The following is a 111,761-nucleotide window of genomic DNA, read 5'->3' as shown; positions in this document are numbered from 1 at the left end:
GGTCCACATTATGGGGCAAATATTAAAATGATGGGCGTAGGGAATTATAAAGTAACCTATCATATTGAGCCACCTTCCAAAGCAGGTATGCACCGCCATACGGATAGTGAAACAGGTGTTGGTCGTTGGTGGAAACCTTTTGATGTTGATTTTGAATTTAAATATACAGGGCTAAATTAATCGCCTTGCAATGTTGCTAAACTATCAAGGGGAAAAGTTTTTTCCCCTTTTGCGATAATCATCTAATTTATTGATGTAAAAGACGATGAGCTATTTTTTCAATTACTTCTTACAAACGATACTGCCAATAAGTTTATTATTAGCTTGTATGTGGTCAAAATATAAGGAAGTTAATCTTGCTAGCTTGGTAAAATTAACCTTGTTAGCGATAGTGATTAGCTTTGGGTTACATTATCTTCCGCAAGATCAAATAACGAAATTTAGCATAAATAGTAGTATATTAGCGATTTTATGCGTTTTTTTGATCACGCAATGGCTATCCTATCCTTATCTTGCTTATCTTTGGCATTTATTATTGCTATGTATTGCTTGGTTAGTTTGTTTTAACAATCCGAATTTTACAGCTATCAGCCAAATAGACGTAATCAATACTGATTTTATTTTACACCTTTTTGCTATTTTAGCCGCCATAATCATTTGTCTATTGATAAGTTGTTGGTTATACCTTAGCTTACGCCAACTAAAAACATTTCCCTATTCCACCGCACTTTTTACTCGATTTATTCCCTATTTATGTTTCATTTTATTATTGGCTTTTATTGTTACCCCAATTATCGGCGAAATAACCCTCAACCTTATAAAACTGCAAATCATTGAGCTAACGAAAGCACGTTTAAGTTTTATCGCACAAAGCACCCAATTAATCCAATTGAGTAATTACTTTACCTCAATCTTGCTCCTATTTATCAGTATTTATAGCTATTGCACCCTTTATCAAGGCTATAAATTTACCCTTGCCGAAAGGGATATTATTACCAAACGACAAAAACAGGCGAAGTTAGAACAAATTAAAACATTAATAATAAGCGGTATATTGGCGAGCTTAATTAGCTTAACCAGCCAATTATATTGGGATTATATTGCCTCGCAACCGCCCAAATTATCTGCTGCAAAAACAGTAACATTGAATGAACATCAACAAATTTCTATTCCCATAGAACAAGTGAAAGACGGAAAATTACACCGTTTTGTTTGGATTTCTGATGAGGGAAAAACCGTACGTTTCTTTATTATTAATCGTCTAGCCGATAAATTGAGCTTAGCAGTTGTTTTTGATGCTTGCTTATTATGTGGTGACCAAGGCTATATTATGCAAGATAATCAAGTGATCTGCATTGGTTGTGGCGTATATATGTTCACCCCGTCCATTGGTAAGGCTGGCGGTTGCAATCCTGTACCTATTGAAAATTGGCAGCAAACAGAACAAAGCGTTATTATTCCTAAAACTAGCCTTGAGACAGGACTCATGCTCTTTTCCACAATAGTGGAACAAGAAGTGATTGATCCTGTTGATCAAAGCAAACTTACCAATAATAAAGCACCATTTAAATACAGTTATGCGGGTAAAACCTACTTCTTTGCCACTGAGCAAAACCTAGAAAAATTCCGAGCTAATCCAAGCAAATTTATTCCGTTGGAGGAACAATAATGTTAATCCGTATGCTACGACAGTCTTGGAAATACGGTATAAAACGCAAATTACTTGCGATTATTACCCTTTTTCTTGCCTCTGGCTTAATTTCTTCATTGTTAGCTGTTTCCCTTGATATTGGCGATAAAATGGCAAAAGAACTTAAATCTTATGGAGCAAATATTCTAATTGAACCTGCCAGCAATGCCATATTACCTGAAATAGAAGGACATTTAACGCTAACCACCCAAGATTTATTAGATGAAAAAGAATTAGCCAATGTTAAAGACATATTCTGGCGTAATAATATTGTAGGATTTGCTCCTTTATTACAAGCCAACATTGAAATCAACGGACAAGCTCTTGTGGCATTAGGCACGTTTTTTGATCATCATCTGACCATTCCTGATGAAGAAAATTACCATACTGGACAAAAAATCATTAGCCCTTATTGGCAAGTTAAGGGGGAATGGGTTGATGACTCACATCATATTCCCCTTGATCAAAGGATACCCGTCTTATTAGGGACAAAATTAGCACAACAATTTGACTGGCACATAGGACAACAACTTAATGTGGTTTATGTTGACAAAAATTATCCGCAAGACTCACCGCACTTTATGCCAATTATCATAAAAGGCATACTGACCACTGGGGGGAACGAAGAACAACAAGTTATTTTTCCTTTACAAGCATTACAGCACTTAACAGGCTTAGAAGGAAAAATTCAAGGAATTAAAGTGTCGGCTTTAACCGTTCCTGAAAATGATTTATCCCGTAAAGCACGAGCGAATATAGAGGGATTAGATGCTGAAGAATATGATCGTTGGTATTGTACAGCCTATGTATCTTCCATTGCTCATCAACTAGAAGAAGCAATTTCAGGGGCAGTCGTACGCCCAATTTGGCAAGTTGCCGCCTCTGAAGGAGTTATTATTGAAAAAATCCAGCTATTACTTTTTGTGGTTACCCTTGCAGCACTGCTTGCTGCAGCAATGGGCATCTCCTCGTTAATGGGAAGTAGCATTATGGAGCGGAGTAAAGAAATTGGTCTGATGAAAGCCTTGGGGGCTTATCAATGGCAAATTACGTTATTATTTTATTGTGAAGCAAGCATTAATGGCATTATAGGCGGCACATTAGGTTGTCTAGCTGGTTGGGGATTGGCTGGAATAATTGGACAAAAACTGTTTGGCGAGCCTTTAGGTTTTGCTTTAATTTTAATCCCTTGTGTACTGTTGCTCTCCGTGATTATTGCACTTATCGGCACTTGGTTTCCTGCTCATCGTATTGCACGCTTATATCCAATAGAGGTACTTTATGGTCGCTAAACCAACATCAATGTTTTGGCGTATTATTTTGCAATCATTACGCTTACGGCTATCAAGGGTCTTTATTATTTTTACTGCCCTAACCGTAGGGGCGAGTATTGTAACCGCAATGGCAGCCATTTACTTTGACATCAACCGTAAAATGAGCCAAGAATTACGCACATTTGGGGCAAACTTTTATATTGCTGCGAAACAAGGTAATTTATTACCAGAACAACAAATTAATCATATTTTACAGCAAGCGCCAACAGGCTTAATTAATGCAGCTAGCCCCTATCTTTATGGCGTTATTCGCAGTGAATTAGAAAAAATTGTCATTATGGGGGTATGGTTTGAAGAAATGAAAAACCTTGCTCCTTATTGGCAGATTGAAGGTAATCCTATCGGCGTTAATTTTGACGATCGTAATGCAATGATTGGCAAGAGCCTTGCCAATCGTTTACAAGTCAAAGTAGGCGATAAAATAACCCTAATAAAAAATGCAATAGAAAGAAAACAATTCAACATTAAAGCCATTGTTGAAGCTGGGGACGCAACAGATAATATGCTTATTGTAAACCTCACTTTTGCCCAAGATTGGTTAGATAAAGAGGGACTGGCAAATAATGCTTTATTGAGTGTCAATAATCAGCAAGGACAAGCGGAATTATTTGCTCAACAATTACAACAACAATATCCCCAATTAGATGTACATTTAATCCGCAAAGTTTCTGTGGCAGAGGGACAAATTTTAAATAAAATCAAAGGATTAATGGGGTTAATCTGCTTAGTGATCCTTGTGTTAGCTAGCCTTTGTGTCAATACCACATTAATTGCAATGATTAGCGAACGCAGTAAAGAATTTGCCCTACAAAAAGCCTTAGGGGCAAAAAAACAAGACATTATCTTACAAATTAGCTGCGAAATCCTGTTTATTTGTAGTATTGCCACTTTAACAGGTTTAATTATAGGCTATTTACTGGCACAACTATTAGGGCTTGCGGTCTTTAAATCTTATATAGATCTTCGCCTGCCTGTTATCCCACTTACGTTTATTTTATCTTTATTCGTTGCCTTTACTGCAACAATCATACCCGCTAAACGAGCATTAAACGTACAAATGGCAACGTTATTAAAAGGAGAATAAAGATGACAAATAACAAAATTATTGAAACTCAGCACCTCTATAAAACATTTGGAACAATTAATGCATTAGAAGACATTAATATCCATATTTTAACAGGGGAATTTGTTGCCATTATGGGGGCATCGGGTTCAGGTAAAACTACCTTAATGAATTTACTGACAGGATTGGATACCTTAAGCAGTGGAAAAATATTTTTTGATGGCATTAATATGGCACAATTAAATGAAGAAGGACGCCAGCGTTTCCGAGCAGAAAAAATAGGGCTTATTTTTCAACAATTTCATCTTATTCCTTATCTTACCGCTCTAGAAAATATTATGTTAGCTCAACATTATCATAGCGTAACTGATGAAAAAAGTGCAAAACAAGTGCTAGCACAAGTAGGGTTATCCCACCGTATCAATCATTTACCTAGCCAACTTTCAGGTGGGGAACAGCAACGAGTTTGTATTGCTCGAGCTTTAGTTAATCGTCCGCCAGTGATCTTTGCTGATGAACCTACGGGGAATCTTGATGAAAATAATGAAAAACAAGTGTTATCCTTACTTACTCAACTTCATCAACAAGGGCATACTATCGTTATGGTTACCCATAATCCAGAATTAAGTTTATTAGCTAATCGTACGATTTATTTACAGCATGGCCGTTTTTTACGAGAAGAGAGAAATTGATTATGCGACAACAAATCATAACTATTTTATTATTAAGTGCGGTCGTTTTTTTGCTTATTTCTTGCAAAGAAGAAACCGCCAGAATCGGAGAAGAAGCCCCTACTTTAGCGGCTTTTGACTTAGCAGGTAATCCTGTTAACTTACCCAATCATCAAGCAATTACCTTACTCACTTTTTGGTCAGAAAGTTGCGGTGTCTGTTTAGCTGAGTTACAACAATTTAGCAAATTACAACAACAATACCCTGAAAAGCTCCAAATCTTGGCAATTAATATTGATGGTGAAAAAGCCAATACCGCCCAAGCTGTGCAAAAATACCAACTCACAATCCCTGTGGGCAAAGACCAATTAAATATTAGTGCGGAACGTTACCAAGTAATAGGCACGCCAACCTCTTTTATTATTCAACAAGGGAAAATCCTCGCAAAATATGAAGGGCTTATTCCTATTCAAGAGATTACCCAATTATTATAGTCGCCCTACTTTAAAATACGGCGTTAGTGCGCCTTGTCTTATTCTAAATCTATAAATTATCAGCCAAAAATAACGGTCCTAAGGCTTTTTGAGGCAAGGCAAATTGGTTTGGATAACTAACTTGAACTAAATACAAACCAGCAGCTTTTGCAGTAGGGGCAGCTAAAGTGCGGTCTTTTTTCGCCAAAATTTCAGCAATCCATTCCACTGGGCGATGACCACAGCCTACCTCCATTAAACTCCCTACAATATTGCGTACCATATGATGCACAAAGGCATTGGCTTGAATATCCACAATAACATAATGCCCTTGCCGAGTAACTTGAAGATGGTGAACATTTCGCCAAGGTGTCTTAGATTGACATTGTGCCGCACGAAAGGTAGAAAAATCTTGCTCGCCCAATAAAAATTGTCCTGCTTGGTGCATTTTATGATGATCAAGGGGAAGATGATAATGAGTAACCCCATGGGGCAAAATAGCTGAACGTAATTTATGATTATAGATGATATAACGATAACGGCGTGCTGTGGCACTAAAACGGGCATGAAAATCCTCGCTAACCGTCTTGCTCCAAACTACCGCAATATCATCAGGTAAATGGGCATTAACCCCAAAACACCAAGCCTTTTCAGGGCGATTTGCAGAGGTTTCAAAATGTACTACCTGCCCTGTGGCATGTACACCAGAATCCGTCCTACCAGCACAAAAAACCTGAATATTTTCATTTGCCACCAAGCCCAAGGCTTGTTCTAATCGTGCTTGTACAGAATCAACATTTTGCTGGCGTTGCCAACCAAAATATTGCTGTCCGCTATATTCAATACCTAAGGCTATTTTTGTGGTCATCATTTACCCTGTCAACATTGATATTCTGATAAAAAAGCACCAATCACGAGGATTGGTGTCAATCTTTACTAAGATAAGATTTTATACACGTTTAAAGTCAATATGCACTAATTTTGGTTTGAATGGGTGGCGTTGCATTGCTTGAACTTTAACCGCCACTTCTTTACCATCAATCACTAAGGTAATGACTTCAGAATAAAAAGAATCATGTACTTGTGCATTGTTTAAATCATCGTGATTTAAAATAATAGATACTGGTGCTTCACTACCACCATATACGATAGCAGGAATTTGACCATTATGACGCAGGCGGCGGCTCGCACCCTTACCTTGCGTAGAACGAACTTCAGCGTTAAATTTAAATGCCATGTTAATTTTCTCTTAACGATTGAGCTAGGCTCTTTTTTCATAAAAAACCGCAGGCGACCCAGCGATTTCCCCAAATTATCTCAACAATATTTATTGTTGAGGGCGTGGATTATAAGCAATGTGCATAGAAAAATCAATGCAAAATCTGCTTGCAACCTTATCGGCATAAATATTATGGAGAAAATAATGATTTTTTGTGAAATAACGCAAAATATATTGAGATTATACAAGACAAAAACTTGATTTCTCTATATGATTAATGGGTAATTGAACAACCCATTTAACAATAATAAAGGAGTGAATTTATGCAAAGTTGGACTTCAGAAATGTGGCAAACGGCATTAATTGGTTTAGTCATTGGTGTCATTCTTGGTTATTTGATCTTACGTTTTACCAAAGGTTCAGTGAAAAAACAGGTACAAACTGAAACGGAATTAAAACAATTAAAAAATCAAGTTGCGACCCAACAACAAGAGCTAGAAAAGCATTTTGCTGAAAGTGCTGAACTATTAAAAAATTTTGCACAAGATTATCAAAAGCTCTATCAACATTTTGCCAAAACCTCTGCGACCTTAATGCCAGAAACTGAAAATAAAGCCTTATTTACCCCAAATCTACTGCCAGAAAATGCTCAAGATGAGAAAACGGAATTAGAGGTAATTACCCCTGAGACCTCCCTAGCAAATCACAAAGATAATCCACCAAAAGATTATTCCGAAGGATCATCAGGTATTCTAAAAGCAGAGAAATAAAGTAAAATTACTCTATTTAGATTGGCATTGAAAACTACCTTGCTTAACCAAAGTAAGGTGGTTTTATTTCACAAAATTTATGTATAGTTGTCCCTCTTTTAAGTAGTGCAGAGTTGGCACACCTTACCCTACTATTTTGCTGTCTGTGGCGTGCCACCTTATTTTATTGCAAATTAAAACGACTATATAAGGAATTAAGAAAAGAGGATCTTATTAAAGGATAATGTATCAAAGAATAATGCGTTGTCTTTCTTTAATGGATAAACAATGGCATTATTGTATCCCTTTTTACGTATTCTTTGAGAGGAATGTGAAATAATAATTCTTTATAGAATAGTTTAAAAAACCGCACGTTTTGTGTGCGGGTTATTATTTTTTCTATTTCATTTATAGTACTAGCTAGGCTGCAGATAAAGTGCGGTAATATCTGTCATTAATTTCGCAATGGTATTGCGATAGGAAATTTCCAAACTTTCTCGACTAGTGGCACTTACTCCTTGATCCATTAACAAACCATCATTCACATCATATACCCAACCATGCAAGGATAAGGTTTTTCCATTACGCCAAGCGGATTGAATAATTGAAGAACTTCCAAGGTTATAAACTTGTTCAGCCACATTAATTTTTGTTAATACATCAGCACGATATTCTGAGGGGACTTTTCCTAGCAGGTGGCTATGTTTATACCAAATATCACGAATATGTAATAACCAGTTATTGATTAGCCCTAAATCTTTATTTGCCATGGCAGCATGGATACCGCCACAATTGGTATGCCCACAAATAATAATATGTTCAATATTGAGTACATCAACGGCATATTGCACTACCGATAAACAATTTAAATCCGTATGAATTACTTGATTAGCCACATTGCGATGCACAAATAACTCGCCCGGACCAAGATTAGTGAGTTTTTCCGCAGGAACACGACTATCTGAACAACCAATCCATAAATAATTGGGTTTTTGTTTATTGGCAAGGCGTTCAAAATAATCGGAATTTTCCTCTTTCATTTGCATCGCCCAACGGTAGTTATTTTCAAATAATGCGTCAATTTTTTTCATATTTTACCTGTGTTTGCTATAATTTTTTGCCGATTAAGTATAGGCAATATTTTTTATTATCACAACGCTATTTTCGTATAGATCATGAAAGCACTAGAAATTAAACAATTAACCAAACAATATAAAAATGGTTTCCAAGCCTTGCATGGGATTAACCTTAGTGTCCAAGCAGGCGATTTTTATGCCTTATTGGGGCATAATGGTGCAGGGAAATCCACTACAATCGGTATTATCAGTTCCTTGGTCAACAAAACCAGTGGGCAAGTTAAGGTATTCGGTTATGATTTGGATCATAACCTTGCTGATGTCAAAAAACATATCGGACTTGTTCCACAAGAGTTTAATTTTAACCAATTTGAAAATGTGATTGATATTTTGGTTAATCAAGCGGGTTATTATGGTATTCCTCGTGAGGAAGCTTTACAGCGTGCTGAAAAATGGCTAAAGAAATTAGATTTATGGGATAAGCGTAAGCAACAAGCCATGCGGTTATCAGGCGGAATGAAACGCCGTTTAATGATTGCTCGAGCTTTAATGCATAACCCCAAATTATTGATTTTAGATGAACCTACCGCTGGGGTGGATATTGAATTACGTCGCACAATGTGGACATTTTTGCGCGAGCTAAATTTGCATGGCACGACCATCATTTTAACCACGCATTACCTTGAGGAAGCGGAAATGTTATGCCGTAATATCGGGATTATTCAGCATGGCGAAATTGTAGTAGATACCTCAATGAAAGCCCTGTTAGCCAAATTAGAAAGTGAAACCTTTATTTTGGATCTCGCAGAAAAAACACCGTTACCACAAATTCAAGGTTATAACATTGTACAATTAGATAGCAATACTATTGAAGTGGAAGTAAAGCGAGAGCAGGGATTAAATGGCTTATTTGCTCAATTTTCAGCACAAGGCATCAAGGTATTAAGTATGCGAAATAAAGCCAACCGCCTAGAGGAATTATTTTTAACCATGGCATTAACAAAGTCCACAGAGGAAAGATAAGATGAAATTAGCTTGGATCGCATTTAATACCATTTTACATAAAGAAATTCGCCGTTTTATGCGAATTTGGGTACAAACGTTAGTACCACCAGTGATTACCATGACCCTCTATTTTGTGATTTTCGGTCAACTTATTGGAAGCCGTATCGGCGAAATGGGGGGATTTAGTTATATGCAATTTATTGTGCCAGGGTTGATTATGATGTCTTCATTAACTAATTCATTTGCTAATGTTGCATCATCTTTTTACAGCACTAAATTTGCGAAAAATGTAGAAGAACTTTTAATTTCCCCCGTTTCACCGCATATTATTATTTTAGGTTATGTGGTAGGCGGTATGGCAAGGGGATTATGTATCAGTGTGTTAGTTACCCTTGTGGCATTATGTTTTGTGGATTTAACCATTCATTCGTGGTCAATGCTTATCATAACTTTATTGATGACCACCGCAACGTTTGCATTAGGTGGCTTAATTAATGCGGTGTTTGCCCGTTCTTTTGATGATATTAGCATTATTCCTACCTTTGTTTTAACGCCCCTTACCTATTTAGGTGGTGTGTTTTATTCTATTTCCCTATTACCTGAATTTTGGCAAATGGTATCTAAATTTAATCCTATTATTTATATGATTAACGGTTTTCGTTATGGTTTTCTCGGGATTAGTGATGTTGCACCAGCTTATGCCATTATGGTGTTAAGCCTCTTTATTTTGCTGTTATATAGTTTGGCTTATTATTTAATTAGTCGGGGAGTAGGATTGCGTAGCTAAACAAAGGCTAATTCTTAGTTTGAATGAGCGAAGTGCGGTCAGTTTTGCGATTATTTTTCCAATATTTCCGAGCATTTACCCAATTATTGTAATTCACTGTATTCTGAACGGCGAAACCTGCTAGCAAAGGCGGAGAAAATAATCGCAAAATCCACCGCACTTTACTCAAAAATCATTATCACGCTATTTTAATGGATTAGAATATATAAAAAATTCGCTTTTCTGCTAAAACTTGTGTATAATTCTGCGACCCTGTGATACATAGGTTTTCCCACCTTGTATATTTTATCCAAATCACACTTGAAGGGGTGCTGATTTAGATTAGAGGCGTGTTTAATATTAAACACTGGGTAATCAATTTTTATTTTGGTATTAAATTAATGAAAACTTTTGTAGCAAAACCAGAAACTGTACAACGTGACTGGTATGTAGTTGATGCGACAGGTAAGACTTTAGGTCGTTTAGCGACTGAATTAGCTCGCCGTCTTCGTGGTAAACATAAAGCAGAATATACGCCGCATGTGGATACAGGTGATTACATCATTGTTATCAATGCGGATAAAGTTGCTGTAACAGGTAACAAACAAAGCGATAAAATTTACTACTGGCACACTGGCTATGTAGGTGGCATTAAACAAGCGACATTTAAAGAAATGATCGCTCGCCGTCCTGAAGCTGTGATTGAAATTGCGGTTAAAGGTATGTTGCCAAAAGGTCCATTAGGTCGTGCAATGTTCCGTAAATTAAAAGTGTATGCAGGTTCTGAACATAACCACGCAGCACAACAACCACAAGTTTTAGATATTTAATCACGAGGTTTTAGAAAATGGCAGAGAATCAAAACTACGGCACAGGTCGCCGCAAAAGCTCTTCAGCTCGTGTCTTTATCAAACCGGGCAGTGGTAAAATTGTAATCAACCAACGTGAGTTAGATGTTTATTTTGGTCGTGAAACTTCACGCATGGTTGTTCGTCAACCATTAGAATTGGTTGAATTAACTGATAAATTAGACCTTTACATTACAGTAAAAGGTGGTGGTATTTCTGGTCAAGCTGGTGCAATCCGTCATGGTATTACACGTGCTTTGATTGAATACGATGAAACTTTACGTCCTGTTTTACGTGCAGCTGGCTTCGTTACTCGTGATGCTCGTCGTGTTGAACGTAAAAAAGTGGGTTTACGCAAAGCGCGTCGTCGTCCACAATTCTCAAAACGTTAATCGTTTTTTCAATATCCAACCCCTTGTTATGCAAGGGGTTTTTTATTGTTTTTTATAGTCGTTACACTTTTAAATTGAAACGACTATATCTCTGTTTAGTGATTTTTGGGGAAGATATTATGCTATCCAAACAACAAGCACAACGCATTGGCTATTATCGTGTGATTGCATTTGCTTGTGCTGCCTTTATTTTTAATACCACAGAATTTATCCCTGTGGCATTATTGTCTGATATTGCCCAAGGATTTGCGATGCCTGTATCGCAAACAGGATTAATGATAACGGTTTATGCTTGGATAGTATCGCTAATGTCCTTACCCTTTATGTTGGCAACCGCCAAATTAGAGCGGCGGCGTTTACTTACCAAAATCTTTTTATTATTTATCGTTGGGCATATTATTACGGTTTTAGCGTGGAACTTTTGGATTTTATTATTAGGGCGTATTGGGGTTGCTTTGGCACACGCCTTATTTTGGTCAATTACCGCTTCCTTAGTGGTACGAGTTGCGCCCAAAGATAAAAAGACACAAGCCCTTGCCTTATTGGCATTAGGCACAGCATTAGCTTTAGTATTAGGTTTACCCCTTGGACGGCTTATAGGGCAATGGTTTGGTTGGCGAATGACCTTTGCGTTAATTGGTATATCGGCATTGTTGATTATGTTGGTGATGATTCGCTTGTTACCGAGCTTGCCGAGCAAAAATGTGGGGTCAGTCCGCAGTATTCCCCTATTATTTAAACGTCCGCTCTTGGTGGGATTATATTTACTGACCATTATTATTGTTACCGCCCATTTTACCGCATATAGTTATATTGAACCCTTTGTTCTTAACATTAGCCAAATGTCAGGCACAATGGCAACCTCTTTATTATTGGTGTTTGGTTTATCAGGCATTACCGCCAGCCTTATTTTTAACCGTTGTTACCGTTTTAGTCCTAATAAATTCTTATTGTTGTTATTAGGCTTATTGGTTGCTTCGCTATTACTGTTATTGCCATTAAGCCACCACAATATTGCAATGTTTATCTTGATTTTTATTTGGGGCATTGGTATTGCAGGGATTGGTTTAAGTTTACAAGTAAGGGTATTACAACTTGCTCCAGACGCCACTGATGTGGCAATGTCTATTTATTCTGGCATTTACAATATCGGCATAGGGGCTGGAGCGTTAGTGGGTAATCAAGTAATGCAGCATCTTGGCTTGGCACAAATTGGTTTGGTTGGAGGAATAACGGCTAGCCTGGGTATCCTATTATTTTTATGGGTACATTGGCGTTATAGTCGCCCCACTTTAAAATAATACAGCCTTGGTATGCCTTGCCGTATCGCCTTGTGTTATTTAAATTGAAACGGTTATACTTTCTACTCGCTTTCTTTTTCTACCTTATCATATAATTCAGCCAACACGCCTGCCATGCCTCTATACAGCAATGTAAATGCACAAATTGGCAGTTTTTTTATGGAGTAAATCATAAAATTTGTTAAATCTGCTAAAAAATACTGATGACTTGATTGTTGAATGGCAAAGCAGAATATTAGGTGAATTATCCCTAAAGTACCGCAGTCTAACGAGGTAAAATGGTTAAAATTTGAACCTCATTTAAATATCAATTATAAAACACGAATTTATTCTGTTTTAATCGCCTTACAAACTATTTTATATACTATTAATCCACATACATCTTGGGCAAAAAGATTGAAAAATTTAATGGATAAATACCCTAATGTTTCAATACAAAATATGGGTATGCCAAAGGATTGGTATAAGGATATATTCTGGGAAAATGCCTTGAAATAAATGTTGTTTTTTGGTGTTATTGTTGAATATTCACTTAATTTGCCTATCCATTATTCTGTTCTCTGAACAGCGGAAACGGTTAGTGAAATCAGAGCAACTATCGTAAAAAAATATAAAAACTAACCGCACTTTTAAAGGTTATTATAGTCGTTTCAATTTAAAATGATACGGCGTTGGTACGCCTCGCCGTACTACTTGTACTGTCTTCGGCGTACCGCCTTGTCTCATTTTAAATTGAAACGACTATATTTTATCAGTGTATCTATTATTCTGTCCTCTGTTTTCCGTATTCTCTCCGCTGAACAGCAAAAAAATCCCAAAACCCACCGCCCTTTAACGCCAAAATATAGCCGTTTCAATTTAAATTGGGATAACTATACAAATAGGATATATTATATTTAAGTATAAATAAGTCAATTAGAATAGGTTAATATAGATTTAATTTATTGTTAAAATAGGTTTGAGCTTTTAGTTTAAGTAAAACCTTTATTGTATCTGTTTGTTTATATACTTTTTTAAAGTAATGTGATTTAGTAATAAGAATCAATGTTATTTTAATTTTATTTTCTGTGTTTTTATTTTCTCTTGTAAGTCAATGGGTTATGTTATTTTTGTTTCTTGTTGTATTTATTTTATTCATTTGTTTTCTTAGCTTATAAGTAAATTTACACTCGGGGGGGGGTAATTTACATTTATATAAGTAATAAGTATTTTGTATAAAAGTAAAAGAAGGGTAAATAATATTTTCATTTTTCTATTGGTCTATAAAATAGCCATCAATTTGTTACATCGTTTCAGCAAAATAGAAATGATTGCTTAGCAGATGTAACAATTTATTTAATAGCGTAAAACTCCACAATAAATATCGAAATATTGTGAGAAAAAATGTTTTACTAAAACATATGATGAGTAAATTAAATTGTGCGTAAAGGAGCTTTGTTGCTCTTTTTTTATTTCGCTGCAATTTACTAGTTTAGAGTGAACAATATGAATAAGATTTTTAAAACCGTATGGAATGCATCGTTAGGACAATGGATTGTTGCTTCTGAGTTAGCGAAAGGTTATAGCAAATCCAGTTCTTCCAGTGAAGACGTGAGCGAGAAAGAGGGCGATTTTCTTTCTTTAGCAGGAATTAATGATAGATTGAAAAAAACGGCTTGTGCTTTAGGTACGGTTACAAGTTTAGCCTTATCCGTTTGGGTTCCAAATAATGCTTATGCTGTAACAGGAAATACGAATAATAATATTAGTGGTGGAGTATCCGTTATTTATAATTCCACTCAAGGTCTAGTTGTAGGGACAGGTACTACATCGGCTACTGGTAATGCGAATACTGTAGCCATTGGTGCGGCTGGTACTGCTAATGGAGCTTCTGCGGTGGTAATCGGTGGTGGGGCAGCAAATGGTAGCTCTGCTGTTTCTGTTGGTTGGGGATATGCGACAGGTGCTAATGCAACAGCGTTATCAAACTCTAATGCAACGGGTAATTCTTCTTTTGCTCAAGGTGGAGGTATTGCCTCAGGAGATTATTCTGTTGCATTAGCAAATGCTACAGCAACAGGTAATGGTTCTATTGCTATTTCTAATTCGGTTGCGAATGGTGTAAATGCCATTGCTATCGGTCGAGCAAGTAATGCGACTGCAAATTCATCAATTGCGATTGGTGCTAGTTCAAATGCAACTAATGTGAGTGCTATTGCTTTAGGTATTGAAGCTAATGCTACTAAGGAAGGGGCTGTGGCTATTGGTAGAACAGCTTCTGCCAATGGTACAGGATCAGTGGCAGTGGGTAATCGTTCTAGTGCAACTGCCAATAATGCTACGGCAGTTGGTAATTATTCTAATGCCTCAGGTGCTAATGCAACTGCTTTAGGGGCAAATGCAAATGCAAATAGCAGTAATAGTGTAGCTGTGGGTTATGCGGCTAATGCTTTAGCAGCAAATGCAACAGTATTAGGTGCTAATGCCACCGCTTCAGCTGCTGATAGTTTAGCTTTAGGTTATAATGCTACTGCTTCAGATAGCAATAGCGTGGCTTTAGGATCAAATTCAACAACCACAAGCGTAAGTACAACGAATACAACAAATGTTACACTTGCAGGTACAACTTATAATTTTGCAGGATCAACTTCTTCAGGGGTTGTTTCTGTGGGCAATAGCACATCTACCCGTCAAATTAAGTATGTTTCAGCTGGCGAAGTTTCAGCGACCTCAACAGATGCGATTAATGGCTCACAATTATATGCCGCTTATCAAGCCATTGATGCAGTAAATGCCACAGCCTCAACGGCAAATTCTACCGCAAATGCGGCAAGCACAGCAGCGTCAAATGCACAAACAACGGCAAATGCGGCAAGCACAGCGGCGTCAAATGCACAAACAACGGCAAATACCGCAAGTACGGCAGCTGCAAATGCACAGACAACGGCAAATACCGCAAGTACAGTCGCTGCAGCCGCACAAGCCACAGCAACAGCAGCTAATAGTACTGCAAGTACAGCATTATCAACAGCAACCACAGCTAATAATACGGCAAGCACTGCATTATCAACGGCAACCACCGCTAATAATACTGCAAATACTGCAAATACTACCGCAAATACAGCGAATACCACAGCGAATACCGCAAATACCACCGCAAATACGGCAAATAGTACAGCTAATGCGGCAAGTACAGCAGTGGCGGCTTTAAATAGTCGTAGTTATACCTTTAATGTCGCTAATTCTGATGGAACAACAAGTACAGCGAAGACTTGGAGTTTATCTGAAAATAATAATATTACCTTTGCTGCAAGCGATGGCTTAACCGTTTCAACGGATGCAAATGGTACTATTACTTATGGTTTATCCGAATCTACTTTAAGCAATATTTCTACTGCCGTATCCACCGCTACGGCGGCGAGTTCGGCTGCCTCTAGTGCTGTTTCTATTGCGGAAGCCGCTTCAACAACGGTTTCTGAAAACTTAACAAAAATTGAAGAAGCCGCCTCAACAGCATCAACCGCAGCGGCTGCGGCAAGTACTTCTGCGGCTAACGCAAGTAGTTCAGCAGCAAATGCAAGTACATCAGCAGAATCAGCAAGTACTTCTGCTAGCAGTGCAAGCACTTCTGCAAGTAGTGCTAGCACCTCAGCGAGCAGTGCAAGTACTTCTGCAAGCAGTGCTAGCTCATCAGCGGCTAATGCAAGTAGTTCAGCGAGTAGTGCGGCTAGTTCAGCAGTAGAAGCCTCAAATGCTGCCGCTAATGCAAGTACTTCAGCAAGTAATGCGAGTTCATCAGCAGCTAATGCAAGCAGTTCAGCAAGTAGTGCGAGCTCATCAGCGGCTAATGCAAGCAGTTCAGCAAGTAGTGCGAGTTCATCAGCAGCGAACGCAAGTAGTTCAGCGAGCAGTGCGGCTAGTTCAGCAGTAGAAGCCTCAAATGCTGCAGCTAATGCAAGTAGTTCAGCAAGTAGTGCGAGCTCATCAGCGGCTAATGCAAGCAGCTCAGCAAGCAGTGCGAGTTCATCAGCAGCGAATGCAAGTAGTTCAGCAGAGCAAGCTAGCTCATCAGCAGCGAACGCAAGCAGTTCAGCGGAACAAGCCAGCTCATCAGCAGCGAACGCAAGCAGTTCAGCGGAACAAGCTAGCTCATCAGCAGCCAATGCAAGTAGTTCAGCAGAGCAAGCCAGCTCATCAGCAGCCAATGCAAGCAGTTCAGCAAGTAGTGCGAGTTCATCAGCAGCGAATGCAAGTAGTTCAGCAGAGCAAGCTAGCTCATCAGCAGCCAATGCAAGCAGTTCAGCAAGCAGTGCGAGTTCATCAGCGGCGAACGCAAGTAGTTCAGCGAGCAGTGCGGCTAGCTCAGCAGTAGAAGCCTCAAATGCTGCCACTAATGCAAGCAGCTCAGCAAGCAGTGCGAGCTCATCAGCGGCTAATGCAAGTAGTTCAGCAAGTAGTGCGAGTTCATCAGCAGCGAATGCAAGCAGTTCAGCAGAGCAAGCTAGCTCATCAGCAGCCAATGCAAGCAGTTCAGCAGAGCAAGCCAGCTCATCAGCAGCCAATGCAAGCAGTTCAGCAGAGCAAGCCAGCTCATCAGCAGCCAATGCAAGCAGTTCAGCAGAGCAAGCCAGCTCATCAGCAGCCAATGCAAGCAGTTCAGCAGAGCAAGCCAGCTCATCAGCAGCGAACGCAAGCAGTTCAGCAGAGCAAGCTAGCTCATCAGCAGCCAATGCAAGCAGTTCAGCAGAGCAAGCCAGTTCATCAGCAGCGAACGCAAGCAGTTCAGCGGAGCAAGCTAGCTCATCAGCGGCAAATGCAAGTACGTCTGCTAGTGAAGCGGCAAGTTCAGCAGTAGAGGCGAGCAGTTCTGCAAGTAATGCGGCAAGTTCAGCATCTAGTGCAAGCTCTTCAGCTAGCAGTGCAGCAAGTTCCGCAACAGAAGCGGCAAGCTCTGCAACTAATGCAAGTTCTTCTGCTTCTTTCGCTAGCATTTCGGCAACACTAGCAAGCACTGCAGCAGATGCAGCAAATGCATCAGCGAGTTCAGCTTCAAGCTCAGCAGCTAATGCAAGTAGCTCAGCCAGCTCAGCTTCAAGTTCAGCAGCAGAAGCAAGCAGCTCAGCCAGCTCAGCCTCAAGCTCTGCCACAGAAGCAAGCAGCTCAGCCAGCTCAGCCTCAAGCTCTGCTACAGAAGCAAGCAGCTCAGCAAGCTCTGCGTCAAGCTCAGCCTCAGAAGCAAGCAGCTCAGCAAGCTCTGCGTCAAGCTCAGCCACAGAAGCAAGTAGCTCAGCAAGTTCAGCCTCAAGCTCTGCCACAGAAGCAAGCAGCTCAGCCAGCTCAGCCTCAAGCTCTGCCTCAGAAGCCAGCAGTTCAGCAAGCTCTGCGTCAAGCTCAGCCACAGAAGCAAGTAGCTCAGCTAGCTCAGCCTCAAGCTCAGCCACAGAAGCAAGTAGCTCAGCCAGCTCAGCCTCAAGCTCTGCCACAGAAGCAAGTAGTTCGGCCAGCTCAGCCTCAAGCTCTGCCTCAGAAGCAAGTAGCTCAGCCAGCTCAGCCTCAAGCTCTGCCTCAGAAGCAAGTAGTTCAGCAAGCTCTGCGTCAAGCTCTGCCTCAGAAGCAAGTAGTTCAGCAAGCTCTGCGTCAAGCTCTGCCACAGAAGCAAGTAGCTCAGCCAGCTCAGCCTCAAGCTCAGCAGCAGAAGCAAGTAGCTCAGCAAGTTCAGCCTCAAGCTCAGCCACAGAAGCAAGTAGCTCAGCCAGCTCAGCCTCAAGCTCAGCAGCAGAAGCAAGTAGCTCAGCCAGCTCAGCCTCAAGCTCTGCCACAGAAGCAAGTAGCTCAGCCAGCTCAGCCTCAAGCTCAGCAGCAGAAGCAAGTAGTTCAGCCAGCTCAGCCTCAAGCTCTGCCTCAGAAGCAAGTAGCTCAGCCAGCTCAGCCTCAAGCTCAGCCACAGAAGCAAGTAGCTCGGCAAGTTCAGCCTCAAGCTCAGCAGCAGAAGCAAGTAGTTCAGCCAGCTCAGCCTCAAGCTCTGCCTCAGAAGCAAGCAGCTCGGCAAGTTCAGCCTCAAGCTCTGCCACAGAAGCAAGTAGCTCGGCAAGTTCAGCCTCAAGCTCTGCCTCAGAAGCAAGTAGTGCAGCAAGTTCAGCAGCAAGTTCTGCGACAGAGGCAAGTAGTGCAGCAAGTTCTGCGGTATCTACTGTTGCAGAAGTTTCTACGATCATTAACAATTCGGGAATTGCGGCAGACGATGATGATACCACTACTCAATATGGCGTAAATGCAACTGCTAATGCAACGAATGCTTCAGCTTTTGGTTATCAAGCTAACGCTACAGCGGAAAATACCACCGCAACAGGTGCAAATGCTACTGCTTCGGCTGCGAATGCGACAGCGACTGGTGCAAATGCGACAGCCTCAGCGGAAGATGCAACGGCAACGGGGGCTAACTCAGTGGCTTCATCGTCTAACGCTACGGCAACAGGTGCGAATGCAACAGCTTCAGCGGCAAATGCTACGGCAGTAGGTGCAAATGCCACTGCAAGTGCCAATAATTCTGTGGCGATTGGTGCAGGTTCTGTTGCTAATGAAGAAAATACGGTTTCAGTGGGTAGTGCAGGCAATGAGCGTCGGATTACGAATGTTGCCGCAGCAGTAAATGACACTGATGCAACTAATCTTGGTCAAGTGAAGTCCATGATCTCTGAATCTGAAACAAAATTAAATAGTAAGATCGATCGTGTAAACCGTAAGTTGAAAGCGGGTGTGGCAGGTGCTGTTGCAGTGGCCAATATTCCTCAAGTAACTATGCCGGGTGCAAGTATGCTAGGGGTTGGTGTAGGTCATTACAGCGGTCAGAGTGCTGTTGCAGTGGGTTATTCTCGTGCAAGTGATAATAATAAAGTAATTATTAAATTGAATGCAGGTGCAACAACACAAGGCGATTATACCGTAGGGGCTGGTGTTGGTTATCAATGGTAGTTCTTTAATTTAAATCTTAATTAGTAATTATCTAGGCAAAACTTCACCTTATTATAGGTGAAGTTTTTATTTTAAATGGAAACGGTTATAAAAAAGGAAAATCTATGCGTTCAGGTTTGCATATAGGTATTAGTTTTTACTTAGACGATTCATTTACTGATATTTGGGCAAATGGTGCGGTACAAAATACGATTTTTATGTATCAATTATTTCAACAAATGGGTTCTGTTGATCGTGTCAGTTTAGCTTTTGATGGAAATCGTACTGAACCACCAGCTGGTTTGATGTTAGATGATGTAGATTTGGCGTTTATTCCGCTGGAGCAAGCGGTAGAAGAGGTTGATGTCTTGATTGAGATGGGATTGTCATTATCGCCAGCTATTACGGATAAAATGCGACAGCGTGGAGCAAAAACAGTCAGTATGCGTGTGGGGAATGATTTTATTATGGATATTGAGCGTTTTGTTTTTGATCAGCCTGCGGTTCGTACATTTAATGGTGCACAATTTGATGCCGTTTGGACAATTCCACAGCATGCGGAGAGTTGTCGTTCTTATTTTAGTATTATGTTAAGAGCACCGTTTTTTGTGTTGCCTCAAATTTGGTCTCCCTTATTTGTAGATAAAGTAATTAAACGTATTAATGGGCTTGGTATAAAGTTTGGTTATCAATCTTTTCGTGATGGCGCACGTATTTCCATTTTTGAACCGAATATTACTGTAATGAAAACGAGCCATACTCCTATTTTATTATGTGAGCAAGCATATCGGCAAAATCCACAAGCAATTAAACATGTTTATGCTTGTTGTACTTATGAAAAAAGACAATATCCAGCTTTTCATAATTTTATTGGACGAACTGATTTAGTGAAAGAGGGTGTTTTAACGGTAGAAGGGCGTTATCAATTACCTGATTTTATGGCTCGTTTTACTGATGTTGTGGTTGCTCATCAATGGGAGAATGCGTTGAATTATGTTTATTATGAAACCCTTTATGGTGGCTATCCATTAATTCATAATTCTGAGTTATTACCTGTTGGTTATTATTATCCGAGTTTTGATGCTTTACAAGGGGCGAATATCTTGTTAAATGCCTTAGAAAATCATGATAAGTATTTATCTATTTATAGAGAACAAGCTAATGATCTTATTGAGAAACTTTCACCTTATCATCGGAAAAATATAGAGGCTCATGAACAAGCATTGCAAGCATTATTTATTTAATTATTTTACCCTGATAAAGCTGACTTGATTAGCTGAAACTTTACAGTTGTTAGAGGATTTTTGTTATTTATTTGTGATTTTTTACTAATTTCAATGGAAATAAAGTAGAATAAGTGATTGTTTTTTTGTATAGTCGTTCCATTTTAAAATAATATAGCATTCGCCTTGTCGTACTTTTTGTACTGTCTTAGTGTACCGCCTTGTGTTATTTTAAATTGAAACGACTATAATGAGGAATGAGAGGATATTATTATGCGTTCAGGATTGCATATTGGCATTAGTTTTTATTTAGATGATTCATTTACCGATATTTGGTCAAATGGAGCGGTACAACATATTATTTTTATGTACCAATTATTTCAGCAAATGGGATCGGTTGATCGTGTGAGCTTAGCTTTTGGTGGAAACCGTACAGAGCCACCAGAAGGCTTGATGTTAGATGATGTGGATTTGGAATTTATTCCTCTTGAACAAGCCGCAGAAGAAGTTGATGTATTAATTGAAATGGGATTGTCATTAACCCCTGATATTACAGATAAAGTTCGCCAACGTGGGGCAAAAACAGTCAGTATGCGAGTGGGAAATGATTTTATCATGGATATTGAACGTTTTGTTTTTGATCACCCAGAAGTACGTACGTTTACAGGGGCGCAATTTGATGCAGTTTGGACGATTCCTCAATATGCCGAGAATTGTCGTTCTTATTATAGTATTATGTTAAGAGCTCCATTTTTTGTATTGCCTCATATTTGGTCGCCATTATTTATTGATAAGGTAATCAAACGAATTAATGGACTTGATTTGCATTTTGGTTATCAACCTTCTAACCAAGCAAAACGTATTGCAATGTTTGAGCCAAATATTTCTGTAACTAAAACTAGTCATACTTCCATTTTATTATGTGAGCAAGCATATCGACAAAATCCACAAGCAATTAAACATGTTTATGCTTGTTGTACCTATAAGAAGCGAAAACACCCAGCTTTTCATAATTTTATCGGTCGTACGGATTTAGTGAAAGATGGCGTTTTAACAGTGGAGGGGCGTTATCAATTCCCTGATTTTATGGCACGCTACGCTGATGTGGTGGTTTCTCATCAATGGGAAAATGCCTTGAATTATATCTATTATGAAACCCTTTACGGTGGTTATCCATTAATTCATAATTCTAATTTATTGTCTTTAGGTTATTATTATCCACGTTTTGATGCTTTGCAAGGGGCAAATATATTGTTAGATGCCTTAGAAAATCATGATAGACATTTACAAGTTTATAAAGATCAAGCTAATGATTTTATTGAGAAACTCTCGCCTTATCATCGGAAAAATATAGAGGCTCATGAACAAGCGTTGCAAGCGTTGTTTGATTAAAATTAGCAGTACATATAATGTACTGCTAAAAATAGGTCATTATAGTCGTTCCTCTTTAAAGTGGAACGACTATAAATTGAAACGACTATTTATCTTTCACCTTAGTTGCTGGAATTTCTTCCTGACAATAAGGGCAATTTAATAAATGTTGTTGCTGATTATGCACAATAAAATGCCCCATTTTTTTGGCTTTGGTGTCTAAATATTGGGTATTGTAACGATTTTCCCCCACATTTAACGGCACACGTTCTACTACATTAATGCCCGCTTGTTTCATGGTTTCAATTTTTTCAGGATTATTGGTCAGCAAGCGTACCGCTTTTACCCCCAATAGTTCAAAAATATCAGCACAAACAGAAAAATTACGCTCATCAGCGGCAAAGCCCAAGGCTAAATTTGCTTCAATGGTATCCATTCCCTGATCTTGCAAAGCATAAGCTCGGATTTTATTGATAATTCCGATCCCACGCCCTTCTTCTCGATGATAAATTAACACCCCACGCCCTTCTTCACTAATTTGCCGTAAAGCGGTTTCTAGCTGAAAACCACAATCACATTTTAAGCTATATAGGGTATCGCCCGTTAAACATTCTGAATGAATACGAGCAAGGACAGGTTGCTCAGGATTACTAATATCGCCATAAACTAAAGCAATATGCTCTTTTTTGGTATCTGGAAACTCAAAGCCCACAATGCGAAAAAGCCCAAATTCAGTGGGTAAATTCGCCTCAGTAACACGTTGTATTTTTGTCATTGTATGTCCTTTAAATTATTTACAATTCAGTCAGTGAAATGATAAAAGAAATTTTGTCATTATATACCTTAGTGATTTATTCTTGTTATTTTTCTTGTGCTTTTCTTTGGTATCGTTTGGTTTTTCGGCTTTTTTCGCAAGCTAGGGACGTTTGGAAACATAATTATGGGTTAATGTTCAAGCGAACTGTTTAAGATTAAGGCGAAAAACAATGTAATTTGTACAAAGTGCGGTTAAAATAACAAAAGTTTTTTAGTTTGAGGTGAGATTATGCTATACGGTTTAGATATTGGCGGTACAAAAATTGAATTAGCGGTGTTTAATCAACAGTTAGAAAAACAACACAGTGAACGTATTGAAACACCTAAAGAGGATTATGAACAATGGCTAACGGCGATTGTGGAATTAGTAAAGAAAGCGGATCGGCAATTTGCTTGCCAAGGTTCGGTGGGGCTAGGTATTCCGGGCTTTGTTAATCATACAACGGGCTTGGCTGAAATTACCAATATTCGTGCAGCGGATAATCGCCCTATCTTAAAAGATTTAGCAGAACGCTTAGGGCGAGAAGTACGGGCAGAAAATGATGCAAATTGCTTTGCCCTTTCTGAGGCTTGGGATCCTGATAATCAGCAATATCCTTTTGTGTTAGGCTTGATCCTAGGCACTGGCTTTGGTGGCGGTTTAGTTTTTAATGGCAAAATTCATTCTGGGCAAACAGGTATGGCAGGGGAGTTGGGGCATTTACAGCTAAATTATCACGCCTTGCAATTATTAGGCTGGGATAAAGCCCCAATTTATCAGTGCGGTTGTGGTAATCGTGCTTGTTTGGATACCTATTTGTCTGGGCGTGGTTTTGAAATGTTGTATCGTGATTTAGTCGGAGAGCCTTTATCGGCAAAACAAATTATTCAACATTTCTACCAAGAGCAACAAAGTGCGGTGGATTTTGTGAAAACTTTTATTGAGTTAGCGGCAATTTCCTTAGGCAATATTATTACCGCACTTGATCCCAATGTTATTGTGCTAGGCGGTGGCTTATCTAATTTTGATTATTTATATCAAGCACTACCCAAAGCCTTACCCCCTCATTTAATGCGTAGTGCCAATGTGCCGTTAATTAAAAAAGCCAAACACGGCGATTCAGGTGGCGTGCGAGGTGCAGCGGCGTTGTTTTTAACCGATTAGAGATTGAGAAGAAAATAAGTTTATCTACCTTATTTCACATTAAAAAGGCTATACTTATTTGTAAAGTATAGCCATTAGTTTATTTGCTTAGTAAATATTGTTGCTACCTTTTATTTTTGGGGTAATTGCACAAATGGCATTACTGTCCCTTGAGGGATATAAGTCGGTAATACGCCATTCCATTTTTCAGCGGTTTTTAATGCAACAAGATCTTGGTTTTTGGATAAGGCTTCGGCTAATGCTCTTGCACTGGCTGCCTCCGCTTCACCTTTTACTCGAATTGCGTGTGCTTCCGCATCAGCTTGCAAGGTTTTTTCTTTTGCTAATGCTTCAGCTTGTGTGATTTTAATTTTCGCTTCCGATTCCGCTCTTACTTGAGCTTCTCGGGCTTGTTCTTGAGCGATACGTGTTTGTCTTTCTTGGTTTCTTACGGCAACATCTTTATTTACGCTATCCTCAATCATACGCTCATATTCTTTTGAAAAATTAAAAACGGATTGAACATCGTTAATTGTTAATGGATAGCCTTTAAAAATATCCGAGATTTCTTTGCGTAATGCGGTAGCAAATTCGCCTCTTCGTTCTACGGCGGTCATCGCAGTATATTTACTAAAGACAATTTCAAGTTGCTGTCTTACTCGAGGGGCAACCAAGGTATTTAACATATTGTCAGTGGTTTTATATTTAGTATAGACTTGTTCTGGGTTGGTAATTTGATAAGTTAAGGTTAATGCCACTGTTGCGGTTTGACGGTCGGAAGTATAGGCGGATAATCCTGCGATAACATCGCCTGTTCTTTTGTCAAATTCACCAAATTCAATTTTTGCTTCTCGAGTGGAAAAGAATGTTACATCTTCTACTGGTGATTTCCAATTTAAACCTGATGTTTTGGTATCAACAATTTCGCCATAGCGGGTAACAATGGCAGTTTCTCCAGCATCAACAGAATAAATGGACAAGCTAGTTAATACGCCTACGATAAGTAACAGAACAGCTAATATGATAGAACCAATGGTCAGCTTTTTATTTATCATTTGATTTATCCTCTTTTTTGACAATAGAATATTGTTTTAAAAATTGTTGTAATACTATTGCAGACATTGCACCTAAGATAAAACCTAGAAAAAACATTATTTTCTCCTGTTTGGGTAATATAAAAGTAATGGGATTTGAATGAGTATAGCATTTTTTGTTTTATAATCGTTCCACTTTAAAATAATACTGCGTTGGCACATTCTGTCTTATTCTAAATTGAAACGACTATATTGAGCAACTAATCTTTTTTATTGTTGCTATTTGTTATTTTAAGTATAGCCATTCTACTTTCTTTAATATAGTTGTTTCACTTTAAAATGATACAGCGTTGGTATGCCTCGCTGTACTACTTGTACGCGCCTTGTATAATGGTGGATATGGAATTATTGATAAAAATAAACCACTTTAATGATAAAGTGGTTTTTGTCGATTTTTAGGTAAACAAGTTACTTCGCAATCCGTTTATATTTAATTCGATGGGGTTGGGTTGCGTCAGCACCAAAGGTTTTCTTTTTCCATTCTTCATAGTCCGAGAAATTACCTTCATAGAAGGTTACTTTGCCTTCATCGCTGTAATCTAAAATATGGGTGGCGATGCGGTCTAAGAACCAGCGGTCGTGAGAAATAACCATAGCACAGCCCGGGAATTCTAAAATGGCGTTTTCTAAGGCACGCAAAGTTTCTACGTCAAGGTCATTGGTTGGTTCGTCTAATAATAGGACATTTCCGCCACGTTGTAATAATTTGGCTAAATGTAAACGTCCACGCTCACCACCAGAAAGTTCGCCTACCCGTTTTTGTTGGTCAACGCCCTTGAAATTGAAGCGCCCTACATAGGCTCGGCTTGGGATTTCAAAATTGCCAATGCTAAGAATATCTTGTCCATTGGAGACTTCTTCCCATACGGTTTTATTATTGTCCATCGCATCACGGAATTGATCCACTGAGGCAAGTACCACTGTTTCGCCCAAGGTAATAGAACCTGAGTCTGGTTGTTCATTGCCCGCTAACATACGGAATAAGGTTGATTTACCTGCACCATTTGCCCCAATAATGCCAACGATTGCCCCTTTGGGGATAGAGAAGGATAAATCATCAATTAAAGTACGATCGCCATAAGATTTTGTTAAATTTTGAACCTCAATGACTTTATCGCCTAATCTTGGACCGGGCGGAATAAATAATTCATTGGTTTCATTGCGTTTTTGGTATTCATTAGTATTGAGTTCTTCAAATCTTGCCATACGGGCTTTACTTTTCGCTTGGCGACCTTTTGGATTTTGGCGAACCCATTCCAATTCTTTCTCAATGGATTTTTGACGAGCAGATTCGGCGGCTTGTTCTTGGGCTAAGCGTTTTTCTTTTTGTTCCAACCAGGAGGAATAATTACCCTGCCAAGGAATACCCTCGCCACGGTCTAGCTCTAAGATCCAACCAGCCACATTATCAAGGAAATAGCGGTCGTGAGTAATGGCTACAACTGTTCCTTCGTAGTCGTGTAAGAAACGTTCTAACCAAGCAACTGATTCTGCGTCTAAATGGTTAGTTGGTTCGTCCAATAACAGCATATCAGGTTTTTCTAGCAATAAACGACAAAGGGCGACACGACGGCGTTCCCCCCCTGAAAGATGTTCAATTTTAGCGTCCCAATCAGGTAAACGTAATGCATCTGCTGCTCGCTCTAATTGATTTTGTAAATTATGTCCGTCATGAGCTTGGATAATGCTTTCTAATTTGGCTTGTTCAGCGGCTAATTTATCAAAATCAGCATCAGGATCGGCATAAAGTGCATAGACTTCATCTAAGCGTGTTAAGGCATTTTTCACTTCAGCTACCGCTTCTTCAACCGCTTCACGTACTGTTTGTTGCGGTTCTAATTTGGGTTCTTGTGGTAGATAGCCGATTTTAATGCCCGGTTGAGGTCTTGCCTCGCCTTCAAATTCTTTATCCACCCCTGCCATAATGCGTAACAGGGTAGATTTTCCTGCACCATTTAAGCCTAGCACACCAATTTTAGCACCAGGGAAAAAACTTAAAGAAATATCTTTTAGAATATGACGTTTCGGCGGAACGACTTTGCCTACTCGGTGCATTGTATATACAAATTGTGATGACATAATCCGTCCTATTAATGACTAAAGTGCGGTGGAAAAATAAAAAATTTTTCCAAAGGCATTTTATTGAGAAAGGCATAATTCTACTTGAATTTTATACGTTTGATAAGTAAAAAAAACCCTCCGAGTCGGAGGGAAGGAAAGTAGTTTAGCTATTTTAATTATTTTATTTAGGAACTTTATGAATTACCAAGTTTTCACTTAGCGGAGAGAATAATATAGAAACTGTGCCTAAGAGAAAAGAGGGATATTATTAATATTTGATATAAATCACAAAAAACCGTTTTATTTGCTTGAATTTTACTCAATTTTACGTTTTTAGATAAAAATTTGCTATAAATTTGTACAGTTTAAATAATAAACGCTGTTGGGGAGAACGTGAGATTTTCAAGTTGATTTAGTTAATTGTTTTGTTAGCATAGGTTTTTTTATTCATAGGGGAACAAGGAAAATGAAAAAGTGCGGTTGGATTTTGGGATTTATTTTGTATTATTGCTTTTGTTTACCAACGCTTGCACACCCTCACGCTTTTGTGGAAATGAAAAATAAGTTATTGATTGAGCAAGATCATCTTATAGGCTTTCGTATGCAATGGATTTTAGATGAAGCCAGTTCCTCCGAAATGTTATATGATTTGGCGTTGTCAAAAAATGATCCGCAAAAGAAACAAGCGATTGCTGATGAAATTATGCAAAATGTGGTGGCAGAGCATTATTTTAGTTATTTTTATGATAAGCATCAGCAACCTATAAAATATTTGGCTAAACCCCAAAATTATGGGGCGAGGGCTGATGGGCATCAAATTGTTTATTATTTTGATTTCTTGCTTGCTAAACCGCAGTTATTAAAAAATAATCGTTTTGAATTAACCACTTATGATCCAACTTATTATGTGTTTATGTATTATGATTTACCCAATAAGCCGAATATTGTTCAATCGGCGGTAGATTTTTCAGGGCTGCCTTCAAAGTGCCGAGGGGACATTATTGAGCCAGATATTGATGAACAATTAAAACGTTATGCACAATCTTTAGATAAATCACAGCGTGATGAAGATGATACCCTTGGTGCACAATTTGCTCAAAAAGTGATGATATTATGCGATTAAAAATAAATCAGATTTTCGTCTTGTTATTAATTACCTTGAGCTTAGTAGGATTGATTTATTTTTCCCCTTGGCTTGTGCATCACATTGCACAGGGGCAGAAACTTTTTAATCAACTTATTTCCAATTATTTGCAACAAATTAAAGCACAGCCCCTGAATGCAGGAACAGGGCTTATTGCGATCAGTTTCCTATATGGCGTTTTTCACGCCCTTGGACCGGGGCATGGCAAATTTATTATTGCCAGTTACCTCGCTTTACAGCAAACTCAAATGCGTATTGCTATGCGTTTAACCTTGCTTTCTTCCTTAGTGCAAGCCCTTGTGGCTATTGGTATCACGTCCTTGGTTGTGGTTGTGCTTAATTTATCTTCTTCCTATTTTAAATTAAGTCAATTATGGATTGAGCGTATCGCCTTAACCTTATTATTGTTGTTAGGACTTTATTGGTGTTGGCAGGCGTTGCTCAAAATAAAACAAAAACAAGTGAGGCTGCCGTTTCAGTCGGTAAAAATTTATCAGCTAAAACCTATGAAACAGGGACAATTTCATCAACTGGGTATACAACAAAGTGCGGTCAATAATACAAAAATTTTTACAGCAATGAACTGCGATTGTGGGCATCAGCATATTCCTTCCTCTGCTCAATTACAACAAGCGGAGACTTGGCAATCGCAGGCATTGATTATACTCAGTATTGGTATGCGTCCTTGTACGGGGGGCAATTTTTGTGTTGTTTTTGGCTTATATGCTTGATCTTTATGGTTGGGGGATTGCGGCAACCCTTGCTATGGGAATAGGAACAGGGCTAACACTATCGGCTTTTGCTTTATTGCTTCAATACGCTCGCCGTCTTGCTGTTGGCGTTGGAAAATGGTATTTCTCCCCTAAATTTAGCCAAAATTTCACTATTCTTGCTAAGTTTATGGCAGGTATTGTCCTCTTGTTTTTTGCTATCAGCTTATTATATAGCACCACTTTACCAAGCACAGGCGGAGCAATATTATTGGGACGCTAAAATTTGGCGTGTTTTTAATTAGCATCGTTCCACTTTAAAAGAAGACTATAAAGTGGGACGTGATATTTGTGCCTTTCTATACAAATAGGGCAGAAAAGTGTTATAGTAGCGTTTAATTATCAAAATTATTCTCATTTAGATTAAGTTAAAGCTTAATATGATTAAACGCCGTTATCTTTTTGTCTTACTGATTACGCTATCCGTTGTATCATTATTTTTAGGTGTCAGTACCGTTAATTTACAAGGATTGTTCGCTTTTGATCCTTATCAATGGGAAATCTTTCTGATTAGCCGTATTCCTCGATTAATCAGTATCTTAATTGCAGGGGCATCATTAAGTATTTGTGGCTTAGTGATGCAACAACTTAGCCGTAACCGTTTTGTATCGCCCACTACCGCAGGTACAATGGATTCCGCCCGTTTAGGTATTCTTATTGCTATGTTAATTTTCCCTTCCGCCTCTATGCTGGCAAAAACAGGGGTAGCAATTATGGTGTCCTTTATGGGGACATTATTATTTATGACTATTTTGGCAAGGCTAAAATTTAAAGATACGATTTTTGTTCCCCTTGTGGGCATTATGTTTGGCAATATTATTAGCTCAATTACCGCATTTATTGCTTATCAACAGGATTTACTGCAAAACTTATCAGGTTGGTTACAAGGCGATTTTTCTTTAGTGATGACAGGACGTTACGAAATTTTATATATTAGCCTACCAGCCTTAATCTTTGCTTATCTTTTTGCTCAGCGTTTTTCTATTGCAGGTATGGGAGAGGATTTTGCCACGAATTTAGGTTTAAATTATAAACAGGTGCTTTATATTGGATTAGCAGTTGTGGCGACAGTGTCTTCTATTGTGATTGTTTCCGTTGGCGTTATTCCTTTTCTCGGTCTTATTATTCCCAATATTGTTACCCTTTATTTAGGCGATAATCTCAAAAAAATCTTATCACATACCGCACTTTTAGGGGCAGTTTTTGTATTAGCTTGTGATATTTTAGGACGCTGGATTATTTACCCTTATGAAATTTCGATTAATGCAATGGTGGGGGTATTTGGTAGCGTGATTTTTTTATATTTACTCTTAAAGCAGTATCGTTATGGTAATCAAAAATAAACGTAGTCATTATCAATTAATAGCATTAGTGTTATTGCTGTTATTTTCTTTAGCCATTTATTTGGTTTATCAACTGCCAAATCGTTGGCAATATGCTTTACACCATCGAGCATTAAGCTTACTGGCTATAGTCATTACAGGGGCTGGTATTGCCTTAGCTACTATGATTTTTCAAACCATTGTCAATAATCGTATTTTGACACCGAGCATTTTAGGATTAGATTCTTTATATTTATTAATTCAAACCTTAATTATTTTTAGTGCGGGTTCTGCTACCTTATTATCCATTGATTCCATTTTATTATTTTTATTTTCCACTGGGGTTATGGTGTTATTTGCTTTAGCTTTATATTTCTTTTTATTTAAGCGAGAGCAACAAAATATTTTCTTTTTATTATTAGTTGGTATTGTTTTTGGCACATTTTTCCAAAGTATGACTACCTTTATGGAAGTATTAATTGATCCTAATGAATTTCAAATTGCACAGGATATTGGTTTCGCCAGCTTTAACCGTATTAATACCAATATTTTATGGCTAGCCTTAACCATTTTAATTATTACGATGGGCTATGCTTATCGTTATATTCATTATTTTGATGTATTAGCCTTAGGGCGTGAGCAAGCCATTAATTTAGGTGTGCCTTATCATCAATTAACTAAAAAATTATTAATTATTGTTGCCATATTAACCTCAGTTTCTACCGCCTTAGTTGGACCTATTACCTTTTTAGGTTTATTGGTAATGAATATTACTTTTGAATTTATCCGAGATTACCGACATAAAATATTAATTCCCGCTTGTATGTTAATTTCCATTATGACTTTAGTGATAGGACAAGTGTTAGTTTCACAGGTATTTACCTTTAGTACCACCTTAAGCATTATTATTAATTTTGTTGGTGGTGTTTATTTTATTTACCTACTGTTGAGAACAAATAAAAAATGGCAATAGAAATTAAGAATATTAGTAAAAGTTATGGTACGAAAAAAGTGCTAGATAATGTATCTATGACCGTACCAACAGGAAAAATTACTTCATTTATTGGACCTAATGGGGCAGGTAAAAGCACCTTGTTAGCCATTATTAGTCGTTTATTAACCGCAGATAGCGGAGAAGTTTGGTTGAATGGACAGTTATTGTGTCAACAAAAAAGTGAAGATATTGCAAAACAATTATCCATTTTAAAACAATCTAACCATATTAATTTACGTTTAAGCGTGGAAGATTTGGTTTCTTTTGGGCGTTTTCCTTATAGCAAAGGAAATTTAACCAAAACTGACCGCACTTTTATTGAGCAAGCCATTGATTATATGAATTTACAAGATTTCCGCCATCAATATATTGAAAATTTAAGCGGTGGGCAACGACAACGAGCTTATATTGCCATGACCCTTGCACAAGATACCGATTATATTTTATTGGACGAACCGCTTAATAATTTAGATATGAAACATTCGGTACAAATTATGCAGGTGCTACGCCAATTAGCGGAAGAATTACATAAAACCATTGTGATTGTGATCCATGATATTAATTTTGCCTCTTGTTATTCAGATTATATTGTTGCAATGAAAGAGGGAAAATTAGCTCAACAGGGAAATGTTGATGATATTATGCAACCTGACATTTTGCAGAGCATTTATGATATGCCAATCCCTGTACAACATATTAACCAGCAAAAAATTGCGGTTTATTTTCGATCCCCTTATTAATAACCACTTATTTAGGAGAGTATTATGAAAAAAATGCGTTTAACCCTCGCTTCATTGGTCGGAGCATTTGCTGTGGCAACCGCACAAGCTAATGATATAACTGTTACCACCTTTGTGGGCGAACAAGTCGTCCCGCAAAATCCACAACGTGTGGTGGTATTAGATTATGCCGCAGCGGATACAATGCGAGAGCTTGGTGTAAAAGATCATATCGTTGGCATTTCTAAGGGAATGCGTATGCCTGCTTATTTATCAGAATTTCAAACTGATGATAACTATGCCAATGTAGGGACATTACCAGAACCCGCTTTTGAAAAAATTAATGAATTAAATCCTGATTTAATTATCGCCTCAGGTCGCCAAGAAAAACTGTTAGATCGGTTAAAAGGCATTGCACCAGTGTTATTTCTTAAACCCGATTATGAACATCATTATGAAAGTGTCGTTCAAAATGTATTGGCGTTAGGTAAGGTATTTGATAAAGAAGCCCTTGCTCAAGAGAAAGTGGCTTTATTGGATAAACAAATTTCTGATTTAGCTAGCCGAGTGGCAGGTAAAAATGCCTTAGTGATTTTAGTCAATGAAAGCAATATTAGTGCTTATGGCGATACTTCCCGTTACGCTATGGTTTACCAAAAATTTGGTTTTACCCCAGTGGATAAAAATATTAAATCCTCTACCCATGGTATGAAAGTCGGCTTTGAATATGTAGCAGAACAAAATCCTGATTATTTATTAGTGGTGGATCGTACAGCAGCGATTACGGATAAAGCCAATAATGCACAAAAAACCTTAGATAATAAGATTATTAAACAAACCAACGCCTATAAAAATAATCATATTATTTATCTTGATGCCGAAAATTGGTATCTTGCTTTCGGCGGCTTAGAATCTACGGCATTAATGGTCAAAGAATTAGAACAAGCAGTGCAAAAATAAAGTAAAATTTATTCTTTAATTACAAAGGTAGCAGGTTTTGCTGCCTTTTTTAGAGTAATGGAAAATGTAAAAATTGATTTAAGCTTTATATAGTATTTTTATTTTAAAATAAGATAAAGCGTATTAAGTCGGTATTATTTCAATATAATGACCTTATTATGATTAGGCGATAATTTTATATTTTTCTTAATGTTTAGTACTATTGTAATAAAATGAAAATAACCTATTTAGGTAGATGTGAGAATAAAACTTTTCATAAGCTACGGTGGAAATTACATGTAATAGATTGTTTGGATTATATTGATGTTCAACACTAACACATCGCCAGCTAAATAGTGGCGATGTTGCTGGGAGCTTAGAACACTTTTTTGAAAGGCTTGACAATTACTTGTTGATAAACACCTGCACTCATATAGGGATCATTTTCTGCCCATTGTTGTGCTTGAACCAGACTGTCAAATTGAGCGATTATGGCAGAGCCTGTAAAACCAGCATCACCGGGATTTTCATCATCAATGGCAGGTAATGGGCCTGCGGTCAGTAGCCGACCTTGTTGTTGTAATTGTTCTAAGCGAGCGAGGTGCTGTGGACGCACCGCAAGACGTTGAGCTAGGCTATTAGGTTTGTCTTCGGCAAAAATAATGTAGTACATAATATTTCCTTTTTAGTTTGATTTATAGAACGTTATGGTTGTAAATTAATCTTCATTATAATGCAGCTAAAGCCTGTTGTAATTCTAAATTGTTTTCTCGCGGAATTGGGCGAGAGCGTCCATTTTCGCCAATAGCAACAAAGGTAAATACGGCATCAGTAACACAGTAACGTTCATTAAAGGGCTCGCTTGATACTTTTTTTACCCAAACTTCTACTTTAATTTTTATTGATGAACGCCCTACGGCTAAACATTTACCGTAACAACATACTACATCACCAACGGTTACGGGTTTAATAAAATTCATACTTTCAACAGAAACAGTAACAACACGTCCATGGGCAATTTCTTTGGCGAGAATTGCTCCCCCCATATCCATTTGCGACATAATCCAACCGCCAAAAATATCGCCATTGGCGTTGGTATCAGAAGGCATTGCAAGGGTGCGCAGTAATAGGCTACCTTGTGGAGTACGAGTTGATGATTTTTCTATATTTTGTTGGTTCATAATCATTCCCAGTTAAATTATTCTTTAGGTTGTGTAGGTGGTTGTTCTTTAGAAAGATGACGATAAATATAAATACCTGTGATAAAGGTGGCAAGAATGGTTAAGCCCAAAATACCAAAAGTTTTAAAGTCCACCCAAAGATCATCAGATAACGTTTGGCTAATATAAATATTTAATAGCATACAAAAGATGAAAAAGCCTGCCCAACCGAGGTTCAATCTTGCCCAGATATGTTGTGGTAGCTGGATTTCTTTCGCTAATAATTGTTGAATTAATGGTTTTTTAAACAAGAATTGGCTAATGAGTAATGCAAGGGCAAATATGGCATAGACTACGGTAACTTTCCATTTTAAAAACTCAAGATCGTTAAAATAAGCAGTGAGTAAGCCAAAAAAGACAACGGCTATTGCCATAATTTTTTGTTGTTTTTCAATATGTTGATATTTTATTTTTAAAATAGCCATTTGTATTAATGTGGCTATGACTAAAGTAATGGCTGCTTGTTGTACCCCCACTAATTTATAAACGGCAAAAAATAAAATAAGAGGAATAAATTCAAGTAATTGTTTCATAGTTTATCCTAACGCTGATGAATAAAAAGATGATAAAAACGATAACTAAATACTAAGGAAAATACGGTAATCAGGCTATGTAATGCAATAGTAATAATTTGGAGTGGAATATTGTGGCTAAATCCTGCTAATTGATTGGTTATAAGCGAGAATAGCAAATACACAATTAAACAATAAATAAATAAGGTGGATAAACGTTTATTACTTTGTTGCCAGCAAAATTGGATAGCACTGAAAAAAGAATGATTTTCAAATAGATAAATTAATGGTGATAAACATAGACGTAAAAATAAATAAATCCCTAATAATGTGAGGACTAAGCCAAATAATGAACCTAAAAATAAATTAATAACGCCATATAATAGGGGGAATATCACTAGTACACTCAGCACCAATACGCCTAGAAAATATTTTAGACTTGTTGTAAGTGTTTGTGCGAGCGAAAGTTGATTATGTTGGCTAATTTGATGAATGGAGATCAATGCCCAAGTGGATAATAAACTATTAATGATTTGGCTCGTTAAAGATATGATCATAACCTGCGAATTGGTCATTAACATTGCAGTTTGATTGATATTTTCAGGTAATTCTGCTGAGATTTGTGTCGGTTGATTTTGAAGTTGTTGCATAATTGCAGGCAACATAGCATCAAGTAACGTTTGGCTAGTAAAGGTTAATAAGAAGAAAAACACCGCAAAACTAATGACTAAAGTGCGTTGATTACGCATAAAATTCCAACTATCTTGAAAAATTTGAGTAAAATTTATCTGCATTTTCCTATTCTCGTTAAGATAAAATAAATCGCCATTATAGCCTTAAATCAAATAAAAATCAGCGTTTGATTTAAATCAATTTAGGCGATTTTATGGGATTTTCTTTTTGTTATGTTAGTGCAATAAAATTTTTGGTTAAAATTGCGTAAATTTGACCTAGGTCACATAATTTATACTCAAAATGAGGTATATTAGCCTCCACAATTAACCATAAGTTTTGTATGGTTAAATTGGGTTATATCAATAAAACAAATGAGGATTACCATTATGAAAAAAACTGTATTAGCCTTAGGAATTGCTGCATCATTATTGACAGGGGTTGCCAATGCTCACGAAGCGGGCAGTGTGCATGTTCGTTTAGGAGGTGTGTTTGTTGATGCTAACTCTAGTTCTGAAACTAAAACACCACATGCAAATATTAATCTTAGTGTAAATAACAATGCACAGGTGGGTTTAACTGCGACTTATATGTTTACGGATAATATTGGTTTGGAATTATTAGGTGCAACACCTTTTACGCATAAAGTTAGTGCGGGTGTTGTTGGACTTGGTAATCTAGGTGAGGTAGTAAAAGTGAAACAATTACCACCGAGTTTATATTTACAATATTATTTCTTAGATAAAGATGCTGGTAGCCGTCCTTATATTGGTGCTGGTTTAAACTATACCCGTTTCTTTAATGCCAAATCTACTAATTCATTAATCACGAATGTATCGGTTGATAAACATTCCTTTGCGCCTGTTGTTAATGCAGGGATTGATATTAAATTAACAGATAATATCTATTTAAATACCGCTCTTTGGTACACCAGAATTAAAACAAATGCAACATTCTCTGCTTTAGGTTATGATCATAAAGTAGAAATCAAGTTAGATCCTGTTGTTTACTTTGCAGGTTTAACTTATAGTTTCTAATCTTTATCAATTATATTAATCCCTTATGATATTTTTCATAAGGGATTTTGTTTTTTATTCCATATAGTAAATTGAATTAAGCCACTAAATCTAGCATTTCTTGGGCATTGGCTAATGCACTGTCGCTGATTTTTTTACTTCCTGCAAGTAAACGAGCTAGGGCTTTAACTCGTTGTTGGCTAGAAAGTGCGGTCATTTTTGTTTCTGTTTTTTCATCTACTACGGATTTTTCTACGCTAAATTGTTGATGTGCGTGGCTTGCCACTTGTGGGAGGTGAGTTACACAAATCACTTGGCATTTTTCGCCTAATTTACGCAATAATTTACCGACTACACTTGCAGTTGCACCGCTAATTCCTACATCAATTTCATCAAAAATTAAGGTTGGAATGGCTGAATTATCTGCAGTTAGCACTTGGATTGCTAAGGCAATACGAGAAAGTTCACCGCCAGAGGCAATTTTCGCTAAAGGTTGAACTGGCTGTCCTAAGTTACTGCGTAAAGTAAACATAATGCTATCAGCACCTTTTTGAGAAATTTTACTGGCTTGATGATTGATTTCAATAAAAAATTCGGCATTTTCCATGGCTAAATGTTTAATGGATTTAGTTACTTGTTGAGCCAATTTATTTGCACCTTGACCGCGGCTTTGTGAGAGTTTTTCCGCGGTTGTTAGTACATGCTGATAAGCCTCTTTTACTTGAATTTGTAATGCTTGTTCTTGTTCGGAAAAATCGCCTAATTGTCCAAGCTCTCGTTTGAGTTGTTGATGGTGTTGTACTAATTCTTCTGGCTGAACATAATGTTTGCGAGCAAGTTGAATGGCTTGTCCCATACGTTGTTCAATATGTTGTAATAATTCTGGGTCTTGTTCTAAGTCATTAGAAAGATGACTAATTTCACTACTTGCTTCTTGCACTTGAATAAGCGCTTCTTGCAACATATTTTCTATACTTTGGTAACGTTCATCTAAGCTTGCCAGTTCGCTGAGATATTGTGTTGCTCGGTAGAGCATACTATCAATGTTAATGGCATCATTTTCGCTTAATAACATAGTGAGTGATTGTGAAAGGCGTGTGAGTTCTTCGCTATTGGATAAGCGTTTATGATCAGCTTCTAATTCTTCATATTCTCCTTCAAGTAAATTAAATTCATCAAGTTCGCTAACTTGGTATTGCAATAATTGTTTGCGCGCCTCATGTTCCGTACGTTGTTGTTGTAATTGTTGTAATTCAGCTTGTAGTGTTTTCCATTGTTGGTAATCTTGTTGCATTTGCTGTAATAGCGAGGTATGCCCACAGAAATTATCCAATAGTTGCATTTGATAATCGGATTTTAATAATTGTTGTGAAGAATGTTGTCCGTTGATTTGGGTTAAATATTGCCCAATGTCTTTTAATTGAGAAACAGGAACAGGGGTATTATTAATAAAGGCTTTAGAGCGTCCATCTGTATTAATGATACGTCTTAAAATACATTCTGTGGGATTATCTTGATCTTGTAAATCATATTGTTTAAGCCATAAATCCGCTTGGCTATTGGTTTGAATGGTAAAAGAGGCTGTTACTTCCGCTCGTTCGTTATTATTGCGTAACATACTCATTTCTGTACGGTTGCCTAAACATAATCCGAGAGCATCAATACCTATGGATTTACCCGCCCCTGTTTCGCCAGTAATAGCGGACATTCCCGCTTGAAATTCGGTGTTTAATTGACGAACAATGGCAAAATTATTAATGGTAATTTGTGTGAGCATAATAACCTCCTTTACTGTATAAATGTCATTATATATTGTTATTTTATACAGTAAAGGTTTTTTTATGCTTTTTTTAGAATAATTTTTTTAACCAGCCTAGCTTGCTTCTTAATACATTGTAATAATTATAATTTTTTAAATGTAATAGGCGTAGTTTATGGGGGCTTTTCATTACAGTAACAATATCATCACTGGAGAAAGGTACAGCAATTTGGCTGTCACAACTTAGCTCAATGCGAGATTCATTATAGTCAGCAAAACGCATAGAGATTTTACTGTTTCCGTCAATGACTAAGGGGCGTGATGATAGGGTATGGGGGTACATTGGAACAAGCGAAATTGCATTAAGTTGTGGATTGAGTATAGGCCCTCCAGCAGATAAAGAATAAGCCGTTGAACCTGTGGGAGTAGCGATAATTAAGCCGTCAGAACGCTGAGAAAACGCAAATTTGTCATCAATGTAAACGTGAAAATCAATCATGTGGGCAATTTGGCTTGGGTGTAACACCACTTCATTTACCGCGTTGCCAACATTAACTATTTCGCCTTTATGTTCAATATAAGCCTCTAATAAAAAACGCTCTTCTACCACATATTCACCGTTTAAGCAGGCTTGTAATTGTTCATAGGTATGTTTAGGATCAATATCGGTTAAAAAACCTAAATTGCCACGATTAATTCCTATTAATGAAATATCATATTTAGATAATACCCTTGCATTACCAAGCATATTACCATCTCCCCCAATAACAATGGCGAGCTCAGCACGTTGTCCAATTTCTTCTAGGCTGGCAATATAATTTGGATTTAATTTTAGTTTTTCTCCCACACTTTGCTCAACAATCACTTCGTATCCTTTATCTATTAGCCATTGTAAAAGGTTGCGATGAAGTTGTAAGGAAAGATTGCGAGGTTTACCCACTAAGCCTATGGTCGTAAATGGGCTATGTGGGTGGTAGTCATCATGTTGTGTTGGGCAGTTTGTTGTTATCATAATGTATAAGGGTTACTCGTTTCTCTTGAATAAATCAATTTGACCACTATATTACAATACAGCCCGTTGAATGCAACATAAATAGCTTGTGATATTAATGTTGTGTTATTTTGTATTTAATGTGCTATAACTGATATGTTTGCCAGTTTGCTCACGCAAATTGAGATTTTTTGCTACAATAGGCAGGAATAATGACTGATTTATAATGGAGTACTTATGTCTGAACAAGAAAAACAAACAGAATTAGAAAACGAAGAACAATCCGTAGTAGATACGCAGGAACTTGAGCAACAGGAAAACGTGCAAGATGAGCAACAAGATCCATTAGCACAAGCGATTGAGCGTGTACAAGAGTTAGAGGCACAACTTGCTGATTGTGCTAAAAAAGAGCAAGATATTCTCCTTAGAACGCGTGCTGAAATTGATAATATTCGCCGCCGTACTGAACAAGATGTTGAAAAAGCACATAAATTTGCGTTAGAAAAGTTTGCTAAGGATATTATTAACACCGTAGATAATCTTGAGCGAGCCATAGCAACGCAAACCAATGTTGCGGAACAGCCTGAAGAAGGGGTTAAAGCATTATTTGATGGGGTTGAGCTTACCCTTAAAGATTTATTAGCAACCTTAAGTCGTTTTGGTGTTGAACCTGTGGGGGTTGAGGGCGAGGTGTTTAATCCAGATTTGCATCAAGCTATTTCAATGCAACCAACAGAAGGATTTGAAGCTAATCAGATTACTACTGTATTACAAAAAGGTTATTTATTAAATGGACGTGTTATTCGTCCAGCTATGGTAATGGTGGCTGCCTAGTTACCTTTTGAATTATTCAGTAAAAATGAAAAAATCCCACAAGTTTTTGTGGGATTTTTTTAGGTTAATGATTTAGCCTACCATTTGTTTTTCACGAATTTCTGCTAAGGTTTTGCAATCAATACAGAGATCGGCAGTTGGGCGAGCCTCTAAGCGGCGAATACCGATTTCTACCCCACAAGATTCACAATAACCAAAATCTCCTGTTTCAATTTTTTTCAGAGTACGCTCAATTTTTTTCAATAGTTTACGCTCTCTATCACGCGTTCTTAGCTCTAAACTGAATTCCTCTTCTTGTGTTGCACGATCAGCAGGATCAGGAAAATTAGATGCTTCATCACGCATATGGGCAACAGTGCGTTCCGCTTCTTCCATAATTTGTTCGTGCCATGCTTGAAGAATTTTCTCAAAATGGGCTAATTGTGCCTCATTCATATATTCTTCATTTTTCTTTTCTTTATAAGGTTCTACGCCCGCCAAGGACAATAGACTTAGAGATGATTTTGTCTTAGTCATTATATTTTCTCCTAAATAAGAAAGTGTCCACATCAGGCTTATGCTGTTATTGATCACTTAATTCCTATTTATAGTGACAGTTAAATAAATCCCAAAATACTGACTAAGCAACAACAATATACCCTAATTAGGTAGGCTCCATTTCTGCTTAATTTAAGCAACAGTATATTAAATTAACTATTTCAGTATTTTGCGGGGCAATATAAATAACAGAATTTTATTGGTTTAGCAAATGGAAAATGGCAAATTATCAATGAATTTTTCTATCATATTTTTTTATTTTTGCGAGTAATCTTCCATTTTTGTATTGGATTGTTGTTATGAAAGAACTATTGAGCGTATCTTGTGTTACTCGTTTTATGCTGATTTAAAAGAATATGCCATGGTTAAAAAATCCATTAGATAAATGGGCAAGTCTAACAATATTGTTAGCCAGTATGTTGTTGTGGCTACCTGATATGGCTTTATTTCCAATTTGGGGAATAGGGATAATGTTAGCCATATTATGCTATGGAAAATGGCGTTTTGCGTTGTTGTTTGCTGGGATCGTTATCTTATTACATGGGCAGGCTTGGTTTGTTATGCACCAAGCAAAACAGAGCGAACAGCTTCCTGCTAAATTAGTGCGTTCTTTTAAAATTGTGGAAATTTTACATCAGCAACAATATCAACGTTTGGTGGTTGAAACTACATTATTGCCAGATAATCCTGCTCAGAGAATTTATGTGCTATGGCAAGTAGCAGAGAGCCAGCCACAACTAGGGGAGATTTGGCAAGGGGAATTATTGTTACGTCCGTTATCTTCCCGCCTAAATCAGCAAGGGTTTGATCGACAACAATGGGCATTGGCGAAAGGAATAAGTTTACAAGCTAGAGTAAAAAGTGCGGTCAAAATTGCGGAAGATTTTTCTTGGCGGGAACGGCGTTTAAAGCGAGCTTGGCAACAGACACAAGAGCTATCCGAACAAGGGTTATTGTTAGCATTGGCATTTGGCGAGCGGGCTTGGCTTAATCCTGATACTTGGCAAATGTATCAACAAACCAATACCGCACATTTAATTGCGATTTCTGGTTTGCATATTGGCATTGCGATGGGGATCGGATTTTTAGTGGGGCGGTTATTGCAATTTGTTTTGCCTACTCGCTATATTAATGGCATTTTTCCTTTTATTGTTGGCTTTATGGTGGCGTTGTTATATGCACAACTGGCAGGATTTTCAATCCCTACCTTGCGAGCGATTATCGCTTTGGCAGTGTTGTTATTTTTTCGCTGGCGTAGAGGCTATTGTGTTCCTTGGCAATTATTTTTGCGTACAGTCGCTATATTGCTTATTGTTGATCCCTTAATGTTATTATCCGCCAGTTTTTGGTTATCAGTGGGGGCGGTAGCTTGTTTAATCCTGTGGTATCAGCTTTTTCCATTATGGATTTTTGAATGGCGAGGAAAGGCTTTTACGGATTTAGCCAGTCAGTATCTCTGGGGAATAATCCACTTACAATTTGGTTTATTTTGCTTATTTACACCAATCCAATTAGCGATTTTTCATGGCTTTTCGCTATATAGTTTTTGGGCTAATTTAATGGCTGTACCTTTTTATAGCTTGTTATTAGTTCCCTTAGTGCTATTTGCGACATTCACAGAGGGACTTTTTGCCAGTTGGTATTGGGCAAATGAATTGGTGCTATTGATTAATCAAGGGATTGCTTATTGGCAAGGTGGCTGGTTATTTTTATCGCAAAAAATAATTTTATTTTTGACCGCACTTTGTGCTTTATGGTTAGCCAGTTGTGTTTATTGGGTTTACCAATATCCTCGGCGTTTAGCCAAGCCTAATTTCCCTTGGCAACCCAAGCGGTGTTTTCCCCTTGGTTTATCCTCAGAACGTGCTTTATCCCCTATTACACGAACCTATGTGTATATTGCCTGTGTCAGTTTGGTTGTATATTGTGGGGGGCAATGGCTTAAGGAGCTTATCACAAAACCCCATTGGCGATTGGAAACCCTTGATGTAGGGCAGGGGCAAGCGACTTTATTAGTAAAAAATAATAAAGCTATTTTGTACGACAGTGGGGCAAGTTGGCAAGGTGGCGATATGGCAAGCCTTGAAATTTTGCCTTATTTATTTCGGCAAGGTATTCAACTAGAAAAATTGATTGTGAGCCATGATGATAATGATCATGCTGGGGGTGTGCCAACTTTACTTAAGGCATTTCCAAGCCTTAAATTGATCCAGTCTTCAACATTTTTTTATCAAACTCAGGATGTTGATCCTTGTTATCGTGGTAAAACTTGGCATTGGCAGGGATTAACCTTGCAAGCCTTATCGCCACCGCAAATAGTGGCAAGAGCGAATAACAAGGATTCTTGTGTGTTATTAATTGATGATGGACGTTATTCAGTGTTATTAACGGGAGATGCTGATATTACTGCAGAGCGTGAATTTATTGAGCAAATTACAGCCCCCATAGATATTCTGCAAGTGGGGCATCATGGCAGCCAAACTTCAACCAGTGAATTATTATTAGGACGTACGAAACCACAAGTGGCATTAATTTCCAGTGGACGCTGGAATCCTTGGCGATTACCCAATAAGCAGGTTATTGAACGATTAATACGTCATAAAATTCAGGTTTTTAATACCGCACAAGATGGGCAAATCTCCGTATTTTTTTATACTGATCGATTTGAAATAAAAACGGCAAGGGATAAATTTTCCCCTTGGTATCGCATAATCATTGGAGAACCGAGTAAATAAAGGTACAATGTGCCGATTTATTGATAAAAGACGAGTGATTATGCAGGATAACGATTTTTCCACATGGCAGACATTTAAACGTTTATGGCCAATTATTGCACCTTTTAAGTTAGGTATTGTGGCGGCGGGCATTGCATTAATATTAAATGCGTTGACCGATGCAGGGTTGATTTCTATGCTAAAACCTTTACTTGATGAAGGTTTTGGTAAGGCTGAAACCGACTTTTTGCGTATGATGGCGGTAGTCGTTGTATTTTTAATCATATTGCGGGGAATTACCAGTTTTATTTCCACTTATTGTTTGGCTTGGGTATCAGGTAAAGTGGTGATGACCATACGCCGTCATATTTTTAAACATTTAATGTATATGCCAGCCAGTTTTTTTGATAAAAATACCACAGGATCTTTATTATCAAGAATTACCTATGATTCCGAGCAGGTTGCCAATTCTTCTTCCCATTCTTTAGTTACCATTGTGCGAGAGGGAGCCTATATTCTTTCTTTATTAGGCGTGATGATTTATACCAGTTGGCAGCTTTCTATTGTCCTCTTTATTATTGGGCCAATTATTGCGGTATTAATTCGTATTGTGTCTAAGCATTTCCGCCGTTTAGGGAAAAATATGCAAAATTCTATGGGGACGTTAACCTCAACCACCGAACAAATGCTAAAAGGGCATAAAGAAGTGTTGTCTTTTGGTGGGCAAAAAATTGAGGAAGAAAAATTTCGCCATGTGAGCAATGATATGCGGCGTAAGGGAATGAAAGTGATGGTAGCTGATGCCATTTCAGATCCTGTGGTGCAAATTATCGCCTCTTTTGCTTTAGCGGCGGTATTGTATCTTGCAACCTTGCCAGAGATTATGAATCAAAATTTAACCGCAGGGGCATTTACGGTAGTCTTTTCGTCTATGCTAGCAATGATGCGTCCATTAAAATCTTTAACCAATGTTAATGCTTCTTTTCAGCGAGGTATGGCGGCTTGTCAGACTTTATTTGCGATTTTAGATTTACCCATAGAGAAAGATACAGGACAATATGAACAACAAAAAGTAAAAGGTCATGTACGCTTTAATCAAGTGAGCTTTAGTTATGAGGGGAAAAATATCTCTGTCTTAGCTAATGTGAGTTTTGAGATTGAAGCAGGCAAAACCGTTGCCTTAGTTGGGCGTTCAGGTTCAGGTAAATCCACCATTGCTAACCTATTACCAAGATTTTATGATGTACAACAAGGCGAAATTTTATTAGATGGCGTAAATATTCAGGATTATCGGCTAGCTAATTTACGTTCCCATTGTGCCATTGTTTCACAGCAGGTGCATTTATTTAACGATACCATTGCCAATAATATTGCTTATGCCGCCACTGATAAATATAGCCGAGAGGATATTATTAAAGCCGCTAAAGCTGCTCATGCTATGGAATTTATTGAAAAGCTGCCAGAGGGGTTAGATACGGTTATTGGCGAGAATGGTGCAAGTTTATCGGGGGGACAACGTCAGCGTTTAGCCATTGCAAGGGCATTATTGCGTGATGCCGCAGTATTAATTCTTGATGAAGCTACCTCGGCTTTAGATACAGAGTCAGAACGAGCCATTCAAGCAGCATTAGAGCAAATTCAGCAAGAGCGTACTGTATTAGTTATTGCTCATCGCTTGTCAACCATTGAAAAAGCCGATGAAATTCTTGTGATTGAACATGGTGAAGTGAAAGAGCGAGGAACGCATCAAGCCTTGCTAGCGATGAATGGCTTGTATCATCAATTACATCAAATGCAATTTGGTCAAAAAGCATAATGAAATTTTGGTATTCTCGTTCAATATTCGCTTGGTTATTCTTGCCCCTAGCTGGGCTATTTTGGCTTGTAAGTGTTATTCGCCGTCAATTATTTCGCTACGGCTGTTTTCGTTCTTATCGTGCCAAATTGCCTATTGTGGTGGTGGGTAATCTTTCAGTGGGAGGTAATGGAAAAACCCCTTTAACCATTTGGCTGGTACAACATTTACAACAGTTAGGCTATCAAGTGGGGATTATTTCTCGTGGTTATGGGGCAAAAACCAAGGATTTTCCTGCTTTAGTACAGGCAAATTCATCGCCTGAGCTAGTTGGCGATGAACCTGTATTATTAGCACAACGAACAGGCGTGCCTGTGTGTATTTCCCCTAATCGGCAACAGAGCATTGAATTACTGACGCAACAGTTTGCCTTAGACGTGATTATTAGCGATGATGGTTTACAACATTACGCCTTACAACGAGATATTGAAATTGTGGTTATGGATAGTCAATTAGGAGTTGGTAATGGTTTTTTATTGCCTGCTGGTCCCTTGCGTGAATTGCCTTCTCGCTTGCAACAAGTGGATTTTGTGGTGGCGAATGGGCAAGCCAATCCATATAGCCAGTTTGTGATGCAACTTAAACCACAATATGCCATTAATTTACGGACACAAGAAAAATGTTTATTAAGCGAGTTTAAGCAGGTTGCTGCCATTGCAGGGATCGGCAATCCTCAACGCTTTTTTACAATGTTACAGCAATTAGGGCTTGATTTAATCAAGCAACAAGCCTTTAGCGATCATCATCATTTTCAATGGACGGATTTAAGTGAACAAGATAAACATATCCCTTTATTGATGACAGAAAAAGATGCGGTTAAATGCCAATCCTTTGCACAAGCAAATTGGTGGTATGTGCCAGTAGAAACCCAATTAATGGGCGATACTCAAGGGTTATTGGCTAAAATTGAACAAAAAATCAAGGATTACCAATGAATAGCAAATTATTAGAAATTATTGCTTGCCCACGTTGTCAAGGGCGATTGCAATATGATGAACAACAGCAACAACTGATTTGCCGTTTTGAGCATTTGGCTTACCCCATTAAACAGGGGATTCCTGTGTTATTGGCGGAGCAGGCAATTCCATTAGATCATATTGAACAGGAGAACAAATAATGTCCGTATCTTTTAGCGTTGTAATACCCGCTCGTTATGCCTCAACCCGTTTACCGGGGAAGCCCTTGGCAGATATTGCTGGTAAACCCATGATTGCCCATGTGGTGGAAAAAGCCAAATTATCAGGTGCAAAACGAGTTATTGTGGCGACAGATAATCAACAGGTGGCACAGGCAGTGCAGGATTTATGTGAAGTATGTTTGACTTCTGCCCAACATAACTCTGGCACAGAACGATTAGCGGAAGTGGTTAAGCAACTTAATTTGCCTGATGACGAAATTATTGTGAATGTACAGGGCGATGAACCCTTAATTCCGCCTGTTATTATTCAACAAGTGGCTAAAAACTTAGAAAAATTTCAGGTCAATATGGCAACCTTAGCGGTTAAAATTCAACAGGCAGAAGAATTATTTAACCCCAATGTGGTGAAATTAGTTTTAGATCACAAGGGTTATGTTTTATATTTTTCCCGAGCAGCAATTCCTTGGAATCGTGATGATTTTGCCCAATTAAATCAAGCAGATAACAAACTTTCGTTACCACCAGAGCATTATTTACGCCATATTGGGCTTTATGCTTATCGTGCAGGCTTTATTCAGCAATATGTACAATGGCAACCCTCTGCTTTAGAACAGATTGAGTCTTTAGAACAGTTGCGAGTGTTATGGTATGGCGAGAAAATCCATGCAGAGCTTGCCTTAGCTGAACCTGCTGTTGGGGTAGATACCGCAGAAGATTTAGCAAAAGTGCGGTCTATTTTGGCTAAAAATCTGTCGGTATAACAATTATCTATGTTGTTTGATGCCAAATCCTTTCTCAAAAATGTGAGCCATGAACCTGGGGTTTATCGTATGTATGACGATAAACAACAGGTTATTTATGTGGGTAAAGCAAAAGATTTAAAAAAACGCCTATCTAGCTATTTTCGTGCCAATTTAGCCAGTAAAAAAACCGAAGCCTTGGTGTCAGCCATTCGGCATATTGATATCACCATTACCTCATCAGAAACCGAAGCCTTATTACTTGAGCATAATTTTATTAAGGCGTATCAACCTCGTTATAATGTTTTGTTGCGTGACGATAAGTCCTATCCTTATATTTTATTAACCAAAGAACGCCACCCACGTATTACCGCTTATCGTGGCAGTAAAAAAATTGCAGGGGAATATTTTGGACCTTATCCGCATGCCGGAGCAGTAAGAGAAACTCTCTCGTTATTGCAAAAATTGTTTCCGGTGAGGCAATGTGAAAATTCCGTTTATAACAACCGCTCTCGCCCTTGTTTACAATATCAAATAGGACGTTGTTCCGCCCCCTGTGTTGCAGGGTATGTGAGTGATGAAGAATATACCCAACAAGTGAATTTTGCTCGCCTATTTTTACAAGGCAAAGATCAGCAAGTATTAGAGCATTTAATTGATAAAATGGAACAGGCGAGCCAAGCATTGCAATTTGAACAAGCGGCACGTCTAAGGGATCAAATTCAAGCGGTGCGAGCGGTAATTGAAAAACAATTTGTGGCAAATGAACGGCTAGATGATATGGATATTTTAGCCATGGCTTACCAACATGGTATTGCTTGTGTACAGGTGTTATTTATCCGTCATGGCAAGATTTTAGGTAATCGCAGCTATTTTCCTAAAGTACCAGTAAATACAGATTTAGCGGAACTTACCGCCACCTTTGTGGGGCAATTTTATTTACAAGGGGATCAGGGCAGAAGTGTACCTCATCAAGTGATTGTGGATCAAAAATTGCCCGAAAAGGCAATGCTAGAGCAATTATTAACTGAGCAAGCAGGGCATAAAGTACATATTCAAGATAATGTAAAAGGGGATAAAAGCAAATACTTACAGCTTGCCCAAATGAATGTCAAAGCCAGCTTAGTCAGCAAATTAAAACAAACTTCTTTACTTGAAGAACGTTATCAAGCCCTACAACAATTATTAGGCATTGATAATATTCAGCGAATGGAATGTTTTGATATTAGCCATACCATGGGAAATCAAACCGTTGCTTCTTGCGTGGTATTTAACCATGAAGGTCCATTAAAGTCAGATTATCGCCGTTTTAATATTACAAGTATTCAAGCGGGCGATGATTATGCCGCTATGGAACAAGCCCTGAAAAAGCGGTATGACAAAGCCTTAGAACCCGACAAAATTCCTGACGTGATTTTTATTGACGGCGGAAAAGGGCAATTAAATCGTGCTTTACAGGTTTTTGCTCAATTAAAGGTAAAATGGGATAAAAACCGACCGCACTTAATCGGCGTAGCAAAAGGGGTAGATCGAAAAGCTGGTTTGGAAACCTTGATTATAAGCAAACAAGATCGTGAAATTAATCTCCCAGCAGACAGTTTAGCCTTACACCTTATACAACATATTCGTGATGAAAGTCATCATCACGCCATTAGCGGACATCGTAAAAAGCGACAAAACCATTTCCTGCAAAGTAATTTAGAAACGATTGCAGGGGTGGGGGCGAAACGGCGACAAGCACTACTCAAATATTTAGGCGGTATGCAAGGGGTAAAAAAAGCCAGTATTGATGAAATCGCCTCTGTTCCAGGCATATCAAGAGCTTTAGCGGAAAAAATCTTTGAAAGTTTGAAATAGACCTCACTTTGGGAGCAAATGATAGAATATGGTGTTATTTTGAATCTTCACTTAAAATACAAGACAGTTTAATCACTGTCTTGTATCAAATGGTATTTCTAACAAGCTTTAGAATAATAAAGTTCAATACGGCTTAAAACAGCCATATTTGCCACGTATTGAGCAATTTTTGTAGGGAAAGTTAAACCTTTTACACAGGTTAAATTACGTAGTACGGGAAATAATAGAATATCTTCATAAGAAAGATGACCATTTGCTGCATCTTCATTAACAATAAATGGCACTAATTGCTCTAAATCTTGCTCTAATCGTTGTAAATATTCTGCGGTTTTTGCTTCGTGTGTAGCAAAATCGCCAATAGTCTGTGTTTTTTTGTTAACAAAATAGTCAATAGCGGCCTGAGTTCGGTATTCGGGCAAATCAAGTTTAATAAAACGGGGCAACAATAAGTAATTTACATATTGTCCTACTTTTGTTAGCCAGTTTTCAATTTCTGGTCTAACCTGATCTGCAAGGCATTTTGTTGCACCATAATGGCTATCCACATAGCGAACAATATCAAGGCTTTCGGGCATTGCTCGTCCTTCATCAGTAACGAGAATAGGAACAGCTTTTTTACCAATTAAATCTACTGGCGTTTTTTCATCATCATTAAGTACCATAATTAAATCAACAGGTAACTTTTTAAAACCAAAAATCATACGGGCTCGTACACAAAATGGGCAATGGTCATATACATAGAGTTTCATTGGATTTCCCCTTATAGAGATTAACAAAAATAATGAATAAAAATACCGCACTTTAATAGGTTATTGCAAGTCAATGAGGGAATAAATTGTGGAAATTTTTATCAAAAAATCAATTAGATTTTATATAATATTGTTTGCTTTATTGAACAAACCTTAGAGGAGTAATTGGATAGGTTTTATATAAAAATAAATTTTATTGCGACTATGTTAGAAAATATTAAAAATAGGTTAATAAATTTTCTATTAATGCTTGACCTTTTTTGCTAAATCATTCATTATTCAATAGTTTTTTTGTTTAAGAGGAGTTTCTATGCACACATCTACACCGCTGATTAGTATGATTGCCATTGGATTCGCTGTTGCTTATCTGTTAGGTATGATTGCTAATCGTTTTAAATTTTCCCCTTTAGTGGGCTATTTGCTTGCGGGGATTTTAATTGGCCCTTTTACACCGGGATTTGAAGGCGATTTGCATATTGCTCACGAGCTTTCAGAAATTGGTGTTATGTTACTGATGTTTGGGGTGGGATTACATTTTTCTTTAAAGGATCTTTTATCAGTTAAAGCGGTAGCGATTCCTGGTGCATTATTACAAATTTTAACCGCCATTGTCTTTGGTTGGATTTTCTCGGTATTTTTAGGTTGGAGTACCATTAGTGGTTTGGTCTTTGGTCTTTGTTTATCCACCGCAAGTACAGTGGTGTTATTAAGAGCTTTAGAAGAACGTCAATTGCTTGAAACCTTGCGGGGGAAAATCGCTATTGGTTGGTTGATTGTAGAAGACTTAGCTATGGTTTTAGCATTGGTATTATTACCTGCTGTTGCTGATGTATTGCAACAAGAAAATGCTAATTTTAACGATATGCTAATGGATTTTAGTATTACCATTGGTAAAGTGATTGCTTTTGTAGCAGTAATGCTGATTATTGGTAAACGTGTGATTCCTTGGTTAATTGCCCGTAGTGCAGCCACAGGTTCAAGAGAATTATTTACCCTTTCAGTATTGGCGATTGCTTTAGGTATTGCTTATGGTTCTGTACATTTATTTGATGTTTCCTTTGCATTAGGAGCATTCTTTGCTGGTATGATTTTAAATGAATCAGAACTAAGTCATCGTGCCGCCAATGATACCCTGCCATTGCGTGATGCGTTTGCGGTATTATTCTTTGTGTCGGTAGGTATGTTGTTCAATCCAAGTATTCTTATTCAATCGCCGATTTCTGTATTAATGACGGTCATCATTATCGTGTTTGGTAAATCTATCGCCGCATATTTATTGGTACGTTTATTAAGAAAACCAAAACGTACGGCGTTGACTGTTTCGATCAGTTTGGCACAAATTGGTGAATTTGCTTTTATTCTTGCAGGTTTAGCTGTATCCCTTAACTTACTTGATGAACAAGCACGCAACTTAGTGCTTGCGGGATCGATTATTTCTATTTTAATTAATCCTGTACTATTTACTTATTTAGAAAAATACACCAGCAAAACTGAAGAACAGCAAGAAAGTTTAATGACTGTACCAGAAAAAGAAGACATTGAGGAAGATTTCCATCAATCGCCATTAGTGTTACAAGACCATATTGTATTGGTGGGTGCAGGACGTATCGGTAGCATTATTGTAGATAAAATGAAAAACAATGATCTCAATTTTGCGGTAATTGAATCTTCTCGTGCAAGAGTGGAGAAATTGCATGAAGATGGCATTAATGCAATATTAGGTACAGTAAAAGATAAAGACTTTAGTGTGCTAGATTTAGCCGCAATACAAGACGCAAGACTTGTTATTTTTGCGACACCAAATGCTTATGAAAATGCTGATATTATCAAGCATTTAAAAGAGCAGTACCCACAAATTAAAACCATTTCTTATGCGACTTATAGCGATGAAAAAGAAGCCTTGCTTGAAAATGGTTCTGATGTCGTTATTCATGGTCCAAGAGAAATTGCCCGTAGTATGTTTGAATCTTGCCTCGTCATGGGGGAATGTCAAATTGAATCAGAAACGGAAGAGCAACCGATTTTGGTAAAATAAGGTAGCATAACATAAACAACCAACCCCATTTATTCGCAATAAATGGGGTTTTTATCTAGGTTAATCTGTTGAAGTTAAACGTGCAAAACCTGCGTCTAAATCAGCAATAAGATCATCAACATTTTCTAAACCAATATGTACACGAATTAATGTTCCGCTTAAAGTGCGGTCAATATTAGGACGAATTTTGGCGATCTCTTCAGGTTGATTAAATAAAATTAACGACTCATAGCCTCCCCAAGAATAAGCCATACTAAATAATTTAAAATTATTCATAAATGCTTCAAGTTGAGTTTGTGAAAGTTTTTGCTGTAATTCAAAAGAAAATAATCCACTTGAGCCATTAAAATCCCGTTTAAAATATTCATGTCCCGGACAACTAGCCAAAGCAGGGTGATAAACCGCTTTTACCATAGGTTGTTGAGCAAGCCAATTTGCTACGGCAATACCATTTTGTTCATGCTGTTTTAAGCGCACTGCTAAGGTACGCAATCCCCTTGCTGTCATATAGGCACTATCAGCATCAACCATTTGCCCCATAAGATAAGCATTTTCTCGTAATTGATCCCAACAACGTGCATTTGCTACCGCAGTACCTATCATCACATCAGAATGCCCAACTAAATATTTTGTTCCAGCTTGAATAGAAATATCAATATCATATTGTAATGCGTTAAACAAAAGCCCTCCTGACCAAGTATTATCAATCATCACTACAATATCAGGATTAATGGATCTCACACTTTTAACGATACTTGGAATATCGGGAACTTCAAAAGTCAGCGAACTTGGACTTTCCAAAAAAAGCACTTTAGTATTAGGACGAACAAGTTGAGCGATTTGTTCACCACAAAGCGGATCATAATAACTGGTTTCTACCCCAAAATTTTTTAAGGTTTTATTACAAAAATCTTGAGTGGGTTCATAAGCCGCCCCCGTCATCAAAATATGATCACCTGTACGAACAAAGGCTAATAAACTATTGCTTACCGCAGCAGCTCCACAGGGAAATAAATAACAACCAGCACCTCCCTCTAATTCACACATTGCCTCTTGCAAGGCAAAATGGGTTAATGTGCCTCGCCGCCCATAAAATAATCCACCTTTAGCACGATTAATGGTTGCCTGTTTTTTGTCAGCCAAATTATCAAAAATCAATGAAGACGCACGTTGTACAACAGGATTTACGCTCCCTTGTGTAACCCTCTTATGACGTCCACTATGAATAAGTGCGGTAGAAAAATTCGTTATTTTTGTCATCATTACCTCGTTTTTATCCTATTCGTTCATTAGATTAAAATAATTGATTTAATAGATAAAAACAACTATTCAAGGAAAATTATCTTCTCTACAATATCCACACTGCCATTTTGTCGGCAGAAATATTTAACTTAACGAGGAGATTTTTACTATGGTATTAGTAACACGTGAAGCCCCTGATTTTGATGCAGCAGCGGTATTAGGCAACGGTGAAATCGTTGACAATTTTAATTTTAAAAGACATGTTGCAGGCAAAGCAGCTGTTATTTTCTTTTACCCATTAGACTTTACTTTCGTTTGCCCATCAGAGTTAATTGCTTTTGATCATCGTTATGAAGAATTTGCTAAACGTGGTGTAGAAGTTATTGGTGTTTCTATTGACTCTCAATTTAGCCACAATGCTTGGCGTAAAACTCCAACAGACAAAGGCGGTATTGGTGAAGTTAAATATGCTTTAGTTGCAGACGTTAAGCACGAAATTGCTAAAGCCTATGGTATTGAACACCCAGAAGCAGGTGTTGCATTACGAGCTTCATTCTTAATTGATAAACATGGTGTTGTTCGTCATCAAGTGGTTAACGATCTACCTTTAGGTCGTAACATTGATGAAATGTTACGTATGGTTGATGCTTTACAATTCCATGAAGAACATGGCGAAGTTTGCCCAGCACAATGGGAAAAAGGCAAAGAGGGAATGAAAGATAACCCTGAAGGCGTAGCAAGCTACTTAAAACAACACGCAGACAAACTCTAATTAAATTAGAAGAAAGAAGTTTAGCTTTATTTAGGACAAAAAGCCATGTTGAATAACATGGCTTTTTTGTTTTGAGTACATATAAATTTTCTCTATTTAATAGAGCCGTTCCAATTTAAAATAAGACAAGCCAGTACGCCAAAGATAGTACAGATAGTACGGCGAGGCTGTATTATCTTAAAGAGGGACGGCTATATATTATATAAAATCAGGGGCTGTATTAGATTAGTAGTTATGATAGAGAATTAATCTATTCCAGTCCCTATAATATTATCAGCAGATTTGATAATAGCAACTCTTTCTATTTTTTGGATTTCTTAATAAACTTCATTAATCGCTTGCGTTTGCGTAGCTGAGTTGGGGTTAAGGTATTACGCTTTCCTGCGAAAGGGTTACTGCCTTCTTGCAACAATAAACGAATTGGGCTACCAATAATTTTTAGACTGCGGCGATAATAATTGGTTAAATAACGTTTATAAGAATCTGGTAATCGTTCAATTTGGTTGCCATGTACAACAATAATAGGGGGATTATAACCACCTGGGTGAGCATATTTTAATTTAATACGACGACCGCTTACCATAGGTGGTTGATGCTCATCTGTTGCCATTTGTAAAATGCGTGTCAGCATTGAAGTTGTCATTTTTTGCGTAGCACAAGCATAAGCCTCTTGAATTGATTCAAATAAATTACCTACGCCACTGCCATGTAAAGCTGAAATAAAATGAATACGGGCAAAATCAATAAAATCTAATCGGCGATCTAATTCTGATTTTACTTGATCTTTAATATCTTGATCTAAGCCGTCCCATTTATTGACGACAATCACAAGCGAACGTCCAGCATTTAAAATAAAACCTAATAAAGATAAATCTTGGTCAGAAATGCCTTCGCGTGCGTCAATAGTGAGTAATACGACATTGGCATCTTGAATTGCTTGCAATGTTTTTATTACTGAAAACTTTTCTACGGTCAAGGTTACTTTGCCACGTTTACGCACGCCAGCGGTATCAATTAAGGTATATTGTTGACCATCACGTTCCATTGGAATATAAATGCTATCTCTAGTGGTGCCCGGCATATCGTAAACTACAACACGATCTTCCCCTAAGATACGGTTAGTTAGTGTAGATTTGCCTACATTGGGGCGACCGACAATGGCGATTTTAATATTTTTATTTTCATCATGTTGATATTCATCTGCTAGGACTTGATCTAACAGTTGGCTATCTTCCTCATTGTGGAAGTCAAATTCCTGTTCCCATTCATCTTGTTGTGATGCAAGTTCAAAATTTTCTTCATTTTGCACCGCACTTTGGGTTGGTTGTGCTTGTTGCTCAAATAATGGTGCAAGCACATTTTCCATTAATTGATTTACTCCTCGTCCTTGTGAGGCAGCGATTTGTACTACTTCTCCTAAGGCTAATTGATAAAATTCAGCACAATGTGAGTCAGCATCAATGCCATCAGTTTTGTTCGCCACTAAGACAGTTTTCTTTTGTTGCCGTTGGCGTAAATATTGTGCAATACCAATATCTGCGGAAGTTAGCCCTGCTCGTGCGTCCACTAAAAATAGCACTACGTCAGCCTCTTCAATCGCTAATAACGATTGTTCAGCCATTTTCTCTTCGACACCTTGTTCTGAGCCATCAATGCCCCCTGTATCTATCACAATAAAATCATAACCTGCAATATGTGCTTGCCCATATTTACGATCTCGGGTTAATCCAGGGAAATCAGCCACTAACGCATCTCGAGTTCGGGTTAAACGGTTAAATAACGTGGATTTTCCCACATTAGGTCGCCCAACTAATGCAACAACAGGAGTCATAAAAAAACCTCAATTACTTTGTCAAAATTTGCTTATTATAGCGGAAATTTGTGGGGGACGATATAACCTAATGTTGGAAATCCAATTATGGCGGTAAGCTCAAATTTGATAAATCGTAGAAAATGTTTTGTATTTTTTAATCTTTCGCCAAAATTTTTGGTAATGCTAATTTCAATTTAGGATAACTAAATTGAAATCCCATGGATAGCAATTTCATGGGATAAGCTTTTTGGCTATCTAATAATAATTGTGCACGTTCGCCTAAGAGCAATGTTAGTAAGCAACGAGGTACGGTTATTATTGCTGGGCGTTTGACGAATTGGGCTAATATACGATTAAATTCTTGATTGGTTACGGGATAAGGTGAAACCATATTAAAACTGCCTTGGCAGTTGGGATTATGTAATAGAAAAAGAATACCATTGACCATATCTTCAAGGCTGATCCAAGCCCAATATTGTTTTCCGTTACCTAGTTTGCCTGCCAAGCCAGCACGATAGAGAGGGAGCATTGCTTTTAATGCACCGCCTTGTTTTGCTAGTACAATGCCTGTTCGTAGTAAGCATACTCGTGTTTGGGCATTGCAAGCTGTTTGTTCCCATTGTAGGCAAAGTCGAGCGGGGAATTGATCGCCATTTTTGGTGTTTTCATCTATTTTTTGTTGACCACAATCCCCATAGTAACCCATTGCTGATCCTGATATAAATGTATGAGGTGGTGTTTGGCTTTGATTAATGCGTTGTACTAATTGTTGTGTGAGTTGAACACGACTATCAGTTAATTTTTGTTTTTGCTTATTTGTCCAATAATGTTGAAAAATAGGTTCGCCTGCTAAATTAATAATGGCATCAAAAGTATTAAAGTTTTGATAATCAGTGAGATTGGTGCAAATGCTCACTTTATCGGCAAATAATTGTTTGGCTCTTTGGGCTGAGCGTGTCAATATTGTGATTTGATATTGTTGTTGGAGTAAGCGTTTAGTAAGCTGTTGCCCAACTAATCCTGTTGCACCAGTGATAAAGACTTTCATCATTTTTTCTTATAATGAGTTATCAAAAAGCTGTTGAATGTTTGTTATTAGTTGCTCTATTTTTGTTTCTTTAGTTGGCGTAATGAAAATGGTATCATCGCCAGCGATTGTACCTAAAATACCATCAGTTTTGCCTAATGAATCTAATAAACGGGCAATTAATTGAGCGGCACCCGGGGTGGTTTTTACTACAATTAACATGGCATTATAGTCAATATCCAATACAAGATTTTTTAATGGGCTACTGGTATTGGGGACACTAAGTTCAGCGGGTAAACAATAGACCATTTCCATACGGCTATTACGGGTGCGTACAGCGCCAAATTTGGTTAGCATACGTGAAACTTTGGATTGATTAATTTGGCTAAAACCAAGTTCCTGTAAAGCATTGACGATTTCGCTTTGTGAGCCAAAACGTTGTTGAGATAATAAATGTTTAAATGCCGTTTGTAGATTATCAAGTTTATCTGACATAAAATTAGCCAAGTTCTATTAATCAAAAGTGCATAAATTTTGCATAAAAATGCAGAAAATAGCAATAAAAAGTTAAAAATTTTGCCTAGTAAAGAAAAAATTATTGCGAAAATTTGCACTAGATCGCAATATTGAATTAATCTCGTTGAATTTCATTGCTTGCCATTTTACACTATAACCCTGTGTGTCTTAATGATTAATTATTAAAGGAGTCTTCTATGAAAGTTGCCGTTTTAGGTGCCGCAGGTGGTATTGGTCAAGCATTAGCATTATTATTAAAATTACAATTACCATCAGGTTCAGAATTATCTTTATACGATATTGCCCCTATTACACCGGGGGTTGCGGCTGATGTGAGTCATATTCCTACCGCAGTAAAGGTCGTGGGGTTTGCAGGCGAAGATCCAACACCAGCATTACAAGGTGCTGATGTGGTGTTAATTTCTGCTGGAGTAGCAAGAAAGCCAGGCATGGATCGTTCCGATTTATTTAACATTAATGCGGGAATTGTACGTAATTTAGTGGAAAAAATTGCAACGGTTTGCCCAAAAGCCTGTGTGGGGATTATTACCAATCCTGTGAATACGACTGTTGCTATTGCGGCTGAAGTGTTGAAAAAAGCAGGGGTCTATGATAAACGTAAATTGTTTGGCGTAACGACTTTAGATGTATTGCGTTCGGAAACTTTTGTGGCTGAGCTTAAAGGGTTGGATATTGATAAGGTAAATGTACCTGTTATTGGCGGGCATTCAGGTGTTACAATTTTACCATTATTATCCCAAGTGAATGGTGTAAATTGGAGCGATGAAGAAGTATCCGCATTAACTCAGCGTATTCAAAATGCTGGAACAGAAGTAGTAGAAGCCAAGGCTGGCGGGGGATCTGCCACCTTGTCAATGGCTCAAGCCGCCGCACGTTTTGCTCGTTCTTTAGTGAAAGGCTTAAGTGGTGAGTCTGTTGTTGAATGTACCTATGTGGAAGGTAATGGCGAATATGCCCGTTTCTTTGCTCAACCTGTGCGTTTAGGTAAAGAAGGGGTAGAAGAAATTTTACCAGTTGGTTCATTAAGTACATTTGAGCAAACAGCTTTAGAAAATATGTTAGCCACATTGCGAGCAGATATTGAATTAGGCGAGAATTTCGTTAATCAATAATACATTGACGGTTTTTTTGTTAATAAGGCGAATGAAATATTCGCCTTTTATATGCTTTATTTTATGTGTTATATCATACGTATTTTATTTTTCTAAAAAATTTTGCTATAACCTATGGTGTATTTTTGGCATAATGAATGGCGTAGTTTTGGATTAAGGGGTGAAAGACCAATGTTAAAGTATATTTTAGGATTGATTATTGTTTTAGCTATTGTTTTAGTTGCTGTTACTATTGGGGCTAACAATGATCAAGTGATCAGTTTTAACTATCTTATTGCGCAACAACAGTTCCAGTTATCAACACTGGTTGCCTTGTTATTTGGTTTGGGATTAATTCTTGGTTGGTTAATTACAGGTTTTTTCTATCTCAAATTAAAATTCAAAAATATTAGCCTACAACGTCAAGTTAAACGTCAAGCCCAACAAATTAGTGAATTAACTCCTGTGCGCAAGGCTGAATAATATGCTTGAATTGCTGTTTCTGCTTTTGCCAATAGCGGTGGCTTATGGTTGGTATATGGGGCATCGTAGTGCAAAAAAGGATCAGGAAGATATTAGTAATAAAATTTCTCGAGATTATGTAACGGGGGTAAACCTTTTACTTTCAAATCAACAGGAAAAAGCAGTTGATCTCTTTTTGGCTATGTTGCAAAAGCAACAATCAGAAAATGAAATTGATACAGGCTCTCGTTTTGAGGCTGAGCTGACTTTAGGTAACTTATTTCGTTCTCGTGGTGAAGTAGATCGTGCATTACGTATTCATCAAGCCTTGGATCGTAGCCCAGATTATAGCTTTGAACAAAAATTATTAGCCAAGCAACAGCTTGCTAAGGATTTTTTGACCGTAGGGTTTTATGATCGAGCCGAAAATTTGTATATTTTATTAGTTGATGAACCAGATTTTGCTGAAGGTGCGTTACAACAATTAGCGCGTATTTATCAAAAAACTAAAGAGTGGGAAAAAGCCATTAATGTGGCGGAAAAACTTGCTATTATTGCCCCTAAACAAAATAATATTGAGCTTGCACATTATTATTGCGAATATGCTTTTAGTTTATTTGAATCAGCACCTGAACAAGCGGAAAAGTTATTGTTAGAGGCGTTGAATGTGTCAAATAGTTGCGCAAGAGCCTCAATATTATTGGCGAAATTAGCCATTAATCAGCGAGATTATCAAAGTGCGGTACAATATTTTGAAAAAATTTTATCGCAAAATTCAGCTTATATTGGTGAAGTTTTAGAGGAGTTAAAATCCTGTTACCAGCAGTTACAGCAAATTGATAATTTTGAGTTATTTCTTATCCGAGCAAGTCAACAATGTGCGAACAGTGATGTCATACTCGCCTTAACAGATTTAATTGAAGCTAAAGATGGAAAATCGGCCGCTCAAGCAAAACTTTATCAACAGCTTAGTCGTTTACCAAGTATGAATTTATTTTACCGCTTTATCCAATATCAAATTGATGAAGCAGAAGCAGGAAGTGGTAAGGAAAGTTTGATTTTATTGCATAATATGGTAAATGAGCGAATTAGACAAAATTTTGCTTATCATTGTACGAATTGCGGTTATCGTAGCCATAAATTGATGTGGTATTGTCCATCTTGTCGTCAGTGGGAAACCATTAAACCAGTACAAACTATTGAAAATTAGTCTTAAACAACGGGGTAAATTATGTCGAGCAAAATTATTGTTGCGTTAGATTATGAAACAGAACGTGAAGCCTTAGCGCTTGTTGATCAAATCGATCCAAGTTTATGTCGCTTAAAAGTTGGCAAAGAAATGTTTACTACTTTAGGTACAGAGTTCATTAAACAACTACATAAACGTCATTTTCAGGTTTTTTTAGATTTAAAATATCATGATATTCCAAATACAGTGGCAAGAGCGGTACGTTCTGCGGCAGATTTAGGTGTTTGGATGGTTGATTTACATGCGAGTGGTGGTTTGCGAATGATGGAAACCGCAAAAAAAATTCTAGAGCCTTATGGTAAAGATGCACCGTTATTAATTGCTGTAACCGTATTAACCAGTATGGAAGATGTGGATTTATTGCAAATTGGTATCAATACCTCGCCGATGGAGCAAGTCATTCGTTTAGCCAGATTATGTCAGCGAGCTGAATTAGATGGTGTAGTTTGTTCACCACAAGAAGTGGCGATTTTGCGTGAACAATGTGGCGCAGATTTTAAATTGGTTACCCCCGGTATTCGCCCTGAGGGAAGTGATTTTGCCGATCAACGGCGTGTTATGACCCCATTAGAGGCAATTCAAGCTGGTTCGGATTATTTAGTGATTGGACGTCCTATTACTCAATCAACGGATCCTGTTGCGGTATTGAAGAAAATTAACCAATCGTTAAATTAACTTACTATAAAGGGATAATGATGACTAATGAGTTAGTTTATTCTACGCAAACAGGCAGGATAAAAGCGCAAAAACCTCAGCCAGAAAAACCGAAAACGGACGGTATTGTGCGAATTCAACGTCAAGTAAGTGGACGAAAAGGCAATGGCGTGAGTGTGATTACAGGGCTAGATTTAAATGAAACGGAATTGCAAAAACTGGCTTCCGAGTTGAAAAAGCGTTGTGGTTGCGGTGGTGCAGTAAAAGGTTTTAACATAGAAATTCAAGGGGAAAAGCGTGAGCTTTTAAAACAGCTCTTAGAACAAAAAGGCTTTAAGGTAAAATTGGCTGGTGGTTAATTTTTACTTGAGTGCAATGTGTATTTGCCCCTATATAAGGGGCAATTATAATGAGTAGCAATAGAATTTTATAAGTACCACAGTGTATTTATTAAATCATATTTAATTTTTTGCTTGTATTTTATTCAAGTTGCCAATTTTGATTAATTTATAATAATATTTTATTTTTTATGATGATAAAAACTGGACAGCGTGGGTAATTAATGGTAACTTTAGCCCAGTTAAAAACTTACCTAACCAATTCTTTATATTAACAATCATTAATCAACTCAATAACCCTCAATTATGAATCTTACAGAATTAAAAAATACACCAGTTCCTGATCTTGTGAAAATTGGTGAAGAACAAATGGGCTTGGAAAATTTAGCTCGTTTACGTAAACAAGACATTATTTTTGCGATTTTAAAACAACATGCTCAAAGTGGTGAAGACATTTTTGGGCAAGGTGTGTTGGAAATTTTGCCTGATGGTTTTGGTTTCCTGCGTTCAAGTGATAGTTCTTATTTAGCAGGACCTGATGATATTTATGTATCGCCAAGCCAAATTCGCCGTTTTAATTTGCGTACTGGCGATACCATTGAAGGTAAAATTCGCCCGCCGAAAGAAGGGGAACGTTATTTTGCCTTATTAAAAGTGGATCGGGTTAATGATGACCGTCCAGAAGTTTCCCGTAGTAAAATCCTTTTTGAAAACTTAACCCCATTACATGCTAATGACCGCTTGCGTATGGAGCGAGGTAATGGTTCAACGGAAGATTTAACTGCTCGTATTTTAGATTTAGCTTCGCCGATTGGTAAAGGACAACGTGGTTTGATTGTTGCTCCCCCTAAAGCAGGTAAAACCATGTTAATTCAAAATATCGCTCAGAGCATTACCCATAATTATCCAGAATGTGTGCTAATGGTATTACTGATCGATGAACGTCCTGAGGAAGTAACGGAAATGCAACGTTCAGTGAAAGGGGAAGTGATTGCTTCTACTTTTGATGAACCTGCTTCTCGCCATGTACAAGTAGCAGAAATGGTGATTGAGAAAGCCAAGCGTTTAGTGGAGCATAAAAAAGATGTTGTCATTTTATTAGACTCTATTACGCGTTTGGCTCGTGCCTATAATACGGTTACGCCAGCTTCTGGGAAAATTTTATCTGGTGGGGTTGATGCTAATGCCTTGCATCGTCCTAAGCGTTTCTTTGGGGCTGCGCGTAATGTGGAAGAGGGCGGTAGCTTGACCATTATTGCCACTGCTTTGGTGGATACTGGTTCAAAAATGGACGAAGTGATCTTTGAAGAGTTTAAAGGTACGGGGAATATGGAATTGCATCTTTCGCGTAAAATCGCTGAAAAACGTGTGTTCCCTGCCATTGATTTCAATCCGTCAGGCACACGTAAAGAAGATCTGCTTACCACTCCAGAAGAATTACAAAAAATGTGGATCTTACGTAAAATTCTTAATCCTATGGGTGAAGTGGAAGCCATTGAATTCTTAATTGATAAGTTAATGATGGCGAAAACCAATGATGAATTTTTTGAAATCATGAAACGTTCTTAATTTCTTTTCTTCAATGGGCGAGCTTCTCGCCCATTTTGTTTCCGCTTTTTTGTTATAAAAAATTTCGCTAAAATAGACCGCACTTTTTTATTTATCAAGGATTTGTTATGGCTCAACCGCGTTTTGTTCATTTGCGTGTACATAGTGATTTTTCTATGGTTAATGGTATTACCAAAGTGAAACCTTTGGTAAAAACCTGTGTAGAAAATAATATGGTCGCAATGGCATTAACGGATTTTACCAATTTTTGTGGCTTAGTTCGTTTTTATGGCGAGGCTTTATCAGCTGGGATTAAACCCATTATTGGTACCGATGTACTAGTCAAAAGTGAATTATTAGGCGATGAGCGATTTGAATTAACTTTGCTGGCAAAAAATAATCAGGGCTATCAAAATATTATTATGTTGCTGTCTAAGGCTTATCAGCGTGGTTATACGGATTTGCCTTATATTGATCAGCAGTGGTTAGTGCAACACCGTGAGGGGATTATTATTTTATCTGGCGGACGAATGGGGGACGTGGGTAAAAAATTATTGAAGAATAACCCTCAAGATGTGCAAAGTGCGGTGGATTTTTATCAAGAATTTTTTCCAGAACATTTTTATTTGAGCTTAACGCGTACAGGTCGGCCAGAAGAAGAAATCTATATTCAAGAGGCATTAGCCTTAGCTAAACAGCATCAATTACCCGTAGTGGCAACCAATGATGTGTGTTTTTTGCAATCGGAGGATTTTGAAGCGCACGAAATTCGGGTGGCTATTCACGATGGCTTTACCCTTGATGATCCAAAGCGTCCTAAGTTATATAGCAATCAGCAATATTTTCGCTCTGAACAGGAGATGTGCCAGCTTTTTGCCGATATTCCCTCGGCATTAGAAAATACCTTGCTGATTGCACAACGCTGTAATGTTACTATTCGTCTAGGGGAATATTTTTTACCGAAATTCCCCACTGGCGAGCTAACCACAGAGGAGTTTTTAATTAAAAAATCGCGTGAGGGGTTAGAACAGCGTTTGGCGTTTTTATTTCCTGATGAAAAAGAGCGGTTAGCAAGACGAAAAGAATATGATGATCGTTTACAAGTAGAACTTGATGTAATCAATCAAATGGGTTTTCCGGGCTACTTTTTGATCGTAATGGAATTTATTCAATGGTCAAAAGATAATGATATTCCAGTTGGCCCCGGGCGTGGTTCGGGAGCAGGATCTTTGGTGGCTTATGCCTTAAAAATTACCGATTTAGATCCCCTTGAATTTGATTTGCTTTTTGAGCGTTTCTTAAATCCAGAACGGGTTTCAATGCCTGATTTTGACGTAGATTTCTGTATGGACGGACGTGATAGGGTAATTGAACACGTTGCTGAAATGTATGGACGTGATGCCGTATCACAAATTATTACCTTTGGTACAATGGCGGCGAAAGCGGTAATTCGTGATGTAGGACGTGTATTGAGCCACCCTTATGGTTTTGTGGATCGCATTGCCAAATTAGTGCCAGCTGACCCTGGTATGACATTGGCAAAAGCCTTTGATGCCGAACCTCAGTTACAAGTGGTGTATGATTCGGACGAAGAAATCAAAGAATTGATTGATATGGCAAGAAAGCTCGAAGGCGTGGTGCGTAATGCGGGTAAACACGCTGGAGGCGTGGTAATTTCGCCGACAACCATTACTGATTTCTCGCCAATTTATTGTGATGCAGAGGGCAAACACCCCGTTACCCATTTTGATAAAAATGATGTGGAATATGCAGGATTGGTCAAGTTTGACTTCTTGGGCTTGCGTACCTTAACCATTATCAAATGGGCATTGGATATGGTGAATGAACGCTTAAGCAAAGAGGGCAAGCCCTTAGTGGATATTAATGCCATTGCATTAGATGATGAAGAATCCTTTAAATTATTATTAAATGCGGAAACAACGGCGGTATTCCAACTAGAATCTCGTGGTATGAAAGATTTGATTAAGAGGTTAAAACCAGACTGCTTTGAGGATATTATCGCGTTGGTGGCATTATTTCGCCCGGGTCCATTGCAATCAGGTATGGTGGATAATTTTATTCGCCGTAAACATGGCGAGGAAGAAATTTCTTATCCTGATGCGGAATATCAACATCCATCGTTACAGCCCATTCTTGAACCTACTTATGGTATTATTTTATATCAAGAGCAAGTGATGCAAATTGCTCAGGTGCTAGCGGGTTATACTCTTGGCGGAGCGGATTTATTACGCCGAGCTATGGGTAAGAAAAAGCCAGAGGAAATGGCAAAGCAACGTTCTGTTTTTGAAGAGGGGGCAGTCAAGAATGGCATAGACGGCAATCTTGCCATGAAAATCTTTGACTTAGTGGAGAAATTTGCGGGTTATGGCTTTAATAAATCCCACTCGGCGGCTTATGCCTTGGTATCTTATCAAACCTTATGGCTAAAAGCCCATTATCCTGCGGAATTTATGGCGGCAGTGATGACCTCGGAAATGCACAATACTGAAAAAATTGTGGGGCTGTATGATGAATGTTTGCGTATGAACCTTAAGGTGTTACCGCCAGATATTAATCGTGGAAAGTATCATTTTAGTGTCAACGATAATGGCGAAATTGTCTATGGTATTGGGGCAATTAAAGGGGTTGGCGAAGGGCCGATTGAAGAATTGATTACCGCTCGTGAAAAGGGCGGTGTATTTAAGGATTTATTTGATCTTTGTGCTAGAATTGATCTGAAAAAAATTAATCGTCGCACCTTTGAAAATCTTATTTTATCAGGGGCTTTTGATAAATTAGGACCGCATCGTGCGGCGTTATCCAAAAATTTGGAAGATGCGTTAAAAGCCTCAGATCAACATGCTAAAGATGCCGCCATTGGGCAACAGGATATGTTTGGTGTATTAACGGAATCCCCAGAAGACGTTGAAATTGCTTATGCTCATACACCAAAATGGTCGGAGAAAGTGATTTTAGACGGCGAACGAGAAACCCTCGGTTTATATTTTACCAATCACCCTATTAGCCGTTTGCTCAAAGAACTTTCTCATTATAGCCCTGTGCGTCTAAAAGATTTAGTACCGAACTATCGTGGACAATTAACCACAGTGAGTGGGTTGTTAGTGAATGTTCGCTTTGCTGTTACGAAAAAAGGTAACCGATTAGGTATTGCTACTCTTGATGACCGTTCAGGACGATTAGATATTACCCTTTTTGGCGAAGCTCTTGATAATTTTGCCGAAAAATTGCAAAAAGATACGGTAGTCATTGCCACAGGGCAAGTGAGTTTTGATGATTTTACGCAAGGCTTAAAAATGACTGTGCGAGAATTGATGACCCTTGATGAAGCTCGTAGTCGTTATGCAAAAAGTTTAGCTATTTGTCTTACTGAACAGCAAATTACCCCAGCGTTTATTAAACAATTTAAATCCATTATTCAACCTTATAGCGAGGGAACATTACCTATCCATATTTATTATCAAAGTTCACAGGGGAGAGCTTTAATCAAACTAGGGATTCAATGGTATATTCGCCCTACTGATGAACTGCTTACTCAGTTGGAAAATATGTTGGGCGAAAATTCGGTTGAATTAGAGTTTGAATAAATGATTGAGGATATTTTTTTAGGATATAACAGTATTAAGGGTAATAGATTAATAAGGTTTTTGTCTATTTCCTTTTTATAGTCGTCCCACTTTAAAATAATACAGGGTTGGCACACCTCGCCGTACTCTTTGCATTGCCTTCGGCGTGCCGTCTTGTCTTATTTTAAATTGCAACGATTATATTTAAGCATAGTAGAAAAAATAAATCACTTTAAACATCACTGGAGCGAGTAGAGAGCTCATAATGCCACATAGCACCAAAGCTAATGAACTATAACTTCCAGCTTTGACATCTTCTTGCATTGCGGAAGCTGTACCAAGTGCGTGAGCCGTAGATCCTAATGCTAATCCAATGGATTCAAGGTATTTAATCCGCATTTTACGCAAAATTAAATATCCAAAAACCGATCCGATTAAGCCAGCAATAACAACGCTTACCGCAGTAACCGCAACTACGCCGCCAATATTACCAGCGACTTCCATGGCAATCGGTGTTGTTACAGATTTAGGTAAAATTGTGGCAATAATTTCGGGACTTGCCCCTAATGATAAAGCAACTATTGCCCCACTTAACATCGCCACAATGGTTGCTAGAAAGCTAATCAATAAAATGGCTCGCCATTGTTTGCGAATTTGAGGAAGTTGTTCATATAAGGGCAAGGCTAATGCAACAACGCCTAATGATAAGAGATGATTTAATGGTGCATTCCCAATCATATAGCTATCATAAGAAATGCCTGTTAAGAGCAACAGCAAAACAAGAAATAATACACTGAGTATGAAAGAGTTAAAAATCAATGACTTCCAATGGCGATTAATTTTAATTGCAAGGGCAAAAACCGCAATAGTGAGCAAGGTATAAGCATAAATAAGATATTCCATTATTCTTTCCCCCTATTTTACGGTTAATTTTAAGCGTCTTTTTAACACTTTTTTTCTAAGATGTTTAAATGAAGTGCGTGAAAATAAATAATCTGATAATAGACCAATAAAAATCAAGGTAATAATGGTGCTGACAATATTGGGAATAAGTAAGGCTTTGGCTTGGGAAAATAATAAATCTGAATATTTAATTACGCCAACACTCACAGGAATAAAAAGTAGCGCCATATAACGAATAAATAATCCTGCACCAAAATAAAGCCATTCTAGTTTGATAATTTGTAAACATAACGCCGTAAATAATAGTAATAACCCCCAAATACTGGCAGGTACGCCAATGGGAACAAGGTAAGCAATAGCCTTGCCTAAAAATAGCATAAGATATAAAATCGCCAAGGAACGACATAAATCAAGGATTTTTCTTCTCATTGAAACACCTTTAAAAAATCTTGATAAATTTTATAAAATAATTTTACTCTTATTTTGGTATTGATGTGAATGTTATTACATAAATTTTTGATCTTAATTAAATCTTTTCATCGCATTTCTTGTTATTCATCTTGTTTCTTGCTTGGTTTGGCTTGCGTAATTAGCCATTCAGCACAGGCTAATCGGCAATTACAGTGCTACGTTGTTAAAATATCCGATGGTGATACCTTTAGCTGTTTATTGGCAAATAAGAAAAGCATCAAAGTAAGACTGGCAGAAATTGATGCACCTGAACGTAAGCAAGCCTTTGGTAATAAAGCACGCCAGACTCTCGCACAACTTATTTATAAAAAGCAGGTTAAATTATCCATTGCAGGTTATGATCGCTATCAGCGTACTTTAGCGACAGTGTACAATGGCCGAGGGCAAAATATTAATTTAATAATGGTACAACAAGGTATGGCTTGGGCTTATCATCAATATGTGCGTAATCCCGCTTATATTAAAGCACAGCAACAAGCCCAACAAAAAAAGCTAGGGTTATGGCAAGATAAATCGCCACAGCCCCCTAGCCTTTGGCGTCAACAACAAGCAAAGAAAACAAAAGGAAAATAGGCTATGCAATTTGATGTTGAACAATTTCGTCAGCATTTCCCTTATTTACAACAAAATCAAACCACAAGTTATTTAGATTCGGCGGCAACCAGTTTAAAGCCTCAAGCATTAATTGATGCAACAGTGGCTTTTTACCAATCGGCAGGCTCGGTGCATCGTAGTCAATATGATGAACAGCAAACCTATCTCTATGAACAAGCTCGCCAACGCTGTGCGGATTTTATTGGAGCAGAAAGTCCACAAGCGATTATTTGGACTTCAGGTACGACCCAAGCCATTAATATAGTGGCTTATGGTTTATTGCCACAATTACAAGCGGGCGATGAAATTATCATTAGTGAAGCGGATCATCACGCTAATTTTGTTACTTGGTCAGCCATTGCTAAAAAGTGCGGTGCAAAATTAATTATTTTATCCTTACAAGATAATTGGTTAATCGATCCGCAACAATTAAAACAAGCCTTAAACCAGCGTACCAAGCTCGTTGCCCTAAATTATATTTCAAATGTTACTGGTACAGAACAGCCACTCAAACAGCTTATTCCCATTATTCGTACCAATTCACAAGCCTTAATTCTGATTGATGCCGCACAAGCTATTAGTCATAAACAGATTAATTTATCTGAACTTGATGCGGATTTTCTGGCTTTTTCTGCTCACAAATTGTATGGACCGAATGGGCTTGGGGTTTTAAGTGGTAAATTAACCAGCCTTAATTTATTACAACCTTTATGCTATGGTGGTAAAATGATTGAAAAAGTGTCCAAGCAACATATAGATTTTGCCCCATTACCCTATAAATTAGAGGCAGGCACGCCAAATATTGCCGCAGTGATTGGTTTTAATGCCGTATTGGCTTGGCTACAACAATTTGATTTTTACCAAGCAGAACAATATGCTATTGCTCTTGCGGAACAAATAAAAGCTAAACTTGCTCAATATCCTGCTTGTCGTTTATTTAATTCGCCACAGCCAAGTACAGTGGTTTGTTTTATTTTTGAACATATCCATTGTGCTGACTTAGCCACCTTACTGGCGGAGCAACATATTGCTTTACGCAGTGGTGAACATTGTGCTCAACCTTATTTAGCCCGTTTAGGACAATCAGCCACATTGCGTCTATCTTTAGCGCCTTATAATCATCAACAGGATATTGAGCGTTTTTTTGCGGCATTAGATAAAAGTTTACAATTATTAGGGGAAGTATGAATTTAATTGAACAAATTCGCCAAGCAGAAAATTGGGAAACTCGCTATCGTTTAATTATTCAAGCGAGCAAGAATTTACCTCGCCCTAGTGAGGAAGAATTAGCACAAATGCAAGAAATCTACGGTTGCGAAGCTAAAGTATGGTTTAAATTTATTGCAAAAACTGACCGCACTTTTCAGTTTACTGCTTATAGCGAAGCAAGGGTTATTAACGGTTTATTATGGATACTTTTACAAGCTATCGCACAACAAAATGCTGATGATCTACGTCATTTTGACCTTAGCGCTTATTTTACTCAACTGGGTATTGCACAGCGATTAAGTCATACAAGGCTAAATGGACTAAAACAAATTGAGCAGATCATTCAACAATTACCCTCTAATTAAGTTTTGTCAGGTATTTATCGTCATTGAAAAAACAGGAGAAAAGAATGGCAGCAAGAGTAGTGGTATTAACAGGAGCAGGAATTTCCGCTGAATCAGGCATAAGAACCTTTCGGGCGAATGATGGCTTATGGGAAAATCATCGTATTGAAGATGTTGCCACGCCACAAGCCTTTCAACGTAATCCTCAATTAGTTCAAAATTTTTATAATCAACGGCGGCGTCAATTATTAAGTCCTGAAATCCAACCAAATCCTGCTCATTTTGCTTTAGCAAAATTAGAACAAAAAATCGGTGATAACCTACTAATTGTAACGCAAAATGTGGATAATCTACATGAACGTGCAGGCAGTAAAAATCTTATTCATATGCATGGTGAGCTATTAAAAGCACGTTGTGGTGGCTCTGGTAAGGTATATTCTTGGCAAAAAGATATTACTGAGCAAGATCGTTGTACTTGTTGCCACCCACCTCGTGAACTACGTCCACATATTGTTTGGTTTGGCGAAATGCCATTATCTATGGAAAAAATTTATCAATCGTTAGCAAAATGCGATTATTTTATTTCCATTGGTACTTCTGGTAATGTTTACCCAGCGGCAGATTTTGTAAGAGAGGCTAATTTGCAAGGGGCAACAAGCATAGAATTAAATTTAGAAAAAAGCCAACATTACACCGCTTTCAAACGTACTATATATGGAAAAGCTAGTGAAATTGTGCCGAGTTTTGTTGAGCAATTCTTAAAAGAACAAGATTGTTAAAGGGAATAACAGTAGACAAGTTTTTGCCTACTGTAGTCGTTCCACTTAAAAATGATACAGTGTTGGTACGCCTCGCCATACTACTAGCACTGTCTTTGGCGTACCGCCTTGTCTCATTTTAAATTGAAACGACTATACATATTACGGTGTTTTGTTTTAGCCTTGATTTTTTTGTTGATCTGCAATACAAACTGCGGCAGTAAATAAGACATCGGTTGATGAATTTAAGGCTGTTTCGGTTGAATCCTGTAATACACCAATAATAAAACCTACTCCAATTACTTGGGCAGCAATTTCATTTGGAATGCCAAACAAGCTACAAGCGAGTGGAATTAATAATAATGAACCACCGGCAACCCCTGAAGCCCCAGCACCACAGATAGAGGCAACAACACTAAGTAATAATGCACTTCCTAAAGAAACTTCCATGCCTAAGGTATTCACTGCGGCTAAAGTTAATACAGCAATAGTAATCGCCGCTCCTGCCATATTGATGGTTGCACCTAATGGAATAGAAACGGAGTAGGTTTCTTCATTTAAGTTTAAACGTTTTGCTAAGCCCATATTTACAGGAATATTTGCTGCGGAGCTACGGGTTAAAAAGGCGGTTAAGCCACTTTCACGCACACAAGTCCAAACTAATGGGTATGGATTACGGCGAATTTTCCAGAAAACTAAAATTGGATTCACTACAAAAGCGACAAATAACATACTACCGATTAATACCGCTAATAGATGAACATAGCCAAGTAATGAAGATAATCCACGATCCGCTAAAGTGTCAGCCACTAAACCAAATACCCCAATAGGAGCGAGAGAAATAACAAAATAAACGATTTTTGAAATAGCTTCAGAAATATCATTGAGAACATTTTTGGTGGTATCAGAGGCATGGCGTAATGTAATACCTAACCCGATAGCCCAAGTTAAAATACCAATGAAATTTGCATTAAATAAAGCACTTAATGGGTTATCTAATGCACTAAATAGGACTGATTTTAATACTTCAGAAATTGCTCCCGGTGGCGAAAGGCTAGTATCTTGTACCGCAAGAGCAATGGTACTTGGAAATAGGAAACTGAATACTACGGCGGTTAACGAAGCAAGAAATGTGCCTAACGCATATAAAATAATAATGTCTTTCATATTGCTTTGGCTACCAATTTTTTTATTGGCAATGGCGGCAATTACTAAGACAAAAACCAGAATTGGTGCAACCGCTCGCAATGAACGTACAAAAATTTGTCCCAATAAGCCGACTTTTTCAGCGATATTAAAGCCGAGAGTTGGTTCTAAGGTTGGGGAAATCAAGGCAACGATAATACCTAACACTAAACCGATGGCAATACGCTTAATGAGATTTCCTTGGAAAAATAATGAAAAGAAACGTGAAATATTCATAATTTTATCATTGATGTTGTGTTTGGCAGGTAACCCTGCGGTTAATCATGATATAGCCTATTAATGTAAGCTATATGACCTATTAGAGGTAAGAAAGATTAGCTTAATTTGAACGGAAATAAAATATAAAAATAAAAAAATTACACAAAAAAATGAATTTTTATTGACACATTGTTTTTTTATACAGTATATTAACTGTATTCTTATACAGCAAGAGTGCTTGAGGTGAATATGGATCATCGTGTAATAATGGATAATGAAAAGCCAATTTTCTCTTATCAACCTATGCCGTTTTATACGGATTGTAGTCATAATGCGTTAGGAAAAAATAACTTGGTTAAATATAAATTAGATTTAAATCTCTATTGTATTAAACGTCCAAAACAAACTTGTTTTGTGCAGGTTACCAATCCAAATATGCTTGCTTGGGGAATTGAACAAGGGGATATTTTAGTGGTTGAACAAGCGAATAAACTAACCGTTGGCGATTTAATTGTACTAGAGCAAGGGGAGCAATTTTTACTGTATGAATTATTGCAGGAGGGCGAGCAAGAATGGCTATTTATGTCATTAGATGCCAAATATCATAGCATTAGTACCAAGAACTGGCAGGAATTAAAGGTATTAGGGCGGGTAACCAATACGATTCATCAATTTAAGCCAAGAAAAAATATGTTTCAGCCTTCGGTGCAATAAAAGTGCGGTGTAAAATCCAATTATTTTGGCGAGGAAAGAATACGGCGAGATTGAGTATAGTTTTTGTGCCAATAATTTTCATTTAATGAGCTAATAGTAACCCCTTGGCTTGTACTTGCGTGCATAAATTGTCCATTGCCAATATACAAACCTACATGGCGGTTATTGCGAAAGAACACGAGATCCCCTTGTTGTAATTGTGCCTTTTTAATGGGTTTTCCAAGCTGACGTTGTTGTGTTGTAGAGCGAGGAAGATTGACTTGATAAATTTGTGCAAAAATTTGCTGCATAAAGGCGGAGCAATCTATGCCATTTTTTGTTGTACCGCCTAAACGATATTTTGTGCCTACCCATTGTTGGTAGAGGTGGGCAAGCTGACTATTATTTATGAGTGCAGGGTGGCTAGCTTTATTGGTTTTAAGCGGTAATGGAGTTTCTGGTGTTTCAATTTGTTGCGGATTATTGGATTGCACGATGGTGCTACAAGCACTGATTAATAATAATCCTGTTATAATGAATAGTGGTTTCAACATTTTCACATTGTTTTGCTATTTTTGATAAAATTTCGCAGATAATATTTGAATTGGTATATATCTTTCTTAAAACAAGCTATCGGTGTACAAAAAGCACGATGGAAGGGTGTTATTTTAAAGTAGAATGACGATAATATCCAGTTTTTATACTGAATTGTTGATTTTAGGTTAAAACTTGACGTATTTTTTGCATAAATTATGAAAAGTGCGGTCAATTTTTCAATTATTTTTTAAGGAGAATATAATGACAACAACGCAAGTTACCCCTTTTTCACTGATTAGCCGTTTATTTGGTAATTTATTTTATCGCCAACCTCAAGATCCCATTTTAGCTAATATTTTTGCTTGGTTAGCACAACAGCAATTAAGCCCAATTTGGCCATTATCTACTGATAATCAAAGTGAACAGGCGTTAAAGGTTTTACAATCGTCTCAGGATTTGGTGCAATTAAATAAAGAATATGAGCATTTATTTGATCCACAAGCAGGGGCAGTAAAGGTTAAACTTAGCGATTATGATGCAATTACACTGGCGGATTTCTTACAATTTCGTCAGCAGTATGCTATGCCTGTATTAGAAAACGCTGACCATATTGCCCTTTTATTATTAACCTCTGCTTGGATTGAAGATAATCTTGAGGATATGGAGGTGCAAAAAATGTTTTTTGTTCAATTTTTACTGCCTTGTGCCAGCCAATTCTTAGGGCAAGTAGAGGCTCACGCTCATTTACCTTTTTATCGTGCTTTATCTCAATTATGCCGAGATATGTTGTCAGCTATGGCGGACGAGTTAGAAGAGCAAGGATAGTTCCTATTTATGCATAGTTTGAATAGCGTGATAGAGATTTGGTAATAATTGATTCATCATTTCCAATTGTTGGATCGGCACAGTGAAATCTATTTGACTAAGTTGTTGGTTATAATCGTTCAAAAATTGTTTAAGGTTTTCACTAATTTGTTGTTGTAATTGGTCAAATTCTTTTGTATTCAAACTATTGAGATGTTCTAGTGTGTAGATCATTTTTTTCGCTGTTGGGTAAAATTGTGCGAGAAAATCCCGTTGTTGTTTTAAGTTTGCCATATGACTACGGTATGCCCCTAGTGCGGAAATATAGCTAAGCAAAGAAGCGTTAAGTTTTAGCAGTTGAAATCCTTCACTTAAGTGGGATTGGTATTTATGGGGTTCATTATTCATATTGGCTACTGTAATGTAGAGCGTATTTGCACTGTTATGTGCATTACGTCTTGCAATACGGTATTTTAAATCATCAACTTGACCAAATTGTAGTTGGCTGACAATGTATAGTAAGTATTTTGCATTGGCTTTGAGGGCTTGTGTACTTACTTTGTTTAATTCTAAATATTTCCAATCAGGCCATAAATAAGAAACGGCAAGCCAAGAAATTATTGAACCTGTTAAGGTGTCTATGACACGAGGTATCATTGCACCATGTAGATCAAAACCAATAATATCAAAACTCATTAGAACTTGAATTGTGATAAAAAAGGTGGAAAAACTATAATTATTGCTACGAAAGAAGAAAAATAAGGTACTGGATAAGACCACAATACCTAGTTTGGTTTCTAGGGTTGTACCGATATAAGGTAATAATGATCCCACAATAACCCCAAGAATTGTGCCGACAATACGTTGTTTTAAACGTGTTTTGGTGGCGGAATAATTGGGTTGACATACAAAAATAGCGGTGAGTAGAATCCAGTAACCTCGTTCTAATTGTAAAAATTCTGCAATACTGCAACAGATAAAGACTACGATAGAGAGTCTTAAAGCATGGCGAAATAGTGGAGAACGGAAGTTAAGTTGGCTACGGACAGTTTCAAGGATATTGCTTAATCCAGTGATGTTGTCATTGTTAATTTGTTGGTGCTGACGTTTTTCTTGTTGGTTGTCTTGATCGAGGTGTTGTAATTGCCAAGCAACATTTTGCAAATTTTCAATCAGTGTTTGTAAAGGAAATTGTTGAGATTGAGAATGTTGTTGCTGGTAATATTCAAAAGATTGCTGGATACCTTGTAGAGCCTTTTCTAAGCGTAAGTTATGTTGATAAGGCATATTTTGTTGTAGTTGGTAGGCAAATTGGCGACAGGTTTGAGCTTGTAATTCTAGTAAACGTTGGATACGGAATAAAAGATCGCTATTTTTCAGTTGTTGAGTCATACGTTGGTAATTAAAATGACTAGAGTTCACTTTTTCATGAATTTCCTGAGCGATAACGTAGTAACGTAGCATTTTTTGGGTGCGAGAATGGCGATGTTGTCCTTTTAAACGATAGAATAATGAGGTTCTACATTCATTAAATGATTGAATAACCTGATTATTTTTTAATGCTAACTGGACTTGTTTTTGCTCTAATTCATCAATGTCATCAGGATCAAAAAAACTGGCTTTGGTTTCTAAATAATCCGCAAGGGCAAGAAAAGATTTACAGATATTCTCTTGCACAGGGCGGTGCGGAAACAGAAGGTAAACAAGCATGGCAGTAATGCTATATAGCAATGTTCCAGTTAAAATCATCAGAGGGTTAAGATACCAAGGGGTAGCAGGTAAATAGGTTAATCCTGTATAAAGTGCAACTACTAAAGTACCAAAGGCAACGGTGTTATAGCGTTGTCCTAATGCGCCAAGCATTGTAAAGATAAAGGTCATGGTTGTCATAACCATAATAAAGGCGTGGCTATGCCCTAAAGTAAGTTGAGTGGCGATTGATGAAATGGTAAAAGCAATAAGGGTATAAAAGAGGTTTTTTATTCGCCCTGTGAAACGATGATCGAGATCGACTAAACCACCAGCAATAATGCCTAACACTAATGGCATACTTTGTTGGGATATTGCTAATAGCCATACCAATAATGAAGCGATATTAACAGCAATAAATACAGGTAAAACCGCAATAATATTGGCAGTTAGCCAGCGTTTGATCATCATATTAAACTTAATCGTTAAATTGTTTTTGCGCTTGAATTTGTCTTGCTTGTTGAGCCACTTCTTTGCTCACAACCCGTTGCCCAACGGGAAATAAGGCGATAGCCGCAAGTTTAAAATTCGCAATACCAGTGGGAATGCCTATAATGGTAATACATTGTGCGATACCTGTAAGAACGTGAGATAAACATAACCACCAACCAAAAAAGATAAACCAAATAATATTGAGTACTGTGCCAATTCCATTGCTGATGGGGTGGGTAGGTTCTAAATATTTGACATGAATAATATCATTGCCAAAGGGAACAAATGCCATTTTAGTAATTTCCCAACAACTGCGAGTATAGGGTAGGGTAATAATCAAGATAGCACTGACGATAGTCGCAAATAACCAGCCCAATGTGGTAAAAAAACCGCCTAAGATAAAGTTTAAGATATTAAGAATTAATGCCATAAGGTTGTCCTAATCATATTATTGGCTAATGTTGATGAGTATAGCAAAAGGCGATAACCGAATATATAGTCGTTCTAGTTTAAAATAATACTGCGTTTTCGCCTTGCCTTATTGAAAATAATATAAGGTTGTTTATTTTAACCGTTCAGCTAAGTAGCCTTGGTAATCAGGGATCGTAATTTCACATGGTTGAGCAAACAAGGGAGAACTGATTAAAAAGTTAGCACTAGCTTCGTTCATTGCAATAGGAATATTCCAAACGGTGGCTACTCGCATTAAGGCTTTGACATCAGGATCATGAGGAACGGCATTCATAGGATCCCAAAAGAAAATAAGAAGATCGATTTTCCCTTCGGCGATAAGTGCACCTAATTGTTGATCACCGCCCATAGGACCACTGAGTAAACTGGTTATTGTTAGTTGAGTATGTTGATGAATTAGATTACCCGTTGTTCCTGTGCCGTAGAGATGATGAGGCAATAATAAAGTGCGGTGAGTTTTACACCAATTTATCAGTTGCTGTTTGCGGTGATCATGTGCCACAAGTGCAATATTTTTTTGATGAGAAAGTTGGCGAGTAGTCGTGTTCATTGTCTTCTCCTATGTGCTAAACAAAAAGTGAGCTTGGCTCACTTTTTATTCGTATTGGGATAAAGAATATCAAGTTTTTATTGTTGTTTTGCCCAATTTAGGAAACGTGCTTGGGTTTCTTTGTCGGCTTGCTGGAACCAATATTGTAGCTGTTGTTCTACAATATTTTCACCTTGTACTACCACTTTGCCTTTTTGTGTTTTAGCGATACCGGGAATACTTGCAGGAATTGCTGTTGTGGCAAATGCTGTTACAGAAGCGACAGCACCCGAAGCATTATAATCTGAAAGATTTTCAATTAAATTCACACCGGGTAAAAAACCTTCTTGTTTTAATCGATCTTGTTGTGTATTGATTACTGTGCCAGAAGTAGTTTTTACTGTGATTTGAGGATTTTGTTTGAAATTACTGACATCACGTTCATTTTCAAGACGAGGTGCTGAGATAATAATATCTTCATTAGAGCCTTGGAAAGTTATAATAATTGGATCTGATTCAAACAAGGTACGATCAGAGCCAGCTCGTATAATTTCTGAAACACGAATAACTACTTGGTGCTTGTTACCAGCTTGAGCATTAAAAGAGCGAGCTTCTTTTAATAAGGATTTATTCGCTTTTTTTCCATCAATGGCAAGAAAGTCTATATTAGAAGAGCTAGTTACTACACCAGCAAAAGTTGCGCTACTTGCAAAAAGCATTGTTGCAGTCAACGCCAGATGACGAAGTTTCATGTCGACTCCTGAAGTTACAATCATTCAATGATAATTAAGTTAGGGTACTTTGGTTGAGTACAGTGTTATATCCTAGTCTAAATTAATTAAAATTGAAATATTAAAGATGAGTAATTGAGTATAGTTGTTTATAATATAATCAATTATTCTCCATAAACGTGAAATTTTATGGAGAATAATTTGTTTATTAAACAACATTAAGTTGTGCCATCATACCTAGGTTTTCATGTTCGAGAATATGGCAATGGAACATACGAAGACCTTTTTGACGTTGTACAATTTTTATTTTGACTAGCTCGTAGGGTCGTATATTAACGGTATCTTTTAATGCCTTGACTGGTTTATAAGATTTGTCTTCAAAAATATGTTCAAGCACAATAAATTGTGTACCATGGATATGGAATGGGTGATCCATATGAGAAATATTAAAGATAGACCATTCTTCAACCTCATTAACCTTACTGACAAGATCTACACGATTCATATCATAAGTTTTTCCATTTACAAGAAACATATTCTTTAAAATGTCTTGCGTTTCCTGTTCAGATAAATTTTCCCAATCAATATGATGATGTTGGCGTTCCACAAAGGTAACTTCTTTTTGGGCAGTAATTGCACCGAAATCATCAATTTGGCGTAATTTATTTGGTATTACCAATTCTTGCTGTGGGGTTAATTCAATATTTGCTAAGGTTTGTGTGATAGGTTCAAAAGGAACAAACATTTTACCTCGATTATAAGGCAGATTTTGTAAGTTAGTTTGCCCTGTTTGATGAATTTTTACTATTACTTCATAACGCTCAGCTGGGGCGAGTAATAGTTCGCTAACTGGTGATTGAGGTTGCTCAAGTAGCCCTCCATCAGTTCCTACCACGATGAACTCACAATGAGGTATGGCTAAGCGAAGATATTTGGCACTACAAGCATTCCAAATACGGATACGTTCTTGTCCTGTTAAGGTTATTTTCGGTTGGCGTTGACCATTAATGAGGGTAAATTGTCCTTCTCGTCCATTAATCCAATCAAATACTTCATTGCCTGGGATTTGAGCATTATTATCTAAGCGTAAATCAGAAATGAGCCAATGTTGTTCAGGTAAAAAGGAAAGTGGATCATCTTTGGCTTTAACAATAAATGCACCCGCTAATCCTTTATAAGCCTGACTGGCAGTTAATCCATGGGCATGAGTGTGGTACCAATAAGTGCCAGCACAACCTTTAGGAAGAGTAAATTGGTAAATGCGTGATTGTCCGGGTTCTACGGGATCTTGAGGATTACCGTCTTGATCTGATGGGGCGGGTAAACCATGACAATGCAAAGTGGTAGGTTCATCAAGCTGATTATGAAGTTCAAGTTCTATGCGATCCCCTTCATTCGCAATAATTAATTGTCCTGGTATATAGCCGTTATAGGTAAAAAATTCGGTAGGTTTGCCTTTAACTAGCTCAATATTATGCCGTTTTACTACTAATTTAGCTTTAAACACATTTTCCTGTTTTGATTCGTTTGTGAGCAAGGTTAATGGTGCTAACGGCATATTGTTGGCTAAGGCTTCAACGGGAAGTAATGCTGTTGGTGGAGCGATAGGAATATTCTCATACATTGCTGTATGATGAAGATGATGTTTATCACAAGCCATAGTTTTAAACTGAGGTAGTAAAGCTAAAGCTGTTGCTGATAAGCTAAAGTGAACAAATTGACGGCGATTCATGACTCCTCCCTAAGGGTTTTGTTGGTGGATATTTTTATTTTTTGATATGGTTTATCAATACTCTTGCTAATGTTTGAGTGCTATCTTCATTAAGATAAAGTGCGGGTTCAATCAGTTCTAATTCATTAATGAGCAATTTTTCTTCTAATACTATTCCATCAATTCGGGCATAGAGCGGAATTTGAGGTAATTGATTAATAAGATTTTGGGCTTGTTGTTGAATTTTATTTTTAGGAGATATGGGAATTATTTGTACTCCATAAGCACTATTTGCACGCCATTCGCCTTGACGAGGTTGTCGTTTTACTGCATGGCTATATTGCCCATTAAAGAAAATTAAACTGGTTTCACCATAAGTTTGTATTTCTGGGATAAAAGGTTGTAAGACAATCTCTTGTTTATAATGTGATAAATTAATTGTGTTTAACGCTTGCTGGGTCAGACAAATAACATTTTTACCACTTTGACCTATGGTGGGCTTAATTACAACGGTATGCCAATGTTGTTGGCACATAATTTGTTTAATCAATGTATTATTGGGGGGAACAATTAGGCTAGGAATAACGTTTTTTCCCATTTTGGCAAGGTCGCATAAATAGTTTTTATGTGAATTCCAAAGTAATAAGCTAATTGGATTAAAGAAATCAGTTCCTACCTTTTGTGCTTGCTTTAACCAATAAATAAATTGATTAGCTTGTTCAGAATAATCCCAACAACAAAGCGGTAACACAAAGTCGGTCATAGGTAAATTTTGCCATGGCGTAATGGTTATTTTTACTTGTTGACGCAGTAAATGCCATAATCCTTGTAAATTAGCACTGAGCTCAGGATATTGTTGGCAGGTTGTAATGGTAAGCATTTTTTTATTATTCAGAAAAATATTTTGTTAAACGTCCTTTATTTTGCATAGATCGTTTATCTAATTCAAAGACCATTGCTTTTGCTTGTTCAAGGTTTACGGGATTACCTGCTTGAATGACACCATTCATATTGACCATGCGATGAGGCGGGCAAGTGTAGACATAAATACCTTCTTCACTGAGTGTAATAGTAAAGTCTTGACCGTCTTCACTAAGAAATTCAGTAACACCTTCTGGCAATGTTTTACTTTGTACCCAATGCCCTTTATGAGTTGCCTTAAAGGTTACCGTATCTCCTACATTTGCTTTTAGATAAGCAGGCTCAAATACCATACTACCACCTTCACCATAGTCGAGCATTTGTATTTCATGGTGTTGGTTAGCAAATGTTGCAGAAGAAAATGCGAATAAAAGGGTAAGAATAGATAATGATTTTTTCATAGAATTTTCCTTATGTTTATTTAATTCAAGGGTTTTTTAGCTAATGGGCGAATAACGGGTAATCCTGCATTATCAAACAATATTTCTAGATGAATATGATAGAGTTGACTAATGATGTCTTGTTTTAAGACGTCATTAGGTAAACCTTGCGCTTGTAATTTCCCTTCGCCTAATAATATTAGCTTATCAGAAAATTGGGAGGCAAGGTTTAAATCGTGCAATATCATAATGGTAATTATTTGATGTTTTCTAGTATATTGTTGTACTTTTTCAAGTAAATTTAATTGATGGTGCATATCTAAAGCACTCACAGGTTCATCTAATAATAAAATATTAGGTTGTTTGATCAGTGCTTGAGCGAACATAATCAATTGTCGTTGTCCACCACTTAAGGTAGTAATATCTCTATGTGCTAGATGACTAATTTCTAGCATTTGCATTAATGTTATTACCTCAGAGAGATGTTCATCACTGATATGTAAGGTTAATTTATCAATATGTCCCAGTAATATAACTTCTAGTGCATTCAATGAAGCATCAACGAGGCAATCTTGTGGCATATAGCCAATAGATTTTTGCCATTTTGACAAAGATTCTTGGTTAAATTGTTGTTGATAGCTTATTTTCCCTTGATAGGGTATTTCTCCAAAGATTGCTTTAAGCAATGAAGATTTTCCAGCACCATTAGGGCCTAAAATCGTATAAATTTTTCCTTGTTCAAAATTAAGGTGTAAATTTTCTACGATTTTTTGTGTATGACGATAAATTGTTAAATCTTCTAACTGTAACATACTAACGTTTTGTCAAAATAATCCAAAAGAAAAAAGGAACGCCAACAAAAGAGGTAACGATTCCTACTGGAAATAAAGCGCCAGGTATAATGATTTTTGATAGCACTGAAGATATAGAAAGAAAAACCGCTCCCACTAACATTGCGCCCGGTAAAAAGAAACGCTGATCTTCACCTAATAATAGGCGTGAAACATGAGGTGCAACAAGGCCAATAAAACCAATTACCCCTACAAAACTGATTGCAGTAGCCGTCATAATAGCGACAATGATCAAGGTTTTTATGCGTAAGAATTGTAAGTTAATGCCTAAACTTTTTGCCCTTTCTTCACCTAAGCGTAAAGCAGTAAGTTTCCACATATCTTTTGAAAGTAAGAAAATAGCTATTCCTGTAATAACAAAAGTTACTGTTAAATTTTCCCAAGTTGCTTTGGTCAAACTGCCAAAAAGCCAAAATAAAATCTGCTGAGAAATTTCAGGGGCTGAAATATATTGAATCAGTGATAATAATGATTGGAATAGAAATAATAATGCGATTCCTACTAATACTAACATTGCCGCATTAAAACGGCGAGAGGCTGAAAAAAGAAACAGAATCATCGCTGAAAACATAGTCATGATAAATGCTCCTAAGGGAACGGCAAAGGTAGTTGGCAAGCCAAAACTCCCAAAAGCAATAACCAATGATGCCCCTAATCCTGCTGCTGCGGCAAGTCCTAGTGTGTAAGGACTTGCCATAGGATTGTTAAGTAACGTTTGTATTTCAGCCCCACCAACACCAAGAGCAGCACCTACCACCAACGCCATAAGAGCCATGGGTAAACGCAATTCAAAAACAATGATATGGGTCATTTTATCCACATCTTTTAATTGAAATAAAGCATTAATCACTTCATTAATGGGTAACATTGATGGGCCTGTTACAATATCAAAAACAAGGCTACAAAAACAAAGTATCAAGAAAGAAAACAGCACAAACCAACGTTTACGTTCTAATAAACGTTGGTTTTTGATAATTTGATTAACGGTTGTTGATGTCATAAGTTATTCTTGCGTTAGGATATAAAATGTACCTTGTGGAATAACGGGAAGATTATCACGATAAAAGTCCAAATAGGTTTGTTCTGGATTTAAATCGGTAAAGAGTTCAGGATAAATGGCTTTTGCCATAAACTGTAATGAAGCTCCGTCAGACAATGTACGAGAATTTGCATGGTAGGCACCATATAAATGTTGATTTTTTATGGCAGGGAGATCTGTCCACCCTGCTCGATGAGCAAATTGTGCTAGGCGTTTTTCCGCATCTTGTCGTTCTATTTGCCAACCTAATACCATAGCTTCGGGATTTTTCTTCAATTCAGTTTCTCGCCCTGTAATAATAATGACATCAGGTTTAGCAGCAAGAACTTGCTCAGGATTAATAGAGCCATAATAATCAACAGATGATGCTGAAATATTTTCACCTCCAACTAGATCAATCATTGCTCCCCACATACTTTTCCCAAAAGTAATACTGTGTTCACTTGGGCCTTTATTACCAAACTCAGCATAAACTTTAGGTTTAGGTAAATTGGCTTGTTTTACTCTAGATTGAATAGTATCAACAATTTGTTGATAATTTTTAGATAACTGCTTAGCCTTTTCTTCTTGGCCAGTAAGTTTTCCCAAAATTTCAGTAGATTGGAGATGTTTTTCAACAGTTTGAGCATTATAATCAAGTACGACAATAGGGATATTAGCTTTTTCTATTTTATCTAAATCTGAGCCTAAAGCTTGGTATTGCCAATCGGCCAAAATCAACAGATCGGGATTTAATGACATCACTTTTTCAATGGAAAATGTTCCTACTTCAACTTCACCAACATCCGCTAATTCATTTAATTTCGGAATTGCTTGGCTAAAGGCTTGCCAACTTGGTGGAGCCCAATCACTCCAAACGGCTTTAGAAAAACCAACGACATTATCTAAAGCGTTTTCGCCTCCTATTGCCATATAATCTTGGTAATAAAAACCGAGAACAACACGTTTGGCGGGTAAATCAACAGTAACTTGTCTATTGGCTGTGTCGGTAATTTGTACAGGTTTAGCATAAAGATATGGAGAAATTGTGGCGATAATAGCACTTAGTAAGTAAGATGATAGTTTAAATTTTGATAACATAATGACTCCTTATTTAGAATAAAAAAGTTATAAATAAGCAAATAAAATGCCTTTTTATTATATTGTAATGATAATTATTTTCAATGACAATAATAGAAAAAAGAAAACTTTCAGAAAATAGACCGCACTTTATGATGTATTGAGAGAGGATAAATATTGATATAGTGATTTTACTTTTAAATAAAATGGTGTTACACGCCTTGTTTTATTTCAAGGTAAAATGATTAAAATATGTCAGTGAAAGGAATAAATTAATGGGAAATCAACGAATCACAAAACATTTTGCCATTTACGGCAAGGTACAGGGTGTCGGTTTTCGTTATTTTACTTGGAAACAAGCTAAACAAATGCAGATAACTGGCTGGGTAAAAAATTTGGAAGATAATAGTGTTCAGGTCTTAGCACAAGGGAGTGAGGAAGATATTGCCTTATTTAAGCAATGGTTAGAACAAGGACCTAAACAAGCTAAAGTAGAGCTTGTCCTTGAGTTAGAGCAAGGACAAGTGGTGGAACAAGTTTATTCACAATTTTCTATAAAATATTAACCTTCGTTGCTTATAAACATTTGGCTGGCTTAGGTAATCCAGCAAGTTTAGTCGCTTGTTTGGCTGGACCATCGGGAAATAAACGTTGTAAATAACGACTATTGCCTTTTTCTTCGCCTAGTTTTTGACTCATTGCTTTTACCAGCATTCTAATCGCAGGAGAGGTTTTGTATTCTTGATAAAAATGACGGACAAAATAAATAACTTCCCAATGTGCTTCACTGAGTGTAATTTGTTCTTGCTGTGCAATAAGCTCAGCCACAGCCGGCGACCATTGGTTAAGATCCATTAAATAACCATTAGGATCAGTCTCAATAATAACACCGTTAAGTTTAAGCATTATTTTTCCTCTTATATAAAAATGGAAAGCCCCAATTAAAGGGGCTTTAATCTTGATAAAATGTCCTTAATCACGGTTTAACGACAATAAGTTTAATAAACTAATAAATAGGTTATAAAGTGAAACAAAAATACTCACTGTGGCTCGAATATAATTAGTTTCTCCGCCATGGATAATATTACTTGTTTCAAATAAAATCATACCTGCTGAAAAAATGACGAATAATGCACTAATAGCCACTTGTAAACCAGGGATATTTAGGAAGAAACTTGCAATGACACCAACGACTAACACGATGAATAATGCAAATAACATACCAGACATAAACGACATATCTTTTTTAGTGGTCAAAACATAGGCTGAACAAGCAAAAAAGACAATGGCAGTCCCCGCTAATGCTAAGAAAACAATATCACCTGCACCATAGCTAATATAAGCATTGAGAATAGGCCCTAAGCTATAACCTAAAAAGCCAGTAAAGGCAAATGTTGCTAAAATACCTAAAGCACTATTGGCAAGTGAATAGGTTAAAAATAATAAGCCATAAAACCCTACTAACATAACAATAATCCCCGGACGAGGTAGGTTAAAGCTCATAGAAACAAAAGCCATTAATGCAGAAAAACTTAATGCCAAGGCTAATAAAAAGTAAGTATTACGTAGCACTTTATGTGTACTAAGTAATGAGGTTGATTGTTCACGACTATCAACAACAATACGAGGTTGCATAAAATTCTCCTTAGAATTGTGAATGAGATGTAATAATGGTTAAAGGTAATGTTTCAGCCCTGAAAAGTCAATATTCATAACAAAATTTGTATTAAACTAAAGCAAAGTGAACAAATAATCAGCTTTTGAACCATAAAAACAAAGATTTTCATTTACTCAATAAAAAAACTATATTATATTTCGCTCCGTCAAAACGACGGAGGAATGGTCGAGTGGTTGAAGGCACCGGTCTTGAAAACCGGCGAGGGTTTACGCCCTCCGTGAGTTCGAATCTCACTTCCTCCGCCATCAAGTTATATTAAGTCGTAAGTAAAGAGCTTTCAAATCAATAACTTACGGCTTTTTTATTTTCTGGCAGATCGAATAAATTTTCGTTTTCTGCTTGCATTTTTGAGCTGTCAAAAATAGACTTTGACGAAAACTTGACTTGATTTGCGTAGTTCAATAAATGCTCTGCGTTTAAATGGGCATATTTCTGCACCATTTCTAAGGTTTCCCAGCCACCAAGTTCTTTTAAAACCATTAGCGGCGTGCCGTTTTGAACATGCCAACTTGCCCAGGTATGCCTTAAATCATGAAAACGAAAATTGGTTATATTGGACTTATTCAAAGCCCGCTTAAAATCCTCCCTATCAATATCCGTAATTAATTTTCCTTTTCCCCGATGAAAAATGTAATTTGAGATTTTCTTCGTTTCTTTTTGCCTTAAGAAATTGATTGCTTCGTGGCTTAAAGGCAATGCCCTTGCTCGCCCTGATTTGGCAATATCGCTCGTTACAATAGCGATACTTCTTATAAAATCAATTTTATCCCAAGTCAGGGTTAAGATTTCTGTCATTCTTGCGCCAGTCATAAGGGCAAAAGAGCAGACGTCTTTCATCCAAGATAAACTTAAATTATCGAGTAATGTATCTGCTTCATAATGTGTTAGCCAACGTACTCGTTTTTTAGGTTCATCATTTTTCTTAACATAGGGAATTGAATCAACCCAACCGGCTTGTTTAGCCAAATTTAAGGCTCGCATAATTGAGGTACGATAACGATTTTGCGTTGATGGGGACAATTCGTTACCTGTACTCGTTTTGTGAGTGGGCAGATTGTTTACAATATCTTCACTTGTTAAAGAGCTTAAGGATTTATGCCCTATTGCAGCCTGCCAATATTCTGCGTGTCGAGCTTTAGTATCTTTATCTCTCTGATGTAAGGCTTCTTTGAGAAATAAAATTAGAGCATCTTCAACGGTTTTATCAGGCTTTTTGTTTAATTTACACTGTAACCAAGCCTCATGTTTGAGTTTGTCGTGTAATTCTTGGGCTAATTTTTTTTCACTTGTGTGAGAAGAGCAACGAATTCGTTGCCCGTTTGGTGTGGCGAAATCAATTTGCCATATTCCACTTTTTTTGTCTTTCCTGATCGGCATGTTTTCTCCTTATCGCCGACCCAAACACCTAGTCGGCTTGTATTTTGTGCTGTTTGGATCATTAAATCAAGATCCGATTTTTTAATTCTCCATCCTTTACAGCCTTCCATTTTAAAAAATCCCCATTTTTCACGTTTGTTATAAATCGTGTTATAGGAATAGTTTAAATATTTTGCAGCTTCTCTTATGGTTAATATTTCAGGTGCGTCCATAATCTTTTCCCTACAAATATTTATCCTTAATCAACCTATGCAAAACGTTTTTAAACGCTCTGACATATTTCGCATTAAAGTTTAGCCATTTAATCCTGATATGTTTTGTATTCTTCCAATCAGATATAAATCGATTACGTTGAATACACTTTTTATAGGCTTTCTTGGTTTGCCTGAAATTCCAACATTTTCGCTGTCGGCAACAAGTGATTTCTATTTCATTAGTTTTAGTGTTATGGGCTTCTAGGTTAATCATAGGTTATACTCACTTTTTAAATATTGCTGAATTCTCAATCCAATCCATCGCATTACAGGAACAGCCATAGAATTTCCAATGGCTTTATAGCGAGGGCTATCAGGGCATTGCTCGGCAGGTTTGTTACGGTAAGGTATTTTTGTCCAATTATCAGGAAAACCTTGTAAACGTTCGCATTCAACAGGTGTAAGTTTCCTCACAACACTTTTCTGGGTAATACAAGGAACATTATTTCCCCCTGTTCCCATTCTCGCTTTTAAGGTTGGAGATACATTTTCATGCAATCTAATCGCCTCTGTTCCCTTTATTTCAAACAGCACATTTTCCATACCATTATTACGCCCCAAACAATGAGCCGTCTTTTCTGATACGATTGGGTCTTGCGTACCATGTACAATAACAGGTGGTTGCTTATATTGCGTTGCTACCATTGCTGAACAAATATTCTCGTTTACGGTTATTTGCTTATCAATGCACATCACTGATCGATTATTTGAAGTAATGCTTGTTTCAATGTTTTGGGTAAAATCTTTCCCCTCTTTTCCGCTCGGTTTAATATTCCCTGACAAGCTCGCTTGCTCAAATAATATTTGGCAGGTACTTCGTTTTCTAGCACTTGCCACAAGGAACACTCTTTTGCGGCGTTGGGCAACTCCGAAATATTGAGCATCGAGGGTTCGCCATGTAAGGGTTCTTTGAGCATGGATATAACCAGCATTTCCCCATTTGAGCTGTCGTGGCGGTAGTAATGGCTCTGAGCCGTTAGCCAATCCAGCCAAAAACTGTCCGAAAGCGTTGTCCTTGGTTGAAAGAACACCGGGAACGTTTTCCCACAGGATGATAAGGGGGGCTTTGCCGTCTTTATATCTGATATGGTCGATTGCATTGGCTATCTCCAAAAATTTCAATGTTAAATTACCTCGTTCATCTTCTAGCGATAAACGATAACCTGCTACCGAGAATGCTTGACAAGGCGTACCACCCACAAGCACATCAGGGGCTTCTATTTCACGAGTTAATATTTTGTCTGCAAGTAAAGTCATATCACCGAGATTAGGAACTTCTGGGAAGTGGTGTGCTAACACTGCACTAGGAAAAGGCTCAATTTCAGCAAACCATAAAGGCTGTGCGAAATTATGCCAAGCACAGGTTACTGCCTCAATCCCTGAACAGACTGAGCCATAAGTGAATTTCATTTGATTTCTCTTTATGAAAAAAGTAATATTGTTTTAAAAGAAAATAAAAACATAAGATTATGATTTTTATACACATGAATCTTATTATTTATACTCATTTTCATTACTCTTTTACATTATCAACATCTAATAAAATACTTCTTAACTGATAAATCATATATAAATAAACTTTTTTTATGGGTTTATTTATATTAGATAATAAAATCTCCTCAAAACCCATAATCAAATCTTTGATAGCTTGTGCATCAATCTCAAAATATCTTTCATCTTTATTAAATACCGATTCTACAAGCTGATAAACACCCTCATAATAGCTTTTATATTGTGGAGTCTCTTTTTTCTTTTCGCATACTTTTGCATAAATAACCGCTAGTAGATCTTTCAAAAAAATTTCTGTTTTCTCTTCTTCATCTAGGTTATTTGCATAGAAAAAATAATTAATATTATCAACTGAATTTAATAGGTCATCTAGATCGCCTATCATTCTATTTACTAAATAAAAATCATTCAGTAAAACACCGTCTAAAACATCTAAACAGCGTACCTCTTTTGTCATTAAGTCTGATAGTTCTAATTCGCTAAAGTTATCTGTATTAAAAATTTCCGTTGCTAACATTTTTAATAATCCTCATCGCTATAAAATATAATAAAAAAGCCACGATTGTGGCTTTATGATTTGTAATGTTTAATTCTTATCCACGAAAAGGTTTCACTTTAATTATCTCAAAAAAGAATAAACACAGGTTTACTCACACTTTTGAACCAGTCCGCAAATTCTTTCTTGTCGCGCTCGCCCTTTAAATCAATTAGATAATGTAACGCACAGAAAAACAGCACCGTTAGTAAGGCTATCGTAAAAGCAAAAACATTAGCACCCATTACGCTATATAGTTTATCTGATATGCTATATACCCACGCCCACCATACTAAATTTTCCATAGTTTTCTCCTATTTTTAGTTTGTTTAAGTAAAAGAAAACTCACTAACAGATTGCTAGTGAGTTTGGTGGTAAGAAAATAATTAATTAGTGGTTATTTATCATCAGAACATAAAATATGTTCGCTTCTTGCTCTTAAATCAACAGAAACACAATACAGCTCCCAATAGCCTTTATTGTTTTTCTCTCTAACTATAACGAATATTTCATCATCACATCCACTACTACATTTCCAATCTATATAGTTTTCTTCTAAAATTTGCTCAGCAACTAAATCAAAACGACCAGAATTCGAACAAAGCTTATCCCAATCTCCATTTTCTATTTTTTCTAAAATTTCTTCTTTCGTTGGCTCATCATTCCAACTTGAAAATGCAATGTATTCATAGGTTTTCATATATTTATCTCCTAAATTTAGTATTACCTTAGTTAAAACCCTAGCTCAGCTAGGGCTTTTTGTTATTGTTGTTCTTCAAATGCTTTTTGTTTCACATAGAAACCAAATAGTTCCCATAACTTATCAAAAGCTTTCTCATAGGCGATTTGCCCTCCTGTCCCCCAACAAAACACAGCTGGCTCTATACAAGCTGATTCACCAGTTACAACGAACCCAGATTTCAACCAAATAATACAAAGTACTGTTGTGGAATCTGGTAAATGTTGATACTCGACCTTAGTGATTTGTTCCTCTAAAAATTCTCTAGTGAGTTTGTTCATCGTTTGAATTCTCCTCAAATATGTTTAATTTTCTTTCAACACCCTCAACGCCTTAATAAACTCAGGAATATAAGTATCAAAAGCGTTCATTAATTTTTCATCACGTTTAACGGTGTATAAATAAAGCGGTTGTGGTTGATATTCTGGGCAGTAGCTTACAAAATCCCAAGTTTCATAACCAGTTACCCATAATGCGGATTGCACTTGAATGATGTATTCATTAGGGACACCGCCCTCAAGCAAATAAACAATGTGGGTTTTCATTTTAGGGCATTTAATTTCAAGCCCTTTTTTTAACTCAGGCATTAAACCATCAGGGCTTATCATTAATTCCCTTGCCTGGTTTAAATACACACCGCCTACTTGAACAACGGTATTGCCGGTTAGAAATTCGTAAGCACTTCTAGCTAAAGGCTCAAGCTGATTACCTCGCTCCATAGCGGGCGTTTTTATCGTGTCGGCAGTATGTTCTATGCTTTCTGCTACAAGTTCCGCAAGATAGCCTGTCCAACCTGATGATTTATTACCACTCGCTGTCACAATATGCTTTATGCCTGTAGCAGTGGGTATGCCTAACCTTGCGGCAAGCCATTCCTCAGTTCCTTGTTCGCAATCTAAAGTAATTAATCCGTCAATCATAATGGCACGTCCTCACCGTCAATACCGTCATCACGAATTTGCTGTTGATTAAGTTTATCTTTGAGTTTTTTCAACACTTTCTCCGTCATCGCCTTTGGAATACTTTCAATATTTTTCACGCCACAAGCCGCCAGCAAGCCGTCCATATTTGATGAAGTTACCTCAACTAATTGCTTAATTTCCTCGATTTGTTCGGCGGAAATAAGCTCAATCGCTTGTCCTTCAAGGATATTTGCTTTAGGGGTAACATTGATCGGCTCTTTGTTATTTTCTGCAATGCGATCAGCTTCATCTTGATCATAAATCCCTGTAAACCCAAAGGCTAATCTTGCACATTGAATCATCGCTTTATGACGTAACATTCGTTTAGGGTGGGTTTGCCAAGGTCCCATATTACGATAGCACTCGCTCATATATTCCGTAACTGAAATGGGTTTGGAACGGTCTTTACGGTAAATGCGACAAGTGCATTTTTCATCATCAAGATCAAATTCAATGCCGTCAAACTGCGGATTTTCGTTTAGAATTCTTGCCCAACCATCCACCCCAACAATCGGGACAATGCCGTTATTTTTATCAGGGAAAGCGTAAATTTCTTTTGTCCAAGGATTAAGCCCATATTGATTAGCCACGATTAAGAGTGCTGTCATTTGGCTATCATTCACATTGCCTTTAAATGCGGTATTTTTTAGGGTTAGCATTAAATCTGAACCATCAGCAATTTCAAACCGATTGGCAAGTTTTTGAGTTAGGGATTGAAGTGTTGTTGACATAATATTTCCTCTGCTAAGTTAAATTTAGGGTATAAAAAACCGCACTTGCCTAAAATCAAGTGTAAGTGCGGTTGGTTTTTGGAAAGTTTTTCAGAATGAATTTAAGGTTTGACGTGAAGTGATAATGCTATATTTTTTATCAATTCAACTTCGTCAATCTTATCCCCTGATAATTTAATGCTTTAACAGGGGCAAAATAAGCTCTGGCTTGTTCTACTGTACCTGTAAATGGAATTTGTAGCATAAAATTAAAAACGGGCTGATGATGTTCTGAGCTTTGATTCTCTGATTGTACTGCTGTTTGGTTTGCCTGCGGTTCTGGAGTAACGGCGTGAGCTTGTGCGTTAGTGTTAGCTTGTGCGTTAGTTTTCGCCTCAATCTCTGCTTTGAGTTGTGCCTCACGCTCCGCTTTTTCTCTTGCCTCTTGTTCGGCTTTCGTTTTGATTTCAAGCTCTCGTTGTTTTTCAGCTTCAACACGCTCAGCAATGATTTGTTCAATATCATCTTGGCTCGCAATTAACCTAACTTCATCATTAAACAAGTGTTTATGTGAAAGGGGAATTAATGTTAGCCGAGATTGTAAGCGTGCGATTTCTTGTGAAATTTCCGCCAAAATCAGTGTTTTTTCCGCATTAACCGCTTTTTGCAAACCGTCTAAGGTGCGTTTGTTTTTGCTTGCGGTTTGAATACGTTGAGCAATGCTACTTTTCGGAATATTCATTTCTAACGCTAATGAAATGGTATTTTCCGAACAACTTTTGTATCTAACGTCCATTATTTCAGCAATTACCGTCTCAATAATCGCTTGTTTTACTTCAGCCTCTTTGTTTTTCACTAATTTTTCACGGCTTAAGCGTGCTTGTCTAAAACGTTCTGCAATCTCTTTCGCCGTTTCAATCAAGTCGGTAATCTCTTTATTGCCATTTAACACGTTATCAATGGCTTGTTTAGTACGGCTTTCAAGCTCTTGCAAGGTTTTTATTTCTTCCTTTGCCTGAATAAAATCTTCGTCAGTTTCAAAGGTTTGGGTTAAACCGGCTAAATAAGTGTCTGCTTGATATTCAAAATCCAGAATATTGCATGCAACAACTTTGCTTTCCGTATTTAAGATTAATTCAAAATGAGTGTTCATTTTTACCCCCTGCCATAACATTGGCTTTGCCAGTATTCGCAATCGTAACTTTCATAAATACAGTGATAAATATCGCCCTCGTAATCATCGTCTATGTCTTCTTCCGAATCGGTAGGCGTGATTGAAGCATAATAATCGTGGTCGCTGTCGTAAGCCCAAGGCGATGAGCTATGTTTGCGTTTCTTTTTTATCATTGGTTTGCCCCTAATTTATTCTGCGTTGCACTGACCATTTCCGCCAACATTGCAAACATATCGGGTTCAAGTACGATAGTGCAAGCACTGGCTCGGCGGTCGAGCATTAAGCGGATATTGCCTTTTTTATCCACTACATAGCCTTTTAAGCCGTAAGGGGTAAAGGGTTTACGTCTGTTAGGTTTAGCCACTTTGGTAGCGATTTCTTTGGTAACGGTTTTTACTTCAAGTGAGGCTTGTTTCTCTTTTATCACGTCCTCTTTAACATCTCGCCGAACACGAGGAATTTTGGTGTTATTCATAAAGTTATAGCTCTCTATTCGTTCATTGAGCTTTTTAATACAAAGGGCTTTATTCATCATAAATTCCGTCTGACTGACGGAAACACCATTTTTAAATAACACGCCTTGATAATGCCCTTGTTTTTCGTGGTAAATAATTTTAGTGCTGTACATTATGGCTTCTCCTTATTGTTTAATAATTGTTTATTCGCCGTCCATTGATTGAGGTAATCTAATTCCTCGGCGGTGGGTTCTCGTTGAAATTCGCCGTTTTCCGCTATCCATTCTGCTTTCGCTTGCTGTCGGCTTTGTTGGCTGATTTGTTCGCTTAGGTAGTGATTGTGGTAGTCTGTGGCGTATTCTGCTTTGGCTTTTGTTGATACAAGATGAATAATAACGCCAGCTGAGACAATAACCGCCGTGAATATTTGAATTGCTTTGAGTAAGTTTTTCATAGGTTATCCTTTAAACAATTTGGGTTAGTTAGGTTGTAACAAACCGCACTTGACTAAAATCAAGTGTAAGTGCGGTCGGTTTTGGGGAAGTTTTTAGAAATCCGTTTTATTAATAAGCTGTCGGCTTGGGCAGATACGTGGAATGACCCTTGTCCAGTTAAGTTCATTAGAATTAACAAAAGGGCGTATCAGCCGTTGTAGCGTTTGTTGGGTGTTTTCGTATTGTCGGCGATATTCGTGACTATGGCTATATGCCATACCGCTAAATCTTGAACCTAGTGCCTCGAGTGGTTCGTAAAGTTCGCCTAATAACGTGTTCATTTGTTTATGTCCGAACCAAAGCCAAGCCAGTTGTTGTAATTCATATTCAGTGAATTTGAACGTGTAGGTAGGCTCTGGTTTGGGTAAGGGGAGTTGCGGTTGTTGCTGAATACTATACTGCCTTGTTTTTCTAATCTGTGGCAAGACTTCTTCAAATACCCAAGCCTCAAAACGTTCTGCTTCTGGTTTGCGTGATTTGATGATTAGGCGGTATAAATTAGGTTCGTTGATGAAAATCATTTCTTGATCACCGCTTTTAGTGGGGGTGTAACGTTTCGTTACACCCCTCTCTTTGCAATGATCTTGTAACGCTTTTCTTGAATTTGCGTAACCTAGAATTAAGCAAACATCATTACCACAAAACCAAAACTCACCTGTTGGATCGGTAATAACACGAACGGAATTTGAATGAAAACTGAAAGTTTTGAATTGAACTAAAGTATTAGTTTGAATTTGATTTGACATAATTTGCACCTTGTGTTTTTTAGTTAATGCCACTTAGTAGGTGGCGGGCTTCAACTACCAAACACAAGATCGGCGGAGCTTATTTCCTTTCGGTATTGTATTAGGCTCTCTCGACCCGCCATAGTTTTAGGGCATTTCCTAAATTTTAGGTACAAAAAAACCGCTTGCTGACGGGGCGGATAACCGCTTGTGTTTTGATAGTGCGGTTATCTTAACGAAGTAGAACGGTTGTGTCAATTATTTATTCATTGCTTTTGATAACACTTGAAAAAAGGTTGGATAAAGGTGTTCGACAAGCTGACGAACTTCATGCATTTGTTCAAAATTCAGGTTAGGCAGTCTCTCAATGATTTCATTTTGCATAGTTTGTCGTGCAGTTTCTTGCGTATCACGCACTTCGCTAATTAGTTTATTTACTGCCTCTTCTTCCGTAAGATTGTGGCTTTTAGCGTATTTTTTTACCCATTCTTGATTTTCTTTATTCACTTTCATTTCTAACCCTTTAGATATAAAAAAAGCCACTAATGTGGCTTGCCGACTTTCGTTTGAAAGTGGGGTTAGTTTACCCAAAGGGCGGTTTGTTTGTCAATTAGATTTTATTCATTAATCAATTCTTTCGTTTTTTGAGGTATATCCTTTACTTGTCCTTTCACACCATCAAAGGCTTTATCAAAACGTTCTCCCACGCCATCAATAATCGTTTCTAATGGTGTGGATTTTAAATCTTTTTCAAACACTTTTGTGGGGTTAGAGCCTAAATTATCTACTGCAATTTTTAATAATTGTTCTTCCAATTCGGGAGATTGTTGTTGCACTTGTTTGCGATACCCCTCAAATGCCATTGCTGAAGCATATTTATAAGCATAATCTTCTCTTAAACGGAATAAATAGGCACGTTCTTTCGCTTTAATCCAAGCAACAATTAAGAATGGTAGAGATATGGCTGATTTTGCAAAAAAAGTTATCCAATCCAAATGGGTTTGTATTTGCCCATCTTTTAATGTTTGCTGAATTAAACTAGAATTAAATCCCCATAAGGATATGCTGGCAGTAATAATCAGTGATCCAATTAAAAAACCATCTGCCCATTTCATTTTGGAATTAATATTATCTTGTTGTTTTTTGAATGAACCCGCCATACTTGCTCGGTTGGCATCCTCAATTATTTCTTGAATATTTTCTTTCTGTTTTTTAAAAAGCGTAATCATGTTTTCAATTTCCTCGTGGTATTTTTCTATTTTGGGTTTGGCATTTTCAGCCGTTGTTGCTAATGTTGTAATTTTATTAAGATTGTTATTAGCTGTGTTTGCGAACTGTGCAATTTCATCATTCAAAGGAGAGATGTCTTTATGCCATTGTGTGATTTCATCAGCCTGCTCTTGTACTTCATTATAAGAGGTTTGTAGGGTAAGTAGAGAGCTTTTAAGGCTTTCAAATTCCTTTTTATGTTTGACAAGTTCTTGTTCTAATGCGGCATGTTCAGTGAGTTTACTTTGTATATCCATTATATCTGCCGCAATAGCTTGACGTTCTTGTTCGCTCCTTAACTCGCCTTTAACCTCAAGTAAATATAATTGCTTAGTCTCATGTTTTAATTTTAAAAGATAACCAATTATTCTAAGTTCTTCATTTGAATTCCATTCTCTTTTATCAAGTCTAGAAGATATTTGTTTAATTAACTTCAAAGCCTGTCTTTTGAATACGATAATTTCAAGTTGGTCATCAAGTTCAATGAATTTGTCTATTGATTGGTAAATATATTCAATCTCACTCAGAATATGATTAAGCGAGATGTTTTCTAAAAATAGATAATCCTCTTCAAAATCTTGCTTAAATTGATTTTTTAATTTGGTTAATAAACCTTTAACTGTTTTCATCGTTTTCTCCTAATTTTATGGGATTAATACGATAATTTTACTTTATTTCTCCGAATTTCTAGTGTATTTTTTGTTATATTTCTCCCCATCTATTATAGTTTTCCTTTTCTCTTTCCATTTCAAAGCACATTAAGAACATTCCCCTCTGTGCTAGCTTACATTGGTTCTCTGTGTAATGTGCTTTGAAATAGCGACAGTTGGCTGTCGTATTTCTTACCTTACGTTTGGGCTTCACGATTCACTGCCGTTGCTAACATTTCCGCAAGGTGGCATATCGCTTGGTTTGGGCTTTCTTCCATTCTGTTGAGCGGTAGGTCTGTTACTACACTTTGACTAACTCTCACCATCAGGCAAGCGATATGTTTTGGATAAATTGTTAAAGAGCATAAAATCAAGATGAAATAACACTATTTTTGTAGTAATTTGGTAATTAACCTTGCAATCCACGATTTTTCTTTTACTGGCACGTAAAATGAGTGATGGATAACCCCATCAATGGTTGCTTGGGACATTGCTTTGACTTTTTCTTGTGCTTCCTCGAGTGAGTGGGCGTAAACATCTGAACACCATCTCTTTCCATCGAAGAAATAAGAAATTGCATAGCGTTTCATTTCTTTTTGCATAAGGATTACCTCTCTATGTATTTTGAAATTTTCAAAGGTGTTAATGGACAATGGTATTGGCGACTAAAAGCTGCCAATCACGAACCCATTGCCCAAAGCGAGGGTTACACAACCAGACAGAACTGCTTACATTGCATCGGTCTTGTAATGGACACTAACCGACAAACACCTATTTATGAAGTTTAGTCATTACCAAAGCCCTGTACATCAGGGCTTTTATTTCATTTCGATTTTTTAAAGAGCGTTGAGATTGACTTATCTCTATCATCAACCACCGTCTCTGCTTACTCTCGGTTTCCCTGCTCGGGTGTGTTGTTTTGATGTGTTAATTAAACTATAAATTTATAAAAAAGTAAATATTTAATTTAATACATAAATGTAAAATTTATTTAGAATATAAATAAATAGTTGATTTGTATAAGAAAATAATTTGAAAATTTTTTGATTAATTGATGAATTTGTGAGCGAGATCACAGGAAATGGGGGCTTTAATGTGTAGGAAATGGGGTATAGATAATTTATAGTTGCATAATACAAAGTATGATTTATAATACATTGTATTATATGATAATTAGGGTTTCTATAATGTACACCATTGTTGAGCAAGAACATTTTAAGCGAAAGGCTGATCAAATATGGAGTGAAGAAGAAAGAACAAGTTTTTTCACGTTTTTAATCGAAAACCCATTGATCGGCGATGTCATTCCTAATGCAAATGGCTTACGAAAAGTACGTTGGCAAGGTTCTGGACGTGGTAAGCGAGGTGGATTAAGAATTATCTATTTTAATCTATTAGATGATGGCATTATTGTTATGCTTGATATGTATGCTAAAAATAAAAAAGAAAATATATCTAAAAATGAATTAAATCAATTGAAAAAAGTGAGGTAGAAGATGAATGATATTCAAGAAAAAATTGCACAGGCTACTAAAAATTGGAATGTTGAGGAGATAGTCAATGCAGTTATTGCCGATGATCCTGATGCAAGTGAAATTAAAGAGAGCTTATCTGAAGCATTAATACAAACGAAGAAAGGCAATATAGCAAGAGAGAATAAAATAGCTTTACCTTCAGTGATTGAAGCTAGAATAAAATCAGGGCTTTCACAAGATAAGTTTGCTAAAACACTCGGTATTTCTGTTAATACGTTGAGATCGTGGGAGCAAGGACAACGTCAGCCAAGCGGTGCCGCGGCAACATTGTTACAGTTGTTAAATAAACGCCCTGAATTAATTGAGGAGCTAACGGCTTGATATGGAAAAATTAAAAAATTTTGATATAGCTGAGCATTTAACTAGCGAGGAAGATATTCAGCTTTATCTCAATGAAATTATTAAAGAGAATAATGTAAAGATGTTGTTATCTGCGTTAGGCGATATAGCGAGAAAGAGAAATATAAGCGAATTATCAAAAGATACAGGAATCAGTAGAGAAGGACTATATAAAGCCTTATCTGGATCAGGTAATCCAAGTTTTGCTACAGTGATGAAAGTGGCTCAAGCATTGAATTTGCAATTGACGTTTACAACGAGTGTTGTGAATTAAAAGAAAACCGCCTTAAAGGCGGAGTAAATTAATTTAAATAACAATAAGATTGTGGGGGAACGCCTGACGGTAGTACATCTGAAATAACTAAGGGTTTATCATATAGTCTGAATGAGTCAATTTCAAACGCATGGGCTAAAACTCTTGTTGAAAAATACTCATCAAAAAAATTTTTAGTAATTCCTGAAAATTCTTTTGTTCTTTCCCAAAGGGATTCAGGTGTATAAGAATGTGTATCTTTTACCTTGAATTCACCAACGACTTTCCCTACTGGCATTGTTGAATAAACGACAACTGTTGTTATATCTTTACGTTTTGGTAGAGATTTTCTAAATTCAAATTTTTTTTCACCTGAAATGATTTTTGCGACATACTCTGGTTTAATGGATAGCAATATTCTCACTTATTACTCCTTTTATTAATATACCTCTATATTGTTCTTCTGTTAATTTAATAAATCCCCAATATTGGTTACGTTCAATACCAATATCTTCAATCAATGATTTTCTTATTATACGCTTATTTAATGCTATATTATAGGTAAATTTTATAATTATAGGATATTTTTTATCATTAAAATATTTTATTAATTCATGTTTAGAGAATATACTATATGATTCAGTATAATTTAAAAATTCTTCTAATGTTTGAAAATCATTAATATTTTTTACATCCTCTACGACACAAATAGATGTTGCAACAGAGGAATATTCTGCATTATTACCGTCTTTAGTTCGATAAATGACTAATGTATCACCTCTTTTTATATTTTCTGTCCCTTCCATTGATGTAAGATAAATTTTATGTATGCTATTTGTATGGGATGTGTCTTTTACTAACAGTGTAGGGTCTTCATTTTTTAGAATAGAGTCAGGTAGTAATCTTGAATGCCATTGTGGATAAATTGCAATTAAATAACGATTTGATGTCTTAGGTGTATTAGGATAGTCTTTAATAATATCACCAGTGATGTGAGAAATATTTTTAAATAATACAAGCTCATTACCATTTTTCGTTGATTTTGTAGCTCTCACTTCAAATCCATATTTCTGAAATAAATTTAATAGTACCTGATGTTTCTCAAATAATGTTACATAAATTTCATCAATATTTCTTACTAAAGAAATATCAAATACTTTTTTAATAAATCTTTCTCCTAATCTTGTACCATGAGGGTTTATTTTGAATGTTCCTATTTTCAATCTATTTTTTCTTGGTAAATGAGGTGTAATATCATTTAATGATTCATCTTCATTTTTTAAATAAAGAAACCCGTCTAATTTACCTTCGGAATTTTCAAAAATAAATGCACCTTCATCATTATCTATTTTCTTATTGAACCAATCTGAGAACTCTTGATAATCTGATTTCAAACTATTAAAAAAAGGATCGTTTAGATCAATTTTTTTAAATTTCTTATATTTTAGGTTACTCATAATTAATTCTCCATAAATATTACATAAAATATTTTTTAGTAATCTAATTTATTGATGTTTTTGATTATTAGTATTCTGTTAAACTCCCCATCACAACAAAACCGAATACCAGAACACACGAGAAGCCGCCAAGTATCCAGAGAGGTTTATAAAATTTGCCTATGCTCAACCGCCACGCCAAATTTGACGTCCAATAATTTGTAAATCTTTTAATTGATCACCAGAAATATCGATTGGCTCATAATCAGGGTTAAAGCTGATTAGAGTAATTTTATCTCCATTGCGGACAACTTGTTTAATATAAAAGTTCTCTTTATAAATCAGTGCATAAACTTCACCATCTGCGATTTCTGTATCATGGATATTTACAATAACTGTGTCCCAATCTTTTAAGACTGGGTCCATGCTGTGTCCTCTAACGTACATCGCTTTACAGCTATCAGGGAAAACGCGTTTATGCTTAAACCATGCCTGACGAAACAATAAAGGCTCTTCTGATTTTCTAGGTATCCATTCAACAACACAGCCTTTCCCTGTTCCTGCGGATAATTTAATATCGTATAAATCCACTTCGACATGTGTATCGCTATAGTCTTTATCATCAATAATAGCAACATCAGGCTTATTTAATGCTTCTTCACTTCCTAATAGCCAATTCACAGAATAACCTAATTTATCGCAAATCAGTCTGGCAGAAGCTACGCTGATTTTTCCATTATTAAACCAGTTATTCACTGCTTGAGGGGTCTTTTTAGCTATGCGACTTAGTTCTGCTTTGCTAACGCCTGTTTCACTAATCAGTTGTTTTAGGCGGTCAATAACAATTTGATCTCTATCCATTCTATTCTCCATTTTTTAGCAAGTTTAAACAAAAGATTTAATTTTTCAATAAATTGTATATTTACATAATTAAATATTGAATTTATAATCTAGTTGATTTAATTAAATTATATATTGAGGAAAATATGACACCTATTGAGAAAGCAATAAAGGCAGCTGGTTCACAAGCTAAATTAGCTCGAGCCTTAGGTAAAACCTCTCAATTTATTTATCGCATAAAAAAATCAGGTGGAAAAATCTCTACTCAAGATATTTCTGCCGATAAATGGAAAGAGGTTACTGGTCTCCCTAAAAGTGAGTTATTTCCTGAATATCAGGACTAATGTAACAAGGAATTATCGCAATGGCACGCAATGAACTGACTAGATCCGCAAGAGAGATTTCTGATCTTGTTTTAAATAAATATTACAAGCAAAAGCAATGTGATGTAGCGGAAGCAATGGGCTGCGATCCATCAACGTTAAGCCGATTAATCGGCGGTAATGCAACGATACAAACGTTTAATTTGATTTCAGCTGTTGGTGTGGGTGTTTATGACCAAAAAACGCAGGTAGCCATAGACAAAAAAGAGTTGGAATTATTGCTGTTATCACTAAATGGGCTAGATGCACGTTTACGAGAAAAATATTTAGAAATAAAAAACCACTGCGGGAACAGTGGTTAGTCATTAATCCATAAAGGAGTATTAAATATGCCCGAATTATTACCGATAAATGTAAAAAAAGCAAGTGTTACGATGAGTAGTCGTGAAATTGCTGAATTAACACATAAGGAACATAAAAATGTTTTGCGTGTTATTCGAGATTTAATTGAACAAAATTTAGTCGCTCAAATTGAGCCACTAAAATTTGAGTATAGAAATCAATGGTTTGATTATTATGAGTTAAATAAGAGAGATACGCTCGTTGTCGTTGCACGATTATCACCTGAATTTACTGCCGCCGTCATTGACCGTTGGCAAACATTAGAAAATCAACAAAAACCCACCGCACTTCATCTTTCACGCAAAGAATTAGCCTTAATGATTATTCAGGCGGAAGAAGAAAACGAACGTTTACAACTTGAAAATAAATATCAGGCGGTACAAATCCAAGCAATGGAAAATTATTTCCGCAATGGCATTTCGCCTTTTGAGTTTGTAAAAGGCTTAAATGGGGTAAATTCATTGAAGATTGGGGCGTTTTTAGTGGGGAAAAATTGGCTTTATCAAGAGGGAAATCATAAACGGGTCAAGCATTATGCGAGGGATTTATATTTGACAGAGGAAACCACAGAAATCGCCCAACATGGTCGAGAGCCATTTTTAGCTTATAAACCTGTGCTATTGAAGAAAGGGGCGGCAAAAATTTATGAATGGTATATCAAGGGCATTTTGCCGATGAAAACCAGTTGGAATGGCGAATTTACACAAGATAAGGCGGTGGGGTTATGAGCAAATTTATTGTCAATTCGTTTCAAGTACCAAATATTGTAGTTGATGAATTTTTAGGGGAGTTAACAGACGAAGAGCTGAAATGTTATCTATATATCATGCGTTGGACAGGTAGTTCAGGGCGTGGATATGAAAACATTCCGTCCTATCGCATTATGATAGACACAGGATTAAATGAAGCCGATTTTAAAGACGCTTTAAAACGCCTTATTGAGTTAGGGCTTATTGCAACTCCCGATAACTCTAAGGGGGCGTAATTATGAGTATGCTGTTAATGGTTAAAGCAATGAATTGCAAGGTGGGAAATTCCGCACGCAAATTAGTGTTATTGAAATTGGCTGATAACGCTAATGATGACGGCGTTTGTTTTCCTAGTTATCAGTTTATTGCAGATAAATGTGAAATGACAAGACGCAGTGCGATTAGTCATATTAATGCGTTAATTGGAATGGGCTTAGTAAGTAAAACATTACGCCAAAATAAAGATGGTTCTAGTTCAAATTTATATCAATTACACCTAGACCAAGTGAATGAAAATAGTTCATTTTCTAGTGAAGATTTTGCACCCGAGGGGGTGAAAAATTTGCACGAGGGGAGTGAAAATTATGTAGGGGGGAGTAGTGAAAATTCTGCACCCATAACCAGTCACTCTATTAACCAGTCAATTAACCATAAAAAAATAAATAAAAAAAGTTCGCCAAAATCCACCGCACTTGATGAGCTTGAGCAATATTTTTCGGAATTCTGGCAAGCAGGGTTGCCAAAAATCAATCGAGCTAAAGCGTTAAAGAGTTTTAAAACGGCATTTGAACGTTCGGGGAAATCCTTGCGAGAGTTTACAGATTTGCTGAAAGCGGATATTAGAAAACGACTTGCTCTAGGGCAATTTGGTTTTGACAAACTACATCCAACCACCTACCTAAACGGTGAGCGTTGGAAGGACGAATATACGCAATCAGCGAATCAATCCCAATCGCCTAAAAACCAATTCCGAGATACTGACACCACTTGGTGGCATGGGCGAAGCATTGAAATCAGGGGGCGTAAATGAAATCCGTTGCCCAATTAATTAATCAGCCGTTGATTGGTCGTGAGGCAAGTTATTCGCCATCAGAGCCTATCAAACAGCCGATTGAGCCTAAAATAGCGATGTTTGTCGACAGACTATTTCTTCGGTTAAAAGCGATTTTTCCTGCTTGGCGAAATGCTTTTGATAGCGAGCAAACCTACGAGGAAGCTAAAGTTTATTGGCTAGAGGCGTTAGTTAATAACGGTATTACTACCGCAGAGCAATTTAAACGTGGTTTAGCCCAAGCAGAGCTATCAACTAGCCCGTTTTTACCCAGTGTTGGGCAGTTTATTTCGTGGTGTCAAGATGAGGATTATCACGCTTTAGGTTTGCCCAATGAGGCGGAATTAGCCGGGCGAATTCAACAATTTATGGGGTATGCCCGTTATGAAGAACATGCCTTTCGCTATCGTTCGCCTGCGGAATATTGGCTGTTATCTACCTATTACCGCCATAACTGGAATAAGCCCGAAGACGTGAAAGAAATGGCAATGCGTAAGTTATTAGCGGAAGCGGTGGAAAAGGTAAAAGCAGGCTTTAATTTTCCTGCAATTCCGTTAGCCATAGAGGATAAGAGTTTATCACTTGATATTACTGATGTAACTACACGTGGCATGGAGAAAATACGTAAAGTTTTAAGGAGCAACAATGACAGAATTTAACAAAGACAGTTACTGCACCCCTGAATACCTTTTTAACTGGCTAAATAAGCGATTTAAATTTGATGTAGACGGCTGTGCGAGCAAGGAGAATGCTTTATGTGAGCGCTATTTAGAAGATGACGGCAATGGCGGTTTTTTAACTTTTGATCCTAATGATTACGAGCCACCTGAATATGGTTATTTATTTAGACCATCAGCTATTTTCGTCAATCCGCCTTATAGCAATCCGTTACCTTTTGTTCAACGTGCGACGGAGCTTAAACAGCAAGGCTATTTAGTCGTGATGTTATTGCCTGCGGATAAATCCACAAAATGGTATGGGATTATTAATGAACAGGCAACGGAAGTTATCGATATTATCGGCGGGCGGATTAATTTTGTTCATCCACTTACAGGCGAGGAGGTCAAGGGCAATAACAAAGGCTCAATAGTGGCGGTATTTGACCCCACAATGCAAGGCTTAGTTACCCGTCAGGTACAGTTGGATTTTATTAAAAAATGGGGGGAGTAATGGAGATTAATCAACATATTAAATTAGCGAAAAAATTGTTAGAAATAAACGGTGTAATCATTTACTCAATATTTTATGACAGCATTTTTTCTTATGTGATTAAGAATAATAGACATATATCAATTATTTGTTCTGAAACTACAAATGATGAATTGATAATGTCTGTTTCCGTTGATGGGAAAGCTAATTTAAAAATAAGCCAGAAACTCATTCAAAAAATCTTTGGTAAACGTTATTCCGTTGAACGCCATTTAAACAAGGTTGACGGTCAACAAGCTAATTATTTCAAGCTAACAGTGTTGAGGGCGTAATGGCTATATATCAAATGATTAAGATGGCAGGCGGTGTGTTTGCCCCTGCTTATGAAATGGAAGCGGAAAGTTTAAAAGCCTTAGCTAACAATGAGCAATACGAGGTAGAAATCAAACGTAGTCGCAATCCTGCCTTTCATCGTAAGGTGTTTGCTTTTTTCAATTTCTGTTTTGAGCATTGGTCGGCAGAGCGTACAGAGTTACGTTTTCAAGATGAAAAAGCCCAGTTTGATACCTTTCGTAAACATTTAACGGTGCTTGCAGGATTTAGAACCGTTACTTACAAAATTAACGGCGAATTTAGGGTAGAAGCGAAAAGTTTAAGCTATGCCAATATGGAGCAGGAAGAATTTGAGCAATGTTATTCAGCATTAATTAACGCCGCACTTGTTCATATTTTTGCTAATACACAGGACGAAAAAATTATTAATCAGCTTTATGCGTTTTTTTGGTAAGGAATAAGGTGGGTAATGAATAAGGAATTTTTGTTAGTCATTGTGGGGACGTTTGTTTTTTGGAGCATTGTTATAGGGGGTATTGTTTGGTGGCTACTTTAGAAAAGAAAACATTAACAAAAGAGCAAGAGCAGACATTAATGCTCGTGCTAGCTAAACAGGTATCAGATTGGCGTAAATGGCGGCAATCGGGGAAAAGTCATCAGAGTGTAATTAATGGGGTAAGACGATGAAAGAAATTATTATATTAGGTTTGTGGTTTGCTTGTATTGCTGCTTTATTTGGTTTTTCGGCATTTCTTTTTTATCACAAAGTCAGTGGGGCAGGTTGGTTCTTATTTGCTGTTGTGCTTATTGTAGTTTCAGTAAAAATCAAGGTGTAAGGTGGTAAACGATGAATTTACGTAAAGAAGCCAAAGGCAGAGAGTGCCAAGTACGCTTAGTTGGTGTTTGTAATTACAATCCTGAAACAGTGGTATTAGCTCATATTCGCATGGCAGGTTTAACAGGAATCAGTCAAAAGGCAAATGATATTCAAGGGGCTTGGGCTTGTAGTTGTTGTCATGATGCTATTGATGGACGAATAAAAACGCTTTATTCCAAAGATGAATTAACCCTTGCTCATTTACAAGGAGTTATGCGGACGCAGGCGATATTAATCCAAGAGGGAAAAATTAAATGAGACAACTGGCCGTCAACTTACCCTATCCGCCTAGCCTTAATCATTATTGGCGACATACCAGACAAGGTAGGCATTATATATCAAAAGCGGGGAAAACCTATCGTGATGCGGTATTAATGGCTTGTGTAAAGGAGAAGCCATTTCAGAGCCAGGTCAGTATTCATATTGATGTTTTTGTGCCTGATAATCGTAAAAGAGACCCCGATAATCTTTGGAAAGTGGTATTAGATTCATTGACACAAGCCAACATTATTGAAGACGATTGTTGGCAAGTTGTGCCCAGACAGTCTATTGATGTGGTCGCAGTTGATAAACATAATCCGAGATTAGTGGTAACCATTAAGGAGTTGGCGTGAGCGAATTAATTTTAAGTGAATTGACATTAACCCCAGAGCAGGAAAAATGGCTTAAAGAATGGTTATTTAAATGGGGGGCTTGGGTAAGAACAGGTCGCTTAGATAAGCGACAAGTCAATATTATTGCTCGGTTAATGGAAAGCGTTACTCCAAGCGATCCGCAAGATCCGATTTGTACGGATGATGAAGGAGTAATGATAAGTAAGATGATTGATGAGTTCTTTTTAACCCAAGACAAAGAGCTTCATTTTATTATTTATGGGTATTATGTGAATAAAATGACAGTAAATAGATTAGCAACCATACTATCTGATGATATTCAGCCAAGATTAATGCAGCCTTGTCATGGGAAATCCGAAGTAAGAAAGCCAAGCAAGCGAACAGTATTGCGTTATGTATCTAATCGTTTAAATTTAGCCAATGCCATTATTCACGAAATGCTGTTAAAAGGCTTTATTATTCTTAAAAAGGTTACTAAAAAACGTAAAAATATCAAACTTTGTTATTGACAACCTTGTCATCTTGTCATATGATTTTATGCAATAGTGGTCGTAGTGTAAGTATTCGATAACCATATTATAGCCCTGAGCAGCAATGCTTGGGGCTTTTTTATTAGATAAATAACAGGAGAAAATTAACATGTCAAATAAGTCTATGACTCTTGAACCAATTTTTGTTATAAGCTCAGATGATCCTGCACCAATTACAATTGGCGGCAAGCCTTATTATCCTGGTCCTTCTTTTAATATTTCGTATGAAGTACCTGCTCACATTATAGTTAAACCTATAGATCTAAAACTTGGTAGGGTTGGTTTAGTGAATCTAGCGGAATTCACTATTAAGATTCGGGATATAGATAACAATATTAATAGTTATAAAGCTCAACTTTCTAGAGATGAAATTAATTCAGCTATTTTAGATGCTAAAACATGGTTAGAAATTTATGCATTAGATTTTGAAAGTTCTAAAGAAATTGAATTTTATATTGAGATTTTAGAAAGTGCATTGAATATATTAGATAACGCAGAAAATTCCCTTAGTAATTTACAGATAGAAGCAAATAATAAATTTGATAATTTACTAAAAAACAATATTGTAAGATTATCTAATTTTAAAGATTTTAAGGATAGTAAGCCTTGGTTAATTTCTGCTGCATATGAATCTAATATCGCTCATTTTGGATCAACAAGAATGAGACAAGAGTATATTAGGTTATGGCGAGAAAATATAGAAATACCACAATCAAAAATCTTAATTGAAAAACAAAAAATAGAGGCTACCTTAAGTAAATTGTTAGATATTAATGATATCTTAAATAAACGTATAGAATACTTGAAACAGAAAGAACTTCAAACGAATGCTGAATATATATCTACCTTTTTTGAGCATATTTCTGAAAAATATGGTCTTTTAGCAGAAAAAGAAGCCAAAAAACTTGCTGATAGTGTAAAAGGTAAGAAAATTCGTAATATCGATGAAGCAATTAAAGCTCTAGATAAATATAATAAAAATTTTAATAAGAAAATTAACAAAAAAGATCGTGAAGCGATATTAAAAGCATTAGAGTCTTTAGATATGAAGTCAATTAGTAATGATCTATATAACTTTAACAAAGTGTTTAAGTATACTGGAACAGTATTCTCTGTTGCTTCTTTGATTGAAAAAATTAAGGAAGGCTATGAGAGCGATAATTGGACACCTTTTTATATTGAAGTAGAAAAACAGTTATTAGATAAAGCAGCAACTTATGTAGTTGGGCTTGCTTTAGTAACCCTTACAGGAGCTTCATTAGGAATTATCGGATATGGGATTTTAATGGTAGTTATCAGTGCTTTAATTAGTGATGAACTTGTAGAGGAATTACATAATTTATTCATTGAATAATTAAAAGGCATAAAGCCATAAATTATTTATGGCTTTTAAAATAAGCTTTATAAGAAATAACACATAATAATATTGGAATAGAAAACAAAAAACAGACAGTACTGTAAAAGTAATGTCTAACTCTAGAGAAGTATAGATTATCAATAAGTCTATGCTTTGCTAGTTTCGTGGGAACTATATAAATAAGAAGTTTTTCAAGAAAATATTTTGCGAAAGGGTATAGTAATGCATTACTAATTAACCAAATTAAAAAAGTATACTGTTTATAGCCTGTTAAAGGATCTTGTATTATTTTATAAACCGAGATACTACTAACAGTGAGGCTAAATACAATATTTTTGAAATAATATTTTTTATTCATATTCTTTCCTTTTTGAATGGTATTTAACTAATACTTACTTATTTATATAGAGTTAAGTATAACATAATCAAATACAAACTTAAGTTTGTATCCAAAAAATAATTCATCAATTTTCTCTATTTTTCAAGGATCAATATGTTTAAAGACGCAGGAAATCAAAGTTATTTCTGGTCTGGGTTTGGGGCATTTTGGGCAATGTATTCATTTGAGGAAAAATTAGCCCTTGCAAGTTTATGTGTGGGTGTGGTTACAGCCCTTGTTAATGCTTATGCGAAATGGCAAGAGGGAAAACGTCAAAAAGAATTACATGATTTAAAAGTGCAGCAGTTAAAACGTGGACTAAGAAATGAAAATCAATCAGAAGAAAATTAGTGCGGTTATTTGCTCCGTTGGGGCAGTAATCGGCTTAGTGAGTATGTATTATGCCGATGAATTACGCATTACCGAACGAGGATTAGCCATTATTGGTAATGCTGAAGGGTGTCGCCAAACGCCGTACTATTGCCCCGCAGGCATTTTAACGGTTGGGATTGGGACGGCAGAAACCAGTGGCGAAAAGATAGAACAAGGCAAGGTGTATTCCTTAGACGACATTGCTCAGGCTTGGGTTAAGCAGCTTAAAGTGGCAGAAAAATGTGTCAATCGGTTTGGTAACGGTCGTAATATGCCGTTAGGAGCATTTGAGGCGATGGTTTCGCTGACCTTTAATACGGGCTGTGGCAAGATGCAAAGCTCAACGTTATTTAGAATGGCAAATCAGGGCTATACGCCTGCAATGTGTAACCAGTTTGAACGTTGGGTTTATTCTGGTGGTAAAAAGTTAAATGGCTTAGTAAAACGCCGTCAGCAAGAGAAAGAATTATGTTTAGCCGATTAAATCAGATTGTGATTGTGGCAGTGTTGGGGTTATGCCTTTGGTCATTCTATCAATCACAACGTATCAATCGCTTAAAAGCCGATAACCAAACACAAGCCCAAACCATTGAGCAACTGACTCAACAGCAACGGCAATTAACATTAAGCCTTGAACAAGAGCGACAAGCGATTGTTAAGCTCACAGCGGAAGAACATAGACAAAAGGTAAAAGCCGATGAAGATATTCAAATTATTGACCGCACTTTATCAAAAGAGCATTGTGCCACTACTCGCTTGCCTGCTGATGTTATTAAGCGGTTGCAGCAATCAGACTAAGATAACTTATTTAACGCCACCAACCATCTACACCCTACCCTGCCAACGCACACCTTTTACCGCTCAAACTTACGGCGAAGCAATCACGTATTTACGTATGGTAATGAAAGAGCGGGATATGTGTGCGAATCGGGTAGATAAAATTCGGGAATGGATAGTTGAGCAGGCTCAACGGTAAATATCAGTTTATAGGTTTAATAGGATAAGCGACTAACAAGTCGCTTTTGTTTTACTTATTACAGTGCAAGCTTCCTCGTCATATCCACCAAGTACAAGAGGGGCTAAATGTGAAATTTGAAGATGTTTTAACTATGCCGATATATTAAAGGTCACTGTGTTAAAGCAAAATAATTTACATTGATGTGAAAAAGGTACTCCCAAGGGGGTACCCTTATTCCACGGGGTTGGGGCGCGCGGTTTTTGGCAGTTTTTTGCTTTTCTAGCCATCATCATCTTTCGGCGGTTTGAATGTTTTTTATTCAAGGATTTATTTTATTTGGATATTGAGATACAGGTTATGGAAAATTTACACGATCTGAAATTAAACATAAATCAGATTGCGGAAATCGTTGGAATGCACCGCCAGACGGTATCTCAACGTGTTGCGGGATTAACGCCAAGTGTTGGGAGTAATAGTAAATTAAAACTGTATCTTATATCCGATCTTATTCGTTTAGGCTTGCAAGAAAAGATGACGGCGGATGTCGATGGAATGTCGCCTAATGACAGGCGAGCGTTTTGGCAAGCAGAAAATGAACGATTGAGGTATGAGCGAGAAACTGGAGAGTTAATTCCTTCCTATGAAGTGGCTCAGGAAATGAGTATTTTGGCAAAGGCAGTGGTACAGCAGTTAGAAACCTTGCCTGACATTTTAGAGCGAGATGCAGGGTTACAGCCAAATGCACTTATTCGTGTACAACAAATTATTGATGATATTCGTGATCAAATGGCATTACATATTCAACATACTAATAATGAGGAAAAATAATGTTTGCATCAGCAAAAGATATTCGTCGAGATATAGCGAATGCGGTAAAAGCACCACGACGAATGAAGGTCTCAGAGGCGGTTGCTGAATATATGCGTGTTCCTATTGGGGGAGGAAATTCCGTAAAATGGGATAAACATACGGCAGCTTATATCCTTGAGCCAATGGATTGTTTGAGTTCACGTGAATATGATGCGGTTATTTTTGTTGGCCCCGCACGAACGGGAAAAACCATTGGTTTGATTGATGGTTGGATTTCTTATTCTATCATTTGCGATCCCTCTGATTTTTTACTGGTACAGCTAACCCAAGAAAAAGCTAGTGAGCATAGCCGTAAACGTTTAGAGAGAACATTCCGATGTTCTCCTGAAATCGCAAAGCGGTTAAGTCCTCGTAAAAATGATAATAATGTTCACGATAAATATTTCAGAGCGGGAAATTTACTTAAAATCGGTTGGCCATCTATTAATGTTCTTTCTTCTTCCGATTATAAATATGTTGCATTAACTGATTATGATCGCTGGCCAGAGGATATTGACGGAGAAGGAGACGGCTTTTCTCTCGCTAGTAAACGAACAACGACCTTTATGTCCGCTGGGATGACTTTGGTAGAAAGCTCGCCCGGTAAAGATATTGTCGATATTAAGCATCGTCCTAAAAGTACACACGAAGCCCCTGCCACTACTGGTATTTTAAGTTTATACAATCGAGGAGATCGGCGTCGTTTTTATTGGAAATGCCCACATTGCAGTGAATATTTTGAACCCAGTATGGCGAATATGGTAGGGTTCCGTGATGATCCTGATTTTGTTATAGCGAGCGAAAAGGCAAGATTACAATGTCCCCACTGTCAATCCTTGATCGCACCTGAAATGAAACGGGAGTTAAATATTCATGGCGTATGGTTGAAAGAGGGGCAACGCATTGATAAGCAGGGTAAGATTTATGGCGAAGGGAGAAAATCACGCATTGCTTCATTCTGGCTAGAAGGTCCGGCCGCAGCATATCAAACTTGGTCTCAGCTTACTTATAAACTGTTAAACGCAGAACAGGAATATGAAATGACAGGCAGTGAGGAAACCCTCAAAGCGGTCATTAATACTGACTGGGGCTTACCTTATTTACCTCGTTCTGCCCTTGAACAGCGACGAGCCGATGAATTAATGGAACGTCGAGAAAGTTGGGAGGCAAAAACAGTTCCTGCTCAATGCCGTTTCTTAATTGCGGCGGTAGATATTCAAGGCGGAAGGCATCGCCGATTTGTGGTACAGATTGT

128 protein-coding genes, 1 tRNA gene and 2 pseudogenes (2 of these 131 only partly in view) are annotated in these 111,761 nt (G+C 37.2%); 73 read left to right on the top strand and 58 right to left on the bottom strand.

Going from position 1 to position 111,761, the window contains the following annotated elements:
* From A6A20_RS03250 to A6A20_RS03225, 6 genes and pseudogenes are all read left to right on the top strand, one after another.
* Positions 1–180, top strand: a pseudogene (locus tag A6A20_RS03250) (iron transporter) (it extends 341 nt beyond the left edge of the window).
* Between the two features lie 85 nt (positions 181–265).
* Positions 266–1,669, top strand: coding sequence for a Fe-S-containing protein (locus A6A20_RS03245; RefSeq protein ID WP_424585408.1), 1,404 nt, complete (start codon positions 266–268; stop codon positions 1,667–1,669).
* Positions 1,669–2,982, top strand: a complete 1,314-nt coding sequence (locus A6A20_RS03240) for an ABC transporter permease (protein ID WP_279572125.1) — start codon at positions 1,669–1,671, stop codon at positions 2,980–2,982. The genes A6A20_RS03245 and A6A20_RS03240 overlap by 1 nt, the downstream gene beginning before the upstream one ends.
* Positions 2,972–4,108, top strand: coding sequence for an ABC transporter permease (locus tag A6A20_RS03235; protein ID WP_279572124.1), 1,137 nt, complete (start codon positions 2,972–2,974; stop codon positions 4,106–4,108). Before A6A20_RS03240 ends, A6A20_RS03235 begins: the two co-directional genes overlap by 11 nt.
* Positions 4,109–4,110: 2 nt before the next feature.
* Entirely contained in the window at positions 4,111–4,779 is a 669-nt protein-coding gene (locus A6A20_RS03230; RefSeq protein ID WP_279572123.1) for an ABC transporter ATP-binding protein, read from the top strand.
* Positions 4,780–4,781: 2 nt separating this feature from the next.
* Entirely contained in the window at positions 4,782–5,252 is a 471-nt protein-coding gene (locus tag A6A20_RS03225; RefSeq protein ID WP_279572122.1) for a TlpA family protein disulfide reductase, read from the top strand.
* A 49-nt stretch (positions 5,253–5,301) separates the two neighbouring features.
* On the opposite strand, the gene truA is transcribed toward A6A20_RS03225, so the two are convergent.
* Positions 5,302–6,099, bottom strand: a complete 798-nt coding sequence (gene truA, locus A6A20_RS03220) for a tRNA pseudouridine(38-40) synthase TruA (protein WP_279572121.1) — start codon at positions 6,097–6,099, stop codon at positions 5,302–5,304.
* Positions 6,100–6,180: 81 nt separating this feature from the next.
* Positions 6,181–6,468: a 50S ribosomal protein L25 gene (gene rplY / locus A6A20_RS03215; RefSeq protein ID WP_279572120.1), complete on the bottom strand. Its 288-nt coding sequence runs from the start codon at positions 6,466–6,468 to the stop codon at positions 6,181–6,183.
* 305 nt (positions 6,469–6,773) lie between these two features.
* On the opposite strand from rplY, the gene A6A20_RS03210 reads away from it, so the two are divergent.
* Positions 6,774–7,220, top strand: a complete 447-nt coding sequence (locus A6A20_RS03210; protein WP_279572119.1) for a Z-ring associated ZapG family protein — start codon at positions 6,774–6,776, stop codon at positions 7,218–7,220.
* Positions 7,221–7,615: 395 nt separating this feature from the next.
* Here A6A20_RS03210 and can read toward each other — a convergent pair whose 3' ends face one another.
* Complete coding sequence (gene can / locus A6A20_RS03205; RefSeq protein ID WP_279572118.1) at positions 7,616–8,290, bottom strand: carbonate dehydratase; 675 nt, start codon at positions 8,288–8,290, stop codon at positions 7,616–7,618.
* A gap of 84 nt (positions 8,291–8,374) precedes the next feature.
* On the opposite strand from can, the gene A6A20_RS03200 reads away from it, so the two are divergent.
* The 6 genes from A6A20_RS03200 (at position 8,375) to A6A20_RS03175 (ending at position 14,628) form a co-directional block, all read left to right on the top strand.
* Positions 8,375–9,298, top strand: coding sequence for an ABC transporter ATP-binding protein (locus A6A20_RS03200; protein ID WP_279572117.1), 924 nt, complete (start codon positions 8,375–8,377; stop codon positions 9,296–9,298).
* 1 nt (position 9,299) lies between these two features.
* A complete protein-coding gene (locus A6A20_RS03195; protein ID WP_279572116.1) occupies positions 9,300–10,067 on the top strand; it encodes an ABC transporter permease in 768 nt (255 codons plus the stop codon).
* Between the two features lie 380 nt (positions 10,068–10,447).
* Positions 10,448–10,876: a 50S ribosomal protein L13 gene (rplM, locus tag A6A20_RS03190; protein WP_132689374.1), complete on the top strand. Its 429-nt coding sequence runs from the start codon at positions 10,448–10,450 to the stop codon at positions 10,874–10,876.
* A gap of 17 nt (positions 10,877–10,893) precedes the next feature.
* The gene (gene rpsI / locus A6A20_RS03185) at positions 10,894–11,286 is read left to right on the top strand and encodes a 30S ribosomal protein S9 (protein WP_279572115.1); all 393 of its coding nucleotides are present in this window, start codon (positions 10,894–10,896) and stop codon (positions 11,284–11,286) included.
* Between the two features lie 119 nt (positions 11,287–11,405).
* Positions 11,406–12,587: a sugar transporter gene (locus A6A20_RS03180; RefSeq protein WP_279572114.1), complete on the top strand. Its 1,182-nt coding sequence runs from the start codon at positions 11,406–11,408 to the stop codon at positions 12,585–12,587.
* A gap of 1,900 nt (positions 12,588–14,487) precedes the next feature.
* Positions 14,488–14,628, top strand: coding sequence for a hypothetical protein (locus A6A20_RS03175; protein WP_279572113.1), 141 nt, complete (start codon positions 14,488–14,490; stop codon positions 14,626–14,628).
* Here the strand turns inward: A6A20_RS03175 and A6A20_RS03170 are convergent.
* The 4 genes from A6A20_RS03170 to A6A20_RS03155 all read right to left on the bottom strand — a co-directional run bounded on the left by A6A20_RS03170 (position 14,612) and on the right by A6A20_RS03155 (position 19,096).
* Positions 14,612–14,899 carry a hypothetical protein gene (locus A6A20_RS03170; protein ID WP_279572112.1) on the bottom strand — a complete coding sequence of 96 codons (288 nt, stop codon included), beginning with the start codon at positions 14,897–14,899 and terminating at the stop codon, positions 14,612–14,614. The genes A6A20_RS03175 and A6A20_RS03170 overlap by 17 nt on opposite strands.
* 438 nt (positions 14,900–15,337) lie before the next feature.
* A complete protein-coding gene (locus A6A20_RS03165; protein ID WP_279572111.1) occupies positions 15,338–15,700 on the bottom strand; it encodes a hypothetical protein in 363 nt (120 codons plus the stop codon).
* Positions 15,701–15,922: 222 nt separating this feature from the next.
* Positions 15,923–18,781, bottom strand: a complete 2,859-nt coding sequence (locus A6A20_RS03160; RefSeq protein WP_279572110.1) for a hypothetical protein — start codon at positions 18,779–18,781, stop codon at positions 15,923–15,925.
* 96 nt (positions 18,782–18,877) lie between these two features.
* Positions 18,878–19,096: a hypothetical protein gene (locus A6A20_RS03155; protein ID WP_279572109.1), complete on the bottom strand. Its 219-nt coding sequence runs from the start codon at positions 19,094–19,096 to the stop codon at positions 18,878–18,880.
* A gap of 19 nt (positions 19,097–19,115) precedes the next feature.
* Here A6A20_RS03155 and A6A20_RS03150 point away from each other — a divergent pair, with 19 nt between their 5' ends.
* The 3 genes from A6A20_RS03150 to A6A20_RS03140 all read left to right on the top strand — a co-directional run bounded on the left by A6A20_RS03150 (position 19,116) and on the right by A6A20_RS03140 (position 22,132).
* Positions 19,116–19,538 (top strand): YadA family autotransporter adhesin, encoded by a 423-nt coding sequence (locus A6A20_RS03150; RefSeq protein WP_279572108.1) that lies wholly within the window; start codon positions 19,116–19,118, stop codon positions 19,536–19,538.
* 104 nt (positions 19,539–19,642) lie between these two features.
* Entirely contained in the window at positions 19,643–20,761 is a 1,119-nt protein-coding gene (locus A6A20_RS03145) for a DUF2827 family protein (RefSeq protein ID WP_279572107.1), read from the top strand.
* Positions 20,762–21,013: 252 nt separating this feature from the next.
* Positions 21,014–22,132, top strand: coding sequence for a DUF2827 family protein (locus tag A6A20_RS03140; RefSeq protein ID WP_279572106.1), 1,119 nt, complete (start codon positions 21,014–21,016; stop codon positions 22,130–22,132).
* 85 nt (positions 22,133–22,217) lie between these two features.
* On the opposite strand, the gene ribA is transcribed toward A6A20_RS03140, so the two are convergent.
* Positions 22,218–22,886 carry a GTP cyclohydrolase II gene (ribA, locus tag A6A20_RS03135; protein WP_279572105.1) on the bottom strand — a complete coding sequence of 223 codons (669 nt, stop codon included), beginning with the start codon at positions 22,884–22,886 and terminating at the stop codon, positions 22,218–22,220.
* Positions 22,887–23,156: 270 nt separating this feature from the next.
* On the opposite strand from ribA, the gene nagK reads away from it, so the two are divergent.
* Entirely contained in the window at positions 23,157–24,071 is a 915-nt protein-coding gene (nagK, locus tag A6A20_RS03130; protein ID WP_279572104.1) for an N-acetylglucosamine kinase, read from the top strand.
* 110 nt (positions 24,072–24,181) lie between these two features.
* Here the strand turns inward: nagK and A6A20_RS03125 are convergent, their stop codons facing one another.
* Both A6A20_RS03125 and ettA read right to left on the bottom strand, forming a co-directional pair.
* On the bottom strand, positions 24,182–25,105 hold the full coding sequence (locus A6A20_RS03125) for an SPFH domain-containing protein (RefSeq protein ID WP_279572103.1): 924 nt from the start codon (positions 25,103–25,105) through the stop codon (positions 24,182–24,184).
* Positions 25,106–25,552: 447 nt separating this feature from the next.
* Positions 25,553–27,223 (bottom strand): energy-dependent translational throttle protein EttA, encoded by a 1,671-nt coding sequence (gene ettA / locus A6A20_RS03120; protein ID WP_279572102.1) that lies wholly within the window; start codon positions 27,221–27,223, stop codon positions 25,553–25,555.
* Between the two features lie 448 nt (positions 27,224–27,671).
* Between ettA and A6A20_RS03115 the strand changes: the two genes are divergently transcribed.
* The 6 genes and pseudogenes from A6A20_RS03115 (at position 27,672) to A6A20_RS03090 (ending at position 33,114) form a co-directional block, all read left to right on the top strand.
* Entirely contained in the window at positions 27,672–28,328 is a 657-nt protein-coding gene (locus A6A20_RS03115; protein ID WP_279572101.1) for a DUF1007 family protein, read from the top strand.
* Positions 28,319–29,342 (top strand): annotated as a pseudogene (gene zevB, locus A6A20_RS03110) (zinc transporter permease subunit ZevB). Before A6A20_RS03115 ends, zevB begins: the two are co-directional and overlap by 10 nt.
* 157 nt (positions 29,343–29,499) lie before the next feature.
* The gene (locus A6A20_RS03105) at positions 29,500–30,462 is read left to right on the top strand and encodes an ABC transporter permease (RefSeq protein WP_279572100.1); all 963 of its coding nucleotides are present in this window, start codon (positions 29,500–29,502) and stop codon (positions 30,460–30,462) included.
* Complete coding sequence (locus tag A6A20_RS03100; protein ID WP_279572099.1) at positions 30,446–31,414, top strand: iron chelate uptake ABC transporter family permease subunit; 969 nt, start codon at positions 30,446–30,448, stop codon at positions 31,412–31,414. The genes A6A20_RS03105 and A6A20_RS03100 overlap by 17 nt, the downstream gene beginning before the upstream one ends.
* Positions 31,405–32,175, top strand: a complete 771-nt coding sequence (locus A6A20_RS03095) for an iron ABC transporter ATP-binding protein (RefSeq protein WP_279572098.1) — start codon at positions 31,405–31,407, stop codon at positions 32,173–32,175. Before A6A20_RS03100 ends, A6A20_RS03095 begins: the two co-directional genes overlap by 10 nt.
* A 24-nt stretch (positions 32,176–32,199) precedes the next feature.
* Entirely contained in the window at positions 32,200–33,114 is a 915-nt protein-coding gene (locus tag A6A20_RS03090) for a siderophore ABC transporter substrate-binding protein (RefSeq protein ID WP_279572097.1), read from the top strand.
* 355 nt (positions 33,115–33,469) lie between these two features.
* Here the strand turns inward: A6A20_RS03090 and A6A20_RS03085 are convergent, their stop codons facing one another.
* From A6A20_RS03085 to A6A20_RS03070, 4 genes are read right to left on the bottom strand one after another with little or no spacing between them, the layout of a single operon-like run.
* On the bottom strand, positions 33,470–33,766 hold the full coding sequence (locus tag A6A20_RS03085) for a YciI family protein (protein WP_279572096.1): 297 nt from the start codon (positions 33,764–33,766) through the stop codon (positions 33,470–33,472).
* Positions 33,767–33,821: 55 nt separating this feature from the next.
* Positions 33,822–34,274, bottom strand: coding sequence for an acyl-CoA thioester hydrolase YciA (gene yciA, locus A6A20_RS03080; RefSeq protein WP_279572095.1), 453 nt, complete (start codon positions 34,272–34,274; stop codon positions 33,822–33,824).
* Between the two features lie 17 nt (positions 34,275–34,291).
* Complete coding sequence (locus tag A6A20_RS03075; RefSeq protein ID WP_279572094.1) at positions 34,292–34,846, bottom strand: septation protein A; 555 nt, start codon at positions 34,844–34,846, stop codon at positions 34,292–34,294.
* Positions 34,847–34,854: 8 nt separating this feature from the next.
* A complete protein-coding gene (locus A6A20_RS03070; protein ID WP_279572093.1) occupies positions 34,855–35,619 on the bottom strand; it encodes a hypothetical protein in 765 nt (254 codons plus the stop codon).
* Positions 35,620–35,886: 267 nt separating this feature from the next.
* Between A6A20_RS03070 and A6A20_RS03065 the strand changes: the two genes are divergently transcribed.
* Positions 35,887–36,534 carry an OmpW/AlkL family protein gene (locus A6A20_RS03065; RefSeq protein ID WP_279572092.1) on the top strand — a complete coding sequence of 216 codons (648 nt, stop codon included), beginning with the start codon at positions 35,887–35,889 and terminating at the stop codon, positions 36,532–36,534.
* A 76-nt stretch (positions 36,535–36,610) separates the two neighbouring features.
* Here A6A20_RS03065 and recN read toward each other — a convergent pair whose 3' ends face one another.
* A complete protein-coding gene (gene recN / locus A6A20_RS03060; protein ID WP_279572091.1) occupies positions 36,611–38,290 on the bottom strand; it encodes a DNA repair protein RecN in 1,680 nt (559 codons plus the stop codon).
* A gap of 73 nt (positions 38,291–38,363) precedes the next feature.
* On the bottom strand, positions 38,364–39,284 hold the full coding sequence (locus A6A20_RS03055) for an NAD(+) kinase (RefSeq protein ID WP_279572090.1): 921 nt from the start codon (positions 39,282–39,284) through the stop codon (positions 38,364–38,366).
* Positions 39,285–39,500: 216 nt separating this feature from the next.
* Between A6A20_RS03055 and grpE the strand changes: the two genes are divergently transcribed.
* The gene (gene grpE / locus A6A20_RS03050; RefSeq protein ID WP_279572089.1) at positions 39,501–40,097 is read left to right on the top strand and encodes a nucleotide exchange factor GrpE; all 597 of its coding nucleotides are present in this window, start codon (positions 39,501–39,503) and stop codon (positions 40,095–40,097) included.
* Between the two features lie 72 nt (positions 40,098–40,169).
* Here the strand turns inward: grpE and dksA are convergent, their stop codons facing one another.
* The gene (gene dksA / locus A6A20_RS03045) at positions 40,170–40,613 is read right to left on the bottom strand and encodes an RNA polymerase-binding protein DksA (RefSeq protein WP_279572088.1); all 444 of its coding nucleotides are present in this window, start codon (positions 40,611–40,613) and stop codon (positions 40,170–40,172) included.
* Positions 40,614–40,990: 377 nt separating this feature from the next.
* Between dksA and A6A20_RS03040 the strand changes: the two genes are divergently transcribed.
* Genes A6A20_RS03040 through uvrC form a run of 6 tightly spaced genes read left to right on the top strand, consistent with a single transcriptional unit; the run spans position 40,991 to position 48,938 of the window.
* Entirely contained in the window at positions 40,991–43,369 is a 2,379-nt protein-coding gene (locus A6A20_RS03040) for a DNA internalization-related competence protein ComEC/Rec2 (protein WP_424585407.1), read from the top strand.
* Between the two features lie 40 nt (positions 43,370–43,409).
* Positions 43,410–45,164 carry a lipid A ABC transporter ATP-binding protein/permease MsbA gene (gene msbA, locus A6A20_RS03035; protein WP_279572087.1) on the top strand — a complete coding sequence of 585 codons (1,755 nt, stop codon included), beginning with the start codon at positions 43,410–43,412 and terminating at the stop codon, positions 45,162–45,164.
* A complete protein-coding gene (gene lpxK, locus A6A20_RS03030) occupies positions 45,164–46,138 on the top strand; it encodes a tetraacyldisaccharide 4'-kinase (protein WP_279572086.1) in 975 nt (324 codons plus the stop codon). The genes msbA and lpxK overlap by 1 nt, the downstream gene beginning before the upstream one ends.
* On the top strand, positions 46,135–46,320 hold the full coding sequence (locus A6A20_RS03025) for a Trm112 family protein (RefSeq protein WP_279572085.1): 186 nt from the start codon (positions 46,135–46,137) through the stop codon (positions 46,318–46,320). The genes lpxK and A6A20_RS03025 overlap by 4 nt, the downstream gene beginning before the upstream one ends.
* Positions 46,320–47,102: a 3-deoxy-manno-octulosonate cytidylyltransferase gene (gene kdsB, locus A6A20_RS03020; protein ID WP_279572084.1), complete on the top strand. Its 783-nt coding sequence runs from the start codon at positions 46,320–46,322 to the stop codon at positions 47,100–47,102. The genes A6A20_RS03025 and kdsB overlap by 1 nt, the downstream gene beginning before the upstream one ends.
* 9 nt (positions 47,103–47,111) lie before the next feature.
* Positions 47,112–48,938, top strand: a complete 1,827-nt coding sequence (gene uvrC, locus A6A20_RS03015; protein WP_279572083.1) for an excinuclease ABC subunit UvrC — start codon at positions 47,112–47,114, stop codon at positions 48,936–48,938.
* A gap of 98 nt (positions 48,939–49,036) precedes the next feature.
* Here the strand turns inward: uvrC and grxB are convergent, their stop codons facing one another.
* Positions 49,037–49,687 (bottom strand): glutaredoxin 2, encoded by a 651-nt coding sequence (gene grxB / locus A6A20_RS03010; RefSeq protein ID WP_279572082.1) that lies wholly within the window; start codon positions 49,685–49,687, stop codon positions 49,037–49,039.
* Positions 49,688–49,997: 310 nt separating this feature from the next.
* On the opposite strand from grxB, the gene ybaL reads away from it, so the two are divergent.
* A complete protein-coding gene (gene ybaL, locus A6A20_RS03005; RefSeq protein WP_279572081.1) occupies positions 49,998–51,722 on the top strand; it encodes a YbaL family putative K(+) efflux transporter in 1,725 nt (574 codons plus the stop codon).
* Between the two features lie 60 nt (positions 51,723–51,782).
* Here the strand turns inward: ybaL and metC are convergent, their stop codons facing one another.
* Positions 51,783–52,982: a cystathionine beta-lyase gene (metC, locus tag A6A20_RS03000; RefSeq protein WP_279572080.1), complete on the bottom strand. Its 1,200-nt coding sequence runs from the start codon at positions 52,980–52,982 to the stop codon at positions 51,783–51,785.
* A gap of 151 nt (positions 52,983–53,133) precedes the next feature.
* Between metC and A6A20_RS02995 the strand changes: the two genes are divergently transcribed.
* Positions 53,134–53,736, top strand: coding sequence for a peroxiredoxin C (locus tag A6A20_RS02995; protein ID WP_279572079.1), 603 nt, complete (start codon positions 53,134–53,136; stop codon positions 53,734–53,736).
* A gap of 301 nt (positions 53,737–54,037) precedes the next feature.
* On the opposite strand, the gene der is transcribed toward A6A20_RS02995, so the two are convergent.
* The 3 genes from der to argR form a co-directional block, all read right to left on the bottom strand.
* Positions 54,038–55,567, bottom strand: coding sequence for a ribosome biogenesis GTPase Der (gene der, locus A6A20_RS02990; protein ID WP_279572078.1), 1,530 nt, complete (start codon positions 55,565–55,567; stop codon positions 54,038–54,040).
* A 136-nt stretch (positions 55,568–55,703) separates the two neighbouring features.
* The gene (locus tag A6A20_RS02985; protein ID WP_279572077.1) at positions 55,704–56,597 is read right to left on the bottom strand and encodes a TIGR01777 family oxidoreductase; all 894 of its coding nucleotides are present in this window, start codon (positions 56,595–56,597) and stop codon (positions 55,704–55,706) included.
* 9 nt (positions 56,598–56,606) lie between these two features.
* Positions 56,607–57,071: a transcriptional regulator ArgR gene (gene argR / locus A6A20_RS02980; protein WP_279572076.1), complete on the bottom strand. Its 465-nt coding sequence runs from the start codon at positions 57,069–57,071 to the stop codon at positions 56,607–56,609.
* Between the two features lie 218 nt (positions 57,072–57,289).
* Here argR and mdh point away from each other — a divergent pair, with 218 nt between their 5' ends.
* From mdh to dnaE, 7 genes are all read left to right on the top strand, one after another.
* Positions 57,290–58,225, top strand: coding sequence for a malate dehydrogenase (mdh, locus tag A6A20_RS02975; protein ID WP_279572075.1), 936 nt, complete (start codon positions 57,290–57,292; stop codon positions 58,223–58,225).
* A gap of 171 nt (positions 58,226–58,396) precedes the next feature.
* Positions 58,397–58,687 carry a LapA family protein gene (locus A6A20_RS02970; RefSeq protein ID WP_279572074.1) on the top strand — a complete coding sequence of 97 codons (291 nt, stop codon included), beginning with the start codon at positions 58,397–58,399 and terminating at the stop codon, positions 58,685–58,687.
* A 1-nt stretch (position 58,688) separates the two neighbouring features.
* Positions 58,689–59,876, top strand: coding sequence for a lipopolysaccharide assembly protein LapB (lapB, locus tag A6A20_RS02965; RefSeq protein ID WP_279572073.1), 1,188 nt, complete (start codon positions 58,689–58,691; stop codon positions 59,874–59,876).
* 21 nt (positions 59,877–59,897) lie between these two features.
* Positions 59,898–60,590, top strand: coding sequence for an orotidine-5'-phosphate decarboxylase (gene pyrF / locus A6A20_RS02960; protein ID WP_279572072.1), 693 nt, complete (start codon positions 59,898–59,900; stop codon positions 60,588–60,590).
* A 17-nt stretch (positions 60,591–60,607) separates the two neighbouring features.
* A complete protein-coding gene (gene yciH, locus A6A20_RS02955) occupies positions 60,608–60,928 on the top strand; it encodes a stress response translation initiation inhibitor YciH (RefSeq protein WP_279572071.1) in 321 nt (106 codons plus the stop codon).
* A gap of 285 nt (positions 60,929–61,213) precedes the next feature.
* Positions 61,214–62,476 carry a transcription termination factor Rho gene (gene rho / locus A6A20_RS02950; RefSeq protein WP_279572070.1) on the top strand — a complete coding sequence of 421 codons (1,263 nt, stop codon included), beginning with the start codon at positions 61,214–61,216 and terminating at the stop codon, positions 62,474–62,476.
* A 107-nt stretch (positions 62,477–62,583) separates the two neighbouring features.
* Positions 62,584–66,060 (top strand): DNA polymerase III subunit alpha, encoded by a 3,477-nt coding sequence (gene dnaE / locus A6A20_RS02945; RefSeq protein WP_279572069.1) that lies wholly within the window; start codon positions 62,584–62,586, stop codon positions 66,058–66,060.
* Between the two features lie 183 nt (positions 66,061–66,243).
* Here the strand turns inward: dnaE and A6A20_RS02940 are convergent, their stop codons facing one another.
* Both A6A20_RS02940 and A6A20_RS02935 read right to left on the bottom strand, forming a co-directional pair.
* Entirely contained in the window at positions 66,244–66,942 is a 699-nt protein-coding gene (locus tag A6A20_RS02940; RefSeq protein WP_279572068.1) for a CidB/LrgB family autolysis modulator, read from the bottom strand.
* Positions 66,943–66,954: 12 nt separating this feature from the next.
* Entirely contained in the window at positions 66,955–67,371 is a 417-nt protein-coding gene (locus A6A20_RS02935) for a CidA/LrgA family protein (protein ID WP_279572067.1), read from the bottom strand.
* 69 nt (positions 67,372–67,440) lie between these two features.
* Between A6A20_RS02935 and A6A20_RS02930 the strand changes: the two genes are divergently transcribed.
* From A6A20_RS02930 to cobB, 4 genes are read left to right on the top strand one after another with little or no spacing between them, the layout of a single operon-like run.
* Complete coding sequence (locus tag A6A20_RS02930) at positions 67,441–67,986, top strand: thermonuclease family protein (RefSeq protein WP_279572066.1); 546 nt, start codon at positions 67,441–67,443, stop codon at positions 67,984–67,986.
* A gap of 3 nt (positions 67,987–67,989) precedes the next feature.
* On the top strand, positions 67,990–69,195 hold the full coding sequence (locus tag A6A20_RS02925; RefSeq protein WP_279572065.1) for an aminotransferase class V-fold PLP-dependent enzyme: 1,206 nt from the start codon (positions 67,990–67,992) through the stop codon (positions 69,193–69,195).
* Positions 69,192–69,581, top strand: coding sequence for a SufE family protein (locus A6A20_RS02920; protein ID WP_279572064.1), 390 nt, complete (start codon positions 69,192–69,194; stop codon positions 69,579–69,581). Before A6A20_RS02925 ends, A6A20_RS02920 begins: the two co-directional genes overlap by 4 nt.
* Positions 69,582–69,625: 44 nt before the next feature.
* Positions 69,626–70,339, top strand: coding sequence for a Sir2 family NAD+-dependent deacetylase (gene cobB / locus A6A20_RS02915; RefSeq protein ID WP_279572063.1), 714 nt, complete (start codon positions 69,626–69,628; stop codon positions 70,337–70,339).
* A 156-nt stretch (positions 70,340–70,495) separates the two neighbouring features.
* Here cobB and sstT read toward each other — a convergent pair whose 3' ends face one another.
* On the bottom strand, positions 70,496–71,740 hold the full coding sequence (gene sstT / locus A6A20_RS02910) for a serine/threonine transporter SstT (RefSeq protein WP_279572062.1): 1,245 nt from the start codon (positions 71,738–71,740) through the stop codon (positions 70,496–70,498).
* Positions 71,741–71,971: 231 nt separating this feature from the next.
* On the opposite strand from sstT, the gene A6A20_RS02905 reads away from it, so the two are divergent.
* Positions 71,972–72,436: a LexA family protein gene (locus tag A6A20_RS02905; RefSeq protein ID WP_279572061.1), complete on the top strand. Its 465-nt coding sequence runs from the start codon at positions 71,972–71,974 to the stop codon at positions 72,434–72,436.
* A 20-nt stretch (positions 72,437–72,456) separates the two neighbouring features.
* Here A6A20_RS02905 and A6A20_RS02900 read toward each other — a convergent pair whose 3' ends face one another.
* Positions 72,457–72,969: an NlpC/P60 family protein gene (locus tag A6A20_RS02900; RefSeq protein ID WP_279572060.1), complete on the bottom strand. Its 513-nt coding sequence runs from the start codon at positions 72,967–72,969 to the stop codon at positions 72,457–72,459.
* 244 nt (positions 72,970–73,213) lie between these two features.
* On the opposite strand from A6A20_RS02900, the gene A6A20_RS02895 reads away from it, so the two are divergent.
* Positions 73,214–73,777, top strand: a complete 564-nt coding sequence (locus A6A20_RS02895) for a TorD/DmsD family molecular chaperone (protein ID WP_279572059.1) — start codon at positions 73,214–73,216, stop codon at positions 73,775–73,777.
* Positions 73,778–73,780: 3 nt separating this feature from the next.
* Here the strand turns inward: A6A20_RS02895 and yccS are convergent, their stop codons facing one another.
* From yccS to A6A20_RS02845, 10 genes are all read right to left on the bottom strand, one after another.
* The gene (gene yccS, locus A6A20_RS02890) at positions 73,781–75,910 is read right to left on the bottom strand and encodes a YccS family putative transporter (RefSeq protein ID WP_424585437.1); all 2,130 of its coding nucleotides are present in this window, start codon (positions 75,908–75,910) and stop codon (positions 73,781–73,783) included.
* Positions 75,911–75,923: 13 nt separating this feature from the next.
* Positions 75,924–76,367 (bottom strand): YccF domain-containing protein, encoded by a 444-nt coding sequence (locus tag A6A20_RS02885; protein ID WP_279572057.1) that lies wholly within the window; start codon positions 76,365–76,367, stop codon positions 75,924–75,926.
* Positions 76,368–76,499: 132 nt separating this feature from the next.
* Complete coding sequence (locus tag A6A20_RS02880; protein ID WP_279572056.1) at positions 76,500–76,958, bottom strand: methylglyoxal synthase; 459 nt, start codon at positions 76,956–76,958, stop codon at positions 76,500–76,502.
* A 77-nt stretch (positions 76,959–77,035) separates the two neighbouring features.
* Positions 77,036–77,689, bottom strand: coding sequence for a curli polymerization inhibitor CsgI-related protein (locus tag A6A20_RS02875; RefSeq protein WP_279572055.1), 654 nt, complete (start codon positions 77,687–77,689; stop codon positions 77,036–77,038).
* A gap of 187 nt (positions 77,690–77,876) precedes the next feature.
* Positions 77,877–79,400: a multicopper oxidase family protein gene (locus tag A6A20_RS02870; protein WP_279572054.1), complete on the bottom strand. Its 1,524-nt coding sequence runs from the start codon at positions 79,398–79,400 to the stop codon at positions 77,877–77,879.
* A gap of 34 nt (positions 79,401–79,434) precedes the next feature.
* The gene (locus tag A6A20_RS02865; protein ID WP_279572053.1) at positions 79,435–80,259 is read right to left on the bottom strand and encodes an ATP-grasp domain-containing protein; all 825 of its coding nucleotides are present in this window, start codon (positions 80,257–80,259) and stop codon (positions 79,435–79,437) included.
* A gap of 7 nt (positions 80,260–80,266) precedes the next feature.
* Complete coding sequence (locus tag A6A20_RS02860; RefSeq protein ID WP_279572052.1) at positions 80,267–80,701, bottom strand: plastocyanin/azurin family copper-binding protein; 435 nt, start codon at positions 80,699–80,701, stop codon at positions 80,267–80,269.
* Positions 80,702–80,721: 20 nt separating this feature from the next.
* Complete coding sequence (locus A6A20_RS02855) at positions 80,722–81,492, bottom strand: ABC transporter ATP-binding protein (protein WP_279572051.1); 771 nt, start codon at positions 81,490–81,492, stop codon at positions 80,722–80,724.
* Position 81,493: 1 nt separating this feature from the next.
* Positions 81,494–82,531, bottom strand: a complete 1,038-nt coding sequence (locus tag A6A20_RS02850; RefSeq protein ID WP_279572050.1) for a FecCD family ABC transporter permease — start codon at positions 82,529–82,531, stop codon at positions 81,494–81,496.
* Positions 82,532–82,534: 3 nt separating this feature from the next.
* Positions 82,535–83,650 carry an ABC transporter substrate-binding protein gene (locus A6A20_RS02845; RefSeq protein ID WP_279572049.1) on the bottom strand — a complete coding sequence of 372 codons (1,116 nt, stop codon included), beginning with the start codon at positions 83,648–83,650 and terminating at the stop codon, positions 82,535–82,537.
* Positions 83,651–83,904: 254 nt separating this feature from the next.
* Between A6A20_RS02845 and A6A20_RS02840 the strand changes: the two genes are divergently transcribed.
* The gene (locus A6A20_RS02840) at positions 83,905–84,195 is read left to right on the top strand and encodes an acylphosphatase (protein WP_279572048.1); all 291 of its coding nucleotides are present in this window, start codon (positions 83,905–83,907) and stop codon (positions 84,193–84,195) included.
* A gap of 10 nt (positions 84,196–84,205) precedes the next feature.
* Here the strand turns inward: A6A20_RS02840 and A6A20_RS02835 are convergent, their stop codons facing one another.
* Positions 84,206–84,535 carry a TusE/DsrC/DsvC family sulfur relay protein gene (locus tag A6A20_RS02835; protein WP_279572047.1) on the bottom strand — a complete coding sequence of 110 codons (330 nt, stop codon included), beginning with the start codon at positions 84,533–84,535 and terminating at the stop codon, positions 84,206–84,208.
* 66 nt (positions 84,536–84,601) lie between these two features.
* Positions 84,602–85,264, bottom strand: coding sequence for a Bax inhibitor-1 family protein (locus A6A20_RS02830; RefSeq protein WP_279572046.1), 663 nt, complete (start codon positions 85,262–85,264; stop codon positions 84,602–84,604).
* A gap of 198 nt (positions 85,265–85,462) precedes the next feature.
* Between A6A20_RS02830 and A6A20_RS02825 the strand changes: the two genes are divergently transcribed.
* Positions 85,463–85,552: transfer RNA gene (locus A6A20_RS02825), tRNA-Ser, on the top strand.
* Positions 85,553–85,589: 37 nt separating this feature from the next.
* Here A6A20_RS02825 and A6A20_RS02820 read toward each other — a convergent pair.
* The 17 genes from A6A20_RS02820 to A6A20_RS02740 form a co-directional block, all read right to left on the bottom strand.
* On the bottom strand, positions 85,590–86,684 hold the full coding sequence (locus A6A20_RS02820) for a tyrosine-type recombinase/integrase (protein ID WP_279572045.1): 1,095 nt from the start codon (positions 86,682–86,684) through the stop codon (positions 85,590–85,592).
* Complete coding sequence (locus A6A20_RS02815; protein WP_279572044.1) at positions 86,579–86,896, bottom strand: helix-turn-helix domain-containing protein; 318 nt, start codon at positions 86,894–86,896, stop codon at positions 86,579–86,581. Before A6A20_RS02815 ends, A6A20_RS02820 begins: the two co-directional genes overlap by 106 nt.
* A 252-nt stretch (positions 86,897–87,148) precedes the next feature.
* On the bottom strand, positions 87,149–88,348 hold the full coding sequence (locus A6A20_RS02810; RefSeq protein WP_279572043.1) for a DNA cytosine methyltransferase: 1,200 nt from the start codon (positions 88,346–88,348) through the stop codon (positions 87,149–87,151).
* A 103-nt stretch (positions 88,349–88,451) separates the two neighbouring features.
* Complete coding sequence (locus A6A20_RS02805; protein WP_279572042.1) at positions 88,452–88,964, bottom strand: hypothetical protein; 513 nt, start codon at positions 88,962–88,964, stop codon at positions 88,452–88,454.
* Between the two features lie 107 nt (positions 88,965–89,071).
* Positions 89,072–89,287 carry a hypothetical protein gene (locus tag A6A20_RS02800; protein WP_279572041.1) on the bottom strand — a complete coding sequence of 72 codons (216 nt, stop codon included), beginning with the start codon at positions 89,285–89,287 and terminating at the stop codon, positions 89,072–89,074.
* A 92-nt stretch (positions 89,288–89,379) separates the two neighbouring features.
* Positions 89,380–89,682, bottom strand: a complete 303-nt coding sequence (locus A6A20_RS02795; RefSeq protein WP_279572040.1) for a hypothetical protein — start codon at positions 89,680–89,682, stop codon at positions 89,380–89,382.
* Between the two features lie 62 nt (positions 89,683–89,744).
* The gene (locus tag A6A20_RS02790; RefSeq protein ID WP_279572039.1) at positions 89,745–90,002 is read right to left on the bottom strand and encodes a Gp49 family protein; all 258 of its coding nucleotides are present in this window, start codon (positions 90,000–90,002) and stop codon (positions 89,745–89,747) included.
* A 24-nt stretch (positions 90,003–90,026) separates the two neighbouring features.
* Positions 90,027–90,641, bottom strand: coding sequence for a YqaJ viral recombinase family protein (locus A6A20_RS02785; RefSeq protein ID WP_279571893.1), 615 nt, complete (start codon positions 90,639–90,641; stop codon positions 90,027–90,029).
* The gene (gene bet / locus A6A20_RS02780) at positions 90,638–91,414 is read right to left on the bottom strand and encodes a phage recombination protein Bet (RefSeq protein ID WP_279571894.1); all 777 of its coding nucleotides are present in this window, start codon (positions 91,412–91,414) and stop codon (positions 90,638–90,640) included. Before bet ends, A6A20_RS02785 begins: the two co-directional genes overlap by 4 nt.
* A 139-nt stretch (positions 91,415–91,553) precedes the next feature.
* The gene (locus A6A20_RS02775; RefSeq protein WP_279572038.1) at positions 91,554–92,546 is read right to left on the bottom strand and encodes a hypothetical protein; all 993 of its coding nucleotides are present in this window, start codon (positions 92,544–92,546) and stop codon (positions 91,554–91,556) included.
* 190 nt (positions 92,547–92,736) lie between these two features.
* Positions 92,737–93,195 carry a hypothetical protein gene (locus tag A6A20_RS02770; protein ID WP_279572037.1) on the bottom strand — a complete coding sequence of 153 codons (459 nt, stop codon included), beginning with the start codon at positions 93,193–93,195 and terminating at the stop codon, positions 92,737–92,739.
* Positions 93,195–93,476, bottom strand: coding sequence for a hypothetical protein (locus A6A20_RS02765; RefSeq protein ID WP_279572036.1), 282 nt, complete (start codon positions 93,474–93,476; stop codon positions 93,195–93,197). Before A6A20_RS02765 ends, A6A20_RS02770 begins: the two co-directional genes overlap by 1 nt.
* 93 nt (positions 93,477–93,569) lie before the next feature.
* Positions 93,570–94,262, bottom strand: a complete 693-nt coding sequence (locus tag A6A20_RS02760; protein WP_279572035.1) for a BRO family protein — start codon at positions 94,260–94,262, stop codon at positions 93,570–93,572.
* 237 nt (positions 94,263–94,499) lie between these two features.
* Positions 94,500–94,754 (bottom strand): hypothetical protein, encoded by a 255-nt coding sequence (locus A6A20_RS02755; protein WP_279572034.1) that lies wholly within the window; start codon positions 94,752–94,754, stop codon positions 94,500–94,502.
* A 104-nt stretch (positions 94,755–94,858) separates the two neighbouring features.
* Entirely contained in the window at positions 94,859–96,139 is a 1,281-nt protein-coding gene (locus A6A20_RS02750; protein ID WP_279572033.1) for a hypothetical protein, read from the bottom strand.
* Positions 96,140–96,357: 218 nt separating this feature from the next.
* Complete coding sequence (locus A6A20_RS02745) at positions 96,358–96,486, bottom strand: hypothetical protein (RefSeq protein WP_279572032.1); 129 nt, start codon at positions 96,484–96,486, stop codon at positions 96,358–96,360.
* A 60-nt stretch (positions 96,487–96,546) separates the two neighbouring features.
* Positions 96,547–96,762, bottom strand: a complete 216-nt coding sequence (locus tag A6A20_RS02740) for a hypothetical protein (protein ID WP_279572031.1) — start codon at positions 96,760–96,762, stop codon at positions 96,547–96,549.
* A gap of 15 nt (positions 96,763–96,777) precedes the next feature.
* On the opposite strand from A6A20_RS02740, the gene A6A20_RS02735 reads away from it, so the two are divergent.
* The 4 genes from A6A20_RS02735 (at position 96,778) to A6A20_RS02720 (ending at position 98,308) form a co-directional block, all read left to right on the top strand.
* On the top strand, positions 96,778–96,948 hold the full coding sequence (locus A6A20_RS02735; RefSeq protein ID WP_279572030.1) for a YegP family protein: 171 nt from the start codon (positions 96,778–96,780) through the stop codon (positions 96,946–96,948).
* Positions 96,949–97,347: 399 nt separating this feature from the next.
* Positions 97,348–97,653 carry a type II toxin-antitoxin system RelE/ParE family toxin gene (locus A6A20_RS02730; RefSeq protein WP_279572029.1) on the top strand — a complete coding sequence of 102 codons (306 nt, stop codon included), beginning with the start codon at positions 97,348–97,350 and terminating at the stop codon, positions 97,651–97,653.
* Between the two features lie 3 nt (positions 97,654–97,656).
* Positions 97,657–98,016, top strand: a complete 360-nt coding sequence (locus tag A6A20_RS02725) for a helix-turn-helix domain-containing protein (protein ID WP_279572028.1) — start codon at positions 97,657–97,659, stop codon at positions 98,014–98,016.
* 1 nt (position 98,017) lies between these two features.
* Positions 98,018–98,308 carry an addiction module antidote protein gene (locus A6A20_RS02720; RefSeq protein ID WP_279572027.1) on the top strand — a complete coding sequence of 97 codons (291 nt, stop codon included), beginning with the start codon at positions 98,018–98,020 and terminating at the stop codon, positions 98,306–98,308.
* Positions 98,309–98,336: 28 nt separating this feature from the next.
* Here the strand turns inward: A6A20_RS02720 and A6A20_RS02715 are convergent, their stop codons facing one another.
* The 3 genes from A6A20_RS02715 to A6A20_RS02705 form a co-directional block, all read right to left on the bottom strand.
* Positions 98,337–98,711, bottom strand: coding sequence for an ASCH domain-containing protein (locus A6A20_RS02715; RefSeq protein ID WP_279572026.1), 375 nt, complete (start codon positions 98,709–98,711; stop codon positions 98,337–98,339).
* Positions 98,689–99,744 (bottom strand): N-acetyltransferase, encoded by a 1,056-nt coding sequence (locus A6A20_RS02710; RefSeq protein WP_279572025.1) that lies wholly within the window; start codon positions 99,742–99,744, stop codon positions 98,689–98,691. The genes A6A20_RS02715 and A6A20_RS02710 overlap by 23 nt, the downstream gene beginning before the upstream one ends.
* 165 nt (positions 99,745–99,909) lie before the next feature.
* The gene (locus A6A20_RS02705; RefSeq protein WP_279572024.1) at positions 99,910–100,584 is read right to left on the bottom strand and encodes a LexA family transcriptional regulator; all 675 of its coding nucleotides are present in this window, start codon (positions 100,582–100,584) and stop codon (positions 99,910–99,912) included.
* A 125-nt stretch (positions 100,585–100,709) separates the two neighbouring features.
* Between A6A20_RS02705 and A6A20_RS02700 the strand changes: the two genes are divergently transcribed.
* The 21 genes from A6A20_RS02700 to A6A20_RS02605 form a co-directional block, all read left to right on the top strand.
* A complete protein-coding gene (locus A6A20_RS02700; protein ID WP_279572023.1) occupies positions 100,710–100,907 on the top strand; it encodes a hypothetical protein in 198 nt (65 codons plus the stop codon).
* A gap of 20 nt (positions 100,908–100,927) precedes the next feature.
* Positions 100,928–101,248: a hypothetical protein gene (locus A6A20_RS02695; protein WP_279572022.1), complete on the top strand. Its 321-nt coding sequence runs from the start codon at positions 100,928–100,930 to the stop codon at positions 101,246–101,248.
* 27 nt (positions 101,249–101,275) lie between these two features.
* Complete coding sequence (locus A6A20_RS02690) at positions 101,276–102,016, top strand: Rha family transcriptional regulator (RefSeq protein ID WP_279572021.1); 741 nt, start codon at positions 101,276–101,278, stop codon at positions 102,014–102,016.
* On the top strand, positions 102,013–102,273 hold the full coding sequence (locus A6A20_RS02685) for a hypothetical protein (RefSeq protein WP_279572020.1): 261 nt from the start codon (positions 102,013–102,015) through the stop codon (positions 102,271–102,273). The genes A6A20_RS02690 and A6A20_RS02685 overlap by 4 nt, the downstream gene beginning before the upstream one ends.
* Positions 102,274–102,275: 2 nt before the next feature.
* Positions 102,276–103,067 carry a helix-turn-helix domain-containing protein gene (locus tag A6A20_RS02680; RefSeq protein WP_279572019.1) on the top strand — a complete coding sequence of 264 codons (792 nt, stop codon included), beginning with the start codon at positions 102,276–102,278 and terminating at the stop codon, positions 103,065–103,067.
* The gene (locus A6A20_RS02675) at positions 103,064–103,747 is read left to right on the top strand and encodes a replication protein P (RefSeq protein WP_279572018.1); all 684 of its coding nucleotides are present in this window, start codon (positions 103,064–103,066) and stop codon (positions 103,745–103,747) included. Before A6A20_RS02680 ends, A6A20_RS02675 begins: the two co-directional genes overlap by 4 nt.
* Positions 103,734–104,258, top strand: coding sequence for a phage N-6-adenine-methyltransferase (locus A6A20_RS02670; RefSeq protein WP_279572017.1), 525 nt, complete (start codon positions 103,734–103,736; stop codon positions 104,256–104,258). The genes A6A20_RS02675 and A6A20_RS02670 overlap by 14 nt, the downstream gene beginning before the upstream one ends.
* Positions 104,258–104,569 carry a hypothetical protein gene (locus tag A6A20_RS02665; RefSeq protein WP_279572016.1) on the top strand — a complete coding sequence of 104 codons (312 nt, stop codon included), beginning with the start codon at positions 104,258–104,260 and terminating at the stop codon, positions 104,567–104,569. The genes A6A20_RS02670 and A6A20_RS02665 overlap by 1 nt, the downstream gene beginning before the upstream one ends.
* Complete coding sequence (locus A6A20_RS02660) at positions 104,569–105,024, top strand: DUF1367 family protein (RefSeq protein ID WP_279572015.1); 456 nt, start codon at positions 104,569–104,571, stop codon at positions 105,022–105,024. Before A6A20_RS02665 ends, A6A20_RS02660 begins: the two co-directional genes overlap by 1 nt.
* Before the next feature lie 89 nt (positions 105,025–105,113).
* Positions 105,114–105,257 (top strand): hypothetical protein, encoded by a 144-nt coding sequence (locus A6A20_RS02655; protein ID WP_279572014.1) that lies wholly within the window; start codon positions 105,114–105,116, stop codon positions 105,255–105,257.
* Positions 105,254–105,406 (top strand): hypothetical protein, encoded by a 153-nt coding sequence (locus A6A20_RS02650; protein ID WP_279572013.1) that lies wholly within the window; start codon positions 105,254–105,256, stop codon positions 105,404–105,406. The genes A6A20_RS02655 and A6A20_RS02650 overlap by 4 nt, the downstream gene beginning before the upstream one ends.
* An 11-nt stretch (positions 105,407–105,417) precedes the next feature.
* Positions 105,418–105,705 (top strand): DUF1364 domain-containing protein, encoded by a 288-nt coding sequence (locus A6A20_RS02645; protein ID WP_279572012.1) that lies wholly within the window; start codon positions 105,418–105,420, stop codon positions 105,703–105,705.
* Complete coding sequence (locus A6A20_RS02640) at positions 105,702–106,061, top strand: RusA family crossover junction endodeoxyribonuclease (RefSeq protein ID WP_279572011.1); 360 nt, start codon at positions 105,702–105,704, stop codon at positions 106,059–106,061. Before A6A20_RS02645 ends, A6A20_RS02640 begins: the two co-directional genes overlap by 4 nt.
* Positions 106,058–106,570, top strand: coding sequence for an antiterminator Q family protein (locus A6A20_RS02635; protein ID WP_279572010.1), 513 nt, complete (start codon positions 106,058–106,060; stop codon positions 106,568–106,570). Before A6A20_RS02640 ends, A6A20_RS02635 begins: the two co-directional genes overlap by 4 nt.
* A gap of 130 nt (positions 106,571–106,700) precedes the next feature.
* Positions 106,701–107,945 (top strand): colicin-like pore-forming protein, encoded by a 1,245-nt coding sequence (locus A6A20_RS02630; protein WP_279572009.1) that lies wholly within the window; start codon positions 106,701–106,703, stop codon positions 107,943–107,945.
* A 496-nt stretch (positions 107,946–108,441) separates the two neighbouring features.
* Positions 108,442–108,678 carry a hypothetical protein gene (locus A6A20_RS02625; RefSeq protein WP_132691460.1) on the top strand — a complete coding sequence of 79 codons (237 nt, stop codon included), beginning with the start codon at positions 108,442–108,444 and terminating at the stop codon, positions 108,676–108,678.
* On the top strand, positions 108,653–109,183 hold the full coding sequence (locus A6A20_RS02620; RefSeq protein ID WP_279572008.1) for a lysozyme: 531 nt from the start codon (positions 108,653–108,655) through the stop codon (positions 109,181–109,183). The genes A6A20_RS02625 and A6A20_RS02620 overlap by 26 nt, the downstream gene beginning before the upstream one ends.
* Positions 109,168–109,497, top strand: a complete 330-nt coding sequence (locus A6A20_RS02615; protein WP_279572007.1) for a DUF2570 family protein — start codon at positions 109,168–109,170, stop codon at positions 109,495–109,497. The genes A6A20_RS02620 and A6A20_RS02615 overlap by 16 nt, the downstream gene beginning before the upstream one ends.
* On the top strand, positions 109,397–109,675 hold the full coding sequence (gene lysC / locus A6A20_RS12730; protein ID WP_424585406.1) for an Rz1-like lysis system protein LysC: 279 nt from the start codon (positions 109,397–109,399) through the stop codon (positions 109,673–109,675). The genes A6A20_RS02615 and lysC overlap by 101 nt, the downstream gene beginning before the upstream one ends.
* 339 nt (positions 109,676–110,014) lie before the next feature.
* Complete coding sequence (locus A6A20_RS02610; RefSeq protein ID WP_279573725.1) at positions 110,015–110,485, top strand: DUF1441 family protein; 471 nt, start codon at positions 110,015–110,017, stop codon at positions 110,483–110,485.
* Positions 110,485–111,761 carry the 5' portion of a phage terminase large subunit family protein gene (locus A6A20_RS02605; protein WP_279572006.1) on the top strand. It continues 823 nt past the right edge of the window, so the window shows 1,277 of its 2,100 coding nt (coding positions 1–1,277); its start codon is at positions 110,485–110,487; the stop codon falls past the right edge of the window. The genes A6A20_RS02610 and A6A20_RS02605 overlap by 1 nt, the downstream gene beginning before the upstream one ends.

The sequence above is a fragment of the Volucribacter amazonae genome, from assembly GCF_029783845.1.
GTDB lineage: Bacteria > Pseudomonadota > Gammaproteobacteria > Enterobacterales > Pasteurellaceae > Volucribacter > Volucribacter amazonae.
Note: the sequence above shows the minus strand (reverse complement) of the source record. Positions and strands in the feature narration are given on the sequence as shown.

What these genes read in the sequence shown, in the direction of transcription:
- A6A20_RS03235 (WP_279572124.1), top strand. Translation starts at nt 2,972, where the DNA reads ATGGTCGCTAAACCAACATCAATGTTTTGGCGTATTATTTTGCAATCA.
- A6A20_RS02610 (WP_279573725.1), top strand. Translation starts at nt 110,015, where the DNA reads ATGGAAAATTTACACGATCTGAAATTAAACATAAATCAGATTGCGGAA.
- grxB (WP_279572082.1), bottom strand. Translation starts at nt 49,687, where the DNA reads ATGAAACTCTATGTATATGACCATTGCCCATTTTGTGTACGAGCCCGT.
- lpxK (WP_279572086.1), top strand. Translation starts at nt 45,164, where the DNA reads ATGAAATTTTGGTATTCTCGTTCAATATTCGCTTGGTTATTCTTGCCC.
- A6A20_RS03090 (WP_279572097.1), top strand. Translation starts at nt 32,200, where the DNA reads ATGAAAAAAATGCGTTTAACCCTCGCTTCATTGGTCGGAGCATTTGCT.
- A6A20_RS03245 (WP_424585408.1), top strand. Translation starts at nt 266, where the DNA reads ATGAGCTATTTTTTCAATTACTTCTTACAAACGATACTGCCAATAAGT.
- A6A20_RS03145 (WP_279572107.1), top strand. Translation starts at nt 19,643, where the DNA reads ATGCGTTCAGGTTTGCATATAGGTATTAGTTTTTACTTAGACGATTCA.
- der (WP_279572078.1), bottom strand. Translation starts at nt 55,567, where the DNA reads ATGACTCCTGTTGTTGCATTAGTTGGGCGACCTAATGTGGGAAAATCC.
- A6A20_RS03075 (WP_279572094.1), bottom strand. Translation starts at nt 34,846, where the DNA reads ATGAAACAATTACTTGAATTTATTCCTCTTATTTTATTTTTTGCCGTT.
- A6A20_RS02855 (WP_279572051.1), bottom strand. Translation starts at nt 81,492, where the DNA reads ATGTTACAGTTAGAAGATTTAACAATTTATCGTCATACACAAAAAATC.
- A6A20_RS02875 (WP_279572055.1), bottom strand. Translation starts at nt 77,689, where the DNA reads ATGAAACTTCGTCATCTGGCGTTGACTGCAACAATGCTTTTTGCAAGT.
- A6A20_RS03025 (WP_279572085.1), top strand. Translation starts at nt 46,135, where the DNA reads ATGAATAGCAAATTATTAGAAATTATTGCTTGCCCACGTTGTCAAGGG.
- A6A20_RS02740 (WP_279572031.1), bottom strand. Translation starts at nt 96,762, where the DNA reads ATGCAAAAAGAAATGAAACGCTATGCAATTTCTTATTTCTTCGATGGA.
- truA (WP_279572121.1), bottom strand. Translation starts at nt 6,099, where the DNA reads ATGACCACAAAAATAGCCTTAGGTATTGAATATAGCGGACAGCAATAT.
- A6A20_RS03115 (WP_279572101.1), top strand. Translation starts at nt 27,672, where the DNA reads ATGAAAAAGTGCGGTTGGATTTTGGGATTTATTTTGTATTATTGCTTT.
- can (WP_279572118.1), bottom strand. Translation starts at nt 8,290, where the DNA reads ATGAAAAAAATTGACGCATTATTTGAAAATAACTACCGTTGGGCGATG.
- A6A20_RS02870 (WP_279572054.1), bottom strand. Translation starts at nt 79,400, where the DNA reads ATGAATCGCCGTCAATTTGTTCACTTTAGCTTATCAGCAACAGCTTTA.
- A6A20_RS02805 (WP_279572042.1), bottom strand. Translation starts at nt 88,964, where the DNA reads ATGTTAGCAACGGAAATTTTTAATACAGATAACTTTAGCGAATTAGAA.
- A6A20_RS03055 (WP_279572090.1), bottom strand. Translation starts at nt 39,284, where the DNA reads ATGATAACAACAAACTGCCCAACACAACATGATGACTACCACCCACAT.
- pyrF (WP_279572072.1), top strand. Translation starts at nt 59,898, where the DNA reads ATGTCGAGCAAAATTATTGTTGCGTTAGATTATGAAACAGAACGTGAA.
- grpE (WP_279572089.1), top strand. Translation starts at nt 39,501, where the DNA reads ATGTCTGAACAAGAAAAACAAACAGAATTAGAAAACGAAGAACAATCC.
- A6A20_RS03230 (WP_279572123.1), top strand. Translation starts at nt 4,111, where the DNA reads ATGACAAATAACAAAATTATTGAAACTCAGCACCTCTATAAAACATTT.
- A6A20_RS03180 (WP_279572114.1), top strand. Translation starts at nt 11,406, where the DNA reads ATGCTATCCAAACAACAAGCACAACGCATTGGCTATTATCGTGTGATT.
- A6A20_RS02745 (WP_279572032.1), bottom strand. Translation starts at nt 96,486, where the DNA reads ATGGTGAGAGTTAGTCAAAGTGTAGTAACAGACCTACCGCTCAACAGA.
- A6A20_RS02615 (WP_279572007.1), top strand. Translation starts at nt 109,168, where the DNA reads ATGTTTAGCCGATTAAATCAGATTGTGATTGTGGCAGTGTTGGGGTTA.
- A6A20_RS02625 (WP_132691460.1), top strand. Translation starts at nt 108,442, where the DNA reads ATGTTTAAAGACGCAGGAAATCAAAGTTATTTCTGGTCTGGGTTTGGG.
- A6A20_RS02710 (WP_279572025.1), bottom strand. Translation starts at nt 99,744, where the DNA reads ATGAGTAACCTAAAATATAAGAAATTTAAAAAAATTGATCTAAACGAT.
- A6A20_RS02730 (WP_279572029.1), top strand. Translation starts at nt 97,348, where the DNA reads ATGTACACCATTGTTGAGCAAGAACATTTTAAGCGAAAGGCTGATCAA.
- A6A20_RS02720 (WP_279572027.1), top strand. Translation starts at nt 98,018, where the DNA reads ATGGAAAAATTAAAAAATTTTGATATAGCTGAGCATTTAACTAGCGAG.
- A6A20_RS03140 (WP_279572106.1), top strand. Translation starts at nt 21,014, where the DNA reads ATGCGTTCAGGATTGCATATTGGCATTAGTTTTTATTTAGATGATTCA.
- A6A20_RS02765 (WP_279572036.1), bottom strand. Translation starts at nt 93,476, where the DNA reads ATGAAAAACTTACTCAAAGCAATTCAAATATTCACGGCGGTTATTGTC.
- rpsI (WP_279572115.1), top strand. Translation starts at nt 10,894, where the DNA reads ATGGCAGAGAATCAAAACTACGGCACAGGTCGCCGCAAAAGCTCTTCA.
- A6A20_RS02920 (WP_279572064.1), top strand. Translation starts at nt 69,192, where the DNA reads ATGAATTTAATTGAACAAATTCGCCAAGCAGAAAATTGGGAAACTCGC.
- A6A20_RS02995 (WP_279572079.1), top strand. Translation starts at nt 53,134, where the DNA reads ATGGTATTAGTAACACGTGAAGCCCCTGATTTTGATGCAGCAGCGGTA.
- A6A20_RS02835 (WP_279572047.1), bottom strand. Translation starts at nt 84,535, where the DNA reads ATGCTTAAACTTAACGGTGTTATTATTGAGACTGATCCTAATGGTTAT.
- A6A20_RS02685 (WP_279572020.1), top strand. Translation starts at nt 102,013, where the DNA reads ATGAGCAAATTTATTGTCAATTCGTTTCAAGTACCAAATATTGTAGTT.
- ettA (WP_279572102.1), bottom strand. Translation starts at nt 27,223, where the DNA reads ATGTCATCACAATTTGTATATACAATGCACCGAGTAGGCAAAGTCGTT.
- A6A20_RS02695 (WP_279572022.1), top strand. Translation starts at nt 100,928, where the DNA reads ATGGCACGCAATGAACTGACTAGATCCGCAAGAGAGATTTCTGATCTT.
- A6A20_RS03105 (WP_279572100.1), top strand. Translation starts at nt 29,500, where the DNA reads ATGATTAAACGCCGTTATCTTTTTGTCTTACTGATTACGCTATCCGTT.
- A6A20_RS03070 (WP_279572093.1), bottom strand. Translation starts at nt 35,619, where the DNA reads ATGCAGATAAATTTTACTCAAATTTTTCAAGATAGTTGGAATTTTATG.
- kdsB (WP_279572084.1), top strand. Translation starts at nt 46,320, where the DNA reads ATGTCCGTATCTTTTAGCGTTGTAATACCCGCTCGTTATGCCTCAACC.
- A6A20_RS02930 (WP_279572066.1), top strand. Translation starts at nt 67,441, where the DNA reads ATGTTATTACATAAATTTTTGATCTTAATTAAATCTTTTCATCGCATT.
- rho (WP_279572070.1), top strand. Translation starts at nt 61,214, where the DNA reads ATGAATCTTACAGAATTAAAAAATACACCAGTTCCTGATCTTGTGAAA.
- A6A20_RS02670 (WP_279572017.1), top strand. Translation starts at nt 103,734, where the DNA reads ATGACAGAATTTAACAAAGACAGTTACTGCACCCCTGAATACCTTTTT.
- A6A20_RS03085 (WP_279572096.1), bottom strand. Translation starts at nt 33,766, where the DNA reads ATGTACTACATTATTTTTGCCGAAGACAAACCTAATAGCCTAGCTCAA.
- A6A20_RS03040 (WP_424585407.1), top strand. Translation starts at nt 40,991, where the DNA reads ATGCCATGGTTAAAAAATCCATTAGATAAATGGGCAAGTCTAACAATA.
- A6A20_RS02940 (WP_279572068.1), bottom strand. Translation starts at nt 66,942, where the DNA reads ATGGAATATCTTATTTATGCTTATACCTTGCTCACTATTGCGGTTTTT.
- mdh (WP_279572075.1), top strand. Translation starts at nt 57,290, where the DNA reads ATGAAAGTTGCCGTTTTAGGTGCCGCAGGTGGTATTGGTCAAGCATTA.
- A6A20_RS02830 (WP_279572046.1), bottom strand. Translation starts at nt 85,264, where the DNA reads ATGCAACCTCGTATTGTTGTTGATAGTCGTGAACAATCAACCTCATTA.
- A6A20_RS02815 (WP_279572044.1), bottom strand. Translation starts at nt 86,896, where the DNA reads ATGGACGCACCTGAAATATTAACCATAAGAGAAGCTGCAAAATATTTA.
- A6A20_RS02660 (WP_279572015.1), top strand. Translation starts at nt 104,569, where the DNA reads ATGGCTATATATCAAATGATTAAGATGGCAGGCGGTGTGTTTGCCCCT.
- A6A20_RS02785 (WP_279571893.1), bottom strand. Translation starts at nt 90,641, where the DNA reads ATGATTGACGGATTAATTACTTTAGATTGCGAACAAGGAACTGAGGAA.
- A6A20_RS02700 (WP_279572023.1), top strand. Translation starts at nt 100,710, where the DNA reads ATGACACCTATTGAGAAAGCAATAAAGGCAGCTGGTTCACAAGCTAAA.
- A6A20_RS02900 (WP_279572060.1), bottom strand. Translation starts at nt 72,969, where the DNA reads ATGTTGAAACCACTATTCATTATAACAGGATTATTATTAATCAGTGCT.
- nagK (WP_279572104.1), top strand. Translation starts at nt 23,157, where the DNA reads ATGCTATACGGTTTAGATATTGGCGGTACAAAAATTGAATTAGCGGTG.
- A6A20_RS02985 (WP_279572077.1), bottom strand. Translation starts at nt 56,597, where the DNA reads ATGAAAGTCTTTATCACTGGTGCAACAGGATTAGTTGGGCAACAGCTT.
- A6A20_RS02620 (WP_279572008.1), top strand. Translation starts at nt 108,653, where the DNA reads ATGAAAATCAATCAGAAGAAAATTAGTGCGGTTATTTGCTCCGTTGGG.
- dksA (WP_279572088.1), bottom strand. Translation starts at nt 40,613, where the DNA reads ATGACTAAGACAAAATCATCTCTAAGTCTATTGTCCTTGGCGGGCGTA.
- A6A20_RS02690 (WP_279572021.1), top strand. Translation starts at nt 101,276, where the DNA reads ATGCCCGAATTATTACCGATAAATGTAAAAAAAGCAAGTGTTACGATG.
- A6A20_RS02665 (WP_279572016.1), top strand. Translation starts at nt 104,258, where the DNA reads ATGGAGATTAATCAACATATTAAATTAGCGAAAAAATTGTTAGAAATA.
- A6A20_RS02860 (WP_279572052.1), bottom strand. Translation starts at nt 80,701, where the DNA reads ATGAAAAAATCATTATCTATTCTTACCCTTTTATTCGCATTTTCTTCT.
- sstT (WP_279572062.1), bottom strand. Translation starts at nt 71,740, where the DNA reads ATGAATATTTCACGTTTCTTTTCATTATTTTTCCAAGGAAATCTCATT.
- A6A20_RS02775 (WP_279572038.1), bottom strand. Translation starts at nt 92,546, where the DNA reads ATGAACACTCATTTTGAATTAATCTTAAATACGGAAAGCAAAGTTGTT.
- uvrC (WP_279572083.1), top strand. Translation starts at nt 47,112, where the DNA reads ATGTTGTTTGATGCCAAATCCTTTCTCAAAAATGTGAGCCATGAACCT.
- A6A20_RS02640 (WP_279572011.1), top strand. Translation starts at nt 105,702, where the DNA reads ATGAGACAACTGGCCGTCAACTTACCCTATCCGCCTAGCCTTAATCAT.
- A6A20_RS02755 (WP_279572034.1), bottom strand. Translation starts at nt 94,754, where the DNA reads ATGAAAGTGAATAAAGAAAATCAAGAATGGGTAAAAAAATACGCTAAA.
- A6A20_RS03195 (WP_279572116.1), top strand. Translation starts at nt 9,300, where the DNA reads ATGAAATTAGCTTGGATCGCATTTAATACCATTTTACATAAAGAAATT.
- ribA (WP_279572105.1), bottom strand. Translation starts at nt 22,886, where the DNA reads ATGACAAAAATACAACGTGTTACTGAGGCGAATTTACCCACTGAATTT.
- A6A20_RS02820 (WP_279572045.1), bottom strand. Translation starts at nt 86,684, where the DNA reads ATGCCGATCAGGAAAGACAAAAAAAGTGGAATATGGCAAATTGATTTC.
- rplM (WP_132689374.1), top strand. Translation starts at nt 10,448, where the DNA reads ATGAAAACTTTTGTAGCAAAACCAGAAACTGTACAACGTGACTGGTAT.
- A6A20_RS03225 (WP_279572122.1), top strand. Translation starts at nt 4,782, where the DNA reads ATGCGACAACAAATCATAACTATTTTATTATTAAGTGCGGTCGTTTTT.
- A6A20_RS02675 (WP_279572018.1), top strand. Translation starts at nt 103,064, where the DNA reads ATGAAATCCGTTGCCCAATTAATTAATCAGCCGTTGATTGGTCGTGAG.
- A6A20_RS02735 (WP_279572030.1), top strand. Translation starts at nt 96,778, where the DNA reads ATGTATTTTGAAATTTTCAAAGGTGTTAATGGACAATGGTATTGGCGA.
- cobB (WP_279572063.1), top strand. Translation starts at nt 69,626, where the DNA reads ATGGCAGCAAGAGTAGTGGTATTAACAGGAGCAGGAATTTCCGCTGAA.
- A6A20_RS03095 (WP_279572098.1), top strand. Translation starts at nt 31,405, where the DNA reads ATGGCAATAGAAATTAAGAATATTAGTAAAAGTTATGGTACGAAAAAA.
- A6A20_RS02725 (WP_279572028.1), top strand. Translation starts at nt 97,657, where the DNA reads ATGAATGATATTCAAGAAAAAATTGCACAGGCTACTAAAAATTGGAAT.
- A6A20_RS03200 (WP_279572117.1), top strand. Translation starts at nt 8,375, where the DNA reads ATGAAAGCACTAGAAATTAAACAATTAACCAAACAATATAAAAATGGT.
- A6A20_RS02795 (WP_279572040.1), bottom strand. Translation starts at nt 89,682, where the DNA reads ATGAAAACCTATGAATACATTGCATTTTCAAGTTGGAATGATGAGCCA.
- msbA (WP_279572087.1), top strand. Translation starts at nt 43,410, where the DNA reads ATGCAGGATAACGATTTTTCCACATGGCAGACATTTAAACGTTTATGG.
- ybaL (WP_279572081.1), top strand. Translation starts at nt 49,998, where the DNA reads ATGCACACATCTACACCGCTGATTAGTATGATTGCCATTGGATTCGCT.
- A6A20_RS03175 (WP_279572113.1), top strand. Translation starts at nt 14,488, where the DNA reads ATGGTAGCTCTGCTGTTTCTGTTGGTTGGGGATATGCGACAGGTGCTA.
- A6A20_RS02750 (WP_279572033.1), bottom strand. Translation starts at nt 96,139, where the DNA reads ATGAAAACAGTTAAAGGTTTATTAACCAAATTAAAAAATCAATTTAAG.
- A6A20_RS02770 (WP_279572037.1), bottom strand. Translation starts at nt 93,195, where the DNA reads ATGTACAGCACTAAAATTATTTACCACGAAAAACAAGGGCATTATCAA.
- A6A20_RS03100 (WP_279572099.1), top strand. Translation starts at nt 30,446, where the DNA reads ATGGTAATCAAAAATAAACGTAGTCATTATCAATTAATAGCATTAGTG.
- A6A20_RS02935 (WP_279572067.1), bottom strand. Translation starts at nt 67,371, where the DNA reads ATGAGAAGAAAAATCCTTGATTTATGTCGTTCCTTGGCGATTTTATAT.
- A6A20_RS03160 (WP_279572110.1), bottom strand. Translation starts at nt 18,781, where the DNA reads ATGATCGTAGAAACTTCTGCAACAGTAGATACCGCAGAACTTGCTGCA.
- A6A20_RS02970 (WP_279572074.1), top strand. Translation starts at nt 58,397, where the DNA reads ATGTTAAAGTATATTTTAGGATTGATTATTGTTTTAGCTATTGTTTTA.
- dnaE (WP_279572069.1), top strand. Translation starts at nt 62,584, where the DNA reads ATGGCTCAACCGCGTTTTGTTCATTTGCGTGTACATAGTGATTTTTCT.
- A6A20_RS02865 (WP_279572053.1), bottom strand. Translation starts at nt 80,259, where the DNA reads ATGCTTACCATTACAACCTGCCAACAATATCCTGAGCTCAGTGCTAAT.
- A6A20_RS02680 (WP_279572019.1), top strand. Translation starts at nt 102,276, where the DNA reads ATGAGTATGCTGTTAATGGTTAAAGCAATGAATTGCAAGGTGGGAAAT.
- lapB (WP_279572073.1), top strand. Translation starts at nt 58,689, where the DNA reads ATGCTTGAATTGCTGTTTCTGCTTTTGCCAATAGCGGTGGCTTATGGT.
- A6A20_RS03240 (WP_279572125.1), top strand. Translation starts at nt 1,669, where the DNA reads ATGTTAATCCGTATGCTACGACAGTCTTGGAAATACGGTATAAAACGC.
- A6A20_RS03065 (WP_279572092.1), top strand. Translation starts at nt 35,887, where the DNA reads ATGAAAAAAACTGTATTAGCCTTAGGAATTGCTGCATCATTATTGACA.
- A6A20_RS02810 (WP_279572043.1), bottom strand. Translation starts at nt 88,348, where the DNA reads ATGAAATTCACTTATGGCTCAGTCTGTTCAGGGATTGAGGCAGTAACC.
- A6A20_RS02840 (WP_279572048.1), top strand. Translation starts at nt 83,905, where the DNA reads ATGGGAAATCAACGAATCACAAAACATTTTGCCATTTACGGCAAGGTA.
- A6A20_RS03125 (WP_279572103.1), bottom strand. Translation starts at nt 25,105, where the DNA reads ATGATAAATAAAAAGCTGACCATTGGTTCTATCATATTAGCTGTTCTG.
- A6A20_RS02760 (WP_279572035.1), bottom strand. Translation starts at nt 94,262, where the DNA reads ATGTCAAATCAAATTCAAACTAATACTTTAGTTCAATTCAAAACTTTC.
- A6A20_RS02650 (WP_279572013.1), top strand. Translation starts at nt 105,254, where the DNA reads ATGAAAGAAATTATTATATTAGGTTTGTGGTTTGCTTGTATTGCTGCT.
- recN (WP_279572091.1), bottom strand. Translation starts at nt 38,290, where the DNA reads ATGCTCACACAAATTACCATTAATAATTTTGCCATTGTTCGTCAATTA.
- rplY (WP_279572120.1), bottom strand. Translation starts at nt 6,468, where the DNA reads ATGGCATTTAAATTTAACGCTGAAGTTCGTTCTACGCAAGGTAAGGGT.
- A6A20_RS02850 (WP_279572050.1), bottom strand. Translation starts at nt 82,531, where the DNA reads ATGACATCAACAACCGTTAATCAAATTATCAAAAACCAACGTTTATTA.
- metC (WP_279572080.1), bottom strand. Translation starts at nt 52,982, where the DNA reads ATGACAAAAATAACGAATTTTTCTACCGCACTTATTCATAGTGGACGT.
- A6A20_RS02845 (WP_279572049.1), bottom strand. Translation starts at nt 83,650, where the DNA reads ATGTTATCAAAATTTAAACTATCATCTTACTTACTAAGTGCTATTATC.
- A6A20_RS02885 (WP_279572057.1), bottom strand. Translation starts at nt 76,367, where the DNA reads ATGGCATTAATTCTTAATATCTTAAACTTTATCTTAGGCGGTTTTTTT.
- yciH (WP_279572071.1), top strand. Translation starts at nt 60,608, where the DNA reads ATGATGACTAATGAGTTAGTTTATTCTACGCAAACAGGCAGGATAAAA.
- A6A20_RS02925 (WP_279572065.1), top strand. Translation starts at nt 67,990, where the DNA reads ATGCAATTTGATGTTGAACAATTTCGTCAGCATTTCCCTTATTTACAA.
- bet (WP_279571894.1), bottom strand. Translation starts at nt 91,414, where the DNA reads ATGTCAACAACACTTCAATCCCTAACTCAAAAACTTGCCAATCGGTTT.
- A6A20_RS02790 (WP_279572039.1), bottom strand. Translation starts at nt 90,002, where the DNA reads ATGAACAAACTCACTAGAGAATTTTTAGAGGAACAAATCACTAAGGTC.
- argR (WP_279572076.1), bottom strand. Translation starts at nt 57,071, where the DNA reads ATGTCAGATAAACTTGATAATCTACAAACGGCATTTAAACATTTATTA.
- A6A20_RS02905 (WP_279572061.1), top strand. Translation starts at nt 71,972, where the DNA reads ATGGATCATCGTGTAATAATGGATAATGAAAAGCCAATTTTCTCTTAT.
- A6A20_RS02645 (WP_279572012.1), top strand. Translation starts at nt 105,418, where the DNA reads ATGAATTTACGTAAAGAAGCCAAAGGCAGAGAGTGCCAAGTACGCTTA.
- A6A20_RS02880 (WP_279572056.1), bottom strand. Translation starts at nt 76,958, where the DNA reads ATGAACACGACTACTCGCCAACTTTCTCATCAAAAAAATATTGCACTT.
- A6A20_RS02800 (WP_279572041.1), bottom strand. Translation starts at nt 89,287, where the DNA reads ATGGAAAATTTAGTATGGTGGGCGTGGGTATATAGCATATCAGATAAA.
- A6A20_RS02705 (WP_279572024.1), bottom strand. Translation starts at nt 100,584, where the DNA reads ATGGATAGAGATCAAATTGTTATTGACCGCCTAAAACAACTGATTAGT.
- A6A20_RS02630 (WP_279572009.1), top strand. Translation starts at nt 106,701, where the DNA reads ATGTCAAATAAGTCTATGACTCTTGAACCAATTTTTGTTATAAGCTCA.
- lysC (WP_424585406.1), top strand. Translation starts at nt 109,397, where the DNA reads ATGAAGATATTCAAATTATTGACCGCACTTTATCAAAAGAGCATTGTG.
- yciA (WP_279572095.1), bottom strand. Translation starts at nt 34,274, where the DNA reads ATGAACCAACAAAATATAGAAAAATCATCAACTCGTACTCCACAAGGT.
- A6A20_RS02895 (WP_279572059.1), top strand. Translation starts at nt 73,214, where the DNA reads ATGACAACAACGCAAGTTACCCCTTTTTCACTGATTAGCCGTTTATTT.
- A6A20_RS03210 (WP_279572119.1), top strand. Translation starts at nt 6,774, where the DNA reads ATGCAAAGTTGGACTTCAGAAATGTGGCAAACGGCATTAATTGGTTTA.